The sequence below is a fragment of the Providencia sp. 6390 genome (genome assembly GCF_058148425.1).
On record NZ_JBYVYL010000007.1, the window covers coordinates 115,344 to 230,686 of the forward strand.

Annotated in this window: 97 protein-coding genes, 3 tRNA genes and 2 riboswitches (2 of these 102 cut by a window edge); of the genes, 63 read left to right on the forward strand and 37 right to left on the reverse strand. The window is 41.3% G+C overall.

What is annotated here, in order from left to right; genetic code table 11:
* The 6 genes from AC3Z9T_RS15255 to AC3Z9T_RS15280 all read right to left on the reverse strand — a co-directional run.
* Positions 1 to 29, reverse strand: partial view of a MetQ/NlpA family ABC transporter substrate-binding protein gene (locus AC3Z9T_RS15255; RefSeq protein WP_490126949.1) — the 5' end (the start) only. Its footprint begins 796 nt before the window's first position; the window shows 29 of its 825 coding nt (coding positions 1-29); its start codon is at positions 27 to 29; its stop codon lies off the left edge, out of view.
* 60 nt (positions 30 to 89) lie between these two features.
* A complete protein-coding gene (locus tag AC3Z9T_RS15260; RefSeq protein ID WP_490126950.1) occupies positions 90 to 776 on the reverse strand; it encodes a methionine ABC transporter permease in 687 nt (228 codons plus the stop codon).
* Between the two features lie 2 nt (positions 777 to 778).
* The gene (locus tag AC3Z9T_RS15265; RefSeq protein WP_490126951.1) at positions 779 to 1,777 is read right to left on the reverse strand and encodes a methionine ABC transporter ATP-binding protein; all 999 of its coding nucleotides are present in this window, start codon (positions 1,775 to 1,777) and stop codon (positions 779 to 781) included.
* 273 nt (positions 1,778 to 2,050) lie between these two features.
* On the reverse strand, positions 2,051 to 3,241 hold the full coding sequence (locus tag AC3Z9T_RS15270; RefSeq protein WP_490126952.1) for an MFS transporter: 1,191 nt from the start codon (positions 3,239 to 3,241) through the stop codon (positions 2,051 to 2,053).
* 215 nt (positions 3,242 to 3,456) lie between these two features.
* On the reverse strand, positions 3,457 to 4,482 hold the full coding sequence (locus AC3Z9T_RS15275) for a tetratricopeptide repeat protein (RefSeq protein ID WP_490126953.1): 1,026 nt from the start codon (positions 4,480 to 4,482) through the stop codon (positions 3,457 to 3,459).
* An 11-nt stretch (positions 4,483 to 4,493) separates the two neighbouring features.
* Positions 4,494 to 5,675, reverse strand: coding sequence for an FKBP-type peptidyl-prolyl cis-trans isomerase N-terminal domain-containing protein (locus tag AC3Z9T_RS15280; RefSeq protein ID WP_490126954.1), 1,182 nt, complete (start codon positions 5,673 to 5,675; stop codon positions 4,494 to 4,496).
* Between the two features lie 646 nt (positions 5,676 to 6,321).
* Here AC3Z9T_RS15280 and AC3Z9T_RS15285 point away from each other — a divergent pair.
* The 14 genes from AC3Z9T_RS15285 (at position 6,322) to AC3Z9T_RS15350 (ending at position 20,522) form a co-directional block, all read left to right on the forward strand.
* Positions 6,322 to 6,681: a helix-turn-helix domain-containing protein gene (locus AC3Z9T_RS15285; RefSeq protein WP_490126955.1), complete on the forward strand. Its 360-nt coding sequence runs from the start codon at positions 6,322 to 6,324 to the stop codon at positions 6,679 to 6,681.
* A 188-nt stretch (positions 6,682 to 6,869) separates the two neighbouring features.
* Positions 6,870 to 7,391, forward strand: a complete 522-nt coding sequence (locus tag AC3Z9T_RS15290) for a fimbrial protein (RefSeq protein WP_490126956.1) — start codon at positions 6,870 to 6,872, stop codon at positions 7,389 to 7,391.
* Positions 7,392 to 7,452: 61 nt separating this feature from the next.
* Complete coding sequence (locus AC3Z9T_RS15295; RefSeq protein ID WP_490127089.1) at positions 7,453 to 7,998, forward strand: fimbrial protein; 546 nt, start codon at positions 7,453 to 7,455, stop codon at positions 7,996 to 7,998.
* Positions 7,999 to 8,036: 38 nt separating this feature from the next.
* Positions 8,037 to 10,589, forward strand: coding sequence for an outer membrane usher protein (locus AC3Z9T_RS15300; protein WP_490126957.1), 2,553 nt, complete (start codon positions 8,037 to 8,039; stop codon positions 10,587 to 10,589).
* A 79-nt stretch (positions 10,590 to 10,668) separates the two neighbouring features.
* Positions 10,669 to 11,412, forward strand: a complete 744-nt coding sequence (locus AC3Z9T_RS15305; RefSeq protein ID WP_490126958.1) for a fimbria/pilus periplasmic chaperone — start codon at positions 10,669 to 10,671, stop codon at positions 11,410 to 11,412.
* Between the two features lie 41 nt (positions 11,413 to 11,453).
* Positions 11,454 to 12,086, forward strand: a complete 633-nt coding sequence (locus AC3Z9T_RS15310; protein ID WP_490126959.1) for a fimbrial protein — start codon at positions 11,454 to 11,456, stop codon at positions 12,084 to 12,086.
* Positions 12,087 to 12,099: 13 nt separating this feature from the next.
* A complete protein-coding gene (locus AC3Z9T_RS15315; RefSeq protein ID WP_490126960.1) occupies positions 12,100 to 12,624 on the forward strand; it encodes a fimbrial protein in 525 nt (174 codons plus the stop codon).
* Entirely contained in the window at positions 12,624 to 13,166 is a 543-nt protein-coding gene (locus AC3Z9T_RS15320; RefSeq protein ID WP_490126961.1) for a fimbrial protein, read from the forward strand. The genes AC3Z9T_RS15315 and AC3Z9T_RS15320 overlap by 1 nt, the downstream gene beginning before the upstream one ends.
* Before the next feature lie 10 nt (positions 13,167 to 13,176).
* A complete protein-coding gene (locus AC3Z9T_RS15325; RefSeq protein WP_490126962.1) occupies positions 13,177 to 13,725 on the forward strand; it encodes a fimbrial protein in 549 nt (182 codons plus the stop codon).
* 241 nt (positions 13,726 to 13,966) lie between these two features.
* Positions 13,967 to 14,974, forward strand: coding sequence for an MrpH family fimbial adhesin (locus AC3Z9T_RS15330; RefSeq protein ID WP_490126963.1), 1,008 nt, complete (start codon positions 13,967 to 13,969; stop codon positions 14,972 to 14,974).
* An 879-nt stretch (positions 14,975 to 15,853) separates the two neighbouring features.
* On the forward strand, positions 15,854 to 16,090 hold the full coding sequence (locus AC3Z9T_RS15335) for a HEAT repeat domain-containing protein (protein WP_490126964.1): 237 nt from the start codon (positions 15,854 to 15,856) through the stop codon (positions 16,088 to 16,090).
* A gap of 395 nt (positions 16,091 to 16,485) precedes the next feature.
* Complete coding sequence (locus AC3Z9T_RS15340) at positions 16,486 to 16,785, forward strand: HdeA/HdeB family chaperone (RefSeq protein WP_490126965.1); 300 nt, start codon at positions 16,486 to 16,488, stop codon at positions 16,783 to 16,785.
* Between the two features lie 367 nt (positions 16,786 to 17,152).
* Positions 17,153 to 19,357 (forward strand): TonB-dependent siderophore receptor, encoded by a 2,205-nt coding sequence (locus AC3Z9T_RS15345; protein WP_490126966.1) that lies wholly within the window; start codon positions 17,153 to 17,155, stop codon positions 19,355 to 19,357.
* A 64-nt stretch (positions 19,358 to 19,421) separates the two neighbouring features.
* Positions 19,422 to 20,522 carry an ABC transporter substrate-binding protein gene (locus AC3Z9T_RS15350; RefSeq protein ID WP_490126967.1) on the forward strand — a complete coding sequence of 367 codons (1,101 nt, stop codon included), beginning with the start codon at positions 19,422 to 19,424 and terminating at the stop codon, positions 20,520 to 20,522.
* A 31-nt stretch (positions 20,523 to 20,553) separates the two neighbouring features.
* On the opposite strand, the gene AC3Z9T_RS15355 is transcribed toward AC3Z9T_RS15350, so the two are convergent.
* A complete protein-coding gene (locus AC3Z9T_RS15355; RefSeq protein WP_490126968.1) occupies positions 20,554 to 21,447 on the reverse strand; it encodes a LysR family transcriptional regulator in 894 nt (297 codons plus the stop codon).
* Between the two features lie 98 nt (positions 21,448 to 21,545).
* Between AC3Z9T_RS15355 and AC3Z9T_RS15360 the strand changes: the two genes are divergently transcribed.
* The 14 genes from AC3Z9T_RS15360 to AC3Z9T_RS15425 all read left to right on the forward strand — a co-directional run bounded on the left by AC3Z9T_RS15360 (position 21,546) and on the right by AC3Z9T_RS15425 (position 34,272).
* Positions 21,546 to 22,883, forward strand: coding sequence for an MFS transporter (locus tag AC3Z9T_RS15360; RefSeq protein ID WP_490126969.1), 1,338 nt, complete (start codon positions 21,546 to 21,548; stop codon positions 22,881 to 22,883).
* Positions 22,880 to 23,272: a hypothetical protein gene (locus AC3Z9T_RS15365; RefSeq protein WP_490126970.1), complete on the forward strand. Its 393-nt coding sequence runs from the start codon at positions 22,880 to 22,882 to the stop codon at positions 23,270 to 23,272. The genes AC3Z9T_RS15360 and AC3Z9T_RS15365 overlap by 4 nt, the downstream gene beginning before the upstream one ends.
* A gap of 294 nt (positions 23,273 to 23,566) precedes the next feature.
* Entirely contained in the window at positions 23,567 to 24,271 is a 705-nt protein-coding gene (locus AC3Z9T_RS15370; RefSeq protein WP_490126971.1) for a GntR family transcriptional regulator, read from the forward strand.
* An 11-nt stretch (positions 24,272 to 24,282) separates the two neighbouring features.
* A complete protein-coding gene (locus AC3Z9T_RS15375) occupies positions 24,283 to 24,720 on the forward strand; it encodes a PTS sugar transporter subunit IIA (protein ID WP_490126972.1) in 438 nt (145 codons plus the stop codon).
* 4 nt (positions 24,721 to 24,724) lie between these two features.
* Positions 24,725 to 25,504, forward strand: a complete 780-nt coding sequence (locus tag AC3Z9T_RS15380; protein WP_490126973.1) for a PTS mannose/fructose/sorbose/N-acetylgalactosamine transporter subunit IIC — start codon at positions 24,725 to 24,727, stop codon at positions 25,502 to 25,504.
* The gene (locus AC3Z9T_RS15385; protein ID WP_490126974.1) at positions 25,497 to 26,276 is read left to right on the forward strand and encodes a PTS system mannose/fructose/sorbose family transporter subunit IID; all 780 of its coding nucleotides are present in this window, start codon (positions 25,497 to 25,499) and stop codon (positions 26,274 to 26,276) included. The genes AC3Z9T_RS15380 and AC3Z9T_RS15385 overlap by 8 nt, the downstream gene beginning before the upstream one ends.
* 13 nt (positions 26,277 to 26,289) lie before the next feature.
* The gene (locus AC3Z9T_RS15390; RefSeq protein WP_490126975.1) at positions 26,290 to 26,775 is read left to right on the forward strand and encodes a PTS sugar transporter subunit IIB; all 486 of its coding nucleotides are present in this window, start codon (positions 26,290 to 26,292) and stop codon (positions 26,773 to 26,775) included.
* Between the two features lie 9 nt (positions 26,776 to 26,784).
* On the forward strand, positions 26,785 to 27,498 hold the full coding sequence (locus AC3Z9T_RS15395) for a sugar isomerase domain-containing protein (RefSeq protein WP_490126976.1): 714 nt from the start codon (positions 26,785 to 26,787) through the stop codon (positions 27,496 to 27,498).
* Between the two features lie 9 nt (positions 27,499 to 27,507).
* Complete coding sequence (locus AC3Z9T_RS15400) at positions 27,508 to 28,662, forward strand: glycoside hydrolase family 88 protein (RefSeq protein WP_490126977.1); 1,155 nt, start codon at positions 27,508 to 27,510, stop codon at positions 28,660 to 28,662.
* Positions 28,662 to 29,411: an SIS domain-containing protein gene (locus AC3Z9T_RS15405; protein ID WP_490126978.1), complete on the forward strand. Its 750-nt coding sequence runs from the start codon at positions 28,662 to 28,664 to the stop codon at positions 29,409 to 29,411. The genes AC3Z9T_RS15400 and AC3Z9T_RS15405 overlap by 1 nt, the downstream gene beginning before the upstream one ends.
* A gap of 103 nt (positions 29,412 to 29,514) precedes the next feature.
* A complete protein-coding gene (locus AC3Z9T_RS15410) occupies positions 29,515 to 30,951 on the forward strand; it encodes an OprD family outer membrane porin (protein WP_490126979.1) in 1,437 nt (478 codons plus the stop codon).
* A gap of 39 nt (positions 30,952 to 30,990) precedes the next feature.
* Positions 30,991 to 31,752 (forward strand): 2-dehydro-3-deoxy-D-gluconate 5-dehydrogenase KduD, encoded by a 762-nt coding sequence (gene kduD / locus AC3Z9T_RS15415; protein ID WP_490126980.1) that lies wholly within the window; start codon positions 30,991 to 30,993, stop codon positions 31,750 to 31,752.
* 261 nt (positions 31,753 to 32,013) lie between these two features.
* Positions 32,014 to 32,655, forward strand: a complete 642-nt coding sequence (locus AC3Z9T_RS15420) for an RpiB/LacA/LacB family sugar-phosphate isomerase (protein WP_490126981.1) — start codon at positions 32,014 to 32,016, stop codon at positions 32,653 to 32,655.
* A gap of 150 nt (positions 32,656 to 32,805) precedes the next feature.
* Positions 32,806 to 34,272: an MFS transporter gene (locus AC3Z9T_RS15425; RefSeq protein WP_490126982.1), complete on the forward strand. Its 1,467-nt coding sequence runs from the start codon at positions 32,806 to 32,808 to the stop codon at positions 34,270 to 34,272.
* A 55-nt stretch (positions 34,273 to 34,327) separates the two neighbouring features.
* Here the strand turns inward: AC3Z9T_RS15425 and rpoD are convergent, their stop codons facing one another.
* The 3 genes from rpoD to rpsU form a co-directional block, all read right to left on the reverse strand.
* Positions 34,328 to 36,235, reverse strand: coding sequence for an RNA polymerase sigma factor RpoD (gene rpoD / locus AC3Z9T_RS15430; RefSeq protein WP_490127090.1), 1,908 nt, complete (start codon positions 36,233 to 36,235; stop codon positions 34,328 to 34,330).
* A gap of 119 nt (positions 36,236 to 36,354) precedes the next feature.
* Positions 36,355 to 38,100 (reverse strand): DNA primase, encoded by a 1,746-nt coding sequence (dnaG, locus tag AC3Z9T_RS15435; RefSeq protein WP_490126983.1) that lies wholly within the window; start codon positions 38,098 to 38,100, stop codon positions 36,355 to 36,357.
* 116 nt (positions 38,101 to 38,216) lie between these two features.
* Complete coding sequence (gene rpsU / locus AC3Z9T_RS15440) at positions 38,217 to 38,432, reverse strand: 30S ribosomal protein S21 (RefSeq protein WP_001144069.1); 216 nt, start codon at positions 38,430 to 38,432, stop codon at positions 38,217 to 38,219.
* 337 nt (positions 38,433 to 38,769) lie between these two features.
* On the opposite strand from rpsU, the gene tsaD reads away from it, so the two are divergent.
* A complete protein-coding gene (gene tsaD / locus AC3Z9T_RS15445) occupies positions 38,770 to 39,798 on the forward strand; it encodes a tRNA (adenosine(37)-N6)-threonylcarbamoyltransferase complex transferase subunit TsaD (RefSeq protein WP_490126984.1) in 1,029 nt (342 codons plus the stop codon).
* A 62-nt stretch (positions 39,799 to 39,860) separates the two neighbouring features.
* On the opposite strand, the gene AC3Z9T_RS15450 is transcribed toward tsaD, so the two are convergent.
* Together AC3Z9T_RS15450 and plsY are read right to left on the reverse strand one after the other, a co-directional pair.
* Positions 39,861 to 41,393 (reverse strand): methyl-accepting chemotaxis protein, encoded by a 1,533-nt coding sequence (locus AC3Z9T_RS15450; protein WP_490126985.1) that lies wholly within the window; start codon positions 41,391 to 41,393, stop codon positions 39,861 to 39,863.
* Between the two features lie 198 nt (positions 41,394 to 41,591).
* Positions 41,592 to 42,248, reverse strand: a complete 657-nt coding sequence (gene plsY / locus AC3Z9T_RS15455) for a glycerol-3-phosphate 1-O-acyltransferase PlsY (protein WP_490126986.1) — start codon at positions 42,246 to 42,248, stop codon at positions 41,592 to 41,594.
* 103 nt (positions 42,249 to 42,351) lie between these two features.
* On the opposite strand from plsY, the gene folB reads away from it, so the two are divergent.
* Positions 42,352 to 42,711, forward strand: coding sequence for a bifunctional dihydroneopterin aldolase/7,8-dihydroneopterin epimerase (folB, locus tag AC3Z9T_RS15460; RefSeq protein ID WP_490127091.1), 360 nt, complete (start codon positions 42,352 to 42,354; stop codon positions 42,709 to 42,711).
* A 198-nt stretch (positions 42,712 to 42,909) separates the two neighbouring features.
* On the opposite strand, the gene AC3Z9T_RS15465 is transcribed toward folB, so the two are convergent.
* Complete coding sequence (locus tag AC3Z9T_RS15465) at positions 42,910 to 44,160, reverse strand: multifunctional CCA addition/repair protein (protein ID WP_490126987.1); 1,251 nt, start codon at positions 44,158 to 44,160, stop codon at positions 42,910 to 42,912.
* A gap of 6 nt (positions 44,161 to 44,166) precedes the next feature.
* Positions 44,167 to 44,784, reverse strand: a complete 618-nt coding sequence (locus AC3Z9T_RS15470; RefSeq protein ID WP_490126988.1) for a TIGR04211 family SH3 domain-containing protein — start codon at positions 44,782 to 44,784, stop codon at positions 44,167 to 44,169.
* Between the two features lie 345 nt (positions 44,785 to 45,129).
* Here AC3Z9T_RS15470 and AC3Z9T_RS15475 point away from each other — a divergent pair, with 345 nt between their 5' ends.
* From AC3Z9T_RS15475 to mglC, 6 genes are all read left to right on the forward strand, one after another.
* The gene (locus AC3Z9T_RS15475) at positions 45,130 to 46,086 is read left to right on the forward strand and encodes a CYTH domain-containing protein (protein WP_490126989.1); all 957 of its coding nucleotides are present in this window, start codon (positions 45,130 to 45,132) and stop codon (positions 46,084 to 46,086) included.
* 19 nt (positions 46,087 to 46,105) lie between these two features.
* Positions 46,106 to 48,955 (forward strand): bifunctional [glutamate--ammonia ligase]-adenylyl-L-tyrosine phosphorylase/[glutamate--ammonia-ligase] adenylyltransferase, encoded by a 2,850-nt coding sequence (glnE, locus tag AC3Z9T_RS15480; RefSeq protein ID WP_490126990.1) that lies wholly within the window; start codon positions 46,106 to 46,108, stop codon positions 48,953 to 48,955.
* 62 nt (positions 48,956 to 49,017) lie between these two features.
* Positions 49,018 to 50,448: a bifunctional D-glycero-beta-D-manno-heptose-7-phosphate kinase/D-glycero-beta-D-manno-heptose 1-phosphate adenylyltransferase HldE gene (gene hldE, locus AC3Z9T_RS15485; protein ID WP_490126991.1), complete on the forward strand. Its 1,431-nt coding sequence runs from the start codon at positions 49,018 to 49,020 to the stop codon at positions 50,446 to 50,448.
* Between the two features lie 293 nt (positions 50,449 to 50,741).
* Positions 50,742 to 51,734: a galactose/glucose ABC transporter substrate-binding protein MglB gene (gene mglB, locus AC3Z9T_RS15490; protein ID WP_490126992.1), complete on the forward strand. Its 993-nt coding sequence runs from the start codon at positions 50,742 to 50,744 to the stop codon at positions 51,732 to 51,734.
* Between the two features lie 100 nt (positions 51,735 to 51,834).
* Positions 51,835 to 53,343, forward strand: a complete 1,509-nt coding sequence (gene mglA, locus AC3Z9T_RS15495) for a galactose/methyl galactoside ABC transporter ATP-binding protein MglA (RefSeq protein ID WP_490126993.1) — start codon at positions 51,835 to 51,837, stop codon at positions 53,341 to 53,343.
* A gap of 11 nt (positions 53,344 to 53,354) precedes the next feature.
* Entirely contained in the window at positions 53,355 to 54,365 is a 1,011-nt protein-coding gene (gene mglC, locus AC3Z9T_RS15500; RefSeq protein WP_490126994.1) for a galactose/methyl galactoside ABC transporter permease MglC, read from the forward strand.
* 57 nt (positions 54,366 to 54,422) lie between these two features.
* Here mglC and ubiK read toward each other — a convergent pair whose 3' ends face one another.
* Entirely contained in the window at positions 54,423 to 54,704 is a 282-nt protein-coding gene (gene ubiK, locus AC3Z9T_RS15505; RefSeq protein ID WP_490126995.1) for a ubiquinone biosynthesis accessory factor UbiK, read from the reverse strand.
* Between the two features lie 360 nt (positions 54,705 to 55,064).
* Positions 55,065 to 55,213: riboswitch (FMN riboswitch) on the forward strand.
* Between the two features lie 153 nt (positions 55,214 to 55,366).
* Between ubiK and ribB the strand changes: the two genes are divergently transcribed.
* Positions 55,367 to 56,020, forward strand: a complete 654-nt coding sequence (ribB, locus tag AC3Z9T_RS15510; RefSeq protein WP_490126996.1) for a 3,4-dihydroxy-2-butanone-4-phosphate synthase — start codon at positions 55,367 to 55,369, stop codon at positions 56,018 to 56,020.
* Positions 56,021 to 56,183: 163 nt separating this feature from the next.
* Positions 56,184 to 56,969, forward strand: a complete 786-nt coding sequence (ygiD, locus tag AC3Z9T_RS15515) for a 4,5-DOPA-extradiol-dioxygenase (protein ID WP_490126997.1) — start codon at positions 56,184 to 56,186, stop codon at positions 56,967 to 56,969.
* 80 nt (positions 56,970 to 57,049) lie between these two features.
* Here ygiD and AC3Z9T_RS15520 read toward each other — a convergent pair whose 3' ends face one another.
* The 5 genes from AC3Z9T_RS15520 to AC3Z9T_RS15540 form a co-directional block, all read right to left on the reverse strand.
* On the reverse strand, positions 57,050 to 58,210 hold the full coding sequence (locus AC3Z9T_RS15520) for a glutathionylspermidine synthase family protein (protein ID WP_490126998.1): 1,161 nt from the start codon (positions 58,208 to 58,210) through the stop codon (positions 57,050 to 57,052).
* 6 nt (positions 58,211 to 58,216) lie between these two features.
* A complete protein-coding gene (locus AC3Z9T_RS15525) occupies positions 58,217 to 58,915 on the reverse strand; it encodes a DUF1190 family protein (protein ID WP_490126999.1) in 699 nt (232 codons plus the stop codon).
* Positions 58,916 to 59,411: 496 nt separating this feature from the next.
* A complete protein-coding gene (locus tag AC3Z9T_RS15530; protein ID WP_490127000.1) occupies positions 59,412 to 59,615 on the reverse strand; it encodes a hypothetical protein in 204 nt (67 codons plus the stop codon).
* Between the two features lie 259 nt (positions 59,616 to 59,874).
* Positions 59,875 to 61,254: an outer membrane channel protein TolC gene (tolC, locus tag AC3Z9T_RS15535; protein WP_490127001.1), complete on the reverse strand. Its 1,380-nt coding sequence runs from the start codon at positions 61,252 to 61,254 to the stop codon at positions 59,875 to 59,877.
* 108 nt (positions 61,255 to 61,362) lie between these two features.
* Positions 61,363 to 61,497, reverse strand: a complete 135-nt coding sequence (locus tag AC3Z9T_RS15540) for a hypothetical protein (protein ID WP_490127002.1) — start codon at positions 61,495 to 61,497, stop codon at positions 61,363 to 61,365.
* A gap of 87 nt (positions 61,498 to 61,584) precedes the next feature.
* On the opposite strand from AC3Z9T_RS15540, the gene nudF reads away from it, so the two are divergent.
* The 7 genes from nudF (at position 61,585) to ftsP (ending at position 70,721) form a co-directional block, all read left to right on the forward strand.
* On the forward strand, positions 61,585 to 62,223 hold the full coding sequence (gene nudF / locus AC3Z9T_RS15545) for an ADP-ribose diphosphatase (RefSeq protein ID WP_490127003.1): 639 nt from the start codon (positions 61,585 to 61,587) through the stop codon (positions 62,221 to 62,223).
* A gap of 105 nt (positions 62,224 to 62,328) precedes the next feature.
* Positions 62,329 to 63,168: a 3',5'-cyclic-AMP phosphodiesterase gene (gene cpdA, locus AC3Z9T_RS15550; RefSeq protein ID WP_490127004.1), complete on the forward strand. Its 840-nt coding sequence runs from the start codon at positions 62,329 to 62,331 to the stop codon at positions 63,166 to 63,168.
* Complete coding sequence (gene yqiA, locus AC3Z9T_RS15555; RefSeq protein WP_490127005.1) at positions 63,168 to 63,743, forward strand: esterase YqiA; 576 nt, start codon at positions 63,168 to 63,170, stop codon at positions 63,741 to 63,743. The genes cpdA and yqiA overlap by 1 nt, the downstream gene beginning before the upstream one ends.
* 108 nt (positions 63,744 to 63,851) lie before the next feature.
* Entirely contained in the window at positions 63,852 to 65,747 is a 1,896-nt protein-coding gene (gene parE, locus AC3Z9T_RS15560) for a DNA topoisomerase IV subunit B (RefSeq protein ID WP_490127006.1), read from the forward strand.
* 39 nt (positions 65,748 to 65,786) lie between these two features.
* Entirely contained in the window at positions 65,787 to 68,045 is a 2,259-nt protein-coding gene (parC, locus tag AC3Z9T_RS15565) for a DNA topoisomerase IV subunit A (RefSeq protein ID WP_490127007.1), read from the forward strand.
* Positions 68,046 to 68,111: 66 nt separating this feature from the next.
* Positions 68,112 to 68,846 (forward strand): 1-acylglycerol-3-phosphate O-acyltransferase, encoded by a 735-nt coding sequence (locus AC3Z9T_RS15570; protein WP_490127008.1) that lies wholly within the window; start codon positions 68,112 to 68,114, stop codon positions 68,844 to 68,846.
* Between the two features lie 462 nt (positions 68,847 to 69,308).
* Complete coding sequence (gene ftsP / locus AC3Z9T_RS15575) at positions 69,309 to 70,721, forward strand: cell division protein FtsP (RefSeq protein ID WP_490127009.1); 1,413 nt, start codon at positions 69,309 to 69,311, stop codon at positions 70,719 to 70,721.
* A gap of 76 nt (positions 70,722 to 70,797) precedes the next feature.
* Here the strand turns inward: ftsP and AC3Z9T_RS15580 are convergent, their stop codons facing one another.
* Positions 70,798 to 71,412, reverse strand: coding sequence for a LysE family translocator (locus AC3Z9T_RS15580; protein ID WP_490127010.1), 615 nt, complete (start codon positions 71,410 to 71,412; stop codon positions 70,798 to 70,800).
* A gap of 264 nt (positions 71,413 to 71,676) precedes the next feature.
* On the opposite strand from AC3Z9T_RS15580, the gene folA reads away from it, so the two are divergent.
* Positions 71,677 to 72,180, forward strand: a complete 504-nt coding sequence (folA, locus tag AC3Z9T_RS15585; RefSeq protein ID WP_490127011.1) for a type 3 dihydrofolate reductase — start codon at positions 71,677 to 71,679, stop codon at positions 72,178 to 72,180.
* A 172-nt stretch (positions 72,181 to 72,352) separates the two neighbouring features.
* Here folA and apaH read toward each other — a convergent pair whose 3' ends face one another.
* The 6 genes from apaH to lptD form a co-directional block, all read right to left on the reverse strand.
* Positions 72,353 to 73,180, reverse strand: coding sequence for a bis(5'-nucleosyl)-tetraphosphatase (symmetrical) ApaH (gene apaH, locus AC3Z9T_RS15590; protein ID WP_490127012.1), 828 nt, complete (start codon positions 73,178 to 73,180; stop codon positions 72,353 to 72,355).
* A 2-nt stretch (positions 73,181 to 73,182) separates the two neighbouring features.
* Positions 73,183 to 73,560, reverse strand: coding sequence for a Co2+/Mg2+ efflux protein ApaG (gene apaG, locus AC3Z9T_RS15595; protein WP_490127013.1), 378 nt, complete (start codon positions 73,558 to 73,560; stop codon positions 73,183 to 73,185).
* A 19-nt stretch (positions 73,561 to 73,579) separates the two neighbouring features.
* On the reverse strand, positions 73,580 to 74,389 hold the full coding sequence (gene rsmA / locus AC3Z9T_RS15600; RefSeq protein ID WP_490127014.1) for a 16S rRNA (adenine(1518)-N(6)/adenine(1519)-N(6))-dimethyltransferase RsmA: 810 nt from the start codon (positions 74,387 to 74,389) through the stop codon (positions 73,580 to 73,582).
* Positions 74,386 to 75,381 (reverse strand): 4-hydroxythreonine-4-phosphate dehydrogenase PdxA, encoded by a 996-nt coding sequence (gene pdxA, locus AC3Z9T_RS15605; RefSeq protein WP_490127015.1) that lies wholly within the window; start codon positions 75,379 to 75,381, stop codon positions 74,386 to 74,388. Before pdxA ends, rsmA begins: the two co-directional genes overlap by 4 nt.
* The gene (gene surA / locus AC3Z9T_RS15610; protein WP_490127016.1) at positions 75,362 to 76,681 is read right to left on the reverse strand and encodes a peptidylprolyl isomerase SurA; all 1,320 of its coding nucleotides are present in this window, start codon (positions 76,679 to 76,681) and stop codon (positions 75,362 to 75,364) included. The genes pdxA and surA overlap by 20 nt, the downstream gene beginning before the upstream one ends.
* Before the next feature lie 113 nt (positions 76,682 to 76,794).
* A complete protein-coding gene (lptD, locus tag AC3Z9T_RS15615) occupies positions 76,795 to 79,161 on the reverse strand; it encodes an LPS assembly protein LptD (RefSeq protein WP_490127092.1) in 2,367 nt (788 codons plus the stop codon).
* Between the two features lie 180 nt (positions 79,162 to 79,341).
* Here lptD and djlA point away from each other — a divergent pair, with 180 nt between their 5' ends.
* Positions 79,342 to 80,157, forward strand: a complete 816-nt coding sequence (gene djlA / locus AC3Z9T_RS15620) for a co-chaperone DjlA (protein ID WP_490127017.1) — start codon at positions 79,342 to 79,344, stop codon at positions 80,155 to 80,157.
* Positions 80,158 to 80,559: 402 nt separating this feature from the next.
* Here djlA and rluA read toward each other — a convergent pair whose 3' ends face one another.
* The 6 genes from rluA to thiB all read right to left on the reverse strand — a co-directional run bounded on the left by rluA (position 80,560) and on the right by thiB (position 90,288).
* A complete protein-coding gene (gene rluA, locus AC3Z9T_RS15625) occupies positions 80,560 to 81,213 on the reverse strand; it encodes a bifunctional tRNA pseudouridine(32) synthase/23S rRNA pseudouridine(746) synthase RluA (protein ID WP_490127018.1) in 654 nt (217 codons plus the stop codon).
* A gap of 84 nt (positions 81,214 to 81,297) precedes the next feature.
* A complete protein-coding gene (rapA, locus tag AC3Z9T_RS15630; protein ID WP_490127019.1) occupies positions 81,298 to 84,204 on the reverse strand; it encodes an RNA polymerase-associated protein RapA in 2,907 nt (968 codons plus the stop codon).
* 395 nt (positions 84,205 to 84,599) lie between these two features.
* The gene (locus AC3Z9T_RS15635) at positions 84,600 to 86,951 is read right to left on the reverse strand and encodes a DNA polymerase II (protein WP_490127020.1); all 2,352 of its coding nucleotides are present in this window, start codon (positions 86,949 to 86,951) and stop codon (positions 84,600 to 84,602) included.
* A gap of 52 nt (positions 86,952 to 87,003) precedes the next feature.
* The gene (gene thiQ / locus AC3Z9T_RS15640) at positions 87,004 to 87,711 is read right to left on the reverse strand and encodes a thiamine ABC transporter ATP-binding protein ThiQ (RefSeq protein ID WP_490127021.1); all 708 of its coding nucleotides are present in this window, start codon (positions 87,709 to 87,711) and stop codon (positions 87,004 to 87,006) included.
* On the reverse strand, positions 87,704 to 89,308 hold the full coding sequence (thiP, locus tag AC3Z9T_RS15645) for a thiamine/thiamine pyrophosphate ABC transporter permease ThiP (RefSeq protein WP_490127022.1): 1,605 nt from the start codon (positions 89,306 to 89,308) through the stop codon (positions 87,704 to 87,706). The genes thiQ and thiP overlap by 8 nt, the downstream gene beginning before the upstream one ends.
* Positions 89,284 to 90,288, reverse strand: coding sequence for a thiamine ABC transporter substrate binding subunit (gene thiB / locus AC3Z9T_RS15650; RefSeq protein ID WP_490127023.1), 1,005 nt, complete (start codon positions 90,286 to 90,288; stop codon positions 89,284 to 89,286). The genes thiP and thiB overlap by 25 nt, the downstream gene beginning before the upstream one ends.
* A gap of 60 nt (positions 90,289 to 90,348) precedes the next feature.
* Positions 90,349 to 90,446: riboswitch (TPP riboswitch) on the reverse strand.
* 113 nt (positions 90,447 to 90,559) lie between these two features.
* Here thiB and rppH point away from each other — a divergent pair.
* From rppH to AC3Z9T_RS15715, 13 genes are all read left to right on the forward strand, one after another.
* Positions 90,560 to 91,093: an RNA pyrophosphohydrolase gene (rppH, locus tag AC3Z9T_RS15655; RefSeq protein ID WP_490127024.1), complete on the forward strand. Its 534-nt coding sequence runs from the start codon at positions 90,560 to 90,562 to the stop codon at positions 91,091 to 91,093.
* A gap of 4 nt (positions 91,094 to 91,097) precedes the next feature.
* The gene (ptsP, locus tag AC3Z9T_RS15660; RefSeq protein WP_490127025.1) at positions 91,098 to 93,344 is read left to right on the forward strand and encodes a phosphoenolpyruvate--protein phosphotransferase; all 2,247 of its coding nucleotides are present in this window, start codon (positions 91,098 to 91,100) and stop codon (positions 93,342 to 93,344) included.
* A gap of 219 nt (positions 93,345 to 93,563) precedes the next feature.
* Positions 93,564 to 94,463 (forward strand): prolipoprotein diacylglyceryl transferase, encoded by a 900-nt coding sequence (lgt, locus tag AC3Z9T_RS15665; protein WP_490127026.1) that lies wholly within the window; start codon positions 93,564 to 93,566, stop codon positions 94,461 to 94,463.
* Between the two features lie 68 nt (positions 94,464 to 94,531).
* Positions 94,532 to 95,383 (forward strand): thymidylate synthase, encoded by an 852-nt coding sequence (locus tag AC3Z9T_RS15670; protein ID WP_490127027.1) that lies wholly within the window; start codon positions 94,532 to 94,534, stop codon positions 95,381 to 95,383.
* Between the two features lie 251 nt (positions 95,384 to 95,634).
* Complete coding sequence (locus AC3Z9T_RS15675) at positions 95,635 to 96,120, forward strand: prepilin-type N-terminal cleavage/methylation domain-containing protein (protein ID WP_490127028.1); 486 nt, start codon at positions 95,635 to 95,637, stop codon at positions 96,118 to 96,120.
* A 9-nt stretch (positions 96,121 to 96,129) separates the two neighbouring features.
* Positions 96,130 to 96,717 (forward strand): prepilin peptidase-dependent protein, encoded by a 588-nt coding sequence (locus AC3Z9T_RS15680; protein ID WP_490127029.1) that lies wholly within the window; start codon positions 96,130 to 96,132, stop codon positions 96,715 to 96,717.
* The gene (locus AC3Z9T_RS15685; RefSeq protein ID WP_490127030.1) at positions 96,714 to 97,160 is read left to right on the forward strand and encodes a DUF2509 family protein; all 447 of its coding nucleotides are present in this window, start codon (positions 96,714 to 96,716) and stop codon (positions 97,158 to 97,160) included. The genes AC3Z9T_RS15680 and AC3Z9T_RS15685 overlap by 4 nt, the downstream gene beginning before the upstream one ends.
* Positions 97,157 to 97,534 (forward strand): prepilin-type N-terminal cleavage/methylation domain-containing protein, encoded by a 378-nt coding sequence (locus AC3Z9T_RS15690; protein WP_490127031.1) that lies wholly within the window; start codon positions 97,157 to 97,159, stop codon positions 97,532 to 97,534. Before AC3Z9T_RS15685 ends, AC3Z9T_RS15690 begins: the two co-directional genes overlap by 4 nt.
* The gene (recC, locus tag AC3Z9T_RS15695) at positions 97,512 to 100,886 is read left to right on the forward strand and encodes an exodeoxyribonuclease V subunit gamma (RefSeq protein ID WP_490127032.1); all 3,375 of its coding nucleotides are present in this window, start codon (positions 97,512 to 97,514) and stop codon (positions 100,884 to 100,886) included. The genes AC3Z9T_RS15690 and recC overlap by 23 nt, the downstream gene beginning before the upstream one ends.
* A gap of 20 nt (positions 100,887 to 100,906) precedes the next feature.
* Positions 100,907 to 103,804, forward strand: a complete 2,898-nt coding sequence (gene ptrA, locus AC3Z9T_RS15700) for a pitrilysin (RefSeq protein ID WP_490127033.1) — start codon at positions 100,907 to 100,909, stop codon at positions 103,802 to 103,804.
* Positions 103,801 to 107,412: an exodeoxyribonuclease V subunit beta gene (gene recB, locus AC3Z9T_RS15705; protein WP_490127034.1), complete on the forward strand. Its 3,612-nt coding sequence runs from the start codon at positions 103,801 to 103,803 to the stop codon at positions 107,410 to 107,412. Before ptrA ends, recB begins: the two co-directional genes overlap by 4 nt.
* Positions 107,412 to 109,274 (forward strand): exodeoxyribonuclease V subunit alpha, encoded by a 1,863-nt coding sequence (gene recD, locus AC3Z9T_RS15710; RefSeq protein WP_490127093.1) that lies wholly within the window; start codon positions 107,412 to 107,414, stop codon positions 109,272 to 109,274. The genes recB and recD overlap by 1 nt, the downstream gene beginning before the upstream one ends.
* Before the next feature lie 51 nt (positions 109,275 to 109,325).
* Complete coding sequence (locus AC3Z9T_RS15715) at positions 109,326 to 109,895, forward strand: hypothetical protein (protein WP_490127094.1); 570 nt, start codon at positions 109,326 to 109,328, stop codon at positions 109,893 to 109,895.
* A 56-nt stretch (positions 109,896 to 109,951) separates the two neighbouring features.
* Here the strand turns inward: AC3Z9T_RS15715 and argA are convergent, their stop codons facing one another.
* On the reverse strand, positions 109,952 to 111,295 hold the full coding sequence (argA, locus tag AC3Z9T_RS15720; RefSeq protein WP_490127035.1) for an amino-acid N-acetyltransferase: 1,344 nt from the start codon (positions 111,293 to 111,295) through the stop codon (positions 109,952 to 109,954).
* 245 nt (positions 111,296 to 111,540) lie between these two features.
* Between argA and amiC the strand changes: the two genes are divergently transcribed.
* Positions 111,541 to 112,788 (forward strand): N-acetylmuramoyl-L-alanine amidase AmiC, encoded by a 1,248-nt coding sequence (gene amiC, locus AC3Z9T_RS15725; protein ID WP_490127036.1) that lies wholly within the window; start codon positions 111,541 to 111,543, stop codon positions 112,786 to 112,788.
* Between the two features lie 85 nt (positions 112,789 to 112,873).
* On the opposite strand, the gene AC3Z9T_RS15730 is transcribed toward amiC, so the two are convergent.
* The 3 genes from AC3Z9T_RS15730 to AC3Z9T_RS15740 form a co-directional block, all read right to left on the reverse strand.
* Positions 112,874 to 112,950: transfer RNA gene (locus tag AC3Z9T_RS15730), tRNA-Met, on the reverse strand.
* Positions 112,951 to 112,977: 27 nt separating this feature from the next.
* Positions 112,978 to 113,054, reverse strand: a tRNA-Met gene (locus AC3Z9T_RS15735).
* Positions 113,055 to 113,086: 32 nt separating this feature from the next.
* Positions 113,087 to 113,163, reverse strand: a tRNA-Met gene (locus AC3Z9T_RS15740).
* A 223-nt stretch (positions 113,164 to 113,386) separates the two neighbouring features.
* On the opposite strand from AC3Z9T_RS15740, the gene mltA reads away from it, so the two are divergent.
* Both mltA and tcdA read left to right on the forward strand, forming a co-directional pair.
* Positions 113,387 to 114,481 carry a murein transglycosylase A gene (gene mltA / locus AC3Z9T_RS15745; protein WP_490127037.1) on the forward strand — a complete coding sequence of 365 codons (1,095 nt, stop codon included), beginning with the start codon at positions 113,387 to 113,389 and terminating at the stop codon, positions 114,479 to 114,481.
* Positions 114,482 to 114,638: 157 nt separating this feature from the next.
* A protein-coding gene (gene tcdA, locus AC3Z9T_RS15750; RefSeq protein WP_490127038.1) for a tRNA cyclic N6-threonylcarbamoyladenosine(37) synthase TcdA crosses the window boundary here: on the forward strand, positions 114,639 to 115,343 show its 5' portion. Its footprint extends 114 nt past the window's final position; 705 of the gene's 819 nt are visible here — the first part of the coding sequence; its start codon is at positions 114,639 to 114,641; its stop codon lies off the right edge, out of view.

Below are 115,343 nucleotides of genomic sequence, written 5' to 3' on the forward strand. Positions count from 1 at the left end.
CCAAAACGTTTTACTGTATTTAATAGCATAATATAAATTCCTATATTCCGTATGAATTTGAATAAAATTAATAATTTCTTGAAGTTTGATTAACGTTTATCAATCCACCGGACAAGGGTGTCCCCCGTAACTTGTATACATAATACAATGGCTAAAATAACCAGTGTTGCAGCCCAAACGACATCCATATGGCTACGCTGAAACCCTTCTAAATAGGCGAGATTGCCTAAACCACCGGCACCAATAGCACCGGCTATTGCTGTTCCACCAACCAGTGAAATTAAAGTGACAGTTAAGCCTGAAATTAATGCAGGCGAAGATTCGGGGATCAATACATTAAAGATCAACGTATGTAATTTAGCTCCCATTGATTGGCTTGCTTCGATCACACCCTTATCAACCTCTCGTAAAGCAATCTCTACCAATCTTGCATAGAATGCACTCGCAGAGATAACGAGTGCAGGTAATGCCGCATTCACGCCAAGAATGGTACCTATGATCCACTTGGTAAATGGAAATAATAAAATAATTAAAATAATAAAAGGTACAGCTCTAAATATATTAACGATAAAGGATAATATACGATAGACAGTAATATTTTCTTTCTCACCATCTTTAGCCGTTAAAAATAAGAAAATGCCAATTAAAATGCCTAAAATACAGGATAATGCTCCTGATATTAAAGTCATGTATAATGTGTTCGCAGTTTCAACTCCAAGTATGTTTAATTTTAAATTGGGTAAGTAAATGCTTACCCAATGCTGTACTCCATCCATGTTTAAATTACCTCTACAACAATGTTTCTTTTATTTTTTAAATACTCTAAAACATTAGCTAGATTTTCTGTTTTAGATAAAAACTGCAGATACAAAAAACCGTTTCCATGGTTAAAGGTTCCCTTCAATAACTTTATTGGTTCATTGAATTGCGAAATGAGATCGTACAGCAAATACTCGCTACTTTTATCATCATCTAGCACAATGCGAATAATCGGGCCTTGGGCGCGGAGATTATCCAAATCGTCCTGATTATCAGTGACTATTTCACTTTGAGATAAAAACTGCCTTGTGATTGCATGTTGAGGGTTGTGGAATACATGATTAACTAACCCTTCTTCTACAATACGTCCTTTATCAAGTACCGCAACTTTATTACAAATACTTTTAACCACTTGCATCTCATGTGTAATTAGCACAATGGTAATATTCAATTCATGGTTAATACGCGCTAACAATTCAAGAATATTTTGTGTTGTTTTCGGATCTAAGGCCGAAGTTGCCTCATCACATAACAATACATCTGGGTTATTTGCCAGTGCCCTAGCAATACCAACACGCTGTTTTTGGCCACCACTTAGCATAGATGGATAGTCATTGGCTTTATCTGTTAAACCAACCAAAGCGATTAAATCATCAACTCGGGCTTTACGTTGTTTTTTACTAACACCAGCAATTTGTAGTGGGAACTCGATATTTTCTCGAACTGTCCGTGACCATAGTAAATTGAAGTGTTGAAAGATCATGCCGATAGATTGGCGAATTTTTAAAATCGACTTTTCATTACTGCGGGTAATATCATGTTGCCCTATAGTGATTTCCCCGCTTGTTGCATCCTCTAAACGGTTTAATAGCCGAATTAGGCTACTTTTGCCTGCTCCACTGTAACCAATGATCCCAAAAATATCGCCCGAAGAGATTTCAAGATTAATATTATCAACAGCAACCGTTTTTTTTCTGCTTTGAGCATATATTTTGCTGACATTTTTAAGTGTTATCACGTTCATCCCCTTGGACATTTAAAACACATCATTTATCCAATGCGGATGTTTAGACGTCTATACTGCTAAATTAAGCGGAGATTCGAGGAATGTCAAATAAAAGATTGGGATTATCTAGATGAAAAAAATCTAACTGATGAGATTCAATGCCGTTGTTGATCGCAGGTTATGTTGGATTGTAACTATTGAGAGTGAACCTAGAAGGTAATAAAAACATTAGCCATTGTAATAAATGGCTAATGTTGATTTTTAAGTCGCTTAGGGGGATGACGGTTATAAATTTATTCTTTTTAAAAAACACGCGACTAATACAGCGGAACAAATCGAACATAGCAATGCAAAACTAATAAAGGTGATCATATCTGTTGAATTGACTAAGATGTAACCACCAATAGCTGGTCCTATCGCCATACCTCCACCAATCACCAAATTGATATTATTCATCAATCTACCGCTAGTATCTAACTGAGAAACGGTTGCCATAATAAAGGGTAATACGAATGTCCATGTGAATTTAAACAGAAACGCAGCAATAACGAAGCGAGTGACTACGGGTGAGTCAAGTAGTAATAAAATACTAGCAATCAATAGCCCATAGCCTAAGAAAACCAGTTTATTGGTTTTAAACTTACTGGCAATAGTTGCCGCAATCATCGAACCAACGATCCCCAATACGGTAGCTATCGCTAACACTCGGCCATTTTCTTCTGCATCTAAACCACTTTTTGTGCCAAATACACCAATAAAAGTCCAAACTTGGCTAAGGCATATATAGAAAACTAAGATAGCGATGATCGCCATTGCCTTATTTGCAACGTTATTCTTAGTGTTGGTTATCGCGGTGTTTTGTGTCTGTTCCTTTTTCACTATTTCATTAGGAAATGCTTTAATTAAAGGAAATGAAATAATCATAAAAGCTGCTAAAATAAAGTACACAATGCGCAAGCCAAACTGTTCAAACAGTGGAGGCAAAGCAAGTAATCCCAGAGTTCCCAAGATTAATTGCCCTAGTACCCAAAAAGCATACATACGGCTTGGATTTTCTGTTTTTCCTGCACAAGATAGACAGATAATCATCAAAGTTCCGCCCGCCAATGATGCGATGATGCGAAAAATAAATAGCGCTACATAAGTAGTGGCAAAGGCAGAAATTAAATTACCGATAATAAAAACAATAATCGATAATATGGCGATTTTTTGCCAACTAATACGGTTGATCCAATACCATGCAGGAATAGTCGCAAAACTCATGGCTCCTAATTCCGCAGAAAATAGATAGCCAATTTTGTCGGCAGAAAGTTGCCATTGTGAAGCGAGTTGGGTGGCAACCGCAGGCGCTGTCATTAAAATGCCCGGTGCAATAGCTGCAAAAATAATAATCGCCAATAGTAAGCTCAGCGAAGATTTTAAAACGACTTTTTGGGGTATGACATTGACTTCTTGTGTGTGCAGCGATTCGTTCATTTTGGCACCTCGTCAATATAATAAGTATTGCCAGCAATAAATGTTAATAAAAGGTTAATGGCTATTGTTGATTTTAGAGCTAAATTACGCGAAGTGACTATCATTCTTAAGAACGAAAACCAGACGGTTTTTGGTTTTTAAGCGACAATTTGCTGGTGGGGAAATAACATGTGAGTAAGTGAGCCCTGAGTCAGGGCTGACCAACAGATAAATAATTAAAAATGAGAAGGGGTTTGGTTTTCAAGTGCCAAGCAAGCTTTTTCTAAACCTTCTTTACAAGCCAATTCAAAATAATAACGAGCCGCATAGGGTGATGCATTTTTCACTTCGCCTTTTTGCATTAGCCAGCCGAGATTATATTGTGCGTAGGCATTACCTTGTTCAGCTGAGCGCATAAACCACTTTTGCGCTTGCTCAACAGAAGCTGGAACACCATCACCTTGGTAATAGAGTAAGCCTAAATTCAATTGAGCATCTTTATCGCCTAACTCAGCTGCTTGCGTAAAATAGTGTAGTGCCTTTTCTTTATTTACTGTGCCTGACTTACCCTGCCAATAAAACCAACCTAAATTATTTAATGCGTAAGGGTTGCCTTGAGCTGCAGCTACTTGATACCACTTTAGCGCCTCATCGAGATTGGGTTGCCCTGCTGCGCCATTTTCATATAACCAGCCAAGCATATTTTGTGCTGAAGGATGACCTTGCTCAGCGGCAGCTTTAAACCACTTCATTGCAGATTGCTGTGATGCCTGGTTGGTTTCACTTTCTTCCATATATAACCATCCTAATTGATGTTGTGCATCTGCTTCACCTTGCTCGGCGGCTAATGTCAACCAATGCAGAGCTTGGCTACGCGATTTTTCAACACCTTCTCCTTTTTCATAAATCAATCCAAGTTGATATTGAGCGGGTAAGCTACCTTGTAGGGCTGCTTCTTTAAACCAATGAATCGCTTCTGTCCATGATTGTTCAATACCTAATCCAGACTCATAAAGAGCAGCCAAATAAAGCTGAGCTTCTACATTGTTCTGCTCTGCTGCTCGCTGAAAATATTTGGCTGCTTGAGAGTAGTCAGGTGGCGCTGACGTATAGTAAGACAAACCTTTTTCAAAATCTTGGGTGGTATCAACTAAGGTCAAAGGAGTATCTGTATTCTGTAGTGGTTCATTTTTTGTACTCTCTTCACAGCCAGTGATGAGTAATGTACTTATTATAGAGATAATTAGTAGTGATACTTTCATTGATATTCCTATTAGTTATGAGTGGCTTTTACATCAGCAATACGTAAGGTGTACATGATTGATGCGCCTGGCGGTACTGTTGGCGGATAACCTTCGTCACCATAAGCTAGCTCAGGTGGAACAATAAAGGTGATCTCACCATGATTTTGCAAATGACCAATTGCAGATTGAAAAAGTGGAGGGTAATTATCTAACGGCAATGTTAGCGATTTATCTTGTAAGTCCATATCACTGACCACGGTACCATCTAGTAGCGATTCTTTTACGACGATACTGATCATATCAGTTGCTGTGATTTTCCCTTGACCCATGTAGTTGATTTTATAGGAATAGCCTAATGGATCTGACGTGGTGCCTTTTTGTTTTGACCAATTGGCTAAAAAGGTTTTTGCCAGCTGTGCTTGTTGATCTTTTTTGGCATTACGGTTTTTAGAGACAGCAGAGTCAGACGCGATAAGCGCGGTATGTAGCTCAGTAGGGGAAAGCAATGTATGGCCTTCAATGGCATCAGTGATCCCTGCTAAATAAGCTTTTTTATCCATATTTTGCCCAAAAGATTGGTTTTCTTTGTGGATTGTCATGGCATCTTGGCCAATAGCAATGCCTGCAGCATAGGCTTGCTTCAATGCTTCATTACCTTTTATCTGTTCAGCAGGTATTGGTTGTTTAGCTGCTAAAACTTGTTCTATCGCTATTTTCTGTGCTTTTTCTGATTCTTCAATGCGTTGACTTAATAATTTAATATTGTTGCTCAAATTAAGATTTTCATTTCTTGACTTGGTGAGCGCTTCCTCAGCTTGTAATTTTAACTCTTCTTGTTGTTTTAATTCTTGGCGAACATTTTTCTTGTTTAATAAAACTAATAAGTCGTCATTAACTTTATTCAGTTTTGCTTGCAGTAGCGCTTTTTCTTGTTGTTGTAGCCGAATTTTATATTGGCGTTCATTGATAGTTAATGCTTGAATCTGTCGATTCAGCATTTTTAATTTCAGCTGTGGCAACTGAATTCCACTTTGCTCATCACTATAAGGCTGATTATCCTCCATACCTTGCTTTATTTTCTTTTCTTCATATTCATTAGCAAATTTTAATAACCCAGGTAACTGGTTTTCATTTGCTTGTAATAATGAAGGTGCAAACAAGGTTGAGAACAATACTGAAACATAAATAGTACGATAAGTATTTCTATCCATAATAAACTCTCGAAGATTTGTTAGGTGATCTTCATTTAATGATGTGTTTTGTCTTTTGATGGTAATCAATATCAATTAAATATAACTGTATCAGAATATAAATTAAAAAATAAAGTTTCAATGAAAATAAAATTTCTATCTTTTGTAATCCTGAATAATCATATTTATTCAAATTATATTATAGATATTACAAAATATTATATCCTAATATGAGTAAGATGGTAAAATGATGTGTTATTTAACATGTTGATTTTATTTTATTTGTTGTGGATTTGGTTATTTTTGTCATATTTTTCTATGTAATAGTAATTAGGTGTTATTACTTAATGTCTGAAAATTTATGAATTTAGGTTTTAACATCCTAATTTTATGTCTTTTTTTGATTTAATTGGATTATAAATCTGGGCTTATTTGTATATTCGTAATTAGAGTATTGAATGTACCAACGTAATGTGTTTTTTTGTGCTTTCTATACTCGTTTTTTGGATATTTTGATTGTGATGGTAACTGCTTGATGGCTATTGCCTTGTTTGATTTTGTTGGGCAGGTAAAGTAAATTTAGTTCCAACAGAGCAAGGCAATAATATTTTTGTGCAAGCAGGCTTTAATAAATGAAGTTGGTTGTATCAGGAATTGGGAGCCTAATATGATAGTGGAACAAGAAGTGTCAAAAAGTATTTTTATGGCTGCAGTAGGGAAAGAAATTTTTCGATTAAGAAAAAAAAGAGGCTTAACAGGAAAGCAGCTGGCAGAAAAATTAAATGTCTCACAGCAACAAATATCTCGCTATGAAAGAGGTGTATGTAATATTAATGTTGATACTCTCTTTGTTATATTGCATGAGCTAGATTGTAGTTTAAGTAATTTCTTTAGTTCCGTTTATCTTAATATTAATGATACGGAAAAGAGTGTCAGCACTCATTATATTAATTTGTTTTTGCCCCCAGCTCCTTACTATAAAGGTGAGAATGCCATGGCAGCAAAGATGAATAACTTAGTCGGTTAATGTTCTATTAACGGCTATTAAATTATTTAAAGTTTTATTTAACTGAGAATAAAGAAAATACTTTCTGTTCTCAGAAGGTATTCTATTTGTTTTTAATTGTTAAAAGTAAATATCAATTAATTATTTAACCAAGTGGGCTAATTAAAAATCCACTGTATTTTAACGTTCATCGTAAAGGCGTAACCAATATGAAAAAGATTATTTTAGCAACCCTGATTTCTGGCGCAATGAGTGCATCTGCTTTAGCTGTTGATGCAGGTTCAGGTACTGTAACTTTCACAGGTTCAATTATCACTGCACCATGTTCAATTGCTCCAGGTGAAGAAAACCAAACTGTTGAACTGGGCCAAGTTTCTAACGTGACTTTGAACAACGGTGGTGAATCTTCAGCTCAACCTTTCTCTATCAAACTGGAAGGCTGTAACTTAGAAAAAAATAACGAAGTAACTGTTACTTTTAATGGTACTGAAGCTCTTGATGGTGAAGCTGCAAGCACAGGTTTGTTGCAAATCACTGGTGATGCTAAAGGTGCCGCTGTGAAAATCATGAACTCTTCTAGCGCACAAATTAAAGTTAACACTGGTAGTGCTCAAAACTACGTTAAAGGTGATAACGAGCTGAAATTCCAAGCTGCTCTGAAAGGTATTGCTGATAATGTTACGCCAGGTAACTTCTCAGCAGTCACTAACTTTACTTTAGCATACAACTAATTTTTAGAAATTAATGTATGTGCGTCATGAAGTGCTTTAGCACTTCATGACTTATTCAGTAATGGAGGTGATCGTGAAGCGAATAGGACTGTTAAATGCAGCACTATTGTCAATCAGTGCATTGGGGATAATTCCTGCTCAAGCGGCTCTAGGAGAAATATGGGGGCGCGTCAGTATGCAAGGCAGTATTGTAGATACGGCTTGTGCTATTGATACGGGCTCTTATGAGCAATCTATTGATATGGGTATTTTACCCATTGGTCTGTTACGCCAAGTTGGGCACGGGCCTGTACAACCTTTTTCGATTACCTTAATTGGCTGTCAACTTACACCACATGACGGTGATAACTGGCAAACCTTTTCAGTTACGTTTGACGGCCCTGCAAACGGTCAGTGGTTTACCGTTTCCGGCGCGGCAAAAGGGGTGGCATTGTCATTACAAGATGCGTCAGGACAAACCGTACAACCGGGTCTCGCCACGCCAAAACAAGAAATTAAACCGGGTAATTATGTCCTTAATTATGGTTTAAGACTGGTATCAGATGAAACCCCATTACGTCCAGGGGAATACCAGACAGCGATTCGCTTTAAGCTGGATTATTACTAATAAAAACGCTGAATTTTTCCTGATACTGACTTTTAGGGATGTTACTTATGTCTTTGTTTAATGCTTACTCACCCAAACCACGTTTATTAAGTGTGGTCATTGCACTGGCTCTTCACGGTGCAGCTTTACCCGTTATAGCGGCAGAGGCAATTCAATTTAATACCGACGTATTAGATCTCGAAGACAAAAGTAACATTGATTTAAATCAGTTCGCACGTGCTGGGCATATTATGCCAGGTACATACTCATTAACGTTGAAAGTGAATGATGAATCACTGCCTGAAATCAGTGTGCCATTTTATGTTCCAGAAAATGACCCAGAAGGCAGTGTCGCTTGTTTATCGCCTGAATATATTAATCAATTGGCACTGACCTCTTCTTCATTAAAAGATTTGACATGGTGGCATGATGGGCAATGTTTAAACCCAGAAAGCTTACCGGGTATGCAAATTCGTGGTGATCTCGCGTCCTCTTCTTTATATGTCAGTATTCCACAAGCTTATATGGAATATACGGCACCGAATTGGGATCCACCATCGCGTTGGGATGATGGGATCCCCGCGATTTTGGCCGACTATAACATCAATGCCAATGCCAATAACTCTTACCGTAAAGGTGGCAATAACAGTTACCAAGTCAATGGTAACGGAGTTGTCGGGGTTAACGCAGGGGCATGGCGTTTACGTGCGGATTGGCAAGGGCGTTTAAGCCATGTTAACGGCTTAAACGCACAAACCGAAAAAGATTTTCAGTGGAACCGTTTCTATGCGTATCGCGCAGTACCAACGCTGCGCGCCAAGTTGACGTTAGGTGAAGATTACCTCGAATCCAACATGTTTGACAGCTTCCGTTTTACAGGGGCAAGTTTACGTTCAGATAACAATATGATGCCGCCAAGCTTGCGGGGCTATGCACCTGAAGTTACTGGTATTGCGAAAACGAATGCAACTGTGACGGTTAGTCAGCAAGGCCGTGTGTTATATGAAACTCAGGTCGCACCAGGCCCATTTAGAATTCAAGACCTCAGTGATGCTATCAGTGGCAAGTTAGATGTTACGGTTAAAGAAGAAGACGGTTCGATCCAAGAGTTCCAAGTCGATACGGCGAATCTGCCTTATCTGACTCGCCCAGGCCAAGTCCAGTATAAGTTAGCATTGGGTCAGCCAACGGATTACAACCGTCATAGCCAAGGGGATAACTTCTTAACAGGTGAATTCTCTTGGGGTGTGAACAACGGTTGGTCACTGTTTGGTGGGAGTTTAAATAGCCAAAATTACAATGCGGTCTCGGCAGGTATCGGACGTGACTTATTAGCCTTCGGTGCGGTGTCATTTGATGTCACGCAGTCGTTTGCGCGTTTACCGGGGGAAAGTACCATCAGTGGTGGCTCATACCGTGTGAATTACTCAAAACGTTTCGAACAATATGACAGCCAAGTACAGTTCGCAGGCTACCGCTTCTCTGAGCGTGATTTTATGTCGATGTCAGACTACTTGAATGCGAAGCAAACCGGCCAGCGCTATGGCGGCAGTAAAGAACTTTATACCATTTCACTGAACAAAAACTTCCGTGATGCAGGTATGTCACTATATGCGAACTATAACCACCAAACCTATTGGGATCGTCCAAGTAATGATTATTACAGCGTGATGCTCTCGAAATATATGGATATTGGTTCGATTAAAAACGTCAGTGTCAATTTATCGGCAAACCGCAGTGTGTACAACGGTGTTAATGATGACAGTGCTTACTTATCACTGTCATTCCCTTGGGGGAACAGTGGCAGCGTTGGTTACTCATTGAATACCAGCCGTAATGATACCACTAACCGTGCGACTTATTATGATCGCATTAATGACCGTACTACCTATCAGGTGAGTGCAGGCAGCAGTCGCTATGGTGCCTCAACCAGTGCGTTTGTTAACCATCAGGCCGACAGTGCGAGGGTGAGCGTTAACGCCAGCTACCAACATGGTCAATACAGCTCATTCGGATTATCCGCATCGGGTGGTTTTACCATGACAGCTGAAGGTGGTGGTTTTCACCGCGTTAACACGATGGGCGGCACACGTATGGTTGTGGATACCGATGGTGTGGCAGATGTGCCAGTGAAAGGCTTCGGTGCGCCAGTTCGCTCAAATATGTTCGGTAAAGCGGTAGTGGGGGATGTGAACAGCTACTACCGCAGTAAAGCACAGATTGACTTGAATGCCCTACCGGATGATGTGGATGCACAGCAGTCCGTGGTGCAAGCGACCATGACTGAAGGGGCAGTTGGTTTCCGTCGCTTTGAAGTGGTATCAGGCCAGAAAGCCATGACTGTTCTCAGTTTGACCGATGGTTCACATCCACCGTTTGGCGCTCAAATTAAAAACGCCAAAGATCAAAGTACTGGAATTGTGGGCGATGCAGGTAGTGCTTATATCAGTGGTATTACACCGGGCGATGCGATGACCGTAACTTGGGGGGATGATAAGGCTTGTAAAGTAACCTTCCCTGCCCAGTTAGGAACGTTAGAACAGAACTTGTTACTACCTTGTGTACCTGTTGTGGGTGGAACAGCAAAACCACAAGAGATTACGCAGCGTTAAATTTAACTTACAACTTTCTCTAAATGTTAATAATTACCTGAATAGAATGTTCAGGTAATTAAAAAAAGGTTACTACAGCATGAAAAAGATAACTCAACTTACTGTTGTTGCAGGATTAAATAGCCTTCTTCTGTGCTCTTATTCAGCACAAGCAGCGGTTTCAATGGATCGTACACGAGTCATTTTTGAAGGTAGTCAGAAATCTATTTCGCTGAATATTACGAATAATAATAAACAGCTACCTTACTTGGCTCAAGGTTGGATGGAAAATGCGGAAGGCGAGAAAGTGGCTTCGCCATTAGTCGTGCTACCACCAGTCCAACGTTTAGAGCCAGGTAAATCAAGCCAAGTTAAAATTGAGGCGCTGCCAGCAGCCAATATGCTGCCAAATGATCGTGAAAGCCTGTTTTACTTTAACCTGCGTGAAATTCCACCGAAAAGTGACAAGCCAAACACACTACAAATCGCATTACAAACCCGTGTGAAGCTGTTTTATCGTCCGAAAGCGATAATTCCAGAGAAAAATACCGCGCCCGCACAAGACAAGCTGACGTTGGAAAAACAAGGGGAAACGGTGACGTTAAAAAATCCAACGCCTTACTACGTCACCATTATTAATGCAGCGGCAACTGCAAAATCGGATGCAAAAGATTTTACACCAGTAATGGTTGCCCCTTTTGCCAGTGAAAATCTAGGTGTGAGTGCAAGCAAACTAGGCAATAGCCCCGTATTAACTTATATCAATGATTACGGTGGCCGTCCTGAGCTGAATTTCCGTTGTCAGGCATCTAGTTGTCAGGTTGTTCCTGAAGCAAAACAATAAATTATCTCAGGCCTGTCGGCATGAATGGAAAGGAGAGAACCATGGCTCAACAAAAACTGACTCAGCATATTCGCAATAGCCTTTTAGTTTGCCTGTTTGCAGGAGCAAGTAGTTTATCTGCTTTTGCAGAAGACAATAACCGAGCGTTATATCGTCCGAGCGATAACTGGAACGTCGATGGTCAACATGGCGTGTTGTATGTGTCAGGTTCACTCACTGAGAGTCCATGCCGACTGGCGATGACGTCAAGCTACCAGTCAGTGTTATTAGGGAATACCGAAACGGCACAATTGAGTGGCAAAGATGGGCATGGACGCCCAATCCCATTTGAGATTGAGTTGCTTGATTGTTTACAAACCCCAACCTCGCTTGAGAATACCCGTACAGGGCAAACGGCTTGGAGTTCGACCCAGCCCGCAGTCAAAGTGCGTTTTGTCGCACCTACCGTTCCATTTATGCCTAACTACGCTCGAGTGAATGGCGTATCCGGTCTGGGCCTTGCTCTTAGTGATAGCCAGGGGCAAACATTGCCATTAGGTGAAGACAGCAATCCTGTTTTGTTGGCATCAGGGCAAGATAAGCTGACCTATTATGTCACGCCCGTCAGAACTAGTGGGCCTTTAGAAGCAGGGGCTTATACCGCACTGATTGCTTTTGAAATGATTTATGAGTAATCGGGAGCTGACGATGAAATCAAGAAACCTTATTCGACATGCCATTGCGGGTCTCATCGCAGGTGGGTGCTTATTCGCCAGTGGGCAGAGCGTTGCGGGAGAGTTTGCCATTTTAGTGAAAGTGACTGTGGTGGAAAAAACCTGTGATATTTATGGGGCGAGCATCGGCCTGCCTGTTCAGGTCACATTCCCCGACATGATCATTAATCAAATTGATGGGATTTCCTATGGTCGTACACCGATTAATTACAATATTAGTTGTGACGATGATAACCCCGCCATAGAAATTCAGTTTACCGGACAGGATGCACGTGATACTAACTCCAATTTTGACAAGGGTATGTTAAAAACCACGGAAAACAACATGGCCATCAAAATTTTGAATGGTAGCCAACAACTGAAACTGAATGATAGCTGGTTGTCTTTTCGATATAACAGTAAACCAACGTTATATGCTGTTGCCGTTCCCAGTGATATTGGGGGAATTAGCGGTGGTGAGTTTGAGGCATCAGCAACCTTGAGTGTGAGGTATCAATAATGTGCAACTTACAGAAATCACGAAATCAGTTGTTTGGTCTCATGGGGCTGTTATCCCTCTTTAGCAGCAGTTCACAGGCCTCCATCGAAGTATACTTCAAAGGTAACTTAATTGATAACCCGCCTTGTGATGTTTATGACGCTAATGGTAAAGACCAGCCGATTAGAATTAACTTTGGCGAAATTGGGATCACCGATATTGATGAGCTTAATGTTAGTCGCAATGGTAATTATCAGCAAAATTTCACACTGACGGTGAGTTGTGGTGCCGGTCTTGGCAATTCAGTCACGTTATATATGAAATATAAGGGAATGCCTACAAACTTCTATAACGATGCGTTACAAACCACTGAACCTAATTTAGGTATTTATTTAGAGTCAGACGGCACGGCAGTGAAACCGAATGACGGGTTAAAAGTGGTGATGTCAAGTAATGGTACTAAGCAATTACCTTTTACTGCGACACCCATCCGTAATAAAGGAAGTATGCCTGCTGAAGGTACTTTTACAGCAACCGCGACAGTCGAAATGCTTTACCCATAGGAGAAAAATAATGAAAACGAATTGTCTATTGGGAAGTTTTTTGGCCGTTTCATTGGTGACATTACCATTAATCAGCCAAGCGGCTGGACCCAGTAATATTGAATATAGTGGTAAGTTAGTAGCTTTGCCGTGCACGGTACACCCCGATAGTAATTATACCAATGTTTACTTTGGCGAAAACGTTAATATTAAAGATTTATATACCGGTGAGCGTGGTGAATATAGTGATCGTACTCTTCAATTTAAATTAGAAAAGTGCAATACCTCATTAGGCAAAACGATTTCAGCTAGATTTACTGGCGATGCAACACCAGATGGTTTATTAAAGTTTGATTCAAACAGTGAGGCTTCTGGCGTTGTGATTGGTTTGGAGACAGGGACAGGGCAGGCATTACCGATTAATGATGCCAAAGTTGAACCGGTTTATCCGATTAGTAATGGTGATTTGACTATTCCTATTCGTGCTTATTTAAAAGCGGAACCTACTGCATTGCAGAATAAAAGTATTAAGCCTGGGTGGTTTTATGCCACACTGACTTATACTTTGGTGTATGAGTAGTTGTTATCAAGGTTATTTTTATATCTTTACTTTTTGATATGAAAATATTGATTAATGATTTTATATATTCTTTATTTCCATTTTATGGGGATTTATTCTTTATTTTTAAATAACGCAATGAAATTAAATCGGTAATTACGTGCTTGTCTATAACAGTATAGATAGCTAGAGAATTCATCTAGTTGTACTAGATTAAATTTTTTAATTTTATATTATTCATTTTAAATGAAAGAGAGTTCATATGCGTATATGTATTATGATTTTTATGCTATTTTTATCATTATTGCCTAATATCAGTTTTTCCTATATATCCGCATATGTGAGAACTGAAGATGTTACGACGCGAGACTCAATATTTCGGTATCTACCATGGTCACCGACTAATACAGTTTGGAAAGATTATTGCCGTGCAGATCCATTTCCACTTTTAAATAATGAATCTAAGGCATGCTGGGCACCAGGTTCTGATATTAGAACTAAAGGGTTTACAATACGGCCACTTATTAACTCAATTACAGATGATGAACCGTTAGCTAAGATTACAGGAAGATGTGAGGTATATTTTCAGCCGAGATTTACATTTGGTGGCATGCCAGTTTGGATGGTTTCACATGCACCATACGGTTGGAGAGTACATGATAACTCTTGGGAAGACCCTACATATGCTCGTACATATTCTAACTGTATTGTAGGGCTTCGTACCCAATTTAACACAGGCGATACAATTTACGATTATCGTTTTAAGAGTTGGCCAGTTAGGTTTTCAGGGGATCCAACTACATTAGCAAAACAGTGTTACCAGCTGTGGGTTGTTCCTGAGAATTCTACACAAAGCTATCCTATATTAAATGAGTGTGGCGATGTACCTACTGTGCCTGTAGAACCTGAGCCAGAATTAACGTGCAATATAAATATTCCAAACCTAATTGATCATGGTGTAGTTGAGCGTTATGACTTATCAGAACAAACTATCAATGGTTCTTTTACTTGTTCTCGTTCCGGAACAGTGACACTGTATTTTTCAGGAGGAGAGACAGATTCTTCTGGAGGAGCTGTTTATAGAATGGATGGTGGCGTTAGTAATCGTGCATGTCTTTCATCAGGAAATACTTCGTGTTTCGGTGGGAATAAGCCTCTTCAGTTGTCTGGAAGAACAGGGAATTTCTCTATAAAGTCTACGCTAGATACGTCTGCTGCATCTGCTGGAAACTATGAAGGTAATATTGTATTAATATCTACATATCAATAACGTTTTATAGTTTTACAATTTATCTGCGTTGGTAAACCTTTTTATAATACATCTGGTGATGACGGTATTTCATGAGGATAGGTTTAATTTATAATTATGTATAGCTAAATCTTCTGAAGATTGTTTGGAGATGTTAAAAATATTATCTCTTTCATGCACGACAGATTAGGTGACTTAACTTCTCTAATCATTAATTAGAGAAGTTTTTCTGACTTTTATTTTTTATATAGTACTTTGAGGTTTGTTTTAAATAAAATTCCCAATAGATATTGTTGGGTCATTTTTTATCTTAAATAGAGACTCGTTAATAAATAATGATTATTTTTATGGCTAATTCTATAATCATTACTTTCAGGGTGGCGAAGTGCGATTAATTAAAACTCATCATTAGTTAACGATGTATAGATAAATTATCATAACGTATTTTAGTACTCATTAAATTAGAACTGTCAGTCTCTTCAATGAAAAAATTAATGAATATAAAGATGAACTGATTATGGCCTGTATCATATTATATGAGAATTTATATTTTTTTGATGATGCTACTTCAACTATCCCATCCTCTTTTAAATATTTTGAGGGTATTTTAGTCATACAAGCGTATTTTACTCGTAAAAAGATTTAAATTTATTATCACCATTGCACCTTGATGGTTCATCAACCATCGAGCTTTACTATTATTAATAACATTTTGCATTTTTAACGCTTAATTTGATGGTTTTCTCTTTACCTTGTTTTTAATACGCTGATTAATTAGCTTAATAAGTGTAAATTACATATTAAATTTTTTTATTGTTAAGTAATACGGTAAGATGTAATTATTGATTTAACTTAAAATAGCCAGTCATATCAGATCTACTTGCTATAACAGGCTAAATTATGGAAAAACAAATCATAGATACTCTCATGGAGTTAACCTTTCGTGGTAATGATGATGTCAAAATTGCAGCGATCTCTGCATTGGGTGATTATAAAGCCACAATAGAACAGCAAGAAGCTGTTGTTAGATTAATTGACTTATGCAAAGACCCAAATAAAGAAGTAGCGGTTTCATCTATTCGTTCATTAAGTAAACTGTCTGGGCATTTTGAGCAAGCATTAGAACAAAAAGATTAATATGATTAGTTAATTTAATAAAACTCTTACGAGTATTTTACCTCGCTATATCATTCTCGGAAAGTAAACGTTACTTTAGTTTAACGTATGAAATTGATACTAAATTATTATTGATAATAATCTGAATATGAGTGTCAGAACTTAAACTCATTATTTGTGTTGATGCATATGTTGCTGCTATTATTAGGATAAGCTTATTTTGATAATCTAATCGAATGTTTTATTTATTCTATTTCAATCATCCAAATAAGATTATATGAACTTTAATTAGTTTGTGATAAAAATAAACACTGCCACATAGACTCTAAATAATTTGAGATACAGTTGGCAACAACGCGGTAGCTTAAAGTATGGCGAGTAAAGTTATGCATTATTAATACATAAAGAGGTCTATAATGAAAAAGATTGTTATCTCTAGCGTTCTGGCTGCAATGGCAGCATTTTCTGTTAATGCGATGGCTGCTGACTCAAAAATGGTCACGCCTGAGAAGATGACTTGTCAGGAGTATATTAACCTCAACCCACAAAGCTGGGCGCCAGTTGCGTTATGGATCACAAATACTGATACGCAATTTAAAGGCGGTGACTATGTTGCTCTGACTGAGCAAAGCGTTGCTGAAGCACCTCAGATTGTTGAGTTCTGTAAGAAACACCCAGAAGGAACTCTGCAAGATTATTTAGCATCTAAGAAATAATCTAAGTTCAGCTAGTTAAAGCCTTGTTAATTAGGTGTTTGCTTTTGTTATACTCAAAGGCAAGCACCAGACATAGGGTTTTAATAAATGATATACTTGCTGACAACTCATCTTTTTTTGATGGTAGATCAAACTCCAATGAGTTTGTTTTTCACATTATCTCGCCCCGCATTTTTCCTATTTATCAATTAGCTTCATTGGCTATTGGTTTTTCTATTGTGATTTGTATCTATCTGACGTTAAAAAAAATAGATAACAATGATAATAGTTCTTAATTGTATGTGTATTATCAGTTAATATTAGCCGCTATGTCGATCAAGCGGTTGGTTTACTAAAAAACATAACTACATATTAGGATCTTAGGCTAATGAAAATTAAGCATCTTTGGGTACTCTCTCCGTGCCTCGCCTCATTTATTGCACCAGTGACCATTGCAGCAGAAAGCAAACAAGATGAAATGACCGTATCAGCAACGCGCTCTTATCGCAGTGTGTCTGAAATGGCGCAAACGACTTGGGTGATTGATAACGCTGAAATTGAGCAGCAGGCAGAAGGCGGTAAAGAATTAAAAGATATTTTGTCGCAGTTGATCCCTGGTATGAGTGTCAGCGGTCAAGGGCGTACCAACTACGGCATGAATATGCGTGGTCGTTCAATGATCGTGATGGTGGATGGTGTACGTTTAAATTCTTCGCGCAGTGATAGTCGCCAATTAGACTCTATTGATCCGTTTAATATTAATCATATCGAGGTTATTTCTGGAGCCACTTCTCTATATGGTGGGGGCAGTAGCGGCGGGTTAATTAATATTGTCACCAAAAAAGGTCAAGAAGAGAAACAAGTTGATCTGCAAATTGGCGGAAAAACTGGTTTTAATAATGGTAAAGATCATGATGAAAATGTTGCTGCGGCAATGAGTGGTGGTAATGAAAATGCTCACGGTCGTTTATCTGTAGCCTATCAACGTTATGGTGGTTGGTATGATGGCAAAGGTAAGGCAATTAATATTGATAATACACAAACGGGTTTGCAGTTTTCTGACCGTTTGGATGTGATGGGCGCTGGTGTTATTAATATTGATGATAATCAGCAACTACAAGCAACAGTGCAATATTATAAAAGTGAGTCTGATGGCAAACATGGGCTTTATTTAGGCAAAGATTTTGCGGCTGTGAAGGGCGAAGGCGAAGCCTATAATAGTGGCAAATTAAACTCAGATCGTTTACCGGGCACTGAACGCCATATGTTGAATTTACAATATTCAAATGGCGATCTATGGGGACAAGATTTTGTTGCTCAAGTTTATTACCGTGACGAATCACAAAAGTTTTATCCATTTCCTGCATTAAATAAAGCAAAGGATGTCACCAGTATTAGTGCTTCCGATCAAAAAACCAATTTTTATGGCACTAAGCTAACGTTTAATAGCGAGCCTGTCGATAACCTAACGCTGACTTATGGTGCTGACGCTGAGCATGAACAATTTCGCGCTAACCAAATGTTCTTTAATTTAGATAAAGCGAAAGAATCAGGCGGCATGGATTTGCAAAAAGCCTATCAAGTTGGGCGTTATCCAAGTTATACCACAACCAATATGGCTGCATTCTTACAAAGTAGCTACGATATTAATCCAATTTTCACCTTAAGCGGTGGCGTGCGTTATCAATATACTGAAAACAAAGTTGATGACTTTGTGGGTTATGCGCAACAACAGCAAATTGCCGAAGGTAAAATTAAATCAGCGGATGCCGTACCGGGTGGGAATACTGATTATAACAACTTGCTATTTAATGCAGGCCTATTAGCTAATTTAACTGAAAATCAGCAAACATGGTTTAATTTCTCGCAAGGTTTCGAAATTCCTGATATTGCCAAATATTATGGTACAGGGAAATATGCAGCAACACCGGATGCTAATGGGCATTTAGCCTTAGAAAATAGCGTTAATATTAATGACACTAAAGTAAAAGGCATTAAAGTTGATTCCTATGAGTTAGGTTGGCGTTATACCGGTGAGAATCTGCGTACACAGATCGCCACCTATTATTCTTTATCAGACAGAAGTTATGATATCAACAATACGGATATGACTATTTATATGAAGTCAGATAAACGCCGTATTTATGGTGTGGAAGGTGCAGTTGATTATTTCTTTGATGATAGTGATTGGAGTATTGGTAGTAACTTTAATCTGCAAAAATCAGAAACTAAAGTGGATGGCAAATGGGAAAAATGGAGCGTTAAGTTTGCTAGCCCGTCAAAAGTGACTGCATATGTTGGTTGGGATCCAAATGACTGGTCATTGCGTTTACAAAGTCAGCAAACCTTCAATATTTCTGATGCCGATGGTAACAAACTTGATGGTTATAATACTGTGGATTTCTTAGGTAGCTATTTATTGCCTGTTGGTAAAGTTAGCTTTGCGGTAGAAAATTTATTGGATGAAGATTACACCACTATTTGGGGGCAGCGCGCACCTAAGTTATATAGCCCGAATTATGGTGCTGCAGACTTGTATACCTATAAAGGTAGAGGCAGAACTTTTGCGCTTAATTATAGTGTGACATTTTAAGTTAAATATTAGTTGAGCCATCTTATCTAATTGATGGCTCAACTTTACCTAATGAGGTCGTCCAATGAAATGGTTATTAACTGGGCTACTATGTTTAGCCAGTGTGATTGCATCAGCTAAAACGCCAACCGTCATTACTGACTTGCAAGGTCGCGAAGTAAGCGTAGACCTTCCCGTCGATAAACTATTTTTGATCGATGGGCGAGATATTTTGTCGGTAGATATTGCGGCTGGGCAAGAAGGCTTTTCACGTCTTGTTGGTTGGAGTGATTCATTAGAACAATATGCACCTGATTTAAAACAGGCTTATTTTTCGGCGGTTCCTGAATTAGCTAAAATACCGACACTGAGAAAAACACGTGAAACCGGTATTCAAATTGAAAAATTACTTGAGTTAGCACCTGAAGTGGTATTAATGCATAAGTCTAATTATGCAGCGATGCGTGACAGCCAATTTATGCCACAATTGGAAGCTGCTGGGATTAAGGTTATTTTTATTGATTTCCGTATGGATATTGCTAATAACACGCCAAAAAGTATTGTGTTATTAGGCGAGTTGTTAGGAACTCAAGAACGTGCAAATAGCTTCGCAAAACTGTATCAAGAAAAACTCGCAGCAATTGAAGGGCAATTGAAAAAGCCTTATCCGTCGGTGCTAATTGAGGCGAACGCAGGTTTATTTACGGATAGTTGCTGCCAACTTTATGGCCGTTCAGGTTTTGGTGTACTTGCTAGTCTTGCAGGCGGTAAAAACTTAGTTGAAGATAGTTTCCCTGCTAAGGGGGCTGAAAGTTCGATTGAAAATATTATTAGCTTAAATCCTGATTACTATTTATTAACCGGTGCTGATTGGCAGAATTTTAATCGTCGCTCTATCGCCGTTAAATTGGGTTATGGTGCTGATGCAACACTAGCTAAAAAGCAATTGGCTAAGCTTGTTGACCGTCAAGGAATTTCATCGCTGACAGCGGTAAAAGATCAGCATGTCATGGCGGTTTATCATAATTTCTATAATAACCCGATGAATATTTTTGCTATTGAGGCAATGGCTAAGTTTATGCATCCGCAGACTTTTGCAACTTTAGAGCCAGAGCAAAATTTGCAGGAATTCCTACGGCAGTTTACTGCAATTAAAACCGATGGCGTATTTTGGATATCTCTCTGATTTAAAGCAGTGTTGTATACGACACTGCTCTTTATAGCGTAAATCTTTCCACCAAATAATCAATGAATGCGCGAGTTTTTGCCGGTAGGGCAATGGTACTTGGATAAAGTAATTGAATATTTTGAGTGGGAAGATGGTATTCGGGTAATATTCTGACTAAACGGCCTGATTGAATATCCTCATTGACTAACCATGCGGGGCAAATAGCTAGCCCTAATGATGCCATTGCCATTTGATGGATGACTGCTGCAGAATTGGATTCATATTGGCTTTTAATGATGGGTAACGCCTGTTTTTGACCTTGCTGATCTTGCAATACATATTGCGTATCTTGCCAGTTTAATAGCGAGTGGGTGATCCAAGGCACTTGAGCCAAATCCGCAATATGCTTGATTGAATGGGTTTTAGCGAATTGCGGTGATGCAACCATATAGATGGCATATTCACCAATTTTTCGCGCTTTCAGTGAAGAGTTTTTTAAGTTACCTAAGCGTATTGCCAGATCTAATTTTTCTGTCACCAAATCATCTAAGGAAGAATTAAAGCTATATTGCAATCGTAGCTTAGGATAAAGGCGGCAGAATTCAGGAAGCAAAGGCAAAATATAACGCTGCCCAAATTCATTGGTTGATGAAAAACGCAATAAACCCGTCACACTGGAGCCTAAATTTTGGCTTCTTTCAAATGCTTCCTCGATATTTAATTGAATACGTTTGAAGTCATCATAAAAGTGTTTTCCTGCTTCGGTAAGCGCAATACTGCGGGTATTGCGTGTTAGTAAGCTGACATTCAATTGGCTCTCTAGCTGTTTAATATCGATGCTGACCATCGAACGACTCAGCCCCAATATGTCTGCTGCCTTAGTAAACGATCCTGAATCGACTACTTGAAGGAATGTGGTTATTTGCTTGAGATTTTTTTGCATAATCACTGTCATTGTTTGTTTTTATTAAACAATGAGTTTAATCCTCTTGCATCGACAAAGGAAGGGTCGATCACTACTCTTTGTCGCCGGAGGTAGTTATGTCTTATCGATATAAAATCGCGACAATATTTTTACTTGGGTTCTTTATTGACTGTGTAAACATCTTTATGTCGGCAATTGCATTGCCTGATATCGCACGAGTTTTTTCCACTAGCCAATCGATGGTGGCTTGGGTAGCAAATGGTTATATTTTAGGTTTAGTGTTAATTATGCCAATTAGCTTATGGTTGGCAGGGTGGTTTGGTAATCAAAAGCTGTTATGTTTTTCCATGCTGTTATTCTCAATCAGTGCGTTAATGTGTGGTCTGAGTGATTCTATTTATAGCTTAATTTTTTGGCGGTTTATTCAAGGCGTATCAGGGGGATTATTGATCCCTGTGGGCCAGGCGTTGGTGTTTACTTTATTTCCAAATAAAGAGCGTCATCGTATTTCCACTATGATTATGGCGGTTGCGTTGATAGCTCCTGCATTTTCACCTGCATTAGGTGGAATGATTATTGATAGTTTTTCTTGGCACTGGGTGTTTTACGCGAATTTGCCTTTCTCATTGCTTGCTGCGGCTTTGGCATGGTTATGGATTAATCATCGTGAGCGACAACAAAGGGAAAAACCGGATGTGCTTGGTTTACTGTTAGTGTCGGTCAGCTTATTGCTATTATTACTGTCATTCTCTTTTTATAACGATTATCACCACTTATTGTTAGCGCTGGGGAGCTTGTTATTTTCAGCGATTATTTTTGCATTTTATATTAAGTATGCAAAGAAATGCCAAGCACCTATTTTAAATTTCCAATTATTACGCAACAGTAATTTGCGTAACGCTTTTATTGTTTATTACGCTGTTCCAGGAATATTTACTGGGGTTAATTTACTCAATATTTTTAATTTGCAAACTAACCTGCATTTTAATGCGGGTCAGACTGGCATGTTTATGTTGCTATATGCGGCTGGCGCGTTAGTTTCCATGTTGAGTTGCGGATATCTATATCATCATATTGGTAAAAAACGATTGTTTTTTATTGGAATATTGCTACATGGCACTGGTATCGCTTTGTTATTTACGGTCTCTAGTCGTGCTGATTTGATGCAATTGATTATTGCTTATTTACTGATGGGGTCAGGTGGTGGGATTGCCGCTAATACAGCACAGATTAGTTCGTTGATTGATTTTTCAGGTAAGGATCTATTGCAAGGTAGCGTGTTGTGGAATATCAACCGACAAGTGGCCTTTAGCGTTGGCACGGTAGTACTGATTTCTATTTTCAGCTTAGTGAGTGCACAGAGTGATTTGCTTCGCTATCAATACACCTTTTTTATTGCAGCAATACTGAGTTTGCTGTCGTTAATTTCCATTGTTAGAGAGAAAAGCGCATGAGTAATATGAATAAAGCGATCCAAAGTGTTATCGAGCTGCATAAGTTGATTGAAAATGTTTTTACGGGCCACAAGCCTGATGATCTAAATCAGCTATTGGCTAGCTTCGATGCCAATTTTAAGATGGTTACCATGGGGGGGGATTGTATAGGATTGGCGCAGGTGAATACATTGTTCAGTAATAACGTTGGCGCTAAACCTTCGTTGAAGATCACGGTTGATAATATTCAAACTATTTTGGAAGCGGGTGAATATTGTTGGCTACAGTACCGTGAGTTACATGAACTAGATAACTCTCGATTACAACGAACTTCTACGGTTTGTATTCGAGTGCAAGGCGATCAAGGTTTCTGGACTTATCTGCATGAAACACCAATAACTGAAAAATAGTTTATTTATTAGATGGTTAGCTCCAAACCTGTATAGGAGCTAGCCAATGAAAACTCAATGATACAACTCACTTCTTTGTTTCCTTTCTGGCTTACCTGCTCTTTTTTCGATAAAAAACCTGCCTTTGATAGCCCTGAACAAGGGAAATTTGTGATCGAGTTATTGTTTTAAATAAATACTTAACCGGTTAACCGGTTAAGTTGGTTTTTAGGGTTTACTGCAAAAAACATTGTTGTATGATGAAACTCATAAACTAATGCTGATCACATTGAAAAGTTAACAAGAGATTTCTAAATGCACCGTGCTAAGTACCAATTAATCAAAGATGAGTTGTTAGAAGAGATAAATTCGGGGTTGTTTAAGCCAGGGCAAAAATTCTATAGTGAATCAGAATTAAAAAGTCGTTATGGGGTGAGTACTGCGACAATTTTACGTGCCATCCAAGAATTGGTGAATGAAGAGTATATTGTTCGCTATCAGGGGAAAGGTTCTTTTGTTTCTAAGGCTAAACGTAATGAAAGAATTATTTTTTCTGAAACAGATAATCAGTTGGTTGGTATTCAATCAATTAAAATGGTTTCTTGCACGTTAGAAAATGAAGCTGAAATTTTAGATAAGTTAAAAATTCAGCAGGATGGTCAATATTATAAAATAGTGAGGGCTCGTTATAACAATAAAAAGCCATTTGCTATTCAAGTTTCACATATTTGCTCGTCTTATATTAAAGATGACAGTTTATTAAAAAGCGGTTCTTATCAATCTCTGTATGAGTTATTAAGAGATAGTAATAACCTTGATATGTATTCGATGCCTTTTACACAAACTATTGATATTACTAAGGTGATACCGCAACAGTTTAGTGATTATTTGCAGTTAGTCGCAGACACACCAGTAGTTTTAATGCGGCGCTTAACCTTAAATAATGAAAAAGAGGTTATTGAATATGTGGAAACCTATAAAACGATTGATGCATTTCATATTGAAATAAGAAACACCTAGAAGGAATATCTATGGCAAGTATTCTACTGATTTCTCATGAAGGATACGCAAGTGGAACCAAAAAAGCTGTCGAACTGATACTAGGAGAACAAGATAATGTCGATTATCACGAATTAACCGGTGAGAAAGGCATTGAAAAATTTAAAGAAGAACTAAACAGCAAAATTAATCAATTAACAAAAGATAAAAATAACCTAATTATTGTTTCTGATTTAAAGAATGGTACCCCTTACAACTGTGCACTATCAATTATTGCTAGTAATAATTTATGGGAAAATACACATTTATTTACAGGGATGAATTTAAATTTGGTTCTCGAAATCATTATGGCTGATGAAGAGTCACTAGAAGAAGAAACTCAGAAACAAATTCTTTTAACAGCAAAAGAAGGCCTATTTCAAATGAATAAAAAAATATGGGATAAACAATGTAGCGAACAAGAGGAATAATTAAATGGAACATATTCAGTTTTGGCAAATTATTCTTTTAACGCTTTATTCAGGCTTTGCAATCTACGATGGGAATAATACAACATTAGGTCTGGTTAAGCCGAGTATGGCGGGTTTTTTTGCTGGCCTAATTATGGGTGATGTCACAACAGGTTTATTTATTGGCGGCACATTAAACTTGTTGGTTTTGGGCGTAGGTAACTTTGGTGGTGCATCCATACCTGATTATATGACTGGGGCGGTGCTTGGCACCACTTTCGCTATCATGAGTGGCGAAGGCGCAGAGTTCGGTGCAACTATTGCGGTGCCTATTGGTTTATTGATGGTACAACTCGATATTTTAGCACGTTTTACTAATACCTTTATTCACCATAAAGCAGATTCGTTGATTGAGCGCGGTAATATAAAACTGGCAACAAGAATGAACTTAGTTGGGCAGCTACCTATTTCATTGTCTCGCATGATACCAGTATTTCTTGCACTAGTTCTTGGCTCTGCATTTGTAAATAACGTTGTGCAGCATGTTCCTGAATCAATCATGAATGGATTGAAAGTGTCTGGGGGGATGTTACCTGCATTGGGTATTGCGATATTAATGCGTTACTTGCCGATTAAGAAAAATATTTCATTCCTGATCCTTGGGTTCTTCTTGGCAGCGTATTTATCTGTACCAATTTTAGGCGCTGCAATCATCGGTTTAGCTGTCGCAATTTATATCTTCAATGCCGACAATCAAAAAGCTCAGCTAGCTCAAAAAACAAGTGGGGATATGGGTGATGAGTAAATCAATTAAAAAAGTATTCTGGCGCTGGTTTTTATTTGGGCAATGCGGCTGGAACTACGAAAAAATGCAAGGTTTGGGTTATTTATACAGTATTTATCCTTTCTTAAAAGAAAAATATAAAGACCCTGAAGAATTAAAACAAGCAGCAAAAGTACATAGCCAATTTTTTAATACCAATAATACGATGGCTCCTGCGATTTTAGGTGTAGACCTCGCATTAGAAGAAAAGAAAGGCTTAGAAAGTAAAGATGCGATTGTCGGTGTTAAAACTGGGTTGATGGGCCCGTTGGCAGGTATTGGTGATACGTTATTCTTTGTCATACCCACCACGATTATCGGCTCGATTGCCTCTTATATGGCATTGCAGGGCAACCCCGCAGGGTTATTATTATGGGTGATGTTCTTCTTTATTCGTTTACTGTTTATGCGTTATAGCATTGGTAAAGGTTATCAAGAAGGTTTAAATCTATTAGGCTCTTTGACAAACAGTTTAAATAAAATTACCCGTGCAGCCAATATTTTAGGGTTAACCGTTATTGGTGCATTAATACCTTCGGTGGTGAAAGCCAAATTAGGCTTTGAGTTCCACTATGGTGAAATTTCATTAAAGCTACAGGATGTAGCCAACCAATTAATGCCTGGGTTAGTGCCATTATTAGTTGTATTACTAACGTATTGGTTGCTCGGTCTTAAAAGAATGAACTCAACTCGAGTGATATTTATTTTAATGTTTATTGGTGTGATTGGTTATAACCTTAATATTCTTAGTTAATTAGGATGCTGTTATGAAAGGTATTGTACATATTCGCGTTGATGATCGCTTAATTCATGGGCAAGTTGCGACTCGCTGGGTCAGTCACTTTAATGCTAACCGCATTATGATCATTGATGATGCTGTTGCCGCCAACGATATTGAAAAGATGATGTTACGTAGTGCCGCACCAGATGGGTGCAATACGTCGATTCTTGCTCGCGAAACGGCATTTAATAATATCAGCCAAGGTAATTATGAAAATCAAAAGGTTTTAATTTTAGTTAAAACCCCTGAAATTGCTTTGCAGATGTTAAATAGCGGCTTAGAGGTTAAGCAACTTAATATCGGTAATATGTCGAACAAGGATGATAGAAAACAAATTAAGCGCTCAGTCAGTATTAGCGATACAGAATTAAATACTATTCGTGAGCTATTAGAAAGAGGTGTAAGTGTTACTGCACAAATGACCCCTGAAGAGCCAGATGCGGATATCAGTACTTTTCTTAAAGGGATGTAAGGGTATTTTATGAGCGACAATCAAAAAAAGTATTATGAAAGTGTGATTAGTACGCTTGAGAGCGTGTACTTAACTCAGAAAGACACAATTACTAAAGCAGCAGAAATTTTTGCGCAATGTGTTCGTCAAAAAGGGGTTATTTACGGCTTTGGGTCAGGTCATTCTTTTGCTGCTGCGGTAGAGCTTGCGGGTAGGGCAGGTGGTTTAGTTAATACCCGCGCTATTGAGCAATTCTATGGTCACATGGGATGGCTAGATTCTGTCGATGGTACTGGTGATGTTTTTGCTAATTTAATTGATATTCGTCCTAACGACTGTTTTGTGATGGTTTCTAATTCAGGAACCAAACCACTACATATTGAGTTAGCAAAAAATATTAAAGCAAAAGGCAATGTGCTGGTGGTCATTTCTAGCGGTATTTCATCTGCCGGCCCCGTTGATGCAAGCTTAGCAGGTATTAATGGCATTGCTGATGTGGTGATTGATAATCGCAGTCCGAAGGGCGACTGTACGGTAAATATCGATAATGGAAAAATCATGACTGGGCCAGTATCGTCAATTACTAATGCCTATATTGTTAACAGTATTGTGATTAAGTGCATTGACATTCTCTTGCAGGAAGGCGTTGAACCGCCAGTGATGAGAAGTATTAATCAGCCGGGTGGTAAAGAATATAACCAAACGCTATTAACCGAATATCGTGAGCGGATATTTACAATCTAGGAGTGATTAATGTCTGATTACCCATTTTTACATCATCTGCCTGCGCCATTAACTCGAGAAGAAATAGCGGATGAGCTTAGTTTGTTGTGTAAAAAGCTAAAACAGAATATGGAAAGATTTGCCGATCAATTTCCTTCTGCGAGCGCTCAAAACAATCAATATCGAATTAAAGGTAATGATGATTGGACAAATGGTTTTTGGACTGGCATGCAAGCCATTGCTTATGAATTCACGCAAGATAATGATTTTTTGGATGGTGTTCGCTGCAATATTGTTAGTTTTGAGCAGAGATTAAAAAACCACTTTGTTCTGGATCACCATGATATCGGTTTTTTATACAGTTTATCTGCTGGGGCTTATAAACAGATCATTGGTAATCGTGATGTTGATGGGATGATTATTGCTGCTGCTGACGTATTACTTGCTCGTTTCCACCAAGATGCTGGCTTTATTCAAGCATGGGGAAATATGGGTGAGGTGCAAGAATATCGTTTGATTATTGACTCATTAATTAACTTACCCTTGTTGTTTACAGCAAGTCAGTTAAGCGGTGATGATAAGTATCAGCAAGCGGCTAAACTGCATTTTGACCATGTGGTTCAAAATATTTTTCGTGATAATTATTCAAGTCATCATACCTACTATTTTGATCCTGAAACTAAGAGACCGTCACACGGGCAAACCTTTCAAGGTTTCAGTGATGCTTCGTGTTGGGCAAGAGGGCAAGCATGGGCGATCCTTGGTTTACCGTTAAATTGGCGAGTTGGTAGTATTCAACCGAATGAACCGTTATATGAGCGTATTTGTGACTATTTCTTTGCTCATTTACCTGAAGATGCCATTCCTTATTGGGATCTCAGTTTTACCGAGGCAGATCAGCAATCAAGGGATACATCCGCATTGGCTATCGTGATTTGTGGGTTACTTGAGGCACAACGTTTCTTCCCACATAAGAATGATACGTTATTGGCAAGCCAATTATTAAATGCACTAAAACAATTTGCATCAGCAAGCCATGATAAAGATTGTGAAGGTTTATTAAAACATGGTGTTTATGCATATAGCCATAATAAAGGGATAAATGAATGTAATTTATGGGGTGATTACTATTATATGGAGGCACTCTATCGATTATATAACCCACATTGGAAAGGATATTGGTAATGAGTCATATTGATAATTATTTAAATATTGTAAAAGATAAACTGACATTCTTAGCTGAAGACCAACAACAAAATATAAATAAAGTTGCCAATAAACTTGCTGATGTTATTCGTCAAGGCGGTATTATTTATTTCTTTGGCTGTGGACACTCACATATTTTTGGTGAAGATGTATTTTATCGTGCGGGCGGACTAGCCCCAGTAAGACCTATTTTAATTGAAGCATTAATGCTTCATGAAGGTGCAGCGCGTTCATCTAAGTTAGAAAAACAGAACGATTACATTTTGCCGTATTTAGCGGATTATAAAATTACTGAGAAAGATGCATTAATTGTTATTTCAACATCAGGGATCAATCCTGTGCCGATTGATGTTGCACAGTGGGGCAGACAGCATGGCGCTTATACCGTTGCGATCACCAGTGCTGTGTATGCAGAAGCCTTTCCTTCAAAGCACGTATCAGGCCAGCATTTACGTGATTGTGCCGATCAGGTGATTGATAATAATGTCCCAATTGGCGATGCAGTATTAAAAACCAGTGAGCAACATCCGCCGTTCTCGCCGATTTCATCCATGTTGGGCATTTTTATTGTACAAGGGCTTTTTGCTGATATCGTGTTTAATCTCAGCGAAGATCAACATAGTTTACCCATATTTTTAAGTGGTAATATTCCAGGTTCAGATAAACATAATTTAGATTTGATTAATCAATATGGAGGGCGTATTCCTGAATTAATTAATGGTCTATAAAATAATAGTAAATACAAAACAACCAAAAATATTAATTGCTATTTATGTAATAGGGTAACCTATTGCTAATAATTCTAATAAGTTTAATTCGATGGTGAAACCCATGTTAAAACCTACACTGAAAAATACAGCATTTAAAAAATCGATTTTATTTTTAGCATTAATGGGTGTTATTCAATCCGCTAACGCCGATGGGAAATTAATAGCGAATAAAGAAGCAAGCGACTCTGATTTTTATCGTGCTCTTTATACTGATGCTTCACTTGATGTGAACTCAAATTTGTATGTCAGATACCGGGCAGTTAAAAGTAAAAATACAGGAAATTATGGTTTAGGGCCAGGTGGCATTAAAAACCAAACTGCATTATTAGCACTTAATTATAAATCAGGTTATTACAAAGATATTATTGGCTTTGATTTTTGGGGTGGAGCCAATATTAAATTGGGTAATACCGTCGGGCAATCGGAAATTCTTTATTATAACTATAGCTGTAATGGTGATGGTCAGTTTTCACCTTGTGAAGAGTCGAGTGCAAGCGTTTCAACAGCCGCGGTAAAATTAAAATATGGTAATGATATTGCGAAATTCAAAATGTCAGCTGGTTTTACCCCGATCAATTCAGGAACCATAAAAAGTAGCTGGGGGCTGAATCCGCATTCTTATCGTGGTTTTGATAGTGCATTATCGATTGATAATTTCACATTGACCTATGCATGGGCTGACAGATTTAAAAATGACTGGAGCCGTGATTTTAAACCAATGACCACAACATGGCATCAAAACAATGCTGCTGGTTTAAACGACAATGGCAATATCATTAAAAAAGGCCATGTGATTGACTATATTCATACTGTCGGTGCGGTGTATGACTTTGGTGGTGCAAAAATAGATGCGGGCTATGGTGAAGGTAAAGATTATCGTCGCAACTGGCAATTACAGTTGGAGCGTTCAGATAATTTAGCTACAGATACTTCATTACAAACTAAAGTGTTTTATCAAGGCGCTCGCTATATTGACGGTATTGCCCCTGTTCAATCACCAAAGACAGAATATTACGTCAGTGCAGGGCTGAATTTAAAACACAAAAATACCACTTGGTCTTTAGGCTATAGCCAAAACTATGCACCACAAACGGCTGATTATAATTTTAGATTAACGCCATGGGCTAACTCTGATAAGCGTGACTATCAAGCCACTCTTTCCCAACTGGAAGACTATAATGCATCAGGTACCCATGCGGTAAGACTCGGAGTCACTCATAATTTTGCAGATTATAACCTGCCTGAATTTACGATGGGCTTAGCTGGTACCTATGGCTGGCATGTGGTTTCTGATACTAGCAAAATAAATTCTCAACGTGATTATGACGGCAAAATGCGCTCACTGGATTTATTAATGCGTTATAACGTCGAAAGCGGTGCAGCAAAAGGTTTGTCGGTCACCTTGTTGCCTGCATTATTAAGAACTACAGATACAAATTATAAAACTTCACGTAATGATGTGAAATTTATCGTCGGCTATAGCGTCAATATTTTTTAAAAATTGAGCGTTCAATAGCGAATTAAATTGGGGGAAATAATGAATATGGATTTATTCAGTTTAACAGGCAAAACCGCCATCGTAACTGGATGTAATACAGGTCTAGGGCAAGCAATTGCCCTAGGACTCGCAAAAGCGGGGTGCGATATTTTAGGGGTAAACCGTTCATTACCCGTTGAAACGCAACAACAAGTGGAGGCATTGGGTCGTAAATTTGTCAATGTAGAAGCGGATCTGACAAAGACTGAGTGTATTCCACATATTATTGAGCGTGCGGTCAGTGAATTTAAGCATATTGATATTCTTGTGAATAATGCAGGTATTATTCGCCGTGAAGATGCCATTAATTTCACTGAAGAAGATTGGGATGATGTGATGAATGTGAATTTAAAGTCAGTGTTCTTTTTATCACAAGCCGTCGCTAAACAATTTATCGCTCAAAACTCGGGTGGAAAAATTATTAATATTGCCTCCATGCTGTCATTCCAAGGCGGTATTCGCGTGCCATCGTATACGGCATCTAAAAGCGGTGTATTGGGGATCACCCGCTTATTAGCCAACGAGTGGGCTAAATATAATATTAACGTGAATGCGATCGCACCGGGTTATTTTGCAACCAATAATACGGCAGCTTTGCGTGCAGATGCAAAACGTAATCAAGAAATTGTTGATCGTATTCCAGCAGGGCGCTGGGGAACACCGGATGATTTAGCGGGGCCATGTGTGTTTTTAGCCTCACAAGCTGCTAATTACATTCATGGATACACTATTGCAGTTGATGGTGGGTGGTTGGCTCGCTAATTCCCTCGTCATACTTCGAGTTATCTCGTTGTTGGCTTCTCTTAGCTACCCTAGTCACATACTTATGTATGCTCCTAGGGATATCTTCGCTTGCCGCCTAGATATAGCTCGAATTATTTAGAGGGAAGTGAGGTGAAGGATATTTAGTAAAACTATTGAGCGGTCGATTATTTTTAGATTGTTAATTTAACTAAAAATTGAATCAGTATGTAGCATTTACCAGTAAATAAACTGGCACAATAAATAACGATAGGAGTCACAATGAAAATTGCATTAATGATGGAAAACAGCCAAGCGGCGAAGAATTCAGTGATTTTTAACGAGCTGAATACTGTTAGCTCCTCATTAGGCCACCAAGCATTCAACGTGGGCATGAAAGATGAACATGACCACCATTTGACTTATATCCACCTTGGGATCATGGCGAGTCTATTACTTAATGCCAAAGCAGTTGATTTTGTTGTTACCGGTTGTGGAACTGGACAGGGCGCACTGATGTCCCTAAACCTGCATCCAGGTGTGGTGTGTGGTTATTGTTTAGAGCCATCAGATGCTTTCTTGTTTAATCAAATTAATAACGGTAATGCCATTTCTATGGCATTCGCGAAAGGCTATGGCTGGGGCGCAGAGCTTAATGTCCGTTATATTTTTGAGAAAGCGTTCACTGGCGAACGTGGCCAAGGTTATCCACTTGAGCGTGCCGAGCCACAGCGCTGCAATGCCGCTATTCTTAATGAAGTGAAAGCTGCGATTGTCAAAGAAAACTATTTAGACACGCTACGTGCGATGGATCAAAGCTTAGTGAAAACGGCGGTTATGGGAAGTCAGTTTCAAGAGTGCTTCTTTGCACATTGTCAAAATGAAGAAATCGCTGAGTACGTGCGTTCACTGATTAATGCATAATTATTTTAGTTTTTAAGTATGTTTAAGGGGGGCTTGATTAAGCATCCCCTTATCTATTTCTTACTCAAATAGTATTCATTCTTATTTTCATTGACCGTCGGTCGGTCATATTTTATGATGACAGCATCATTAAATATGAAGGCGATAAAAATGAAACGTATTTTTTTGATCACAGCGATTTGCCTTGGCACTTTTATGGCTACGTTGGATATCAGTATTGTTAATGTCGCACTACCTGCAATCCAAAAAGATCTCAATGCTGATATGGGGATGCTACAGTGGATTATTGACTCTTATGCATTGTGCTTGTCTGCTTTGATCCTCTCGGTTGGCCCTATCAGTGATCGTTACGGTCGTAAGAAAGTTTGGTTATTGGGGATCGCTATTTTTATTGTTGGTTCGGCGATGTGTGCATCAGCCAACACACCAAAAATGCTGATTTTAGGGCGTATTGTTCAAGGGATCGCTGCTGCGGCGTTAATACCGGGCGCATTATCGATTATTACGCAAGCTTTCAGTAATGATATAGAACGAATAAAAATTATTGGTATATGGTCGGCAGTAAGTGCACTGTCATTAATTATTGGCCCGATATTAGGTGGTTTTTTGGTTGAGGTGTTGGATTGGCCAACTATTTTTCTGATCAATATTCCTTTAGGGGTTGTGACATTAGTGTTAGGTGGGCTGGGGATCTCTGAGAGCGCCGACCCCGATAAAGCAGCTTTTGATCCAATAGGGCAGCTCTTGAGTATCATTATGTTAGGGGCTATTACCTTTGCATTGATTGAGGCAGGCCAATTTGGCTGGGCAGGTCCTATCACTATCGGCGGGTTGAGTATTGGCTTATTGGCTTTGATTGGTTTTATCATTACCGAGACAAAGGTAGATCGCCCATTATTTCCTATTTTTTTGTTTAAAACTAATCGGTTTTTCTTCCAATATAACACGGCTTCATTTGCGTTAGGTTTTGCCACATACAGCAATGTGTTTTTTATTGCGCTGTTTTTGCAAAAGGGGCAAGGGTGGAGCGCATTTGAAGCAGGGCTACGCATGGCTCCTGAGTTTGTGGCAATGGCGCTATTTTCATTTTCTTTTGGCCGCCTTTCTGGCTTTATCAGTGTTCGCCATTTAATGATGTTTGGTTTTGTGTTGATTGCGATAGCGTCGACTGTGCTTGGTAATGTGGCAGTAGATAGCGCCTATTTACCAATTGCAGTGACTTTGTTTGTACTCGGTACAGGCATGGGAATGGCAATACCAGCGATAAGTTCACTGGTTATGGGGAGTATTGATAAAGCGTATTCAGGGATTGCTTCCGCAGTCATGAATGCTGTACGGCAAACAGGGATGACATTGGGCATTGCGCTGTTAGGTACATTAATGACACATCGGGCAGTAAGCCAATTAAACGACGATCAATCGCTTGTTTCAATGTTACCAAATCAAGATCTCAGCCGTTTAATCAACGATGCTTCGCTGGTGACACTGCCTTATATCGAACATGCGGTGCGTTCTGCATTTACATCGGGCTTTAATATTGCCATGTTGGGGGGAGCTGTTGTGATTGGTTTGACGTTGTTGTTGGTAGTGAAACAAGGGAAAGTGAATAGGGTTTGATAAACAAACCCCTGCTGAAGCAGGGGTTTTTTGCAAAGCATAAAGCGCTAATTAATTACTCATCAAGGAAGCTACGTAGCACTTCTGAGCGGCTTGGGTGACGCAATTTACGTAATGCTTTTGCTTCGATTTGACGAATACGCTCACGCGTAACATCGAACTGTTTACCCACTTCCTCTAAGGTGTGGTCAGTGTTCATATCGATACCAAAACGCATACGCAGAACTTTTGCTTCACGCGCTGTTAGGCCGGCTAAGACTTCATGAGTTGCTGAACGCAGGCTCTCTGAAGTCGCTGAGTCTAATGGCAGCTCTAAAGTGGTATCTTCGATGAAATCGCCCAGATGTGAATCTTCATCATCACCGATTGGCGTTTCCATTGAGATAGGCTCTTTAGCAATTTTCAGCACTTTACGGATCTTATCTTCCGGCATTAGCATGCGTTCCGCTAACTCTTCAGGTGAAGGTTCACGGCCCATTTCTTGCAGCATTTGACGAGAGATACGGTTCAATTTGTTGATCGTTTCAATCATATGAACCGGTATACGGATAGTACGTGCCTGATCCGCGATGGAACGCGTAATTGCCTGACGGATCCACCAAGTTGCATAGGTTGAGAATTTGTAACCACGGCGATATTCAAATTTATCAACCGCTTTCATCAGACCAATGTTACCTTCTTGGATCAGGTCAAGGAATTGCAAACCACGGTTGGTGTATTTCTTAGCAATCGAAATAACCAGACGTAAGTTTGCTTCAACCATCTCTTTCTTCGCACGGCGAGCTTTCGCTTCACCGATAGACATACGACGGTTGATGTCTTTGACTTGCTCGATAGTTAAGCCAGTTTCTTCTTCGATTTGACGCAGTCTTTGCAGACAACGTAAAATTTCTTCTTCAACTTCTAACAGTTTTTCAGACCATGGTTTGTTCATCGCTTTAGCGGCGGTTAACCAAGTCTCGCTAGTTTCATTACCACTGAATAGGGTGATAAAGTTTTTCTTAGGCATTTTGCACTGTTCAACACATAGCTTCATGATGGTACGTTCTTGCAAACGTACTCTGTCCATCATTTCGCGCATGTTATTGACCAGATAGTCAAATTGCTTAGGAACTAAACGGAACTGTTTGAAGACTTCTGAAAGTTCTTCAATAGCAACAGCTGTTTGGGCATTGCTACGGCCATACTGTTTAATATGTTGACGAGTTTTTTCGTACTGCACACGCAGTTCGCCGAATTTTTCACGAGCTAATTCAGGATCGATGCTGTTATCGTCATCGCTATCGCTGTCATCGCCGTCTTCATCTTCTTCGTCTTCATCATCGTCTTTATCTAACTCTTCTTGAGGAAGCTCAGAACCAACGTGTGTTGCCGTTGGGGCTAAATCTTCTTCAGCGTTAGGATCGACGAAACCAGTAATCAAGTCGGATAGGCGGCTTTCGCCTGCTTCTACGCGATCATACTGTTCAAGTAAATAGGTAATGGCTTCAGGGTATTCTGCAACAGAACACTGAACTTGGTTGATGCCATCTTCGATACGTTTTGCAATGTCGATCTCACCTTCACGGGTTAAGAGCTCGACGGTACCCATTTCACGCATATACATGCGCACAGGGTCAGTAGTACGACCAATTTCACTTTCAACACTGGATAAAACTTGTGCAGCGGCTTCTGCTGCATCTTCATCCGTATCGGAAGTGGTTTCAGCGAGTATCAAATCATCGGCGTCAGGTGCTTCTTCCATGACCTGGATGCCCATGTCATTAATCATTTGGATGATATCTTCAATTTGATCTGAATCGACGATATCTTCCGGCAGATGGTCGTTGACCTCAGCATAGGTTAAGTAACCTTGCTCTTTACCCTTGGTTACGAGTAGCTTAAGCTGCGACTGCGGGTTTTGCTCCATAAGACGGTATCCACACTTCTGAGTATTTAGATTGGTGTCGGTCGGCGAAACAATCGGCCAACAAGAACATTCAAAGGAGTTTTTTTATTTTGTTATGCTACGCTCCTTTAATTTCGTAGCAGTTTACAGGCATTTGCCTTTGGTAAATCGGCACTTAAGCCGTTTGGTATTCTTTATGTTTTCACACGAGAAAGTGTGATCAAGCGGACTTCTGCGCGCTCTTCAGGGGTCAGCCCTTCGGTTCGTTCTTTCGCTATCAAGTAGTCGAAACGCTCATCAAGCGCGCTATTAAATAGATGGTTTAACGCATCTTTAAATGTTTTTTCCGCTATCTCTTCTATCTCTATATCGTTCCAAGTTGCCAGTTTTTCAAGTTGATTGGCAAATTTATTGTCACGATACAGCTCAAGTAACTGCCCAGTTGTTAAGCCAGGGTTGGAACGGCTAACGTCAACCAGCTCCTGAAAAAGAGAGAGCCCCGGCATTTGGATATGGGCAATTCCCTCTAATGAGGGTACGAACTCAGAGAAGTTCGGGTTTTGCACCAACAAGGCGATTAAAATACGCATTGTGGTCGGTTTTAACTTTGGTGCTTGGTAGCTTACCGGTTCAGTACTCTCTCTATCAATCATAGCAAGAACCTGAGAAATATCCGGTATACCGATAAAATTTCCTAGCTCTTGGGCCATATAAAGGCGCAATGTTTCACCAGGTATTTGTTTTATCAGAGGGATGGCCAGTTTACTAAATTTTGCACGTCCCTCCTGCGTTTTTAGATCAACCTGAGGAACCAGTGAGTCAAAAAGAAATGCAGATAATGTCTGCGCATCATTCATTCTCAACTCGAATGCTTCTTTGCCCTCTTTGCGGACTAAAGAATCTGGATCTTCGCCATCAGGTAAAAACATAAAACGCAATTGGCGACCATCAGTTAAGTAAGGTAGGGCATGTTCAAGTGCCCGCCACGCGGCTTCTCTACCTGCGCGGTCGCCATCATAACAACAAATCACTGTATCAGTTGAACGATAGAGCAACTGAATGTGCTCGGAGGTTGTTGAAGTACCCAACGATGCCACCGCATAACGGATGCCATACTGAGCCAATGCAACAACGTCCATATAACCTTCAACAACCAACAACTTAGCCAGTTCACTGCTATTTTGGGTTGCTTCATAAAGACCGAATAACTGGCGGCCTTTATGGAAAATATCGGTTTCTGGTGAGTTCAAATATTTAGGTAACGCATCACCAAGAACACGACCACCAAAAGCGATAACGCGACCTCGGCGATCCCGGATAGGGAACATGACTCGCTCTCTAAAGCGATCATAGGTGCGACCGTTATCATTGGTCACTAACATGCCTGCATCATCCAGCTGTTTGCGACTTTCTGGGTTTATGGCAAATTTCTTGAGCAGGTTATCCCACCCCGCAGGGGCGAAACCGATTGAAAAATGCTCAATAATGTCTGCGCTTAAACCACGTTGGCTTAAATAATCTTTGGCTTTATTCGCCGATGGATGACTTAAGGCAGCATGGTAAAAATGGTTTATTTTCTCCATCAATTGGTACAAATTTTGCCGTTGATGAAGTTCAATTTGGCTAGCACCGGTTCCTGTTTCATAAGGAACATCAAGACCATGTAAAGCAGATAGTTCTTCGATGGCTTCGACAAAATCTAATTTGTCGTAATTCATCAGAAAATCGATCACATTGCCATGAGCGCCACAGCCAAAGCAGTAATAAAACTGCCTTTCACTGTTCACCGTGAAAGAAGGTGTTTTTTCGTTATGGAACGGACAGCACGCGTGATGGTTTTTACCCTGTTTTTTTAACGGGACTTTTGCATCAACTAAATCGATGATGTCGGTTCTCGCTAACAAATCATTGATAAATGAACGCGGAATTCGTCCAGCCATAAGCCTCTTTTTCGCCTGTTGATGAACGATAATAAGCCGCGCTTCCCTCAGGAAAGCACGGCCTTTAACTGCTTACGAGTACTGCCTGCGATAGTTGCGGTGGTTACCGCGACCAATTAGTACAGACGAGTACGGCGTGCGTTTTCGCGAGCCAGTTTCTTAGCGTGACGCTTAACAGCAGATGCTTTAGCGCGTTTACGCTCAGTCGTTGGTTTTTCATAGAATTCACGACGACGAACTTCAGCTAAGACCCCTGCTTTCTCACAGGAACGTTTGAAACGACGCAGTGCAACGTCGAATGGCTCGTTTTCACGTACTTTAATTACCGGCATGTGCCTCTCACCTCAATAGAAATCGGGTTGTTGCTGGCTTTATTCAACCAGCCGTCATTTAAAATGGTGCGGAATTTTACTTCAATGAGTACGGGTTTGTAAAGTGCCGTATAAAATTGAAACACACAAGATTACCAATTGGTTGTTTTATTTGAACAATCATTGTCCAAATTACAGCCAAATTTAGGTAATAATGAAATTAGCCACACGAAATTTATTACAGGGTGCTGATTATAGACTATACAACAGGAAAAGTCAGCCTTTTGGCATCATAAATTACACGATTGCATGAATTTAATGGTAGACTTTGCCTTATGCAACAAACAAGGGTAGTGCAATGCGCGTTTTAGGTATCGAAACATCTTGCGATGAAACCGGGATCGCAATTTATGATGATAAGGCCGGTCTATTAGCAAACCAACTCTATAGTCAAATAAAAGTTCATGCAGACTACGGCGGTGTCGTACCTGAATTGGCTTCTCGCGATCATATTCGCAAAACTGTGCCATTGATTCAAGCGGCACTTAAAGAAGCGAATTTAACCAGCGCTGATATTGATGCGGTTGCTTATACAGCAGGGCCGGGGCTGGTTGGTGCATTAATGGTTGGTGCGACAGTCGGGCGTTCATTAGCCTTCGCATGGGGGGTGCCAGCGGTTGCGGTCCATCACATGGAAGGGCACTTATTGGCACCGATGCTTGAAGAAAAAAGCCCTGAGTTTCCTTTTGTGGCTTTATTGGTTTCAGGTGGCCATACCCAACTGATTAGCGTAACAGGGATCGGAGAATATCAATTACTCGGTGAATCAATCGATGATGCGGCGGGTGAAGCGTTTGATAAAACGGCTAAATTATTAGGTTTAGACTATCCCGGCGGTCCAGTATTGTCGCGTATGGCACAGCAAGGTACAGCAGGGCGCTTCGTCTTTCCTCGCCCAATGACTGATCGTCCAGGGTTGGATTTCAGTTTTTCAGGTTTAAAAACTTTTGCTGCAAATACCATCCGTGAAAATGCCGACGATGATCAAACCCGTGCTGATATTGCACGTGCGTTTGAAGATGCGGTCGTAGATACCTTGGCTATCAAATGCAAACGTGCTTTAGAACAAACGGGTTTTAAACGTTTGGTGATGGCGGGGGGGGTTAGCGCTAATCGTGCATTACGCGCCAAAATGGAGGACGTTTTAAAGCAACGGGGTGGTGAAGTTTTTTATGCGCGCCCTGAATTTTGCACTGACAATGGTGCAATGATTGCTTTGGCGGGTTTGATCCGTTTAAAAGGTGGTTCAACTACAGGGTTAGGTGTCACGGTTCGCCCTCGTTGGCCATTGGCTGAATTGCCACCATTAGTAGAACAAACGGCATAAATTTGTAGATTAACTCAGTGATTATGTGACATGTCACGTAATCACTGAGGGTTTTCTATGACTTAATGTAAGATGGTGATCGCATCATCAAGTTGTACAGAATGTTTTTTTACCAGCTCGGAAGCGTTGGCACTTTGCTCAACAAGTATCGTATTTTTCTGGGCGATGGATTCAAGTTCAAAGACGGCTTGGGTGATCTCGGCTAAACCAGCAGCTTGCTCAGATGTCGCATGGCTAATGTGATTAATCAATTGGGTCACATTTTGCACCTGATTTACCACGTTTTGTAATGTATCCCCCGTAGTATGCACATGTAATTTGCCTGAGTGAACTTTACTCTCACAGTCATCGATGAGATCTCGAATATCATTTACAGCACTAGCACTACGGCTTGCAAGGCTACGAACTTCATCAGCCACGACCGCAAAACCTTTTCCTTGCTCACCTGCGCGAGCGGCTTCAACAGCGGCATTAAGGGCTAATATATTGGTCTGAAATGCAATGTTTTTGATCACATCGGTGATTGCATTGATTTTATTGGTGCTAAGTACGATTTCATCCATTGTATGTACGACATTTTCCATTGCTTTAGCCGCATGTTGGGCGGTATCACTGGTTTCACTAGATAGTTTGTCTGCACGAAGGGTATTTTCTGCATTCATTTGTACTGAAACGGACATCTGGTTCATCGTGGCGACGGTCTGCTGTACATAGCCAACGGTTTTTTGGGTATGTTGTTCTAGTTCATCGCAATCTTTAACTAGCAACTCGCTTTCTTTGTGGACATTACCAATTTGGCAAGACACATCATTGGTCAGCCAACGGCAAACTAATCCTAGTTGCCCGATAGATCGTAACATTAAGCCAACTTCATCGACACGGTTGAGATGTTGAATGCTATGACATTGTCCTCTGGCAACATTAAGGGCCTGTTTTGCCACACTTTCGAGAGGTTTGGCAATGACTTGTTCGAATAGAAAATTACCAAAAGAAAGTGTGATAAAGGTAAGCAGTGTTGAATGGAGTAGAGAAGTTCCTTGTAGACCAGATAAAATAGCCACACCTATCCAACCGGTGAATAGTAAAATCATTAGTAAGCGGATCCTCCAACGAATGGATAGCGTTGGATATTGACCAATCCAATGTTTTGTCAGCACTAATCCTTTGTACAACTTATGACGGCTACGATTTTCATTTAGTGATTGGTAAAGCGGTTCTGTGGCAGCAATTTCTTGACGAGTGGCTTTGGTCCGAATTGACATATAACCAGTGATAGTTCCTTGTCTCATCATTGGGCAGATATTGGCTCTAACCCAATAATGATCACCATTTTTACGCCGATTTTTGACGATCCCAGTCCATGGCTGCCCATTTTTTAAGGTGTGCCACATGTCAGCAAAGGCTGCTTTTGGCATATCAGGGTGGCGAATGATTTTGTGAGGCTGATAAAGTAATTCTTCGAGTGAATAGCCGCTGACTTGGATAAAAGCATCATTGGCGTGAGTGATATTGCCATCTAAATCACTCGTGGTCATTAGGGTTGTATCGTTGTTTAATTGATATTCGTTTTGTGTGGTAAACGGCACTTGATTCATGTGTACACCATTATTATTGTTGAGTTTCTCAATGGTATACTTCGACTTATTTTAAATTTTCATTAGCTATTATTTTGAATTATTTGATGTTTATCTAACTTTTTACGTAATAACGCTTAATAATAATGCAAAATTTAAATAGAAAAGATAACAATTATGGGAAAGGAGTGGAAAAGGCCGCATCGCAGCCCTTTCATTTTAATCGTCTTGTTCCTGCTCTTTGGCTTCTTGGGCAACTTCTTTTGCTGTTTTCTTTTTCTTGTTTTTCAATTTTTGCCAAATGCGGCTTTCTTGACCACGCCATAAGCGTTGAATATTGCCATGGTGGCGAACGAGGATCAGACATGAAAGCATAGCGACAGGGAAGGTGAATTCAGGTTTAAACCACCAAACATAGAAAGGTGCCAGCAAAGCGCCAACAATTGCCCCTAGTGATGAATAACCGCTGAGCAGTACCGTGAGTAGCCATGTACCGGCTATTAGCCCTGAAAGATCCCAACCAATGGCGGCAATCGAACCAAATGCGGTAGCAACGCCTTTTCCACCTTTAAAACGAAAGAAAACAGGGTAAATATGGCCAAGACAGGCTGCAATTGCAACAAAGCCAAGATAGAATGGCGGAACTTTTAGGTAGTAAGCTAACCAAACAGGGATCATCCCTTTTAGGACATCGCAAATCAGTACTGAGGCTGCGGCTAATTTACCACCAACGCGCAATACATTTGTTGCTCCGGGGTTGCCTGAGCCGTGTTGACGGGGATCGGGTAATCTTGCCAGCCGGCAGATCAGTATAGCACTTGAAACTGAGCCACATAGGTAAGCAAAGATTATCATGCCAAGCGCGGTTGCACTCATAGCTAACTCCAAAACAGTTAGGGTATTTATTTCACTTCTTGGATAATACGCATATTTTCTAAAAAGTGGTATCAATTCAGCACACAAACGAGAAAATGACGTGATGGATATCGTATTTATTGAACAATTATCAGTCATCACCACCATAGGTGTATATGACTGGGAACAACAAATTGAGCAGAAATTGGTGTTCGATATCGAAATGGGATGGAACAACAAACGAGCATCAAGGAGCGATAATGTCATTGATTGCCTCGATTACGCGCAAATTAGCCAAGCCATCGTCAGCCATGTTAGCAAAAATAAATTTGCCTTAGTAGAACGAGTCGCTGAGGAAGTGGCTCAAATTATATTAAACGACTTTAATTGCCCATGGGTGCGGATCAAATTATCCAAGCCAGGCGCAGTTGCGCAGGCAACGAGTGTTGGTGTGGTGATTGAAAGAGGCTGTAGAACAGAATAAGACTAGCGGCGGTGATAACCACCGCCGCTGAGGTTGTTGACGAAGCGGGATAAAAGCGTGGTTTTTCCCGCTCCGTGTTATCAGCCGAAAATCAATAAATTGATTTTCCTCGTTGATTTCAAAAACCTTAACGACCGCAGACAAACAAAATACGTTTGTCTGCGGTCTGAGCGGCGGTGATAACATTGCCGCTGACTGCTATGCGTGGCTAGCAGGCAATATCGTTTGTTGCTGGCACCACTTTTCAATGTGTTCAATACGTTGACGAGTGAGTTCTTCACGGATTTGAGGCCCTTGAAAACCTTGCTCAACGATCGGTTTGACGCTAACGGTTTGCGCCTCGTTAAACGCTTTACGTAAAAACTCACCTTGTGGATAGGCCTGTTGCTCCAGTCCCGTTCGTCCTCGCGCATCGGCTTCGCTGATTAAACTGAGTTGTGTAATGCGCTCGGGCTTACGCCAACTATCAAGCCCATCAAATAATTGAATAATGTCAGTAGCACTTAACCGATTAATAACGTGAATTTTGTCATGAAAACGTGCTGTCAGGCGTGCGAGTTCGCGTGCGCTATTAGGGACTTTTAATCGGTCACACAGGTTTTCAATTAACGGAATACCTGTTTCGCCGTGATTAGGGTGGCTAGGCCAAACTTCTTTTGGCGTAAGTGCTTTACCAACATCATGGCACAGTGTGGCAAAACGAATATCAATATCAGGTGATAACTTTGCCGCCATCTGCAATGCCATCAGGGTATGAACCCCTGTGTCGATCTCTGGGTGCCATTTTTCTGGTGCTGGTACACCAAATAAATTATCAATTTCAGGAAATAGTACTGAAAGAGCACCACATTGGCGTAAAACCTCGAAATAAATCTGTGGGCTGGTAGAGAGCAACGCTTTTTCTGTTTCTGCCCAGACCCGCTCTGCGGTAAGGTGGTTCAATTCACCCGATGCGGTCATTGATTGCATTAAGGACAGTGTTTCAGGCGCGATTTGAAACCCTTGTGCAGCAAAACGTGCGGCAAAGCGAGCAACTCGTAGGATCCGTAATGGATCTTCAGCAAATGCATCTGAAACGTGGCGTAAAATACGTGCATTTAAATCATCAACACCATGGTAGGGGTCGGTTAATTGCCCTTGCTGATCTTTAGCTATCGCATTAATCGTCAGGTCGCGACGTAATAGATCATCTTCTATGGTGACATCAGGTGCAGCGTAACAACTAAAACCCGTGTAACCAGAGCCTGTTTTGCGTTCGGTTCTGGCTAATGCATATTCTTCATGAGTTTTTGGATGCAGAAATACAGGGAAATCTTTTCCCACTTGCTGATAGCCCTGCGCTAACATCGCTTCTGGCGTAGAGCCCACAACAACATAATCGCGATCTGAAACAGGTAGGCCAAGCAATTCATCACGTACTGCTCCACCTACTAAATATATTTTCGACATTAATAATTAGCTCATCCAACGGTCATTGCGTTTTTTACGACGAGGTATGATATGTGGCAAGATCAAACCAAAAATCAAACCTGCACCCGCCACGCCACCACCATACATAAACCATTGCAGGATCAGCTCACGACGACGATCATCTAAGTTAACTTCAGCGATTTCGAGTTTTTTACCTGACTTAATCAGTTCATTTTTCAGCTTTTCGTTTTCTGCTTTTAACTGTTTAACCACATTGTCATTATCGGCCACTTTTTGCTGCATATCAGAAGTACGCGTGTTCCATGTATTGTCGATATTTTCGAGCTGTTGGCGTAGCTTTTGGTTTTCGGCTTCTAACTGAGGAATGCGCGTTTTCATACTCGGAATATTGCTGAGCTGTTCAGTCGGTAGCCAAACGGTGCGGCCTCGCTCATCTTTCACTTGAGCAAAATTACCATCTGTTGAGAGTAGCTCTACACTTTCACCTGCATTGAGTGTGCCAACAATGCGATATTTTGTCCCAGGACCACTATGCACATAAGTTGATAGCTCATCAGAAACATAACGTTTCTCCGCGGCGGCAGTGCCAATTGACAGGCTGAGTCCCATGATGGAAATAAGGAGTAATGGTATTTTTCGCATGGTATTATTTTCTATTCGTTATGGTGAATGAATGCAGCATACATATGTAGACTTACTCTAAAGAGTTCAGTGTGCGTGTGCAAATGTAAAACGAAAATGGGAACTCTCCTAAGTGGCCTCGTAAGTCGCGGTTCCTTGCACTTCTTGACATAAACTCGCCATACTTCAAGTTGCAGTATTGTTGATTAGGCTCACCCGTGGCAATCATATTTCGTATTATTAACAGTATAAACGTCTGAAATTAATCGAGCGAATAGAATTTTTTCTTTCTGTGTAGTTTGTTTTCTCACTCTACTCTGATTGGGGTAATATGAGCACAGAGAAATTATTAATTAAAGGAAATGTATGAGCCACCTTGAAGTTGAGCTTAAATTATCTGCTCAAACGACTGCAATAGAAGCAGTACGCCAATCATTATCGACACTTTCCCACCAGCACACTGAAGCGAAAAAACTCACGAATATCTATTTTGATACCGAAGATCGCCAACTGCGTCAGTGGGATATGGGGTTGCGCATCCGTGGCTGTGATGGTCATTATGAAATGACCATCAAAACAGCAGGTCAAGTGATTGGCGGGTTGCATCAACGCCCTGAATATAACGTTGAAGTTGAAACACCGGAACTCAATTTGTCTGCATTCCCTGCTGATATTTGGCCGGAAGGCACTGATATCCAGCAATTACAGTCACAATTGCAAATTTTATTTAGTACTAACTTCATGCGTGAAACATGGTTAGTCATTTTTGAAGACAGCGAAATTGAAGTCGTTTTCGATCAAGGCGAAATTTCTGCGGGGTCTCGTGATTTACCTATTCAAGAATTTGAATTGGAATTGAAAAAAGGTTTTGTGGCTGATGTATTAAATTTAGCCAAAAAACTTGCCGATATTGACGGATTACGCCTTTCATCATTGAGCAAGGCAGCTCGAGGTTATTCGTTAATGCAGCCGAATGAAGCTCCCGTACCACGGCCTGATGATATTTTCGATTATGAACAACAACCTATCGACCAAGCATTAATGCGTATGCAGAAATTGAGCCAGCAGCATGAAGCTTATTGGTTAGCGGGGGGAGAGGGCGCAAGTGAAGGGTTTGATGTGTTTTTACGTTTTGTGCAAGCCTTTTTAGTACATTATCAAAATTCTGCACCACAGTTTATTCAAGATATTCCATTAGAGCAGCTTCGGCATAATCTTGCCGATGAAACACGTACTGCGGAAGATTTTTGTTATAGCAGCTGTTGGTTGAAATGTAAGCTAGCTTTCACGCAGTGGCTAATTGCTTTGAAGTATACTGATTGATATTCACTGAGGTGTTTATATGCATCCTTTCTCGGAACTGCTCGAAAGCCAGAAACAACGTGTTATCGCTCGATTTTCCGATCAGGCGAGCGAACTATTACCTTTGCTTGATACCGAAGTCGCTGTACTCAGTTTTAGTGATTTTGTCCTTAAACAGGTTTTAGCTCACCCCCACTTTTTGCAGCAGATCCGTGAACGACAGCCACAACCGAATGAATATCAACATTATACTCAGTGGCTAGCTAAGGAGCTGGCGCTGGTTATCGATGAAGATCATTTGATGCGTGTATTACGCGTTTTTCGCCATCAAATGTTAGTCAGAGCGGCTTGGATGCAAGTCTTAAAGATCAGTAATGAACAAGAAACACTTCTGCAATTAAGCTCTCTTGCGGAGACATTAATTGTTGCTGCTAGAGATTGGTTGTATCAACAATATAGCCAATCATGGGGAACGCCTTGTGATAGTGAAGGACGTCCTCAACCCTTATTAGTGCTTGGTATGGGTAAACTCGGTGGTAGAGAACTTAACTTCTCTTCTGATATCGATCTGATTTTTGCCTATCCAGAAAATGGGTTGACTCAAGGAGGGCGCAAACAGCTTGATAATGCACAATTCTTTACCCGTTTAGGGCAAAAACTGATCCGTGTATTAGATCAACTCACCGTTGATGGTTTCGTTTACCGTGTTGATATGCGGTTACGCCCCTTTGGCGATAGTGGTCCTTTGGTGTTTAGTTTTTCTGCATTAGAGGACTATTACCAAGAGCAAGGTCGAGATTGGGAGCGTTATGCGATGGTTAAGGCGCGCATTATGGGGCCAGATAGCCTGCATTATGCGGAAACATTGCGGCAGCTATTACGTCCTTTTGTCTATCGCCGCTATATCGATTTCAGCGTTATTCAATCATTACGTAATATGAAAAATATGATTGAACGTGAGGTCAGGCGTCGTGGTTTAGTGAATAACATTAAACTCGGGGCTGGTGGTATTCGTGAAATTGAATTTATTACGCAAGTTTTCCAGCTGATCCGCGGGGGAAGAGAGCCTGCATTGCAGTCACAATCTTTATTGTTGGCCATGCAAGGGATCATCGACCTAGGGTTATTACCTGAACAGCAAGTTGGACAATTACAGAGTACTTACCTGTTTTTGCGCCGTGTCGAAAACCTACTGCAAAGCATTGATGACCAGCAAACTCAGACGCTTCCTGATGATCGATTAGATCAGGCGCGTTTAGCATGGGGGATGGGTTTCACCCATTGGGATCAGTTTTACCCTGTTTTAAAGCAAAAGATGGCGATAGTTCATCAAATTTTTACCGAGCAAATTGGCCAAGATGATGAAGAGGAAACCAAAGATAGCTTTGATGAAATCTATATTACGTTGTGGCAAGGTGAGTTAGCAAAAGAAGAGCTTGCGTGTTATCTCCCATCTCACGATGAAGAGATTGCCCAAAAAATGATCCACGGTGTGTTGATGTTCCGCCATGATCTGAATAAGCGTACTATTGGCCCGCGTGGACGAGATGTTCTTGATGATTTAATGCCAAAACTGCTGGCAAAAGTGGGTGAACGATCTGACGCAGGGCAAGTCATTGAACGCTTGACGCCGCTACTATTAAGCATTGTCAGCCGGACAACTTATTTAGAATTGATGCTTGAGTTTGATGAGGTATTGACGCACGTTATTCGTTTGTGTGCGGCCTCACCAATGATCGCTGAGCAGCTTGCTCGTCATCCATTGCTGCTGGATGAGTTATTGGATCCTAAATCACTCTATCAACCTTTACCTCTAACGGCTTATCGTGATGAACTACGCCAATATTTAATGCGTGTTCCGGATGATGATGAAGAGCAACAACTCGAAGCTCTCAGACAGTTTAAACAGGCCCAGTTGCTCCGTATTGCAGCAGAAGATATTACAGGCGTATTACCTGTTATGAAGGTCAGCGATCACCTGACTTACCTTGCCGAAGCTATTATTGATGCCGTTGTTCATCAAGCATGGCAAAAAATGGTTAAACGTTATGGCGAGCCAGCACACCTTGCTCAATCAGATGAAAAACAATACGGTTTTGCAGTGTTGGGCTATGGCAAACTCGGTGGTTGGGAACTCGGTTACAGTTCTGATTTGGATTTGGTATTTCTGTTTGATTGCCCGATTGGTGTAGTGACTAATGGTGACCGTTCGATCGATGCACGGCAATTCTATTTACGTGTTGCTCAACGTATTATTCACTTGTTTAGCACTCGCACCGCTTCAGGTGTTTTATATGAAGTTGATGCACGTTTAAGACCATCCGGCGAGTCAGGGATGTTGGTTAGTACCATCGAAGCTTTTGATGATTATCAAAAGAACGATGCTTGGACATGGGAACATCAAGCTTTGATCCGTGCGCGTATGGTGTTTGGTGATACAAAATTACAGCAAGAATTTAAACGTATACGCCATGAAACTTTATGTACGCCACAAGATGTGGAAACACTGCGTCAGCAAGTGCGCGACATGCGCTTAAAAATGCATCAGCACTTGGGTAGCCATCAAGCAACACAGTTTGATTTGAAAGCTGATCCTGGTGGTATTACCGATATTGAGTTTATCGCTCAATATCTCGTTTTACGCTATGCACCTGATAATCCGTCATTAACCCGTTGGTCAGATAACGTACGAATTTTTGAATTGATGGCACAACATGATTTGATGTCTGAAGAGGAAGCGAATGCATTGACTCATGCTTATGTTTCTATGCGTGATGAATTACATCACCTCGCCTTACAATCATTGCCTAGTCGGGTCGATATCAGCCAGTTCGCCACTGAGCGCGAACAAGTGCTTGCAAGTTGGGCAAAGTGGCTAGGTATTGCGTAGCATTTTTATGATAATATCGCGTTAATTATTGACAGTTTCTTTTTGAATATTGGAGTTTTGGGATGAAAGTAACACTCCCTGATTATAAGCAAGCTGGCGTACTGGTTGTGGGTGATGTCATGCTCGATCGTTATTGGCACGGCCCTGCAAGCCGCATTTCACCTGAAGCCCCTGTTCCTGTGGTCAAAGTCAACATGGTCGAAGAACGTCCCGGCGGTGCTGCAAACGTTGCAATGAATATTGCTTCGTTAGGGGCTAATTCACGTCTTGTTGGTTTAACAGGGATCGATGATGCCGCTAAAGCGCTCACTGAAAGCTTAAATGCAGTTAAAGTACGTTGTGACTTTGTGGCTATCCCAACACATCCGACGATCACAAAATTACGAGTCCTATCGCGCAACCAACAACTGATCCGCCTCGATTTTGAAGAAGGCTTTGAAAATGTTGATGTGCAACCGATGCTAGAACGCATTGAGCAAGCGTTACCACATATTGGCGCATTGGTACTTTCCGACTATGCCAAAGGGGCACTCTCGCAAGTACAAAACATGATTGCACTGGCAAATAAAGCTGGCGTTCCTGTTCTGATCGACCCAAAAGGTAATGATTTTGAACGCTATCGTGGTGCGACATTATTGACGCCAAATATGTCTGAGTTTGAGGCGATCGTTGGTCGCTGTCATGATAACCAAGACGTTGAAGAAAAAGGGATGAAATTATTAGAGTCTCTTGATTTGACTGCGTTGTTGATCACACGTTCAGAGCAAGGGATGAGTCTGATCCGTCGTAATGCGCCACCGCTACATTTACCAACAGAAGCCCAAGAAGTTTATGATGTCACAGGGGCGGGTGATACGGTGATTGGTGTTTTAGCTGCATCGATCGCATCGGGTCGTCCATTACATGAAGCGTGTGCGCTAGCCAATGCAGCTGCTGGTGTCGTGGTCGGCAAGTTGGGGACTTCTACCGTTTCGCCAATTGAATTAGAAAATGCGATCCGCGGACGTGCAGATAATGGTTTTGGTGTGATGGATGAAGCTCAGCTCAAACAAGCCGTCGCGAATGCAAGGCTGCGTGGTGAGCGTGTGGTAATGACCAATGGTTGCTTTGATATCCTGCATGCAGGGCATGTTTCTTATCTTGCGAATGCACGTAAGTTAGGCGATCGATTAATTGTGGCTGTAAATAGCGATGCTTCAACGCGTCGGTTGAAAGGCGAAACGCGACCAGTTAACCCGTTAGAACAACGCATGATCGTGCTAGGTGCATTAGAATCGGTTGATTGGGTTGTACCCTTTGAGGAAGATACTCCTCAACGTTTGATCAGCGAAGTGCTACCTGATGTGTTAGTGAAAGGTGGTGATTATCGCCCAGAAGAGATCGCGGGTAGTGAAGAGGTTTGGGCTGCTGGTGGTGAGGTCAAAGTGCTTAACTTTGAAGATGGTATTTCAACGACAAATATCATTAAAAATATCATTAAAACCAAAGAATAAATCATTTCAAACGTCACTTAAAAACCAGTGGATCACAAGTTCACTGGTTTTTTGTCCATTCAATATTTTATTTAGTACGCATTGTTAATTAATTGTGATTTTATTCACAATTAATTAACAAATGGCCCCTTATACTCTAAACGTTTTCTGGTGCTCAGCTGATCATACGATTCATTGAAGCTCTGCACTTGTGCTGTCTTTAATAAAAATCCATAGGTCATCATTTTGTTATCAGTACAAGAGCTCTTTTTAATGTGCTGATCGCAAAGCTTAAAACAAGCCGGAGGCAGTCAATGGTTAAAAAGGGGTTCATGTTAGCAGCAGTCACCGTAGCAATGATGTTCAGCGCGGTTTCTCAAGCAGATAGCCGTATTGGCGTGACGATTTATAAATATGACGATAATTTTATGTCAACAGTGCGAAAAGCGATCGAGAAAGATGCTAAAGCATCACCTGACGTTACCCTACTGATGAATGACTCACAGAACGACCAATCCAAACAGAACGACCAAGTTGACGTTCTATTAGCTAAAGGTGTAAAAGCCCTAGCAATCAACCTTGTTGATCCTGCGGCGGCACAAACTATCATTGATAAAGCACGAGCTAATGATGTCCCTGTTGTTTTCTTCAATAAAGAACCTACTCGTAAAGCACTCGATAGCTATGACAAAGCCTATTATGTTGGTGCAGACTCTAAAGAATCCGGTGTGATCCAAGGCGAGTTGATTGCAAAACATTGGCAAGCAAATCCTAATTGGGATTTGAATAAAGATGGGCAAATACAATATGTGTTACTGAAAGGGGAGCCTGGCCACCCAGATGCTGAAGCACGTACTACGTATGTAACGAAAACACTGAATGAAAAAGGGATCAAAACCGAAAAATTACAGCTAGATACTGCCATGTGGGATGCTGCTCAAGCAAAAGATAAAATGGATGCTTGGCTGTCAGGCCCTAACGCCAATAAAATTGAAGTAGTGATCGCCAATAATGATGCGATGGCGATGGGAGCAGTAGAAGCACTCAAAGCTCACAACAAATCCAGTATTCCTGTTTTTGGCGTCGATGCCTTGCCTGAAGCACTCGCACTTGTGAAGTCCGGGGCGATGGCAGGTACGGTATTGAATGATGGTGAAAATCAAGCTAAAGCCACTCTAGCACTAGCCAAAAACCTTGCCGAAGGTAAACCTGCCGCTGAAGGAACACAGTATAAAATTGTCGATAAAGTCGTACGTATCCCTTATGTCGGCATCGATAAAGATAACCTCTCTCAATTTAGCAAGTAACTATTGAAATAACCTGTGAGGCTCTCACTGCGATTGCGTCATCGACGCGGTTGCTAGTGAGGGTGTATTCATTCAATGGGAAGATAAGTCAGGTATCTTTATGGATGATAATTCAAGTGAATTTCTGCTGGAAATGACTGATATCTGTAAGTCATTTCCAGGCGTAAAAGCATTAGATAACGTCAACTTACGTGTTCGACCACATTCAATTCATGCGTTAATGGGAGAGAATGGCGCTGGTAAATCCACGTTATTAAAATGTCTATTTGGTATCTATAAAAAAGACAGTGGCAGGATTATTTTTCAAGGGCAATCTATTGATTTTAAAAGCTCAAAAGAAGCGCTTGAGCATGGTGTGTCAATGGTGCATCAAGAGCTAAATCTTGTTTTACAATGTACTGTGATGGATAACATGTGGTTGGGGCGCTATCCAACGAAAGGATTGTTTGTTGACCAACACAAAATGTTCAGAGATACGCAGGCAATCTTTAATGAACTTGATATCGATATCGATCCCCGTGAAAAAGTGGGTAACTTATCGGTATCACAGATGCAAATGATTGAAATAGCAAAAGCATTTTCCTATGACGCTAAAATTGTCATTATGGATGAACCGACCTCATCATTGACCGAAAAAGAAGTTAATCATCTTTTTAGTATCATTCGTAAACTTAAGCAGCGTGGCTGCGGCATTGTGTATATTTCACATAAGATGGAAGAGATCTTTCAGCTATGTGATGAAATTACCGTGTTACGTGATGGCCAGTGGATCGCCACGCAGCCACTGCAAGAACTGAATATGAGTCAAATCATCGCAATGATGGTTGGGCGCTCCCTGAGCCAACGTTTTCCCGATCGTCAAAACACCCCAGGTGAAGTGATTTTAGAAGTTAAAAACCTAACCTCACAGCGCCAGCCTTCTATTCGTAATGTTTCATTTGACGTTCATAAAGGTGAGATCTTAGGGATCGCTGGGCTGGTGGGCGCTAAACGAACAGATATAGTAGAAACGCTATTTGGTGTGCGTGAAAAATCAGCTGGAACCATCAAATTACATGGCAAAGTGATCCATAACCGTACCGCAAATGAAGCGATCCACAACGGCTTTGCACTGGTCACTGAAGAACGACGTTCGACAGGCATTTATGCTTACCTCGACGTGGGTTTTAACTCATTGATTTCCAATATTCGTCACTACAAAAACAAACTTGGCCTATTAGACAAGCGCAAAATGAAAAGCGATGTCCAGTGGGTCATTGATGCTATGCGAGTAAAAACACCGGGCCATAAAACACAGGTAGGGTCGCTGTCAGGGGGTAATCAACAGAAAGTGATTATAGGTCGCTGGTTGCTGACTCAACCAGAAATATTAATGCTTGATGAACCGACGAGAGGGATCGATGTTGGCGCTAAATTTGAAATCTATCAGTTGATCACTGAAATGGCGAAGAAAGGAAAGGGGATCATTATTGTTTCATCTGAAATGCCAGAACTTTTGGGAATTACCGACAGAATACTTGTGATGAGCAATGGACAAGTTGCGGATATCGTTGACACAAAGCAAACATCTCAGAATGAAATTCTGCGGCTTGCATCTGTGCACCTTTAAGGGGCTGAACTATGAGTGTGCTAAATAAAAAAAACTTATTTACCTATTTCAAAGAGGGCGGAATTTATGTCGTCCTATTAGTGCTACTTGCGGTTATTATTATTCAAGATCCGACTTTTCTCAGTTTGATGAACATGAGCAATATCCTCACTCAATCATCGGTGCGTATTATCATCGCATTAGGGGTTGCCGGGTTGATTGTTACCCAAGGGACTGATTTATCAGCGGGTCGGCAGGTTGGCTTAGCAGCTGTGATTTCCGCGACATTACTGCAATCTATGGATAATGTAAATAAAGTGTTCCCGCAAATGGAAACATGGTCAATACCTGCGGTGATCTTACTGGTTTGTGCGATTGGTGCGGTGATCGGTTTGGTCAACGGTTTAGTGATTGCTTATCTCAATGTTACGCCGTTTATTACTACGTTGGGAACGATGATCATCGTTTATGGGATCAACTCGCTCTATTATGACTCTGTTGGGGCTTCCCCTGTTGCTGGGTTTGATCCTGCGTTCTCCCATTTTGCACAAGGTTTTTTCCGATTTGGTGATTTTAAACTGTCATACATCACTTTCTATGCATTAATTGCCGTGATTTTTGTGTGGATCTTGTGGAACAAAACGCGTTTTGGAAAAAACATTTTTGCCATTGGTGGTAATCCAGAAGCGGCAAAAGTTTCAGGTGTTAACGTGCCTCTTAATCTGATCATGGTTTATGCGCTCTCGGGAGTTTTTTATGCTTTTGGTGGTTTATTAGAAGCAGGCCGTATCGGTAGTGCGACCAATAACTTGGGTTTTATGTATGAACTGGATGCCATCGCAGCTTGTGTTGTAGGGGGCGTTTCTTTCTCTGGAGGGGTCGGAACCGTTATTGGTGTCGTAACTGGTGTCATTATTTTTACGGTAATTAACTACGGTTTAACTTATATCGGCATCAACCCTTATTGGCAATATATCATTAAAGGCAGCATCATCATTTTTGCTGTTGCCCTCGATTCATTGAAATACGCAAAGAAAAAATAAAGTTTGCGATATATGCGGCCTGTAATGTTCTAATTGCAGGCCGTAATGGAGCAAAGATTACTGACCTTGTTGTTTCTCTTCGACAACATGGTTGTCATTAAAGCGTTCTTCTAACGCTTTCACTCGTTGTTCCATTTGGACTAATTTTTCGCGAGTGCGCAGCAACACTTGAGTTTGGATATCAAACTCTTCACGGCTCACTAAATCAAGTTTGCCAAGTTGTGATTGCAGTAATGAACGTAATTTTTTATCGAAGTCTTCACCTAAATCACGAACGCCTTTTGGTAAAGCGCCTTGAATTTGGCGAGCGACTTGTTCAATTTTTTTCGGATCGAGCATTCGCGGGTCCTTAACGTGTTAAAGAGATATTGAGGCTAGTGTAATACTTGAAGGGGGCTAACTCAACAAGACTCGTTATACTTAAAGTTGTATCGCCTTTCGTTAAGGTATGGTGACTATGCTCACTCGCACTAGTCACCTACTTATGTGGGCTCGTAGCGACTCATTCACTTGTCGCCTAACTTCACCTCGAATTATTTAGAGTATAGATTGCTTAATTGATTAAGAATATTGATAGCAATTAGCCAGATTTAAGCTAACTATACGTTTTTTATTGACTTTTTTGACCAAAAATGTGAGTTGAACATCAATTTTTGCTTTGGTCGTTGCGCGTTAAAATTATTAGCGCTATATTGAATGCGTTTATCTCAGGGCGGGGTGAAAGTCCCCACCGGCGGTAACATGCCATGCATGAAGCCCGCGAGCGCTTTGCTTGTTATGAGTAAAGGTCAGCAGATCCAGTGTGACTCTGGAGCCGACGGTTATAGTCCGGATGGGAGAGAATTAACTGTATCAGCATTTTGTGCTTTATAGCACAGTATTGCTTTGCATATCTGAGTCAGCAAAAGGCGCATTCGCGGTTTTTGTTTATTCGGTTCTCGTACTCCTAAGACTGCCCTGATTCTGGTAACTAATAAATTATTACTTAAGAGGTTTTTACCATGAATCAGACGCTACTTTCCGAATTCGGTAATCCAATCGAACGCGTTGAACGCGCCCTTGAAGCATTACGTCAAGGCCAAGGTGTGCTCGTACTCGATGATGAAGACCGTGAAAACGAAGGCGACCTTGTTTTTGCAGCAGAAACAATGACACCAGAGCAAATGGCAATGACCATCCGCTATAGCAGTGGAATTGTTTGTTTGTGCATCACTGAAGAACGTCGTAAGCAACTTGAATTACCGATGATGGTTGATAAAAATACCAGCCAAAATCAAACGGCTTTTACCGTGACAATTGAAGCGGCTAAAGGTGTAACGACAGGGGTTTCTGCGGCAGATCGTATAACCACCATCCGCGCAGCGATTGCTGATAATGCAGCTCCAGCCGATATTCATCACCCAGGGCATGTATTTCCTCTGCGTGGTCGTGAAGGTGGTGTATTAGTGCGTCGTGGTCACACAGAAGCCAGTATTGATTTAGCAACACTTGCCGGTTTTAAACCTGCTGGTGTGCTGTGTGAATTAACCAACGATGATGGAACTATGGCTCGTACGCCAGAAGTGGTGGAATTTGCAAGACAGCATGGCATGACTGTGCTAACAATTGAAGATCTGGTTGCTTACCGCCTACAAACGGAAAAAAAAGCCAGCTAAATTGGAGTTAAACGTTTAGCATTCGAATATGAAGCCACAAAGCTGCACACCTTTGTGGCTTTTTCAATTTATTTGATGAACATGCTCAGAGTTACACTACTGTGATTTAACGTGAAATTGCGTATGCTGAAGGTAGAATTCGTAAGATGGAGCATGAAACATCATGTCAGCGAACAAAATGCCCGCGCTGTTTATTGGTCATGGTAGCCCAATGAACGCAGTGTCCGATAATCGTTATACCAAAGCATGGGAAGCGCTTGGACAATCACTACCAAAACCGCAAGCGATATTAATGGTATCAGCACACTGGTATACTCGGGGAACGGCTATCACCGCAATGGCTCAGCCAAAAACCATTCATGATTTTGGCGGCTTCCCTGATGCATTATATCAGGTGCAATATCCTGCACCGGGCTCACCTGAGCTTGCTCAGCAAGTGGCTGAGTTATTATCACCATTAGATGTTTATTTAGATAATAGTGAATGGGGCCTCGACCATGGAACATGGGAAATACTGGTTCGTATGTACCCTCAAGCAGATATTCCAGTGGTTCAACTAAGTATTGATGGCACAAAACCCGCAGCTTGGCACTTAGAAATAGGGCGCAAGTTGGCTTCTTTAAGGGAGCAAGGCGTAATGATTATGGGCAGTGGTAATGTTGTTCATAATTTGCGAGAAATGAACTGGCAAAATTCGGAAGTAGAAGCTTATCCATGGGCTCGTTCATTTGAGCAGTTCGTGATAGAGCATCTGAGAAGTGACCAATTGCCACATCCGTTGACTCAGGCACTCGAAAGGGAAGATGGAAAGCGTTCAAATCCATCACCTGAACATTTTTTACCTTTACTTTATGTTATGGGGAGTTGGGATGGTAGTGAAGTGATCTCGACACCAACAGAAGGTATTGTGTCTGGTTCGTTGAGTATGCTATCAGTGCAAGTAGGCTAGAGTTTGTTTATCTTTGCTGATGATTTTTACAACGATAAAAGATTAAAAAACGGCATGCAAGTACATGCCGTTTCTACTATTTAATCCATAATCACGTGCGGGTAGAAACGTGAGAGATCTTGAGTAATTAACTCTTTGTCTTCGCGAATACAGATCCCAGCGGGTTGGTCGTTAACTAACCAACTTCCTACCAAGGTGTAATTACCTTCGAATTGAGGTAATGGATGGAATTGTTGGATGATCATCCCTTCTTCGCCATATGGGCCGTCAGCGGATGCGATCTCTTGACCATTTTCAATTACACGAATGTTAGCACCTTCGCGAGAGAACAGTGGTTTGATTACATAGCTGTCTAGCTCTGGTTTTGAGCCATCAGCAAAGTAAGCTGGCAGCAAGTTAGGGTGATCAGGGAACATTTCCCATAGCATTGGTAGTAATGCCTTATTGGAAATAATGCTTTTCCATGCAGGTTCTAACCAACGAACGCCCGCATCTTCCAGCTTGGTCGAGAAGATTTCTCTGAGCATGAATTCCCATGGATACAGTTTAAACAGGTTACTGATAATCTGATCTTGTGGATCGGTGAACTCACCTCTTTCACCTAAACCAATTTCATCCATATACAGAAATTCAGTCGCAACACCTGCTTCGTTAGCACAGTCCTGCAAATACTGAACCGTACCGCGATCTTCATCGGTATCACGGCAGCATGCCATGTGCAGTAAACGGAAGCCGTGTTGATCTTTAAGCTGCGTAAAACGTTCGATCAGCTGCTCTTGGATGCTGTTAAATTGATCGGCATTTTCAGGTAATTTGCCTGCTTCTACCTGATCTTCCAGCCAGATCCATTGGAAAAAAGCGGATTCATAAAGGGATGTTGGTGTATCCGCATTATTTTCCAGTAACTTAGGTGGGTTAACACCGTCGTAAGCCAGATCAAGACGTGAGTAGAGTGATGGTTGGCCCGTTTTCCATGAGTGACGTACAAAGCCCCAACAGTGCTTAGGGATCTGAAAACGAGCAAGTAGCTCATCACTTTCAACCACGCGCTCAACGACTTTTAGGCACATTTGATGCAACTCTGCAGTTGCATCTTCAATTTCTTCAACTTGTGCCATTGAGAACTGATAATAAGCGTCTTCAGACCAGTATGGCTCGCCGTACATAGTGTGAAAACCAAAGCCAAACTCTGCTGCTTTTTCGCGCCAATCAGGGCGCTCAATAATAGGAACTCGTTTCATTACTTATCAACCACCCATTGAGCGGGAAGATGAAGAAGATTTAGATGAAGAAGACGATTTTTGTGCCATAGCTTGTTTATTCACCGTGTCACCGAAACCACCGCGAGTCACTGTTGATGTGGTTGCTGGCTTAGGTGCCATAGCTGTTTTAGGTACGCTGATTGAGCGACCACCTGCAACTGCTGGGCCATAGCTTTTCCCTGCGGCGTCAACGAATTTGCCGTTTGCTGGGCTAGCTGGGTTTTTAGAACTAAATAGTGGTTGTGATGCACCACCCATCATACGACCCATCATATAGCCCATCATGAGAGGCATCCACATGCTACCTGAGCTGCTTTGTGCTTGTGCGGTTTGCTCGCCATTGCCTGTGTTAGTTCCTGCAAAACTTGCTTGTGCAGGTGCTTGAGTACACATAGACTCACCAAACTCAGCAATACAATCTGCCTGAGTGGCATACTTAGGGGCTGTTTTGGCAGCTTCTTGCAATGCGTTATTGTAAGCCAAAGTACATTGTTCAGCTTGAGATGGATTAGCTTGGCTGCAATCTTGTGCATTGGTATAGAGAGAAACGGTTTCATCACTTTCTTCACAAGCAGAAAGCATAAATACGGCACTAACAGCGATAGCAACAGGTGCTAAGCGGTATGAACGCCAAGACTTACGAAATGCGTCTTGATTGATATCTTTGGTACGCTTCATGGTCATGGTAATTACCCTGAATTAAGAGTGAGATAAGATGTTAGTTGTTGACCCTAGGATAGGGCAATTACGCTGAAAATTAAAGCAAAAACACGGATGAAAAACGAATAAATAATAAATTTTGTGAATTGTCTACAAAAAGAGATTATGAATAGATAGTTTATTTGAAAATAAATGATTATTTCTTTTTTATTTCAGATGGTTATTGTATGGTTGTTTTTTCTGCGTTAATTCGAGATCTATAATCAGAATTAGCTGATTTTGCTCAGATAAATATTAGTAAGGCGAAGCTTATTAGGTTTATAGGGCAGAACAGTTATTTATAGGAGTCTTTTCTGTTTAACAATGGATAAGAAGGGGTTTTATGATATCAAAACAGCGGGTTATTTAATTTACTACGTAATATATACTCTAAATAATTTGAGGTGCAGGTAGTCAACCCCCCTGCACTTTGAAGTATAACGAGCATATTAATAACTATCTATTACATAGCAATAATACATTATGGTCTTGGTGGTGTTTCCATTCTATGTTTTTTAGGCGCTTTCTTTTTTTTCGGTGGCGGTGTTGGTTTTTTATTTTTATGAACTTTAGCTGGGTGAGCTGATGGTTTAACTTGTTGATGATGTGCTGGTGGTGCAGCTTGCGCAGCCAGTGCAGGTAAAACAAGTGCAGCGCATAATGCAAATAGAATAACTTTTTTCATGACAGTTCCATTTATAGTTCAATTGCAGGAGACAGCTTTATATCACTGCCGAACTAGCAATAAAAATGGCTTTGCATTCACTGACGCAAACCTCATAATTTATTCTCAATCTTTGCATAACTATTTAATATTAAAGCGATTGATATATTTTATTTATTAATTTGGATATTGAATGGCATTCAGTTAAGAAAATTTTACTGAGGAAGGAGATTACATAGGAAAGAAGGGAGCTTATGAATAAGCCCCCTTAAAACGACAATTACTTAATTTTTGGTGCTTCGATATTACGGATAATGCTACTAGAGGCAGTAGAGACTTCTTTGCCTAGGCTAGCATTCAAACGAGCAATATCGTCTTCGTTTAGTGTTCCACGTGCAAACTCAATATTAAGCTGATTAATCATATAATCATAACGTGCATTAGACAGGTTTTGCTTCGCCTGATACAACGCCGTTGTTGCTGTTAACACGTCAACAATTGTACGAGTTCCCACTTGGTAACCTGCTTCCATCGCATCTAATGAGCTTTGTGCAGAAACAACCACTTGTTTATAAGCGTTGATACTGCTGATAGACGATGAAACGTTATTATAAGAAGAACGGACTAGTTGGATCACGTTACGGTATACGCTTTCAAGTTGCTCACTTGCGCCTTGGAAGCCATACTGCGCTTGTTCAACTTGTGAACTGACTGCACCGCCACTGTACAGCGGCAGGCTTAATGTTAAGCCTATACTGTTTTGACCATTGTAGCTGTTACGATCAGTTGTTGCTGGAAGGCGGCTACCATGGTTATGAGTGTTCGTGACGCTAGTGGATGCATCTAAGCTAACCGTTGGCATGTGGCCGGTTTCAGCTAGGCGAATGTTTTCACGTGAAACATCTTGTGCCAGACGGGCACTAAGCAAGCTAAGGTTGCGATCTTCAGCTTCTTTTAAAATCGCTTCAACTTGATCTGGGTTAACCGTTTTAAAACGATCGATATTCAAGGACGCCAGTTGATTATAGTAAACACCACTGACTTGGCGTAGTTTCTCAACCGCATTTTCTAAATCATTACGACCCGCAACTTCTTGTGCCAAAACGCTATCATAGTTTGCACGGGCGTTTTGTACGTCAGTGATTGCAACTAAGCCAACGTTAAAACGTTGAGTGGTTTGGTCTAATTGGCGATAAACGGCTTCTTTGTTTGCTTCAATATAAGACAGCGCATCAATTGCTTTCAGGACGTTGAAGTAAGCAGTGGCAGTATCCAAAATCAGTTGTTGTTGGCTAGTCTGATAAGTGACATCAGAGATACCGGCTGTTTTTTCTTGGACATTCAATTGACGCCATTTTGACATATCAAAGACAGTCTGGGTCAATTTCAGTGAGGCGTTTAAGCCATTACTTTCGGTATCACGTGCATCACGGTAACCACTACCATAAGTGACACCAGCTCCTAAACCTAATTGTGGTAACAATGGGCTACGGGCTTCGTTAATTTTTTCAAAAGCTTGGTTACGCTCTGCCAGTGTTTTTCTTAGATCAGGGTTACTCTCTTTCGATTTCTGGTAAACCTGAAGGAGATCTTCTGCGTAGCTATTTGTACTGAGACCCACAAAACTCATCGCAATAAAAAGGGGAAGCAGTTTCTTCATTTGGATTCCTTGATTAAACAGCAAATAGGTTGAGTCTGTTGCGAATTATTTAGAGCATAGCCTATCTGAGATTAAGACAGATAAATAAGGCGATAACAGTAACCTATGTCAAAATAAATCATCAGCACTAAAAACAGACTCTGTTGTTGCCCATTGATTTAAATAATGACGCGTATTGTAACAGAGTATCGCTTGTGTTAACGGTAGCGTTTTGTGCCATTTTGTCTCGATTTGTTTAAACATTAACTCATCTCTGGGCAAAAAGCCTTAAAAACTGTCTTATTTCATAATTTTTCCTTAATATGAAAATCATCAGTTTAGGAGATTGTGATGACAAATAACGCAGATCAACCAATTAAATACAATAAAAATGATGTTGAAATTATATCTAAGCGTAAATTATTTAACGGTTTTTTTCAAATGGTGGAGTACCGTTTTCGCCATCGATTATTTGAAGGTGGTTGGAGCCAAGAAATTACCCGTGAAGTTTTTGAGCGTGGACACGCAGGGGTGATTTTACCCTATGACCCAAAGACTGATCAGGTGGTGTTGATCGAGCAAATTAGATTACCGGCGATAGAAACCAGTGAAACACCATGGCTACTTGAAGCCATCGCTGGCATGATCGAACCAAACGAAACTGTTGAAAATGTGATCCACCGTGAGGCTGATGAAGAGGCTGGACTGAAAATTGGTCGTACAGAATACGCATTAAGTTATTTATCTAGCCCAGGTGGTACATCAGAGCGTATGTATGTCTATGTTGGTGAAGTTGATAGCACTCAAGCTTCAGGGATCCACGGATTGAAATCAGAAAATGAGGATATTCGTGTTCACGTGGTAAGCCGTGTACAGGCTTATCAGTGGGTGGAGCAGGGGGTCATCGACAATGCTGCAACGGTGATTGTGCTGCAATGGTTACAGCTAAATTATAAAAAGCTGCAACAAAAATGGGTGAAACTGTCTTAAATAATCATTAATCTAATGAATTGTGTGCTATTTAGCAGATATTGACCAAATACTAACGGTAGAATAGCCGCGCTATTCTTTCTTTAATGGGAACAAGGAAAACTTTTGGACAGCCAGCTCGAAGTGACTGCTCGGAACGCGAAGGTAGTCAGGATTTTACAAATTACTGATACGCATCTCTTTGCTGATACAGCGAATACCCTATTGGGGGTTAATACGCACCAAAGCTATCACGCTGTCCTTGATGCGATTTTACAACAAAATCTACCTGTCGACTTGATCGTTGCGACTGGGGATTTGGTTCAAGACCAATCACCGCAAGCCTATCAACACTTTGCTCAGGGTATTGAATTAATACCCGCCCCTTGCGTTTGGTTGCCGGGTAACCATGATTACCAACCCGCGATGGTTAGCTCCTTAAAACTTGCAGGGATTTCTTGCGCTAAAGAAATTCTTATTGGTCATGAATGGCAAATTTTGATGTTGGATAGCCAACTACAAGATGTACCACACGGTGAGCTGTCAGAGCAGCAACTCGAGTGGATGAAAAAATGTTTGGATAGGCAGCCTCAGCGAACGACATTGATCATGCTGCATCATCACCCTTTACCTTCTGGTTGCACATGGCTTGATCAACATAGTTTGCGCAACTCGCATATATTGGCTGAATATTTGAAAGACTACTCGCAAGTCAAAGCCATGCTATGTGGTCATATCCATCAAGAAATGGATGAAATCTGGAATGGCATTCGTTTATTAGCGACGCCATCCACTTGTGTTCAGTTTAAACCACACTGTACAAATTTTGAACTTGATACCGTTGCGCCAGGCTGGCGTTATCTTGAATTGACGGTGGATGAAACAGGTAACCGGCAGGTCAACACGCAAGTCTATCGCTTGAATACTCAAAAATTTAGCCCTGATCTTGATTCGGATGGTTATTAATGGCAATGCTGTTGTATATCCACGGCTTTAATAGCTCGCCTTTGTCTGCAAAAGCCAATGGACTAAAACAGTGGGTGAATGAGCACTATCCACATATTGATATGGTGGTGCCACAGTTACCTTGTTACCCACAACAAGCCACAGCGATGCTAGAAGATATTATTGTACAGCATCAAAGTGAACCTATAGGGTTAGTCGGCTCATCACTGGGTGGCTATTTTTCTATTTGGTTTTCACAACGTTTTAACTTGCCAGCAGTGGTCGTCAATCCTGCTGTGCGCCCGTTTGATTTATTGCAAGATTACTTGGGCGAAAACACCAATCCCTATACAGATGAAAAGTATTTCCTCGAACCGAAACATATGCATGAGCTGAAAGCATTGCATCTACCACAAGTGACATCTCCTGATTTAATCTGGCTGCTACAGCAAGAGGGCGATGAGGTTCTTGACTATCGTCAGGCTGTTTCTTATCTGGCAAAATGCAAGCAAACTGTTGAGCCATTCGGCAATCATGCATTTGTTGGTTTTGACGCTTACTTCCCTCAGATTATTCATTTTCTGAGATTGGCATAAGAAATGAAATAATGCCAAAACCCATGTACACTGTTATTATCAACAGTAAATCACGGATTGAACGGTTCAATTTGTTCAATTAATCACCTATTACCGCAGAATGACAACATGACTCAATCTAGTTATAACGCAGAGGCCATTGAAGTCCTCAGTGGTTTGGAACCTGTTCGCCGCCGTCCTGGTATGTATACAGACACCAGCCGGCCGAACCATTTAGCACAAGAAGTTATTGATAACAGCGTCGATGAAGCACTCGCAGGTCATGCAGGGCATATTGAGGTTATTTTATACCCAGATCACTCCCTCGAGGTGATAGATGATGGGCGAGGGATGCCTGTCGATATTCACCCTGAAATGAAAGTGTCTGCTGTAGAGCTGATATTAGGGCAATTGCACGCGGGTGGTAAGTTTTCCAATAAAAACTATCAATTCTCTGGTGGTTTACACGGTGTAGGTATTTCCGTTGTCAATGCTTTATCTAAACGTATTGAAGTTACTGTGCGCCGTGATGGGCAAATTTATCAGATTGCTTTTGAAAATGGAGACAAAGTCGAAGATCTTCATGTAATTGGCACTTGTGGTAAACGCAATACAGGCACCAGTGTGCATTTTTGGCCAGATGAAAGCTATTTTGATAACCCTCGTTTTTCTGTCTCTCGGCTTGCCCATAACTTAAAAGCTAAAGCTGTTTTATGCCCTGGCGTGAAAATCACGTTTAAGGATCAGCTCAATAATACTGAGCAAAGCTGGTGCTACACGGATGGGCTAACGGATTATTTGATGGAAGCGGTTAACGGCTTAGAGCTGTTACCAGAGCAACCTTTTACTGGCGAGTTTTCTGGGGAAACGGAGGCCGCCGAGTGGGCGCTGTTATGGTTACCTGAAGGTGGCGAGTTACTCACTGAAAGCTATGTTAACTTGATCCCAACTGCACAGGGAGGTACTCATGTTAATGGCTTGCGCCAAGGGCTACTCGATGCGATGCGTGAGTTCTGTGAATTCCGCAATATTTTACCTCGTGGAGTAAAATTATCCGCTGATGATATCTGGGAGCGCTGTGCTTACGTATTGTCAGTTAAAATGCAAGATCCACAATTTGCTGGTCAAACCAAAGAGCGGTTATCTTCTCGCCAGTGTGCTGCTTTTGTTTCAGGTGTGATCAAAGATGCTTTCAGTCTATGGCTAAACCAAAACGTCCAAGTTGCTGAACAGCTTGCTGAGATGGCGATTGCTAGCGCCCAACGTCGCATGCGTGCAGCGAAAAAAGTAGTACGTAAAAAACTCACCAGTGGCCCTGCTTTACCGGGTAAATTAGCTGATTGCAGTTCGCAAGATCTGAGTATGACAGAGTTATTTTTGGTGGAAGGGGATTCTGCGGGGGGCTCTGCAAAGCAGGCTCGTGACCGTGAATACCAAGCCATCATGCCATTACGTGGTAAAATCCTTAATACTTGGGAAGTCTCTTCCGATGAAGTATTGGCTTCACAAGAGGTGCATGATATTTCTGTGGCGATTGGTATGGATCCTGATAGTGAAGATCTTAGCCAGCTACGTTATGGGAAAATTTGTATTCTTGCGGATGCTGACTCCGATGGGCTGCATATCGCTACGTTATTATGTGCATTATTTGTGCGCCATTTCCCCGCATTAGTAAAAGCGGGGCATGTTTATATGGCGATGCCACCGCTCTATCGTATTGATTTAGGAAAAGAGACCTTCTATGCATTAGATGAAGGGGAAAAGAATGCGGTACTCGACAGACTTAGTCGTAAAAGAGGCAAACCAAATGTGCAGCGTTTTAAAGGATTGGGTGAAATGAACCCAATTCAGTTGCGTGAAACCACATTGGATCCGAATACTCGCCGTCTTGTGCAGTTGATTATTGACGATGAAAACTACAAAGAAACGTTAGCGGTTATGGATATGCTTTTGGCGAAGAAACGCTCAGAAGATCGCCGTAATTGGCTGCAAGAAAAAGGCGATATGGCTGAAATTGAAGTTTAGCCCTCATCACGCGATCAAAAATAGTAAGGAATGTATTGAATGAGTGAAATTACTCATGACGGCGTAGAGCGTTTACCCCTCCACGCGTTTACTGAGAGCGCCTATCTTAACTATTCGATGTACGTCATCATGGATAGGGCGCTGCCATTTATTGGTGATGGGCTAAAGCCTGTCCAGCGTCGTATTGTTTACGCCATGTCAGAACTGGGGTTAAGCAACTCGGCAAAGTATAAAAAATCTGCGAGAACTGTTGGTGATGTACTGGGTAAATATCATCCACATGGTGATAGTGCCTGTTATGAAGCCATGGTATTGATGGCTCAACCGTTTTCTTATCGTTATCCGCTGGTTGACGGTCAAGGAAACTGGGGGGCACCTGATGATCCTAAATCTTTTGCAGCGATGCGTTATACCGAATCGCGCTTATCAAAGTATGCTGAAGTCTTGCTCAGTGAGCTCGCCCATGGCACGGTAGATTGGATCCCCAACTTTGACGGCACATTAAATGAGCCGAAAATGTTACCTGCACGCCTACCGAATATCTTGTTAAACGGAACTACAGGTATCGCGGTTGGGATGGCAACGGATATCCCGCCACACAATGCGCGTGAAGTCTCTCAGGCACTGGTTGCATTGTTGGAGAAACCGACCTTATCACTTGATGACATCATGGCCTATGTACCCGGGCCTGATTATCCAACGGAAGCGGAAATTATCTCTTCAAAGGATGACATCCGTAAAATTTATCAAAATGGCCGTGGTTCAGTGCGCATGCGTGCCATTTGGGAAAAAGAAGATGGCAATGCGGTGATCACCGCACTTCCTCATCAAGTATCTGGTGCAAAAGTGTTAGAGCAAATTGCCAGTCAGATGCGAGCGAAAAAACTGCCAATGGTTGATGACTTGCGCGATGAATCCGACCACGAAAACCCAACTCGTTTAGTGATTGTACCGCGTAGTAATCGTGTTGACCTTGAACAAGTCATGACTCACTTGTTTGCAACGACAGATCTTGAAAGAAGCTATCGTGTTAACCTCAACATGATAGGCCTTGATAACCGTCCTGCTGTGAAGGGGTTGGTTGAAATACTCAATGAGTGGATCGTCTATCGTCGCCAAACAGTGCGTAATCGCCTTAATCACCGCTTAGAAAAAGTCTTAAGACGTTTGCATATTTTAGATGGTTTATTAATTGCTTATCTGAATATTGACGAGGTGATTGAAATCATTCGTGCTGAAGATGAGCCTAAGCCTGTGCTGATGGCGCGTTTTAATATCACTGATACGCAAGCAGAAGCCATCCTAGAGCTGAAATTACGTCACTTAGCAAAACTCGAAGAAATGAAAATTCGTGGTGAGCAAGATGAATTAGCGAAAGAGCGTGATGAGCTGCAAGGCATTTTAGGTTCTGAGCGTAAACTAAATAACCTAATCAAAAAAGAAATTCAGGCTGATGCGAAGGCTTATGGCGATGACCGTCGTTCACCATTACATGAACGTGAAGAAGCTAAAGCATTGAGTGAGCACGAGATCCTCCCTTCAGAGCCAGTTACTGTGGTGTTGTCTGAAATGGGGTGGGTGCGTAGTGCTAAAGGCCACGATATTGAACCATCGAATCTGAATTATAAAGCAGGTGATAGCTTTAGAGGTGCGGCTCGTGGTAAGACCAACCAGCCTGCGGTGTTCCTTGATACAACAGGGCGGAGCTATTCCGTTGACCCATTAGAGCTACCTTCGGCACGTAGCCAAGGGGAGCCATTAACAGGTCGCCTGTCATTGCCACCGGGAGCGACGGTTGAGCATGTGTTGATGGCGCAAGATGAACAGAAATACTTGATGGCATCAGATGCAGGTTATGGTTTTATCTGCACCTTTAATGATTTGGTCACGAAGAATAAGACAGGTAAGGCACTGATTAATTTGCCTGATAATGCCAAAATCCTTGCGCCAATTGAGATCAATAATGAGCAGGAAGACATGCTGTTAGCCATTACTAAGGCTGGCCGCATGCTGATGTTCCCTGTTTCTGATTTGCCTCAATTGTCGAAAGGGAAAGGTAACAAAATTATCAATATTACAGGTGCGCAAGCGGCTAGCGGCGAAGACTTACTAGTTTGGTTGTTAGTACTACCAGTTCAAGCCTCGATTACGTTATATTTTGGAAAACGGAAGCTTAAATTTAAGGCTGAAGAGTTGCAAAAATATCGTGCAGAGCGTGGGCGTCGAGGAACATCATTACCACGTGGCTTGCATAATATTGAACGCATTGAAGTTGAACCTGCGGATGCAGAAAAATAATTAATTTATTATAGGGCAGTAAAACAGCCCTATTTTTAGATAAGAAGAGACGGAACAGAGGTCACTATGTTAGCGCTTATTCGTACCATTATTGTGATTATCTATACGATATTGGTGTGTGTTGGTGGAGCGATTTATTGTTTATTTAGCCCACGCAATCCAAAACACGTGATGACATTTGGTCATATGTTTGGCCGTTTATCGGTCGTATTTGGTATTAAAATTGTTAATCGTGTTCCTGAGAAAGCCAAGAAATATGGCCCAAGTATCTATATTGGTAATCACCAAAATAATTATGACATGGTTACGATGTCAAATGGTGTTGTGCCAAGAACGGTGACAGTCGGTAAAAAAAGCTTAGTGTTGATCCCTTTTTTCGGCTTTCTGTACTGGATCACAGGCAATATTTTGATCGACAGAGCGAATCGCTCTAAAGCCCATAACACCATCTCACAAGTCGCCGATCAAATTAAAAAACATCAAATTTCAGTATGGATGTTTCCTGAAGGCACTCGTAGTCGTGGGCGTGGGCTATTGCCTTTTAAAACAGGCGCATTTCACGCTGCAATCGCAGCCGGTGTGCCTATCGTACCTGTTTGTGTTTCAAGTACTCAAGGGCGCATTAAACTGAATCGTTGGAATAATGGTCATGTGATTATTGAGATGTTAGAGCCAATAGACACTAAAAATTATTCACGTGATCAAGTGAGAGAGCTAGCACAACATTGCCATGATTTAATGGAAGCAAAGATCAAAGAACTTGATGAGGAAGTGGCTAAAATGGATAAGCAAAAGAATTAATTTTTTGCTTCCATTATCTATACTCTAAATAATTCGAGTTGCAGGTAGGCGACAAGTAAAGATAGTCGGGGAACATAGATAAACACTGTGACTCGGCGAGCGTAGCGTAGTTACTTATATCTAAACGAAAGCCCTGCGACTTGAAGTATGACGAGTATATCCCCCATTTTTAGTGAAGGCTAATGAATGGGGGAGATCCTTCGATTTACCTGTCTAATACTGTTCAATATTGTCATTTTTGACTATTAAATTTTGTTTATCGGCATAGATATTTTTAGGGTTTACTCTAATTTCGCGATACTATTATGTCTAAATTTATTATTCGTACTCTACACTCAAAATAATTTGAAGGGCAGCGACTCTATCTAAAATGCTGTCACTTGATGTGTGATGAGTAATAGGCTTCTATTAGGCAACTCTAATAATAACAAACGCTGCTGTTTTTAATGTAGTGGAGAATTTATGTCATTCAGTCGGCGCCAATTCCTGCTTATTGCTGGTTTGGCTTTATGTTTGGTCAATACACCAAACACTGCTTTAGCAAGTGGTAATGGTAAAACACCACTTCCTGTTCCACCATTATTAGAATCCCGATCTGGCCAGCCGTTATTTTTGACCTTACAGAAAATACATTGGTCTTTTGATGGAAAATATTCAGCGGATGTTTGGGGGGTTAATGGTTTTTACCCTGGCCCGACAGTGAAAGTAAAAAATGGTGATGATATCAAACTGATCTATAGCAATAGATTACCTGATCCCGTTTCCATGACTATCAGTGGCTTACAAGTACCGGGGACGCAGGTAGGAGGAGCGGCAAGGCTCATCTCTTCAGGCGCTGATTGGTCACCGGTGATCCCTATTCGTCAACCTGCAGCAACGCTTTGGTATCATGCTAATACTGAAGGAAAAATGGGATCGCAAATCTACAATGGTTTATTGGGTATGTGGATTATTGAAGATGACTCAACCAAAAACCTAAGATTACCAAAACATTATGGTGTTGATGATTTCCCTATCATTATTCAAGATAAACGTTTAGACAATTTTGGGGTTCCTGAATATCAAGCTAATGAAGAGGGCTTTTTAGGGGATACTTTAATTGTGAATGGCGTTCAAGACCCGTATATTGAAGTTTCTCGTGGTTGGATCCGTCTGCGTTTATTGAACGCTTCTAACGCTCGACGCTATGTGATGAAAATTAGCGATGGGCGGCCATTTGCGATGATAGCTTCTGATCAAGGGTTATTAACCGCACCGGTGAGTGTTCCTGAGCTATCATTGGCTCCTGGAGAGCGTCGTGAAGTGTTGATTGATATGGCGAAAACCGAAGAACTTACCATTACAGCCGGTGAGTCAGCCTCTTTTATGGATAGAATGAAAAGTCTATTCGAGCCATCATCAAATTTGATATCGACAAATGTATTGACGATCAGAGCGACAGGGTTAATGTCGTTAGTGACTGATGATCTGCCTACTCAGCTTGTTGAAGATAAAACACAAATTACGTCTTCTATTCGCAATCGTGATATTCATTTGAATGAGCCGTATGGTATCAATAATGCGACAAAAGATACACGTCGTATTGATCTATCCAGCCAGCAAGGAGCTTGGGAACGTTGGGCGGTAACAAGTAATGTACCGCAATCCTTCCATATTGAAGGCGTGCGTTTCAAGGTAATTAATCGTAACGGCCAGCAAACACCGCCTGAGGATTTTGGTTGGAAAGATACGGTTTGGGTTGATGGTAAAACTGAGCTACTCGTGCAAATGATGCAGCCATCCTATGATCATTTCCCTTTCCTCTTTTATAGCCAAAACTTAGAGAAAGCAGATTTAGGGTCGGTGGGGCAGTTAGTGGTTGCGCCAGAAAACTAATTTGATTGTTTTTTGAAAAAAAATAGGTAGGCCTATGAGCCTACCTATTTTTATTCATTTGATTAATAATATTTGCTTAACTTAATGCGACACGAATGCCAAAAGCGACTAAGACAACGCCAAGTACTTTATCGACATATTTTTGGACTTTTGCTAAGCCTCTTCTGACGGGAGCACTTTGGATCAGGCAAACCAGTAATGGCCAGTAGATAGCAGCGAGGCCCCAAATAATAAAGGCGATCCACAGTTTCTCACCAAATGTTGAATCAACACTCAATACCTGTGTAAACACAGCCAGAAAGAATAATGTTGCTTTTGGGTTGAGCACGTTGCATAAGAAACCTTGCATAAAGGCTTTTTTAAACGTCACCACTTCGTGTTGGGTGTTGTTTAAGTCAATTTGTTGTCCTTTATTGGGCATTAAGCTTTTGATTCCAATCCAAATCAAATAAGCTGCGCCTGCATATTTAAGAATATTGAATAACCAAGGCGTTGTGGTGATCAGCACCGCCAACCCCGCGACACAGTAAGTCATATGCAGTGCAACAGCGCTAATTACTCCCATCGCCGTCATAAGAGCAGCAGAGCGTTGGTAGCGAGCAGCATTTTTGATAATGAGGAAAAAATCAGGTCCTGGCGATAGCATGCCTAGTGTGGCAATGGTCGCAATGAGTATTGAGGTTTCGTACATTATTATCCTTACTCGTTATACTGTAAATCGTCGCGGTTATGGGGCAACATTTTTATGCGTATAGGGTCTTTTGTCTAGTGGGATCTTGAATTAACTAAAGTATATAAAATTAGTTGTTTTTAAATGTTGCATTTAGTCGGCTCGATCACTGTTTGAGTAACAAATTAATAATCACTTTTTAAGGAAGGTTAAATTTAGTCGACGAAGCTTTTCTCTTTACGTATAGTGAGCACAAAATTGTATATTAGCCTCTAAGGTGACTAGATGAATATTAGTTTAATCGCAGCGATGGCGATTGATCAGGTTATCGGTATGGAAAAATCGATGCCTTGGCATTTACCAGGTGATTTAGCATGGTTTAAACGTAATACGTTAAATAAACCAGTCATTATGGGGCGAGTGACCTATGAGTCAATTGGTCGTCCTCTACCACAGCGTGTGAATATTGTTTTAAGTAGTAAGCCAGGTACAGACGATAGTGTTATCTGGGTTTCATCTGTAGAAGAAGCCTTGGCAGCCGCAAAACAAGCACAGGATGGTTCTGATGATTCCGAAGTGATTGTGATCGGCGGTGGTAAGGTTTACCAACAGTTTTTGCCTCTGGCAAGTAAACTATACTTAACACATGTTGATGCTGAAGTGATTGGTGATACACATTTCCCAATCTACGAACCTGATGAGTGGGATTCCGTGTTTACTGAATACCATGAAGCAGATGAAAATAATTCTCATGGTTATTGTTTCGAAATATTAACCAAAAGAATTTAATCGTAATAAAAATTAAGAACGGAGCAAGTTGCTCCGTTTTTTATTATCAGGATAGAATGTTGCCACTTTAAAGCGTAATTAAAAAATAAACTTAATGGGTTTTATTATTTTTATTACCTTTAAATAAAAAAACGTTTTAATATAGGTTCATTGGCCTAAAAAAAAACATAAATTAATCTTTATGGCGTTTTTGTAGTGATTTCTGGTGATAATACTGCTTAGATTCCCAATGAAATAAGGTTAGGTTTCCACCCCAGCAACAACCCGTATCTAACCCATACACATTTTCAGGTGTATGCTTCCCTTCTAGTGAAGCCCAGTGGCCAAAAAATATAGCATAACCATCAGGTAATTGATTGGGTAAAGCAAACCAAGGCTTTAATGGTGAAGGTGCTTTTGCTGGGCTTTCTTTGCAAATCATATCGAGCTGTCCATGAGGAAAGCAATAACGCATACGGGTTAATGCATTGGTGCTAAAGCGCAGCCGTGGTAGCCCCATAAGGCTTTCAGACCAGTTATTTGGCATGTCACCATACATTGAGTCAATAAACAGCGGGTAAGCATCACTGGATAGAACCGACTCCACTTCTCGAGCACACATACGGGCAGTATCAAGATCCCATTGTGGCGTTATCCCTGCATGCGCCATGATGATTTTTTTTTCTTCATCAACTTGTAGCAAAGGTTGTCGACGAAGCCAATTAATCAACTCGTCGGCATCGGGTGCGTTGAGTAATTCATCAAGGTGATCTTTAGGTTTATTACGACTGATTTTGCAGTAAATGCCTAAAAGATGCAGATCGTGGTTACCCAGAACTAAGCGTACGGATGAGCCAAGGCTTTTCACATAGCGAAGCACTTGTAATGATTCAGGGCCGCGGGCAACCAGATCGCCTGTTAGCCATAATGTATCTTTTTCAGGTTCAAAATTAACTTGTTCTAGTAATGCACGTAATTCGCGATAACAACCGTGTACATCACCAATAAGATATGTAGACATAATTAATTAATCAAAGTAGGTAAAGCAAGGCGGAATGCAGGGATATCGACATGAAAGTTTTCCCCACGACCATTTAACATGACGTAGTAGCCTTCCATTGTCCCCATTGGTGTTTCTAAGATGGCACCACTGGTATAGCGGTATACCGCTCCTGGTTGAATAATCGGTTGTTCGCCAACCACACCTTCACCTTGTACTTCAGTTTTATGACCATCACTGTTAGTAATGAGCCAGTAACGGCTCATTAATTGGATGGCATCTCGGCCTAAATTACGAATAGATATGGTATAAGCGAAAACGTATCGTTTTATCTCAGGCTGAGACTGACTGACAATATAGACACTCTGTACTTGGATGCTCACATTGGGTTCATTAAGCATAGTGCCTCCTTTTCAACTATTATTTAGGCAAATTTGCTAAGAAGTTTGCCATTTTACAATAAGCTGCAACGGAAATATTTTCAGCGCGGGTCCCCGGATCAACACCAAGCTCAGTCAATTGCTCAACGCTCAGTAAATCCCCCAAACTATTTCGGATGGTTTTACGGCGTTGATTAAATGCCTGTGTAGTAATACGGCTGAGCATTTTAATATCTTCAAGCTGATAAGGGTTCTCGCGATGAGGAATAAGCCTAACAACGGCTGAATCAACTTTTGGTGGTGGAGCAAAAGCAGTTGGTGGTACTTCAAGGACTGGCACCACTTGGCAATAATATTGTGCCATGACGCTTAAACGACCATAAGCTTTACTGCCTGGACCCGCAACTAAGCGGTTGACGACTTCTTTTTGCAGCATAAAGTTCATATCTGCAATTGAGTTAGTGAACGTAAACAAGTGGAACATTAATGGCGTTGAAATGTTATAAGGTAGGTTGCCAAAAACACGTAATGGTTGACCTGCTTGCTTAGCGAGTTCACCAAAATCCACTGTCATCGCATCTTGCTGGATAATGGTGAGCTTATCTTTCAACTGTGGATGGACATGCAGACGTGCAGCGAGGTCACGGTCGAGCTCGACAACAGTCATTTTATCCATTCTACTACCAACGGGCTCTGTTAGTGCACCAAGACCCGGACCGATCTCTACGATAGCTTGTCCTGGCTGTGGGTGCATTGCATCTACAATACTGTCGATAATAAATTGGTCAGTTAAAAAGTTCTGCCCGAAACGTTTGCGGGCAAGATGCCCTTGGTGGACTCGATTATTCATGAATTCTTATATGTCATTTGGATAGCTAACTTCAATGCGGTCATAAAACTGCCCGCATCAGCATGACCCGTACCTGCCAACTCTAGGGCGGTGCCATGGTCAACAGATGTACGGATGAAAGGTAGACCTAGCGTGATGTTCACGGCTCTACCAAAACCTTGGTATTTTAACACAGGAAGACCCTGATCGTGATACATTGCAAGTACAGCGTCTGCATCTTCTAAATATTTAGGTTGAAATAGGGTGTCAGCCGGCAGTGGCCCGATTAAATTGATCCCTTCAGCACGAAGGCTTTCAAGCGCAGGGATAATGGTGTCTATTTCCTCCATTCCCATGTGCCCACCTTCACCTGCATGTGGATTCAAACCACACACATAGATGTTGGGTGAATTAAGGCCAAACTTAGTCCGTAAATCACGATCTAAGATGGTAATCACTTCACGTAAACTCTGTTGAGTGATCGCAGCTGAAACCTCTTTTAATGGCAAGTGGGTTGTTGCTAATGCGACTCGTAACTCTTCCGTTGCCAACATCATGACTACGCGTTGACAATGGCTTCTATCAGCAAAGAATTCAGTGTGCCCACTGAATGGAACCCCTGCATCATTGATTACACCTTTATGTACAGGGCCTGTCACAAGTGCGGAAAATTCACCGTTTAAACAGCCATCACAAGCTCTTGCTAAGGTTTCAGTCACATACTTGCCATTATCAACGTTTAAAACACCCGCTTTAACAGGAGCGTTTAACGTGATAGGGAGAATAGACAGGCTGCTCGGCTGTTGAGCATCATGTTCGCTATTTGGCGTATAGGTTTTTAATGATAAAGGGAGGTTAAGCTGTTTAGCGCGAGCGAGGAGTAAATCAGGATCAGCACAAGCGACGAGCTCTACTGGCCAAAACTCTTGAGCGAGTTGGATCAGGAGATCTGGACCTACCCCGGCAGGTTCGCCGGGGGTTATCACAATGGGTTTATTGAGATTTATCGTCATTAGATTGGTTATCACGTCCATCGATGACATTCACGTATGCCGCTGCTCGTTGTTCTTGCGTCCAACTCTGTGCTTCTTCGTTGAACTTACGGTTGAACAATAAACGATAAGCCTGATCTTTTTGTGCTGCATCAGTCTTATCAACATTACGCGTGTCTTCTAACTGAATTAAGTGCCAGCCGAAGTTTGAACGAACAGGTTGGCTGATTTCACCTTTATTTAATTTCATCAGCGCGTCACGGAACGCCGGATCATAAACATCTGGCATGTTCCAACCTAGCTCGCCACCTTTGAGGGCGCTACCTGGGTCTTCAGAAATATCTTTTGCCGCATCTTCAAATGAAGTTTTGCCATTACGAATATCTTGTGAAACTTGAACCAACTTTTGTCTTGCTTGGTTATCATCCATAATTGGCGATGATTTCAATAGGATATGGCGGGCTTTCACTTCAGTCACTGAAATGGTTTTATTGGCGCTGTTGATGTCGTTAACACGTAGAATGTGGTAACCAACACCTGAACGGATTGGGCCAACAATGTCACCTTTTTTCGCGCTCTTCAGTTGTTCAGCAAACACAACCGGCAGTTCTTGCAGGCGAGACCAGCCCATATTACCGCCTTTCAACGCTTGTGGATCCGCGGAATAGGCGATAGCCAGTTTGCCGAAGTTTCCGCCTTTTTTCAGCTCATCCATAATTTTTGCCACGATAGCATCTGCTTGTTGTAGCTGCTCTTGTGTTGGATTTTCTGGTAATGGGATAAGAATGTGGCTTAAGTTGACGTTGGCTTCGTAATCAGCTTGGCTGTTGATTTGCTTCGCAAGTGATTCAACTTCTTGTGGTAAAATAGTGACACGACGACGCACTTCGTTATTACGAACTTCTGCAATCAGCATTTCTTTTCGGATTTCGCTACGATATTTCGCCATATCGATGCCATCCGCTTTTAAACGTGCTTGCATTTGCTCATAAGTTAAACCATTTTGACGTCCAATATCCGCAATTGTTGAGTTAACGGCTTCTTCCGGGATATTGATTTGCATTTGGTTCGCCATCTGCAACATGATGTTATCAGTGATTAAACGCTCAAGGATTTGATGACGGAGTGTCTGGTCATCAGGTACTTGTTGGCCTGCGTTGCGTGCATTCATTTTTACCGTGTTCAGCATATTCTGGACGTCACTTTCCAGCACAACCCCGTTATTGACAACAGCAGCAACTTTATCCATTTGCTGTGGTGCAGCCAATGCTGTGGAGCTTGCAAACATCAGTCCCAGAATAAGCGTTTTCCAATTCTTCATAATGGTCCTATTTATTGATTTAGGTTCCGCCCAAGGCAGGTTTAATCGTTCTTTTGTGCTGCTGCTCTTATTTATGGTAGTGAGCTAGCAGCACAAATAATCGTATATATTTATCAGAAAGCACGCTGATAAGGCATAATACCTTGTTTAAGCATTTCCTGACTACCTAAACTATGATTGTTATTTAGGCCTCTAAGTTCCACATTGAATGACCATTTATTGTCATATTCACTGCTGAATTTATCTTTTTCCCAGCCAACAATTTTACGTTCATAGCCAACATTGAATGCCCAACAGCAAGTATTGTATTGTAAACCAACCAATTGGCTGGCGGATTGTTGCTGTTTAGTATCATAGTAGTAAGAGCCAACAAAGCCCCAACGTTCACTTAATGGCCAACTCAATACTGCACCGACTTGTGAAATCCCTTTCTGATATTCTGGCAGGGTATAGGTGTAACCACCTGACTCATCACGACGGAATGTCGCTTGAATATAGTCACGGTCAACAAAACGATAGTTTAACTGTAACAAGCGATCGGCATCAATACGATACTCAGTAACTGCATTCCCCATGGTGACGTTGCCTAAACGGCGGTCATATTGCAGCCCACCACGCACGCCCCATTTATCATTGATGCGCCAAGAAGAGTCTGTTGCCCACAAGAGGGAACCCGTATTACTTTTATCATCAATTTGCAGACTTGAGTTACCTGCACGTGGGCGCTCTAGGTAATAAATTTGCCCTACAGAGAAATTAAAGCGCTCAGTTAAGGTTTCATCATAAATACGCGTTGTCACACCCGTGGTGAATTGGTTTGCCGACGCCACACGGTCAAGGCCGCTGTAGATACGATCGCGGAATAAACCGTTATAGTCAGATTGTAGCAGCGCAGAGTCGTAGTTATTGATGTTGTCCTGATCTTTATAAGGAATATAAAGATACTGAACACGCGGCTCTAATGTTTGAACAAAATCGCTACCTTCAAGTAGGTTACGCTCAAATACCACTTTTGCGTCGCTTTTGAACATTGGTAGAACGCGGGTGACATTTTTTTCTAGATTAGCGTTTGTATTGGATTTAGGGATATCCTGATCATAATGCGTAGCCAACAGTTTGAAACTGTTATTCATATTCGCCCAGCCGTTTGATAGCGGTAGGCTAAGTTCAGGCTCGATATGCAGACGGGTCGCATCAGGATTGTTTTTACCTACGCTAGTAAAGCGAGCCGCTTGCGCATAGGTATGTAAATCAAAGGCCCCTAAATTATTTTTGTAGTAGTTAAAATCTAATTGTGGCTCTGCTTTATAGGCGCGAGCATTCGGATTATCGACAAAAATTTGGAATTGCTTGTGTGTTAAAGTGGCATTCCAGTTTTCAGCGGAATAACCCGTACCGAATTTTTGCGTAGCATAACCATCGGTGGTACTACCGTATTGAGAACTAAAATCGGTAAAGTATTGGCGATCACTAACCTTTGTGTAGTCGACGTTAAAGTTCCAATGTTGATCATAGGTACCTGAATGACGCCAGTAGAACAACCAACGGTCATCACTTTCACGTGCATCACGCTTGTTACGATCTTTATCTTTGATATAAGCACGGTCGTGATTAATAAAATCAAAAGCAAGCGTACCTGTACCTGGAGCGACTAAGTAACGGAATTCGTTATTCAGTTTGACACCACGGTGAGTCATAAACTGCGGCGTGATAGTCGCATCGTAATTTGGGGCGATGTTCCAGTAATAAGGTAGAGAGAACTCTAAACCATCGTTATTTGAGTAGCTTCCGGTAGGAATTAAGAAGCCTGAACGACGCTTGCTACCAATCGGTAGCTGCATGTATGGGCTATAAAATACAGGGACATTACCAAGGCGAAAGCGTGCATGCCAAATTTCAGCTACTTCTTCTTCTCGGTCAATGATCACTTCAGAGCCTGCAACGCTCCAACTGTTGTTGCCCGGTAAGCAGGTAGTAAATGTACCGTTTTCCATAATGGAATAACGGTTCTCACCACGCATTTTCATTTTTTTCGCGTCGCCACGTCCCTGACGACCTACCATCATGTAGTTACCATCATTGACGTCAGTATTTTTATTATTCAAGTTGGACCAAGCAGTAGGGCCTTTAAGAATAATTTGTGGATCATCATAATGTACGTTACCCGTCGCAGTGACCTCTCTGATAGGATCTGCGCTATTAGGGTTGGTCTGCGTCAGTTTTACGTTGTCAGCTGTTAATGTCTGATTGCCTTGTTGAATATCAACGTCACCACTGTACTCAACAAAGTTTGGATATTCACCTTGAACATCTTGAGCAGTGATACTAATCGGCAAATCTTTGGGATCGCCCTTAACCAGCGGTTTATCATAAACCGGGACGCCCAGCATACATTGTGCTGCAAGGTCAGCATGTGCTTGCTGACTATAAATTGCCGCCCATACCATGGTGGCAAGTAGTGTTGGATAACTTTTTTTCATCATTAAATATGCGGTTCCGTCGTAATTGGCATAGCCGGCAACGCTCAAAGACTAACTTAGCCAACCACATTGCGCCAGTATAATGTAAGAAACTTTACGCGCTTGTAGTTATGCACCGAGCAGAATGGGTAGTATGATAATGCAAAATTGCATTCTGAGCATTGAAGAATTGAGGGCTATATGCACTATTGGGGTAAAATTATTGGTGTGGTACTGGCAATTGTCTCTGGTTTGGGCTTTTGGGGCGCACTGATTGGTTTAATTTTGGGGCATGGATTTGATAAGGCATCTGCACAACGTAAGTTTGCAGGTGGGATGAACAAACGTGATCGTCAGGTGATTTTCTTCGCCAGTACGTTCCAAATATTGGGGCATTTAACTAAGTCGAAAGGCCGTGTAACCGAGACTGATATTCAGTTAGCATCCAATTTAATGGATAGAATGCAACTGCATGGTGAAACTCGCAAAGCGGCTCAACGAGCGTTCAGAGAAGGTAAAGCACCTGACTTCCCATTGCGTGATGTACTTAAACAATTACGTATGGCTTGTTATGGTCGTTTTGACCTGATTCAGATGTTTCTGGAAATTCAATTACAGGCAGCATTCGCTGACGGTAATTTACATCCAAACGAAAGAAAAGTTCTGTTTATCATTGCCGAAGAACTAGGAATATCAAAAAACCAATTTGAACAATTCTTAGATATGATCCAAGGTGGTCGTCAATTCGGACAAGGTTATTCTCAGCAGCAATCAGGCGGTTACTACCAACAATCAAGTGGGCCTACCCTTGAAGATGCCTGCAAAGTGCTCGGTGTTTCAATCAATGATGAGCCAACTAAAATTAAACGTGCATATCGCAAACTCATGAGCGAACACCATCCCGATAAGCTGATTGCTAAAGGGCTACCACCAGAAATGATGGAAATAGCGAAGCAAAAGGCTCAATCAATACAAGCAGCTTATGATTTGATTAAGAAAGAGCGCGGCTTCAAATAGCTTTCCTCGTCATATTTCGCACCACCGCTTTGTTGTCTTCTTTCACGGACCCTAGTCACGTACTTTTGTACGCTCCTAGGGATCCGCTCAATTTGACGCCTCGCGGTAGCACGAACTATTTAGAGGAAACTCGAGTGTGTGTTTGAATGAAAAATAAAAAAAAAACATAAGGTTATCGAAAGGCTACGATATGAATTATTTAGAAGGCATTCGAGTCTATGAGGAAACTCTAGTGTGTATTTGAATAACCAAAATAAAAAACAAAAAATATAAGGTTATCGAAAGGCTACTATATAAATTCTTTAGAAGGTATGCGAGCCTGTGATTGTGCAAAAAGCAAGAAATGAAACTTGGCCGTAGCATTGTTGGTGCTACGGTTGGTTGTTTGATTCAATTGCCTGATTAAAAATCAGGCTGGCAGCTAAAATGCATAGGGGTGCCGTAGGCAGGGTGAGTAATATAGAGCTCTTGTGCGTGCAACTGTAAGCGCGGAGCGAGCGCGAGCGCTTGCTCGTGAGCGTAAAAGCGATCGCCCAATATTGGATGGCCTATGGCTAACATATGCACGCGTAGTTGATGCGAGCGCCCTGTGATAGGGGAAAGTTTAACGCGGGTGGCTTGTTCTTCATATTCCAAAACCAGATATTCTGTTTGTGCTGATTTACCTGTTTCAAAACAAACCTTCTGTTTTGGTCGATTAGGCCAGTCACAGATCAGCGGTAAATCAACCAACCCTTCTTGTTTTTCTAAATGACCCCAGACGCGGGCAATATAATGCTTTTTAGGCTCTCTATCGCGAAACTGACGCTTTAGCTCACGTTCTGCAGGCTTGTTTAATGCCACTACCATCACACCGCTGGTTGCCATATCTAAACGATGCACAGATTCAGCATTTGGGTGATCGCGTTGTATGCGACTCATAATACTATCATTGTGCTCAGGTGCTTTACCGGGAACAGACAGTAACCCACTCGGTTTATTGACCGCAATGATGTGTTCGTCTTGATATAGAACGTGCAGCCAAGGGTCAGTGGGGGGATGGTAGGGTTCCATCATGAGAAATAGCGCTCCTGAAAAATAAATTCTCCCTCAAATGAGGGAGAAATAAACAACAATTTTAAGCGAATTAAAACAGTTTGACTATTGATGAGTAACAACGACAAGGCGAATGGCATCAAGTCGCCATGTTGCTTGCTCAATATTGGTAAGCAATTGCTTGCGCTCTTCCTCGATCACATCCAGCTCTTCATCACGGATATTTGGGTTAACCGCTTTAAGGGCTTCTAATCGCGATAATTCTAGAGAGAGAGCCTTATCTGCCGCTTCTTTGGCATTGGCAATCAGAACTTCAGCTTCTTTCTGTACCATTGGCTCAGATAGTTTCAGTACTGAGTGAACTTCGTTTTGTACTGCGTTCACGAGTTTGCTGGCCATGTGACGGTTGATGGCATTTAGCTGACGATTAAAGCTTTCAAACTCAACTTGTGAGGATAGGTTATTACCTTTTAAATCAATAAGTAAACGAATTGGTGTCGCAGGTAAGAAACGGCTAATTTGCAGGTTCTTAGGTGCTTGTGCTTCGAGTACATAAACCAATTCTGTTAGTAAGGTGCCAACAGGTAGTGCTTTGTTTTTCAATAAGGAAACAGCACAGCTCCCTGTATCACCGGATAACACTAAATCTAAGCCATTACGGATGATTGGGTGTTCCCAGCTGATGAATTGTGTGTCCTCACGCGATAACGCCTGCTCACGATCGAATGTGATGGTGCAACCATCCTGTGGTAGGCCTGGGAAGTCAGGTACTAACATATGATCAGATGGCGTTAATATAAGCAGGTTATCGCTCTTATCTTCTTGATTGATGCCAACAATATCAAACAAATTGAGGGCGAAATTGACCAGCTCAGTGTCATTGTCCTCAGCGCCGATTGTTTCTGCCAATTGAACACCTGACTCACCACCATTAGAGTGCATTTCAAGTAGGCGGTCGCGGCCTTGTTCAAGCTGAGATTTCAAGGCTTCATGCTCTTCACGACAGCTTTTCAAAAACTCTTCAAAACCATCGGTAACCGTTGGCTCAGCCATATATTGCAGAAGCTGTTGGTAATATTTGTCGTAAATAGTGCGGCCGGTTGGGCAGGTGTGCTCAAAAGCATCTAAGCCTTCGTGGTACCAACGCAATAGCACCGCTTGTGCCGTATTTTCTAAGTAAGGAACGCTCAATACGATATCACGTGTCTGACCGATACGATCGAGTCGACCAATTCGTTGCTCTAACAGGTCTGGGTTGAACGGTAAATCGAACATTACCAGCTGATTTGCAAACTGGAAGTTACGACCTTCAGAGCCAATTTCAGAGCATAGTAGCACTTGCGCACCATCTTCTTGAGATGCGAAGTAGGCGGCTGCGCGGTCACGCTCTAGCAGTGATAAACCTTCGTGGAACACGGCTGCGCGGATCCCTTCACGCTCACGCAAAACTTGCTCTAGTTGTAGCGCGGTCGCAGCTTTTGCGCAGATTACCAACACTTTTTCATGGCGATTTGCCATTAAGTAGCCCATCAGCCACTCAACGCGAGGGTCGAAGTTCCACCAAGTGGCGTTTTCGCCTTCAAACTCTTGGTAGATTTGTTCTGGATAGAGTAGCTCTTTAGCGCGCGTTTCGAGATCTTTTTTGGTACCCATAATACCAGCGACTTTAATTGCCGTTTGGTATTGAGTAGGCAAAGGCATTTTCAGTGAATGCAATTCACGGTGTGGGAAGCCTTTAACACCATTACGCGTATTTCTAAACAATAGGCGACTAGTGCCGTGTCTATCCATTAGCATACTAATCAGTTCTTGACGTGCCGCAGTACCATCTTCGCTTTCAACGTTTGCTGCTTTCAGCAACGGCTCAATATCTTGCTCTTTAATCAAATCATTGAGCAGGTTTTGTTGGTCATTAGTGAGTTTGTCACCCGATAACAGCAGTGATACAGCATCAGCAACAGGGCGATAATTTGATTGCTCATCAAGAAATTCTTGATAATCGTGAAAACGATTAGGATCAAGCAGGCGTAAACGGGCAAAGTGGCTCTCCTGACCAAGTTGCTCAGGTGTTGCCGTTAACAATAAAACAGAAGGCACGCTTTCAGCTAAGGTTTCAATAACTTGATACTCACGGCTAGGTGCAGCTTCGCTCCATTGCAAGTGGTGAGCTTCATCGACAACCATCATATCCCAACCCGCTTCAACGAGTTGGTCAAAACGTTGTTTGTTACGGCGAACGAAATCTAAAGAGCACAGAACCAACTGTTCAGTTTCAAATGGGTTGTCGCTGTCATGTTGTGCTTCGCTGTATCGGCTATCATCAAACAGTGAAAAGCGCAGATTAAAGCGGCGTAACATTTCAACTAACCACTGATGCTGTAAGCTTTCAGGAACAATAACTAATACGCGCTCTGCACGACCTGCCATCAATTGTTGATGGATAATCATACCCGCTTCGATGGTTTTCCCTAAACCGACCTCATCAGCCAGCAACACTCGTGGGTGATGGCGTTTGCCGACTTCGTTAGCAATGTGCAATTGATGAGGAATTAAACTGGCACGAATGCCACGTAACCCTGTAGCCTGATGTTTGACTTGTTCGCTTTGGAATTTACGTGCGCGATAACGCAGTGCAAAGCGATCCATACGGTCAATTTGACCAGCAAATAAGCGATCTTGCGGCTTATTAAATGTCAGTTTACTATCGAGAAAAACTTCTCTCAGATTCACATCCTGCTCTTGCGTATCGAGGCGTGTACCACAATAAGTGAGCAGGCCGTCATCCTCATTAACGCTTTCGACTTGTAGTTGCCAACCTTCATGGCTTGTAATGGTATCACCTTCATTGAACATCACACGGGTGATGGGGGCATCATTACGTGAGTAAAGTCGGTTTTCACCACTGGCGGGAAAAAGTAAAGTCACCATTCTGGCATCAATAGCCACAACGGCGCCTAATCCGAGTTCGCTTTCTGTATCGCTGATCCAGCGCTGACCAAGAGTAAATGGCATAGGTTTAACTCAGTTCCATAATTTTGATAGTTTATTTTTAGACTGTTGCAGGCAAATCACTTCATTGCCTTCACCCTGTGTTAGAAAATAAGAGTGTTAATTTTTGTCGTTGCCGGAGTGACAACGATCACTAAATACCCCGTAGGTTTTGTGCAGTAAAAGAAGTACGGGATACCAAAGGGGCGATATATTAATTCAAGCGAGGCTTATCGTCACCTGTTAAAAAAACATCAATGCATAAGGAATTCTATTATTTTGGTAGGATCACCTAATGCGTTGTTTTCTCTGATCCCAACAACTGATAGTTCCCATCAATATTCGCCACAAGACAGAACTAATAACTCACCATTATAGCAAAAAATTGCATAAAATTTAAGCCTAATTGATCTTCATTATCAAAACAACAAAGTGATCTGCCCAGTTAACAGCGTATCAAAATCCTCTTGTAAAAAAGGTAATATAGCATCAGCAATCGGCTTTATTTGTTTCAAAATATAATGTTCATAGTCAGGCGTTGAGGTGACAATTTCCAGTGGTTCAGGCCCTGCGAGCGTAATGATATAGCTGATCCAGCCGCCATTTTGATACTGCTGTGGGCGCTGTTGCTTTAAATTATATTCATCAGCTTGGCGAGCGGCTCTCACATGAGGGGGAACGTTACGTTGATAGTCAGATAATTTGCGCCGCAAGCGTTTACGATACACAAGGCGATCGTCATACTCACCGTTACGAATAGATTGCACATATTCACGAATAAACTCACGATAAGGTTGGCGATGAAAAATTCGCGTGTACAGCTCTTTTTGAAAGTATTGGGCGAGAGGGGTCCAATCCGAGCGGATAGTTTCTAAGCCACGAAATACCATGTTTTCACCACTGAGCCCTGCATAACGTTTTTTACTGCCAGATTCTGAACCACGGATCGTAGGCATTAAAAAGCGCCGATAATGAGTTTCGAATTCGAGTTCTAACACACCTTCTAATTGCCATTCATTGCGTAAATGTTCTTTCCACCAGTTATTTACATAGTCACGTAGTTCAAAGCCAATTTTTTGTGCTTGCTCCTCACTATGAGCTTCTTTTAGCCACACAAATGTTGAATCAGTATCGCCATAAATCACTTGATAGCCTTGAGACTCAATCAGCTCCTTAGTGATTTTCATGATTTCATGCCCACGCATGGTAATGGAAGCGGTAAGGCGAGGATCGAAGAAACGGCATCCTTCGGCGCCTAATACACCAGCAAAGGCATTCATAATGATTTTTAATGCTTGGGAGAGTGGTGCATTATGCTCTTTTTTGGCTTTATCACGACCTTGCCAAATATGGCTGACAATATCAGGCAAACAATGCACCGTTCGTGAAAACCATGCATGGCGAAAACCTGAAACAGAGTGCTGCCTTTCAGGATGTGCGAGTCCTTCAATCATACCTGCGGGATCAATCAAAAACGTGCGAATAATTGAGGGATACAAGCTTTTATAGTCAAGTACCAATACTGAGTCATACAGGCCGGGTCGTGAATCCATCACAAAGCCACCGGGGTTATGTTGTAGTTTCTGCTCTGTAAGATTGGGAGCAACAAACCCAAGACGATGTAACCGAGGGATATATAAATGTGAAAAGGCAGCAACTGAGCCACCCATACGATCGACAACCAGCCCCGTAACGGTAGATCGTTCTTGCAAGAAGGCCATTAAGTCCGTTTTTTCAAAAATACGATGGACTAAAATACAGTCCTGAATATTGTAATGAGCAAGTGCTGGCTTATCGTGTTGAAAACGACGATTGATTTCATCCATGCGATCATAAGGGCTATCAATGGCTTTTCCTTCACCTAATAATGTTTGAGCAACAGATTCAAGGCTAAAAGAAGGAAAATTCCATGTTGCGGCTTTTAAAGCATCGATACCATCAATAATCAAACGGCCTTCCGCTGATGCGAAAAATACCCCTTGTTTGAAACCATGTTCACGCCATTCTAATTTTTTACCTTGGCGACCAAATAGCAGTGGGATGCCATAACGCTCAGCATGTTTCTGTAGGACATTTAAATCAAACTGGATCAGGTTCCACCCAATAATGGCATCAGGATCATATTGCTGCATCCATCCATTAAGCTTGTCAATTAATTGTGGGCGACTATTAACATAAACTAATCGATGCCCATTGTTGAGTGCAGGACCTTGCTCTGGCCCTAACATAAACACGACATCATCACCACAGCCTGATAAGCCAATTGAATACAGCTCGCCATGTTGGCTGGTTTCGATATCTAAAGAGACTGCTTTAATGGTAGGACGATAATTTTCACAGGGTTTGAGTTTATATTCACCCCGCTGATTACGTGAAAACCAAACGGGGGCGGTAATAAAGCGCTCCATAAGATAACGTTCACAAGGGCGAATGTCGGTTTCAAGCAGTGAAATACCAAGTTCTAGGCAATTTTTATCTAAATTTTGTATCTGACGATATTGGGCGCTATAGATAGCGTAAACTTTTTCACGTTGAAAATCGGTCAGTTCAACAGGTCGGTAAGTGATATTGGTTTGCCCATCGAGTAAGTGTTTTATTTTTGGCAATGATGATTGAGGCAGAAACGCAACGGCTTGTTGATAGGGAACCGTCACTTTACGCGGGCCATTATCGGTGATCAACCAATAACTCACCTCAACGCCTTGGCGAGTATCTTTCCAATGGCGACTAATAATGAAGCCTTTTTCAGCAGGAGACATAAATTGAGGCATAGCTGGCTCGCATACAAAATCAACGAACCTACTATACGACAATGGTGGGTATTTATACAGTATTTTTTGTGATACCAAGTAACTCAGAGGCGGAACTTTTCCCTTGTAATAAGCCCTCAGTGCTACCATCATAGGCAATAATACCATTGGCAATCACGAGTGTTCTAGGGGCTATCTGTAAGGCATCTTCAACATTATGAGAGACCATCACTAAGGTGATACTTTTTGCTTGGCAAATCTCATCAAGCAACAACAGCATTTCGTTACGCAGAGCAGGGTCTAAGGCAGAAAAGGGTTCATCAAGCAGTAAAATCGGCTGCTGGCGGATCAGGCAACGTGCCAAAGCCGCTCGTTGTCGTTGCCCACCAGAGAGCTGAGCAGGGAGCCTATCAAGGAACTCATAAAGGCTAACTTGAGCAGCAATTAATTCAACTTGTTGTATTTGTGGTGGACTTAATCGTAAACCTGGATGTAGGCCTAAACCAATATTCTGTCTCACTGTTAAATGAGAGAATAGATTGTTTTCCTGAAATAACATCGAAACAGGGCGTTTTGCCGGAGGGGTAAAGGTGTGATCGGTGCCATTCAAATAAATTGTGCCACTTTTGGCAAATTGGAACCCGCTAATTAAGCTCAGTAAAGTGCTTTTTCCTGCTCCACTTGGCCCCATAACAGCAACTCGTTCACCTGCTTGGATAGCAAAATCAAACTGCATGTTTAGGTTGTCATACTGGTAATTTAGTTTAGTTAATTTAATCACGCTGTTTCCCTGATATGCGCTCAAGTAGGCTGAATAAGCCAAAACACAACAAAAGAAGCACCATCGCCGTGACGGCACCATCATTGGTACGATAAGCCCCAATTTGCTGATACAGGTAATAAGGTAGGGTGCGGAAGTCATCATTACCAAATAAAGCGACCACGCCAAAATCACCAATTGAAATTACACAAGCAAAAGCAAGGGCTTGGGCTAATGGTTTTTTTAATGCTTTTAACTCAATGATCCACAGTCGATTGAATCCACTGATAGCTAATGAATGGCATAGTGGATTATAACGCTCTGCCAGATCACGCATTGGGTTTTCGAGCACTTTTAATGCATAAGGGATAGCGAGTAATGCGTTGGTCATGATCACTAATGCATAAGGGGATTCAGGAATGCCTATTGTTTCATTGAATAGAATAAAAAAACCTGTCGCAAGAACAATGCCAGGCATGGCTAAAATGATCAATCCGCTCAATTCCATCGCCTGTCCAAGTTTGATAGCGCGACGCAAGCGTAATTCACGGCTACTCCATAGCAGCATCACTGTTAACAATACACATAATGTACCTGCACAAATAGCAATAAATAGAGAGGTTGAAGCGGCTTGCCACAGTGCTGATTGACTTAGTACTTCAAATAGTCGCCCATTTAAGCCATCTAAAACAATCGCCAGTAGAGGTGGAATTAATAGCAATATTGCTGCTGTGATAATGATGGTATCGCGAATACGACGAAAATAGTTATCAGCAGGATCATACCAATAATTATTTTGGCTGTGGCCAATTGAAAATAAGCTATTTATTTTTTGACTAAAGAACATTAAACCGATGCAGAAAAATAGTTGGATCAAGGCCAAAATGGCGGCTCTGCCAAGATCAAAATCATAACTGAGTGCCTGATAAATAGCTAATTCTATTGTGGTTGCCGCGGGCCCTCCCCCTAAAGCCAATACTGTCGCAAAGCTTGCAAAACATAGCATAAAAATCAGTGATGCTGTGGGTAGCATTTGCCGACGTAAATAAGGCCACTCTAAAATGCGAAATTGTTGCCACTCGTTAAGCCCTAATTGAGCAGCAATTTGTCGTTGCTCAATGGAAATATTCTCAAGCGACTGTAAGAGCATACGTGTTGCTAATGGCATATTAAAAAATATGTGAGCAAGTAATATGCCTTTGAGGCCATAGGGAGTAAATTGATATTCAAACCCAATCAAATGATAGAGTTGAGCCAGCCAGCCCGTTTTACCATAAACAGATAAAATACCAAATACTGCAACTAAAACGGGCAACACTAATGTCATGGCACAAAGACGTAACAACAGTGTTCGCCCGATGAAGCGCCGGCGGAATAGTGCGCGAGCCAATAAAATTGCGGGAAAAACTGAAAATATAGCAGATAAAAAAGCCTGCCAAAATGTAAAGCCAATGACATGCCATAAGTAGCTATCGTTGAAAATATCACCGATGGCTATTTCGGGTGAAAAAATACACAATGCGCCGAAAGCGAGCAATGCAACTGTGATTAACAAACCAGAGGCCAGTGCCCCTGGGATCAGCGATTTATTCATTAGCGAGTGACAGCTGACTGCCATAAACGAACCCATTCTTGACGGTATTTCGCAACTTCTTGTGCACTAAATTGTAATGATTTTTTCGGCATCGGTAGTGAGTTATATACCTCTGGGAGGGGGATATCGATCACTGGATACATCCAGTTGGTCGTCGGTAATGTACTTTGGAAATCAGGGGTTAACATAAACTGTAAGAACTGTTTGGCGAGCTCAGGTTGGGCGCTGTTTTTGAGCCGTGCGGCAACTTCTACTTGCATATAATGCCCTTCCTCAAACAAAGCGGCAGCATAGTTGTCTTTGTGATCGTTTAACATTTGATAGCCCGGTGATGAGGTATAGCTAAGAACAAAATCACCTTCGCCTTTTAAAAATAGCCCATACGCTTCGCTCCAACCTTTAGTGACAGTTAACGTTTTGTTGGCCATTTTTTTCCATGCATCTACAGATTGATCACCATAGAGTTTTTCAATCCACAATAGCAGGCCTAACCCGGGGGTACTGGTTCTTGGGTCTTGGTAAATAATTTTCCACGGCTGATTGCTATTTAATAGCTCATTCATACTTTTTGGTGGGTTAGGGATCTTGTTTGTGTCGTAGATAAAAGCAAAATAGCCATAATCATAAGGAATAAACGTTGAACTATTCCATTCGATAGGTAATTTCAGCGCTTGTGTGTTGATATCGGCAGCGGCAAACAAACCCGTACTTTCCGCTGAATCAATCAGGTTATTATCAAGACCAAGTACGATATCAGCTTTGCTTTTTTTTCCTTCCATACGAAGACGATTGAGCAAGGCAACGCCATCGCCAAGTGATACAAGTTTTAGTTCACAGTTACATTGTGCTTCGAAATTCTTTTTTATTTGTGGTCCGGGACCCCATTCAGCTGCAAAAGAGTCATAAGTGTAAACAGTCAGAGTGGGTTTTTCGGCCCAAGCGAGATGTGTAAAGCTAACGGTTGTTAATGTAATTAATGCGCCAAAGAGTGATTTTTTTAACATTTTTGTTCCTGCGTGAGAGTAAAAGCTACACAGGATTTGAGAGGGAACCATGGCGTTAAACGCTGACGGTAGCTCAAATCCCTACGCCGGTATTGCCCGGATCAGGTTCTACGGGTTAATTCTCAGCCTATATAATTTTGGCACCCCGTTGAGACAGTCGCTATTGTAGTGCCTTTGTGCATATCTGCAAACTCTATTGATATAGGTTTACCAGTTAGGGTATGTGTGAAACAATTAGCCATCTTTCAAATTTGGTTATTGAGGTAGTCTGGTGATCGATGATGATGGCTACCGCCCGAATGTAGGAATTGTAATTTGTAATCGGCAAGGGCAAGTTTTATGGGCCCGCCGCTATGGTCAACATTCATGGCAGTTTCCACAGGGGGGGATTAACCCCGGTGAATCGCCAGAACAGGCTATGTACCGTGAGTTGTACGAGGAAGTGGGCCTACAGCGTAAAGATGTTAGGTTGTTAGCTTCAACGCGCAATTGGCTGCGTTACAAATTACCCAAGCGTTTGGTGCGTTGGGATACAAAACCTGTTTGTATCGGGCAGAAACAGCGTTGGTTTTTACTACAACTGCAATGTAATGAAGCCGATATAAATGTTCAGCGCAGTAAATCGCCAGAATTTGATGGCTGGCGATGGGTGAGTTATTGGTACCCTGTTAGGCAAGTGGTTTCTTTCAAGCGTGAGGTCTATCGCCGCGTGATGAAGGAATTCGCACCTGTTGTGATGCCTCTACAGGAACAAAAACCAGCACAAAGACCTGCGTTTAATCATCGTAGGCGCGGAGCAAGGTAAGATCATGTTGACGCGTCTACGTGAAATTGTTGAAAAAGTCGCCATGGCGACAAGTTTAACTGAAGCGTTAGAGGTTTTGGTAAACGAAACCTGTAATGCTATGCAGACTGATGTTTGCTCTATTTACTTAGCTGACCATTCACGTCAATGTTACTACTTAATGGCAACCCGCGGGTTGAAAAAACCTAGCGGGATCGCTATTCGCCTTGGATTTGATGAAGGTGTTGTTGGCGCTGTCGGCCGTCAATCTGAAATGCTCAATCTTGCTGATATTCGCGAGCACCCTGAATTTAAATATCTCCCTCAACTCAAAGAAGAGCGTCTAAAAGCTTTTCTTGGTGTGCCTATCGTTTACCGACGTCAACTGCTGGGTGTATTGGTTGTTCAGCAACACGAACGACGTTTCTTCAGTGAAACTGAAGAGTCGTTTATGGTGACCTTGTCCATGCAATTGGCGGTCATATTGTCTCAGGCACAAGCTAAAGGGGTATTCGGGCAATATCGCCAGAGCCGCCTGAAAGCACTCCCTGTTTCTCAAGGCATTGTGATGGCTTATGGCTGGCAAGATAGCTCACAGCCTTCCTTAGAGAGTATTTGTGAAGCGACGGCACTCAATCAAAATATCGAAAAGCAACGGCTTATCACTGCGATTGAAAATGCTGCCTCAGAATGTCGACGCCTGAGCAAGCGCTTTATTGCCAACTCGCAAAAAGAAAGCGCAGCAATTTTCGATCTCTATAACCATTTACTTCATGATCCACAATTAAAAAAACGTTTATTTGACGCTATTGAGCAAGGCTCAGTGGCTGAATGGGCAGTTAAAACAGTTATTGAGGATTATGTCGAACAATTTTCTCGTTTGCGCGATCTGTATCTGAGAGAAAGAGGGGCCGATCTCCGAGCTTTGGGGCAACGTTTATTATTTCATTTAGATGATAGTTTGACGTCAGTTGATCAATGGCCTGAAAGTTTTATTTTAGTTGCCGATGAGTTAAGTGCTAGCGTGTTGGCAGACATGCCACTTGAACAACTTGTTGGGGTGATTGTACGTGATGGTGCGACACATTCACATTCGGCTATTTTGATTCGAGCAATGGGGATCCCTGCGATTATGGGAGCGGATATTGACCCCTCATTGCTTCACAACCGTTTTCTGATCCTAGACGGCTATCGTGGTGAAGTTTTCATTGAGCCTGAAAATATTATCGTCCAAGAATACAAGCAAATCATTGCTGAGGAGAATGTTCTCAGTCAGTTAGCTGAAGGGGCGCTCGAGCAAGACGCGACATTAAAAAATGGTGAGTCGGTTCATATTCACCTTAACGCAGGGTTAAGTCCTCGTTATGAGCAACAAATCAATGTGGCTGTAGATGGTGTGGGACTCTATCGTACAGAGTTGCCTTTTATGTTACATAATGGCTTTCCATCAGAAGATGAACAAAAACAACTATACCAAGAAGTGTTGCAGTTATTTACTGATAAACCTGTGGTGCTTAGAACATTAGACATCGGTGCTGATAAACAACTGCCTTATATGCCTATCAGTGAAGAAAACCCATGTTTAGGTTGGCGTGGGATCCGTGTGATGTTAGATCAACCTGAAATTTTCTTGATCCAACTTAGAGCAATGTTGCACGCAAATATTGAGACACAAAATCTACGCATATTGTTACCGATGATCACTAGTATCAATGAGGTGGATGAAGCGCTTAGATTAATTAAGCGAGCCAATGATGAAGTCTGTTTGGCGACAGGGCAAACGCTATTAATGCCAAAAATAGGGGTGATGTTTGAAGTTCCCTCTTTATTGTTTCTCCTTCCAGAGTTAAAAAAACGTATAGATTTTATTTCAATTGGCACAAACGATTTAACTCAATATCTGCTGGCGGTTGATCGTAATAATACCCATGTTGCTGCTATTTACGATAATTTACACCCATCGATGCTGCGATTTTTGGCTAAAGTTAATGAAGAGTGCCGTCGCCTGGATTTGGCGGTTAGTGTATGTGGCGAAATGGCAGGACAACCTCTTGGGGTGATGGCGCTGATTGCGCTTGGCTACCGCTCTTTAAGCATGAGTGGGAGAAGTGTTCCTAGAGTGAAATACCTTATTCGTGGCCTTCATGCAGGTAAAGTTGAAAAGCTGCTTCCTGAAATTTTAGCAGCAGAAACGAGTGATAACATTCGGCAAATAATTAGTCTATTTATGGAAAAAAATGGGCTTGGTGGTTTTGTTCGTGGTGGGATCTAATCTGTCTTACTTTCCCTTCGCATAAGCTATGTTATGATGCGCAATCTGACTATTAACAAATAGTCCCTGTTTGTCAGCAGCCGTTAGGGTTTGTGCAATAAACAAAGAAAACCAATTTACTGATTTTTGGCTGATAATTTTAATAGGGAAAATCACACTTTTATCCCATTTCTTCAGCAACCTAAAATGATTTTCGATTAACAAATAAAGTGGGGAACGATGAGTAACAGCTACTTAGCATTTCCGGAAATTGATCCCGTAATGTTCTCAATTGGGCCAGTATCATTGCACTGGTATGGCTTTATGTATCTTGTAGGGTTTGTTTTTGCGTTATGGCTGGCAGGCCGCCGCGCAAGTAAACCGAATAGCGGTTGGACAAAAAACGAAGTTGAGAATTTACTGTATATTGGCTTTGTAGGTGTTTTTGTAGGTGGAAGACTAGGGTATGTTTTCTTCTACAACCTTCCTGTTTTTCTTGAGGATCCGCTTTATTTATTTAAAGTTTGGGATGGCGGGATGTCCTTCCATGGTGGCCTGATTGGGGTAATCTGTGCAATGGTATGGTTTGCACATCGTACTCGCCGCCGTTTCTTGCAAGTCTCCGATTTTGTTGCACCACTGATCCCTTTTGGGCTAGGTATGGGGCGCATTGGTAACTTTATTAATGGTGAGTTATGGGGTCGTGTAACTCTGGATACGCCTTGGGCATTCCTATTCCCTCACTCACGTAGCGAAGACATTCAACTTGCAGCACAAGACCCATCTTTATTGCCTATTTTAGAGCAATATGGCGTGCTTCCTCGCCATCCATCACAGCTCTATGAAATGTTTTTAGAAGGGATCGTGTTGTTCTTGATCCTTAATTTATTTGTGCGTAAACCTCGTCCAATGGGGAGTGTCTCTGGTTTGTTCCTGATTGGTTATGGTGCTTTCCGCATTATTGTTGAGTTCTTTAGACAGCCAGATGCTCAGTTAGGCCTATTTGGTGGTATCAGTATGGGTCAAATTCTGTCTATCCCAATGATTATTATTGGAATTCTAATGATTGTGTGGGCCTATAAGTACGGTAAAAACATTCCTGCTCATAAGCCCGATAATAAAGCACAACCAAGTAAGTAAATGAACATAATAAGGTGACGGTGGTTGATATTTGATGCTGCCGTTGCTTATAGCGCAAGAGAATCACTATGAAGCAGTATCTAGAGTTATGCCAACGCATCATTAATGAAGGCCAATGGGTTGAAAACAAGCGTACCGGCGTTCGTTGCTTAACTGTCATTAATGCAGACCTTGAATATGATGTGGCAAATAATCAATTTCCACTAATAACCACTCGAAAAAGCTTTTATAAGGCTGCGATCGCAGAGTTACTAGGCTATCTACGTGGCTATGATAATGCGGCCCAATTCCGTGAAATCGGTTGTAATACATGGAACGCAAATGCTAATGATAACCAAGCTTGGTTAAATAACCCACATCGCAAAGGTGAAGACGATATGGGGCGGGTTTATGGTGTTCAGGGACGTTCATGGCAACGGCCTGATGGTTCACACCTCGACCAACTTAAAAAAGTGGTTAATAATTTAAAAAATGGTATTGATGACCGCGCTGAGATAATTACTTTCTATAATCCTGGTGAATTTGATATGGGGTGTCTGCGTCCTTGCATGCATACCCATACTTTTTCACTCCTCGGTGATACTCTTCATCTGACCTCCTATCAACGTAGTTGTGATGTGCCGCTTGGCTTGAATTTTAACCAAGTGCAATGTTTTGTGCTGCTCGCTTTGATGGCACGGATTACTGGTCATAAACCAGGTAAGGCATATCATAAAATTGTGAATGCACATATTTATGAAAATCAACTGCCACTGATGCGTGATGTTCAGCTAAAACGTGAACCTTTTTCGTCTCCATCATTAACTATCAACCCTCAAATCAAAACATTAGAAGATCTAGAAACGTGGGTAACCACCGATGATTTTTCCCTCGAGGGCTACCAATGCCATGAAGCGATTAAGTACCCATTCACGGTATAGTGCTTAATGTTTCTCTAGAAAGCCAAGGTGATGCTCTGCCTTGGCTCTTTTTATCGTTTTTTGAACTGTTTGGTTATCTTTTTTTCTGCTCGTTCTAGCTTTTTGCGAGCCCACTCCTAAAACACAATTGATTATATGCAAATCTTGCATCTGTATGCGAAACGTCACGCAACAGCCTTCTTTTTTTCTATTCTTACTCTATTTTGCTGACATTATCAGACGCATATTTTACGAACAGGTGGCGGTGATAGATGGGCTGGCAAATTCAAGAACAGGAAAAAGGATTTACGCTGATCGAAGTATTGGTTGTGATATTTATCTGCTCATTGGCCTTATTGCCTGCTTTATATGGTTGGCAGCAACAGCAACAACGTATCCGTTTAATTGATGCTACACGGCAGGTTGCCGTATTCATTTATAGCCATTTGATGGAAAGCATTTACTTAAACCAACATCGTATTTTATTGATTAGCCACACACAGGGTGATTGGGCGGTCACTATCAAAGAGGCTGGAACTAACCAACAGATTGCAACATTGTCATCGGTGCAATTTAAAGATATTGGCATGAAATCAGCAACTCGAACATCAGTTGATCTCTATGGAAAACAAGGAACCAGTCATGCTTTTCGTATTGAGCTGATCAACGATTTTGGGCAGATGACAGTATTCATGTCAGCAGCAGGTCGAATAAGAGGTTGCAGTAATAAAAAAATCATTGGGGTTCCCCGCTGTTAGGGCTTATTGATGAATCTTAGCCATCAGAAAGGGTTCTCGTTAATAGAAACGTTAGTTGCGATGTCGATAGGGAGTCTGATCTGTATTGCAGCAATATCTGTTTTCCCAAATCTGATAAAGCAAGTACATCAATCATACATTCAATATCAAATTGATAGGGAAGTCCGTCAGGTAATGATTAATATGGAAAAGGATTTCAGACGAATAGGTTATTGTAGTCGTGCCTCTTGCCAAGGAGATGCTATTAAAATTAACGCTAAATTTTTAAGCCGCCACCCTAATTCATGCATTATTTTTGCCTATGACCAGAATTTATCGGGAGCATGGCGGCCCGTTCGAGGTAGGAACAAAGAGTCTGATTTTTTTGGTTATCGCCTAAATAACAAAAAATTAGAGTCAAATCGAAATGTTATGGATTGTGATGGTAATCGTTGGCAATCCCTATTTGATCCTCTAATGATTAAGGTCACTTCATTAAGGTTTACATGGCATGCCACTAAATCATTACTGGAAATGCGTTTACTTATTGAAACGCCTTACTTATCGAATAAGGTATTCCATTATCGTAGCTCTGTTTTATTAAGGAACTTGCGATGAGGAACCCAATTTTTCAGCAGGAGGGAAATATTGCATTAGTGATGGTCATTGTGTTGATGACGACTGCGCTACTGTTACTAAAAGGACTACATGTTTATCAAGAAAATGCACGTAATGAATTTTTTAAGGAAAAAAAATATGTTGAAGCATTTAATCAAGCCGAATCAGCCTTAGCGTGGGGGCTAAAACAATCTTGGCGCTTACAGACGTTTAATCGGCAACAGTGGCAGTGCCAGAAGCCACAAGCGTATTCATGGGAGAGTTGTATTAAACACTATAAAGGTGCTCAGTTTGTCCTTTCTGGTAAAGGAAAATATAAGGGGCAATATAATGTTATGCTCTATCGCTGGGTTTCACCTATTGCAGGAACTCAAAAAATAAGGGGGCAAATAAGCGGTTGGCTTGATTACTGCCCTGTTGATAAAAAGGGGTTTTGCCAATGAGCGATAAACGGGGCGGGCAACGTGGTTTTGCACTCATAGAGTCAATGCTTGCGTTAGTGATTTTTGCTATTCTGCTTGTCGCTCTGTTAAACTATACTCAACATATTACCTTGAATTTCAATTGGATATTTCACAGTTCAGCGGCTGTAAGGGAGCTACAAAGTAGCTTAGAGCGGAATGCAGTGGATATGGAGTTAATGCCAGATGACCCATCATTCCTTTATCCTAGCTGGCAGATAAACTTACAGTCATTTATGGTGTCTGAAAGTTGCACAAGCGCAACAGTCAGTTTATTAAGTACTCAGCAAGATTTTTCGCTAAACCGTTGGTTTTGCAGAACAGGAGATAACAATGTTTCAGGTTTATCATTCTAATCAATTAGAGCTGTTAAAGGAGTTAATGGCTCACTTAATGGAAAATGAACCACTTTCTCACCCGTTCGAGCAAGAAATCGTTTTAGTACAAAGTCCTGGTATGTCCCAATGGTTACAAATAGAGCTAGCAAAACGATTTGGGATAGCGGCAAATATTTATTACCCTTTACCTGCGACTTTTATTTGGGACATGTTTCGTTGTGTACTTCCAGATATCCCAAAAGAGAGTGCTTATACCAAGCAAGCAATGGCTTGGAAGTTAATGAAAATTCTACCTGAAGTGATTGATGAAGCTGAATTTGAGCCTTTACGTCACTACTTACAGAATGACTCAGATAAGCGAAAGTTGCACCAGTTGGCGGGGCGAGTGGCAGACCTATTTGACCAATATTTAGTTTATCGGCCTCAATGGATCGAGAAATGGCAGCAAAATGAATTAGTTGATGGGTTGAGTACAAATCAATTGTGGCAAAAGCGATTGTGGCTGAAATTGGTCGACTATACGCAAGCTCTTGAGCAGTCCCCATGGCACCGAGCAAACCTTTACCAGCAATTTATTGCTAAGCTTGAAAACAATCCAGATTTAAAAAACGCATTACCAAAGCGTATTTTTATTTGTGGTATTTCATCCCTACCGCCTGTGTACCTCCAAGCATTAAAAGCGATTGCAGAACATACCGATATTCATCTTATGTTTACTAACCCATGCCGTTATTACTGGGGAGATATTTATAGCCAATCATTTCTTGCTAAATTACAAAAAAGAAAACTAAGGCATTATATTGATAAGCATGAAATATCACGTTTTAAAATCGGTGAGCATACTGAAGTGTTATTCAACGATGAAGGCGAGCAAGAACTTGCCAACCCACTTCTTGCATCATGGGGGAAGTTAGGGCGAGATAATTTGTATTTTATTTCACAGATTGAGAGTGCGAATGAAATATCGGCATTTGTTGATACAAATCGCAGTAATCTATTAGAACATTTACAACAAGATATTTTAGATCTTGAAAACCATGCACAATTGGGAACGACACTAGCAGCTTATCTCTCTAGCAAGAACAAGCGGACGTTAGCGTTATCCGATCAGTCAGTGACTTTTCATTCTTGCCATAGTGCACAAAGGGAAGTCGAAGTTTTACAAGATAAATTGTTGTCATTATTTGAGTGTGATCCGACTCTGACTCCTAGAGATGTCATTGTCATGGTATCAGATATCGATAGCTATACGCCATTTATTCAAGCGGTATTTGGCAATACTGCATCCAAGCGTTATATCCCTTTTTCGATTTCGGATAGAAAGGCGTTACAAGCCCATCCTATTTTACAAGCGTTTATTTTATTGCTCGACCTGCCTCAAAGCCGCTTTTCCACGGAGCAAGTACTTACATTACTTGAGGTGTCGGCCTTTGCTGATCATTTTAATATCGATGAAAGTGAATTAAGTTTATTGCGCCGTTGGGTCAATGAGTCAGGGATCCGTTGGGGCTTAGATGATGACAATGTACGGGCTTTAGCATTGCCGGTGATTGGGCAAAATACATGGCAATTTGGTTTAAGCCGTATGTTGTTAGGCTATGCAATGGATAGTCGATATGGTCCTTGGCATGATGTTTTACCTTATGATGAAAGTAGCGGTTTAGCCGCTCAATTGGCAGGTAAGCTCGCATTATTGGTCGATACATTAAAAGAATGGCGAGCATTGTTAGAAGTTGAGCGAAATCTTGATGAATGGAAAGCGGTTTGCCAGCAACTGCTTAATAGTTTCTTTAAAGCTGATGGTGATACAGAGTTAGTGCTTAGTCTTGTTACAGAGCAGTGGCATAAAATTATCGAAAATGCATTAAGCTCTGGTTACGATGAAAAAGTGCCCCTACGTTTGATCCGTGATGAGCTGGCTGTATGCTTTAATGATGAAAAAATCAGCCAGCGCTTTTTGGCTGGCGCGGTGAACTTTTGTACTTTAATGCCAATGCGTTCAGTACCTTTCAAAGTCGTCTGTTTATTAGGTATGAACGATGGCGTTTACCCGCGAAGCATTCCTCCACTGGGTTTTGATTTAATGGCTGAGAAGCCTGCTAGGGGGGATAGAAAGCGTAGAGATGATGACCGCTACCTCTTTTTAGAAGCGTTGAATTCAGCAGCTAAGCAACTTTATGTCAGCTATATTGGTTTATCGATTCAAGATAATCAAACCTGTAACCCATCCGTGTTAGTAACAGAGCTTTTGGATTATATTTGCCAAAGTTTTTGTTTGCAGGGCGATGAGAAACTTAATATCGATGAGAGTGCACTGAGGTTAAAGCAACATCTAGTCACACAGCACAACCGTGTTCCTTTTGCCAAAGAAAACTTTATTGCTGATTCAACGAATCAGAGTTTTGCCAGTGAGTGGTTACCCGCTGCGAAAACGGTATTCCAAGGTAATAAACCCTTTATATCTCAGCTTAGTGAGCGCGAACCAATCGCTGAGCTCTCAGTTGAGCAGCTATTACGTTTTTATCGTCATCCTATAAGAGCATTTTTTCAACAGCGTTTGAAAGTTCATTTCACAATTGAAGAAACTGAACTTCCAGAAGATGAGCCCTTTATTTTAGATAGATTACAACGCTATAAAATTAATGAACGCGTATTAACTTTATTGGTTAAAGATGAGGATCCAACGCTTCTCTATCAGTCACTAAGAGCAGCAGGGCAATTGCCTGCGAAGCAGTTTGGTCAGCTATTTTGGGAACAACAAGTTAATAATATCATGCCATTGGCTGAAAAGGTTAAGGAGCAAAGTATTCAGCCGTTTGATCATGCGATAGATGCTTACATCAACGGTATTAAATTAACTGGGCTGCTAAGAAATGTGCATGAAAAAGGCGTATTGCGTTACCGACCTGCCTATTTAACTGCAAATGATGGTATTCAACTTTGGATAGAACACCTATTGTTTAATTTTTCGTTAGGTGAAGGTGATAGTATTGCATTGGGTCGTGATAATAGTACTTGGCATTTTTCTAGTGTAAAACAAGAACATGCTAAGAACTATTTAGAGCAGTTAATAATGGGGTACTGTGATGGTTTAAATAGTCCGTTATTACTGCTAAATCAAAGTGGTTGGAATTGGTTATCGGCTTGCTTCGATAAGAAAACGAAACAATATGATTTTGTTTCTGAAGATGTTCAGCAAAAAGCGTTATCAGTGCTAGTACAAAGCCTCCAAGGCTCATCAATGAAACGAGGAGAGATGGAGGATGATTATGTATTACGAGTTTGTAGGAATATTGACCAAAACTTAATTCAGTCGCTGTTGGAAAATACTCAGCGTTACCTTCTGCCAATGGCAGAACATCTAAAATAAAAAAAGGGGAGCATTAAAGGATGCTACGTTTGTCCAGAAGTATCGCTCAATTTTTCTTATTGATAACCTTAATGGTTTGGGGGGCGGGAGTAATTGCTCAGCCCCTTTGGCAGGTATTACCTGAAACTATCAATAAGAGTGAAAATGATCCAAGAACCTATCAAGCGGTTAAGCTGAATAACGGTATGACTGTTTTATTGGTATCTGATCCAAAAGCGACTAAATCATTAGCGGCAGTTTCTATTCCTGTTGGAAGTTTAGAAAATCCTGATAGCCAGTTAGGGTTGGCGCACTATTTAGAACATATGGTGTTAATGGGATCGAAAAAATATCCCGAGCCAAGCAGTTTGTCTGAGTTTTTACAGAAACATGGTGGGAGCCATAATGCAAGTACCGCAGCGCATCGTACCGCTTACTATCTAGAGGTTGAAAATAGTGCATTAAAAGATGCAACGGATAGGTTAGCGGACGCTTTAGCTGAACCATTACTGGATCCTACGAATGCGGATAGGGAACGTAATGCTGTTAATGCAGAATTGACCATGGCCCGCTCTCGTGATGGTATGCGCCTATGGCAAGTTCGTTCTGAAACGTTGAATCCTAATCATCCTAATTCACGTTTTTCAGGTGGAAATTTAGATACCTTGAAAGATAAGCCAAACAGTAAATTGCAAGATGAGTTAGTGGGTTTTTATAAGCAATATTACTCAGCAAATCTGATGAATGGCGTTCTATATGGTGATCAATCAATTGAGTCACTTGCTAAAATTGCAGTAGAAACATTTGGGCGTATTCCTGATCATAATGTTAAAGCTCCAACAACAGATGTTCCTGCTGTTACCGACAATGAAAAAGGGATTGTGATCCACTATGTTCCGGCTCAGCCACAAAAAGCCATTCAGCTTGAGTTCAGTATCAAGAACAATATGGCTGACTTTCGCAGTAAAAGTGATGAATACATAGGTTATTTAATTGGGAACCGTAGTCCAGGTACACTGGCGGATTGGCTGGTATCTGAAGGGCTGGCAGAAGGAATTAGTGCTTCCGCGACACCAAACACAGATCGTAATTATGGGACTTTCTCTATCTATATTACTTTGACAGATAAAGGGCTAGCAGAGCGAGATGAAATTATTGCGGCTGTTTTTGCTTATATTGATTTGTTGAAAAAAGAAGGTGTAACTAAAAATTACTTTGATGAAATTGCGAATGTACTGAATTTATCATTCCGTTATGGCTCTATTGTCAGAGATATGAACTATATTGAATGGTTATCAGATCAAATGATCAATGTACCGGTTAACCATGTGTTAGATTCTGATTATATTGCTGACAAGTATGATCCTGCGGCAATAAATGCAAGATTATCTGAGCTAACGGCTAAAGATGCACGGATTTGGTTTATCAGTCCAGACGAGCCACATAATAAGAAAGCCTACTTTGTTGATGCGGCTTATCAGGTTGATAAAATAACCCAGAAGCAGTTAACTCAATGGGCTAAGTTAGAAACTCAAATGAAATTCAGGTTACCTGAATTGAACCCATATATCCCAGATAACCTCTCATTAATTAAAACGGCAAAAACCTATAAACATCCTGAATTAGTGTATCAGGAAGGCAATACACGTGTGCTGTATATGCCAAGCCAATATTTTGCTGATGAACCTAAAGCAACTATTAACTTGTTATTAAAAACTAAAGTTGGTGATCAAGATGCAAAATCTCAGGTGACAGGGGCGTTACTGCAATATATTGCATCATTGAAAATGGATGAGTTGCAATATCAAGCATCAGTCGCGGGTATGTCAGTGTCCGTTTCACAGGGTCTTGGATTACAGTTTAATGCGAGTGGTTATACTCAACATTTACCTGAATTGTTTTTATCAATGACAAAGCTGTATTTAAGTTTTGAACCAACAGAAAGAGAGCTTGCTCAGGCTAAATCGTGGTATCAGGAAAAAATAAAGGTGGCGAATAATGCTAAAGCTTATGAGATAGCAATGCAGCCACTGCGCCGTATTGATACCGTGCCTTATTTTGAGCAAGAAGAGCGTCTGTCGGCATTAGACAGTATTTCGTTAAAAGATATCACTGAATACCGCAGCAAAGTCGTAGAGAGTGCGTCATTACAAGCTATGGTTATTGGTAACTTAACTGATAAGCAAAGTATTAATGTTATTAAAGATGCGCATGATTTACTGAAAAGTAAAGGAAATAGCTGGTGGCGTGGTGATATCGTCGTGGTTGACAAGCCTTATTTGGCTGACTTCCATAAGCAAGCTCAAAGTACTGATAATGCGTTAGCTGAAATTTTTATTCCTGAAGGATATAGCCGTATTGAAGGCGCAGTCTTATCAGGTTTGCTGTCTAATATTATTCAGCCATGGTTCTATGATCAACTGAGAACTAACGAGCAACTTGGTTATGCTGTATTTGCCTTCAAAGTTGGCTTAGGTGACCAGTGGGGAGTCGGTTTCTTATTGCAAAGTAATGCAAAAACACCTGATTACTTAAATACTCGTTATCAAGAGTTTTATAATGTCACTCTCGACAAGTTGAAAAATTTACCAGCTCAAGATTTCGAGCAATATAAACAATCCATCATTACAGAAATGAAGCAACCACCACAAACTTTCTATGAAGAAGTAGGACGCTATTCATCTGACTTTAGTCGTAATATTTTTACCTTTGATACTAGAGATAAAGTTCTTGAGTTATTTGGTAAAACAACACAACAACAAGTCATTGATTATTATCAGCGTGCGGTGATGCAACGTAAAGGTTTAGCATTAACCTCCCAAGTGATAGGTCAGGGGGTTGATGAGAAAATAGGATATGCACCACTGAAAGGCTGGGTGTTCTATCCAAATGCTTCAGCGTTCCAAAAAGTTTTACCTATTAAGGAAGATGCAGAGTGAATAAAACGCAGATAGATTCTCAACTGTTAGATGCTTTTTCATTGCCTTTACAAGGTCAACGGTTAATTGAGGCATCGGCAGGCACTGGTAAAACTTATACCATTGGGATCCTCTATCTGCGCTTACTATTAGGGTTGGGGGAAGCAAATGCTTTCTCTCGCCCTCTTAGTGTTGAAGAAATATTAGTTGTGACCTTCACTGAAGCGGCAACCAATGAATTACGTGGTCGCATACGTGAGCGGATCCACAATATGCGACTCGCTTGTATTCGCGAAGGAGTAGGATTTGAAGGGCAGCCTGAGTATCTAGAGCTGCTTTCACAAATTCCAACACCTGAGCAGCGAGAGTTTGCAGCAAACTGGTTACTCACAGCTGAGCGCCAGATGGATGAAGCGGCGATTTATACCATTCATGGTTTTTGCCAAAGAATGTTGGTACACAATGCTTTTGAATCGGGTGTTTTGTTTGAACAAAACATGATCCAAGACGAACAACCGATTCAAAAGCAAGCTTGCGCTGATTTTTGGCGCCGTCATTTTTACCCGCTCGATTATTCAATGGCAAAAGTTATTTTGTCACAATGGAATAGTCCTGAAGCACTGTTGGCAGAAATAAAGCCGTTTTTGCAAGGCGATATGCCATATATTGTGAATGGCGCACAGGATGCAGAGACATTTGTACAACGGCATCAGCGTATCATTTCGCTTATTAACGAAGTTAAGGCGACATGGTTGAGTGGATGCGGTGAGTTTGAAAAACTAATCACTGACTCAGATGTAGATAAGCGTAGTTATAGCTCACGTTACTTACCCAGTTGGCTAGAAAAAATGACCAGTTGGGCAGAGGAAGAGACTCAAGATTATCAATTGCCTAAAGAGCTTATTCGCTTCTCTCAAGCAGCTCTACATGAAAAATCGAAAAGCGGAGCAGGTCCTGAGCATCAAGTATTTATTCAAATAGACCACTTGCTTACACAATCATTGACAGTTAAAGATTTAATTATCCCTCTTGCGATTACGGAAGTGAGGCAAAATATTGCTCATGAAAAACATCGACGTGGTGAAATGGGATTCGATGATTTGCTCACACGCTTAGACAACGCACTGAAAAGCCAAGGTGGGCAGTATCTTGCAGAGGCTATTAGTCAGCGGTTCCCCGTGGCGATGATCGATGAGTTCCAAGACACTGACCCGCAACAATACCGTATATTTCAGTGTATATATCGTGAGGTAGAAAATAGCGCTTTATTATTTATTGGGGATCCGAAACAAGCGATATATGCATTTCGTGGAGCGGATATTTTTACCTATATAGAAGCGAAAAAGCAGGTTAATGCGCATTATACGCTAGAAACAAACCATCGTTCGTCTGAGCAAATGGTTGAAGCTGTAAATCATATTTTTGGGCACTGTGATAACCCTTTTATATTTGAACAAATACCATTCAAGCCTGTTAATTTTTCTACAAAAAATGCAGATAAAAAAATATTGGAGAATGGCCAGCCATTGACGGCTTTGACATTTTGGCAGCTAGATAGGGAGGCCGTCTCTATCTCTGACTATGAACAAACCATGGCATCACAGTGTGCTGGGAAAATCAGCGAATGGTTGCAAGGCGGCTTGGCTGGAAGCACAGTTTTCCAAAATGGCAATGGGGAGCAATTACCCGTTTCTGCTGCAGATATTACTGTATTAGTGAGAAGTAGACGGGAAGCTATTTTGATTCGAGATGCTTTGAATCAATTAAATATACCGTCTGTTTTCCAATCAAATCGTGAAAGTGTGTTTGCTACCCAAGAAGCAAGAGATCTGTTATGGATCCTGCAAGCAGTGCTATCTCCTGAAAAAGAACGCGTATTGCGTTGTGCGCTAGCTACAGGTCTTATAGGCTTAGATGCTCAGCAGATAGATACCTTGAATTATGATGAAAGGAGATGGGAAGCATTAGTCGATGAGTTCACTCGCTATGCGATTATTTGGCACAAGCGTGGTGTACTGCCAATGTTACGAGTTCTCATGGCTGAGCGGCATATTGCGGAAACATTGCTTAGCGCGACAGATGGTGAGCGGCGTTTAATGGATATGATGCATATTGGTGAGCTGCTCCAAGAGATGTCTTTGCAACTTGAGGGGGAACATACCTTAGTTCGCTGGTTAACGCAGCAAATAGCCCATCCTGATCACCAGTCAAATGCTCAACAAATGCGGTTGGAAAGTGATAAACATTTAGTACAAATCAGTACTATCCATAAGTCAAAAGGGCTTGAATATAAAATTGTTTGGCTGCCTTTTGTGAGTAACTTTTTGCCGCAATCGAAAGCGCTCTTTCATGATCGTGAAGACTATGGCACTCGTTTAGACTTATCGGATAGCGAAGAGAATGTGGCTCTTGCTGACCAAGAACGTTTAGCTGAGGATCTACGTTTACTTTATGTTGCACTCACTCGTGCAATTTATCATTGTAGTGTTGGTATTGCTCCGATCATTAAAGGCAACCGTAAGAAAAGCGGTGAAACAGATTTGCATTTGTCTGCTCTTGGCTATTTAGTACAAAAAGGTGAAGCAGGAGATTTTAATCTACTTAATACAAGATTAGCTGAGCTTACTAACAGCGTAATTAATGTTGAACAGATAGCGCATATTGAATCAAATTCTTTGTCTTTAAGTGAAGTAGATGATGAAGATCTCTGTGCAAGAAATATTACACGCTTTTTCGATGATCAATGGCGAGTGACTAGTTATTCGGGCTTAAGTTACAGCAGTGGGCATGTTGAAAATGAACAGGTAATTAGCGCTGAACAGCTGGCGAACTCATTGGCACCAACAATGGATACTGAAGCTAGTATTGATACCTCTCTTCCATCAGTCATTGAGCTCGTTTTAACGCCTCACCAATTCCCTAGAGGAGCAGCGCCGGGCACTTTCTTACATGAGTTGATGGAAGAGATTGATTTTTCACAACAGATTTCATTAGAGTGGCTGGTAGAAAAACTAGAACTATCTGGTTTTGAGGCAAAATGGGCTGAAATGCTACAGTCATGGCTGACAGCGATCCTCCAAGCACCGCTTAGTGATGACGGCTTATGTTTATCTGCATTAGCTCCAAATGATATGCTCGATGAAATGCAGTTTTACTTACCTATTGAGAGTTTGTTAGACGCTAAACAGTTTGATCAAGTTACTCACCGCTATGACCCATTATCCAAGGTATGCCCACCTCTGAACTTTGAGAAAGTTCAAGGTATTTTGAAAGGGTTTATTGATCTGACATTTTTATGGAAGGGTAAGTTTTATATCCTTGATTATAAATCCAACTACCTCGGTGAAAATGCTGAGAGCTATACACAAGCGGCAATGGCTGAAGCCATGATAGATCATCGTTATGATTTACAGTATCAACTCTATTCGCTGGCATTACATCGTTATTTAAAACAACGATTGCCAAATTATCAATATGATGTGCATTTTGGTGGTGTTTATTATCTCTTCTTGCGAGGCATTGAGCAGGCTGGGTCGAAAAATGGCATTTTCTATTATCGGCCAGACTCGCTGTTTATCAATGAACTTGATCAGCTGTTTCGGGAAACACAAGAGGAACAAGAAAAATGATGAAAGAGCTGTTTAACAGAGCGCTCGAAGAGCATTTATTCACGCCTCTTGATGTCCAGTTTGCTTACAGTGTTGCTGAAGGGCAAAGCCCATTATTATTATTTACTGCGGCCTTATTAAGTTCCGAAACTATGACTGGACATGTTTGTTTAGCGTTGTCTGAGATTAGTGTTGATACCTTGTTTGCGGGAAGGCATCCTGAACTAGCTCATGAATTTTGGCTGGCAATCGGTGAACCAAATACTGAAACTATTTATCAAACAGTCAAGGACGCCTCTTTTGTCTCTTTAGCTGATGAAAGGGAGCTATCACCGTTAATATTATCCGATCATTTCTTGTATTTTCAGCGGCTATGGCAATACGAACAAAGTGTTTCTGCTTTTTTTTCCCACACTTCGTTACCTCAGTATGATAATCAAGCAGTTAAACTCATATTAGACGAGCTATTTCCCTCCTCAAAGGAAATTGATTGGCAAAAGATTGCTGCGGCAGTTGCAGTCACTAGTCAGGTTTCAGTAATTTCAGGTGGCCCAGGTACGGGGAAAACCACGACAGTTGCGCGGATCCTCGCTGCCTTGATTAAACTCGCTGTTAATAATAAGCAAACCATTCAAATTGAGCTCGCAGCGCCAACAGGGAAAGCGGCTGCAAGGCTAACAGAATCGTTAGGCGTGGCACTCAATGGCTTACCGCTCAATGATAAAGAACGAGGTATGTTACCGAGTCAGGCTAAAACACTACATCGATTATTAGGTGCTCAACCTGAAAGCCAGCAATTTCGTTATAATCAAGATAACCCATTAGTGCTGGATATATTAATTGTCGATGAAGCGTCGATGGTTGATTTACCTATGATGGGCAAGCTGATTGAAGCTTTACCTAAGCATGCAAAATTAATTTTTTTAGGTGATAAAGATCAGCTAGCATCGGTAGAAGCGGGAGCTGTGCTTGGTGATATTTGTCAATTTGCTGATGTAGGGTACAGTCCTCAACGAGCCTCTGAATTATCTCAATTGACTCATTATTCACTTGAGCATTTTACCTCTGAAAAAGGGCCTCTAATTAGAAATAGTTTGTGCTTACTGCGCAAAAGTTATCGTTTCTCTGCATCTTCTGGAATAGGTCAGTTAGCTTTCGCGGTAAATGAAGGTGATATAAAGTGCGCTGAGAAATTATTAAATAGTGAACTAGCTGATGTGCATACGTACTTGCAGCAAGATGAAAACGACTATGCGCAAATGTTGATCGCTGCAGCAGGTTTTTATCAAGACTACTTACTAGCAGTAAAAGCTAAGCAAACACCTTCTGAGGTCTTATATAAATTTAATCAATATCGGTTATTGACCGCTTTGAGAGATGGGCCTTACGGAGTCGTTGGTATCAATGACAAACTGGAAAAATTGCTTCATCGGCAGGGTTTAATCCACCGCCCGTATAATCAGATAAATAAACACTATGCGGGAAGGCCTATTATGATCAGCCGTAATGATAGTCCACTTGGCTTATTTAATGGTGATATAGGTATCATTCTTCCTGATGAAGATGGTGCATTAAGGGCTTATTTTCAGTACCCTGATGGCACAATCAAAGGTATTCAGCCGAATCGTTTACCATTGCATGAAACTGCGTATGCAATGACAGTTCATAAATCACAAGGGTCGGAGTTTACTCATACTGCATTAGTTCTGCCAAAAGTATATTCGCCTGTGTTGACACGAGAACTTGTCTACACAGCAATGACTCGAGCAAAGAAGGAATTGTCATTGTATTGCGGTATGAAAATTATACGTCGAGCTATCGAGACACCAACCAAGCGGCGTAGTGGTTTGGCAATGCAGCTTTTGAGTGCCAAAGAAAATTAACACCAGTAGTTTTGGCAAAATAATCGGATTTAAATGCAAAAAGGTAATGATATGGAAAACCAGCAAAAAATGACGGCGATGACGGTAACATTGAAAGCTCGGATTGAGCCGGAAAGACGTGCTGATTTAGAGGATGCATTTACACAAGTCATGCAAGGAATGGGAAAAGAGATCCAAGTGACAGGTGGTGGAACTTTACTGTCGGACAATGGTGAAGCAGAAGAGTGTGATATTGAGTTAGCCGTTGCAGATGCGAGCGATGAAAACATCAGCTTAATTATCCAACTGTTTTCATCAATGTTAGCGCCAAAAGGCTCGCGCCTAGTTATTCATGGCGAAGACTCAATGATTGAGTTTGGTGATGAGGAAGGGCTGGCTCTGTATCTCAATGGTACAGAGTTATCTGATGAGGTTTATGAAAATAGTGATATCAACGACATTTTCGATAAATTGGATGAGGCAGTTGAAGATATAGGTGCAATACATGGGGTTTGGGAAGGCCCTACAGAAACGGCATTTTATTTCTATGGCTCTTCATTCGCTGAGATGTCAGCACTTATCCAGCCGCTGATTGATAGCTTCCCATTATGCGAAAAGTCACGTGTAGTACAAATAGCATAATACAGTGATTGAATAATGAATGACTAACCTAATAGCTAGGTTAGTCATTTTGAAAGTTATTTATCTGTTTGTGTTTTCAAATCGAGCATCAAAATTTTAGAACGGCGTTGATAGTTATAAAGAGCTTGTTTTTTTAGCGGTAGCATTTCAATTTCTGCGGGCATGAAGCCTCTTTCTTGAAACCAATGAATGCTACGCGTAGTGAGGACAAACAGTTTATCTAACCCTAATTGTTTAGCTTGTAATGCAACCCGATGTAACAATTCTTCCCCTCGAGAGGAACTGCGGTAATCAGGGTGTACTGCAACACAGGCCATTTCCCCTAATTTTTCATCGGGGTAGGGGTATAGAGCAGCGCAAGCAATTATTAAACTATCACGTTCAATGATGGTAAATTTATCAATTTCCATCTCAAGTTGTTCTCTTGAGCGCCTAACGAGGATCCCTTGTTGTTCAAGAGGGCGAATAAGCTCAAGGATCCCGCCGATATCATTAATATTGGCACGACGGATTTGCTCTGCACTTTCCATAACAATTTGTGTGCCAATACCTTCACGAGAAAACAATTCTTGGATCAATGCGCCATTTTCTTGATAGCTTAACAGGTGGCTTCGGCGTACTCCACGGCGGCAAGCTTTTGCAGCTCCACGCAAGAAACGAACGGTACCTGAATAGTAGTCGCCCTCAGACTCTAGTTCTTGAATGCGAATTTCTGCATCATTTGGGAACAATTCAGATAAAATATTGCCTTCTTTATCCGCCACACCTTGTGAAGAACAAAAGCCAATTAATTTTTCAGCTTTCATTTTGACAGCAAGTTGAGTTGCAACCTCTTCTGAAGTGAGGTTGAAACTTTCACCAGTGACAGAAACAGCAACCGGCCCAATCAGCACGATAGAACCATTGTCGAGCTGCTTATTAATAGCATCTTCATCAATACGGCGAATACGTCCGCTGTGGCAATAATCAACACCGTCATCAATGCCAAGTGGCTGAGCAATGACAAAGTTCCCACTGACCACATTGATGTGAGCACCTTGTAATGGGGTATTGCTTAAGCTCATTGACAAACGTGCGGTAATATCAAGCAATAGAGCCCCTGAAGCTTGTTTAACATATTCAAGTGTATTCGAGTCAGTGACTCGAGTATGTTTATGATAAACGGCTTCATAATTATGTTCAGCTAAAATGCCTTCGATTTGTGGTCGAGCGCCATAAACCACTATAATGCGGATCCCAAGGCTATGTAATAGACCTATATCGTTGACAATACTTGGAAAATTTTCATGCGCAATTGCTTCGCCACCAAGCATAATAATAAATGTTTTGCCGCGGTGGGCATTGATATAAGGAACCGAATGGCGAAACTCATCAACCAATTCGGTGCTGCGCTCTTTCATAACCACCCTCTTAAGTGAATTTTTATTCGCTAATAATGTATTTTTATTCTTTTTGGCGATAAATATCAAGTAAAAGATAAAATAAGGTTTGTAACATTATTATTATTAGCATTTACATATATAGATATTTAAAAGTGTATTCTTAATGACAGTATGCTAATGATTCGTTAGAGTTATCTTTCTGGCCTCTATTTGGCTTTTATTCTAAAATCACCTGATATTATGTTTTAGGTTCGGAATTATTGATGAGTCACCAAGAGCACAGTTCATCTAAGCGTCGCTTTATTAAAGGGGCTGCAGCAGTTATGTTGCTCAGCGTCAGCCCATTCGGTTTTGCTGCGAGTAGTAACGTTATTGCTGTTCGTATTTGGCCCGCATCATCTTATACACGTGTGACGTTAGAATCGAATGTCCCGTTAAAGTATCGCCAGTTGGTATTGCATAACCCCGAGCGCATAGTTATCGACCTCGAAGGGGTGCAGCTGAATAATGTTCTGAAGCAAATGGGAACGCAAATTCAATCTCGAGATCCTCACTTAAAATTAGTCAGGGTCGGGCAGTTTGATCCAAAAACAGTACGTTTAGTTTTCGAAGTTAAAAATAAAGTCAGCCCACAAATTTTTACCATGGGGCCAGTTGCTGAATTTAAAAATCGCTTAGTGATGGACTTTTATCCACAAGGAGTCAATGCAACGGATGATCCATTACTTGCATTACTAGAAGATTACAATAAAGGCGATTTAGAAGAAAAAATGCCTGCTCAAGCCAAAAAACCGGGTAAAGCAGGCAAAGACCGCCCAATTATTATTATGATAGATCCTGGGCATGGTGGTGAAGACCCTGGTGCAATAGGTAAATATAAAACGCGTGAAAAAGATGTGGTGTTGCAAATTGCACGGCGTCTAAAAGCGTTGATTGATAAAGATCCTGAAATGCGTGCTTATATGACGCGTAATGAAGATGTATTTATTCCATTGAAAGTTAGGGTGGCGAAGGCCCGCAAAATGCAAGCAGACTTGTTTGTGTCCATCCATGCTGATGCCTTTACCAATCGTTCTGCAAATGGCTCTTCAGTTTTTGCATTGTCAACCAAAGGGGCAACGAGTAATACAGCCCGTTACCTTGCTCAAACTCAGAACGAAGCTGACTTAATTGGTGGGGTGAGTAAGAGCGGAGATGCTTACCTTGATCATACAATGCTTGATTTAGTTCAGACTGCAACGATCAACGATAGCTTGAAGTTTGGTGATGAAGTATTAAAACGCATGGGGAAAGTGAATCGCCTACATAAAAATAAAGTAGACCAAGCGGGTTTTGCAGTACTTAAAGCTCCTGAAATTCCGTCCATTCTAGTGGAAACAGCATTTATCAGTAACCTTGAGGAAGAGCGTAAGCTCAAAACAGCTAAATTCCAGCAGCAGATGGCTGAGTCAATCTTCCAAGGAATTAAAGCTTACTTCCGTAATGGTGGTGAACTGGCAATTAGAAATTAATAAGGCTATGTTTAATTTAGAGGGGCGGCGAACAGCAATGTGAGTTGCCTTTTTTATTTATGGATTCAATTGAAGATAAAAGAATTGGTTGCGGGGGCTGGATTTGAACCAACGACCTTCGGGTTATGAGCCCGACGAGCTACCAAGCTGCTCCACCCCGCGACTGAAGAGGGTATATTTCAGGGATATTGGTTGCGGGAGCCGGATTTGAACCGACGACCTTCGGGTTATGAGCCCGACGAGCTACCAGGCTGCTCCATCCCGCGCCTGAAATATATTTTTGACACTAACTAATTATTGGTTGCGGGGGCTGGATTTGAACCAACGACCTTCGGGTTATGAGCCCGACGAGCTACCAAGCTGCTCCACCCCGCGTCCGATGCGGGCACTATACTCGGGATGAGATCTGATGCAAGTTTTTTCGTGTTTTTTTTCAAAATTTCGCATAAATAGAACAAAAATCGTTCTTCATGTTCATTTATTACACTCATGTATGTGTATCGATATTAATTAGCGCATTAAATAATTTTTGCCATTTCATTATTGATTTGGGTTTGCTATTGTGCGCTACATATTGGATTGGTGCGGGCATTATGATATGAAACAATGGCAAAAATGGTGTGTTTCAGGGGCATTTATTTCTTTATTGGCGGGTTGTCAGTCTCACCCGACAGATAAAGGGCAGCAATATAAAGATGGTCGTTTAAATCAAGATCTTAAACAAGTTAGCCAGCTGAATGTGCAGGGGCGCCCCATTAACTCACAAGATTTCGACCGTCAAATCAGCGAAATCAAAAATGCATCACCAAGGCTATTTCAAAATAATAACGATACCTACCATGCGATTGAAAACTGGTTAGTTGCAGGTGGTGATCCTAAAACATTAGCAAATTTCAATTTAACAGCTTTCCAAATGGAAGGGGTGGATAATTACGGCAACGTACAATTTACGGGCTATTACACACCGGTTATTGAAGCGCGTCGTACTAAACAAGGTAACTTCCAACATCCGCTCTATGCTATGCCTCCAAAAGGTAAGAAACGGTTGCCTAGCCGTGCCGCTATATATAATGGTGCTTTAAGCGATAACTTGATTTTGGCTTATAGCAATTCAGCTGTTGATAATTTTATGATGGAAGTTCAAGGCAGCGGCTATGTCGACTTTGGTGACGGTAGCCCATTAAACTTTTTCGGCTATGCAGGTAAAAATGGCCATGCATATAAAAGTATTGGTAAGGTCCTCGTCGATCGTGGTGAAGTGCCTTTAGATAAAATGTCTTTGCAGGCGATCCATGATTGGACTAACAGCCATAGTGAACAAGAAGTTCGCCAGTTACTTGAAGAGAATGCTTCATTTGTCTTCTTTAAACCACAATCATTTGTTCCGGTTAGAGGGGCGAGCGCGGTACCACTGATTGCTAAAGCCTCTGTTGCTTCAGATAAAACATTGATCCCACCGGGAACGGCATTATTAGCTGAAGTCCCAGTTCTGGATAATACGGGTAAATTTACGGGGCGCTATGAAATGCGTATGATGGTTGCCTTAGATGTGGGAGGCGCAATTAAAGGTCACCATTTCGATATTTATCATGGAACAGGCCATGAGGCAGGTAAAATGGCAGGTTTTTATAATCATTACGGAAGAGTGTGGGTTTTGAAGAAAAGCCAACCACTTTTCGGGACTGTACTCTAAATAATTTATGGTGCAGCTAGGCGACAAGTGAATGAGTTGCTAGGAGCATACATAAGTATGTGACTGGCGCGAGTGAGTGGAGTCACCATACCTTAATGAAAGGCGCTGCAACTTGAAGTATGACGAGTATATGTAGTTACTAAGGTTGTTACTTATTATGCAAACTAAGCTTTCAGATGCTTGGATGCAGCGCTTTGCTGGAATCGGCCGTCTTTATGGGCAGCAAGCGCTGTCCCTTTTTGCACATTCACATATTTGCGTGATTGGAATTGGTGGTGTTGGGGTTTGGGCTGCTGAAGCATTGGCACGTACAGGTATCGGTACGATCACTTTGATTGATATGGATGATGTCTGCATTACTAATACTAACCGCCAGCTGCATGCGCTCAAATCAACTGTTGGTCAGCCAAAAGTTGAGGTTATGAAAGCAAGGATCCTTGAAATTAATCCTGAGTGTACTGTTAATGTTGTTGATGACTTTATAACAGCAGATAACGTGGCAGAGTTACTTTCAGTAGGGTTTGACTATGTGATTGATGCGATTGACAGTGTTAGGCCAAAGGCTGCGCTTTTAGCTTATTGTCGACGCTATAAAATCCCTATTGTGACAACTGGCGGGGCAGGCGGTCAAATTGATCCAACCCAAATTCAAGTGGTTGATTTGGCAAAGACAGTTCAAGATCCTTTAGCTGCCAAGTTGCGTGAGCGATTGAAATCTGATTTTAATGTGGTGAAAAATAGTAAAGGCAAGTTAGGCATTGATTGTGTCTTTTCCACTGAACAATTAGTTTACCCGCAAAGTGATGGTTCCGTCTGTGCAGCTAAGAGCACCGCAGATGGTTCAAAACGAATGGATTGTGCT

Bases quoted from the DNA above. Each gene is read 5' to 3' on its own strand.
- AC3Z9T_RS15365 (WP_490126970.1), top strand. From the start codon at position 22,880: ATGAGTAATATGAATAAAGCGATCCAAAGTGTTATCGAGCTGCATAAG.
- mglC (WP_490126994.1), top strand. From the start codon at position 53,355: ATGAGTGTGCTAAATAAAAAAAACTTATTTACCTATTTCAAAGAGGGC.
- amiC (WP_490127036.1), top strand. From the start codon at position 111,541: ATGAGTCACCAAGAGCACAGTTCATCTAAGCGTCGCTTTATTAAAGGG.
- ptrA (WP_490127033.1), top strand. From the start codon at position 100,907: ATGCTACGTTTGTCCAGAAGTATCGCTCAATTTTTCTTATTGATAACC.
- AC3Z9T_RS15275 (WP_490126953.1), bottom strand. From the start codon at position 4,482: ATGAAAGTATCACTACTAATTATCTCTATAATAAGTACATTACTCATC.
- AC3Z9T_RS15360 (WP_490126969.1), top strand. From the start codon at position 21,546: ATGTCTTATCGATATAAAATCGCGACAATATTTTTACTTGGGTTCTTT.
- rpsU (WP_001144069.1), bottom strand. From the start codon at position 38,432: ATGCCGGTAATTAAAGTACGTGAAAACGAGCCATTCGACGTTGCACTG.
- AC3Z9T_RS15680 (WP_490127029.1), top strand. From the start codon at position 96,130: ATGAATCTTAGCCATCAGAAAGGGTTCTCGTTAATAGAAACGTTAGTT.
- ribB (WP_490126996.1), top strand. From the start codon at position 55,367: ATGAATCAGACGCTACTTTCCGAATTCGGTAATCCAATCGAACGCGTT.
- thiB (WP_490127023.1), bottom strand. From the start codon at position 90,288: ATGTTAAAAAAATCACTCTTTGGCGCATTAATTACATTAACAACCGTT.
- kduD (WP_490126980.1), top strand. From the start codon at position 30,991: ATGAATATGGATTTATTCAGTTTAACAGGCAAAACCGCCATCGTAACT.
- AC3Z9T_RS15285 (WP_490126955.1), top strand. From the start codon at position 6,322: ATGATAGTGGAACAAGAAGTGTCAAAAAGTATTTTTATGGCTGCAGTA.
- ftsP (WP_490127009.1), top strand. From the start codon at position 69,309: ATGTCATTCAGTCGGCGCCAATTCCTGCTTATTGCTGGTTTGGCTTTA.
- lgt (WP_490127026.1), top strand. From the start codon at position 93,564: ATGAGTAACAGCTACTTAGCATTTCCGGAAATTGATCCCGTAATGTTC.
- tsaD (WP_490126984.1), top strand. From the start codon at position 38,770: ATGCGCGTTTTAGGTATCGAAACATCTTGCGATGAAACCGGGATCGCA.
- AC3Z9T_RS15420 (WP_490126981.1), top strand. From the start codon at position 32,014: ATGAAAATTGCATTAATGATGGAAAACAGCCAAGCGGCGAAGAATTCA.
- surA (WP_490127016.1), bottom strand. From the start codon at position 76,681: ATGAAGAATTGGAAAACGCTTATTCTGGGACTGATGTTTGCAAGCTCC.
- AC3Z9T_RS15295 (WP_490127089.1), top strand. From the start codon at position 7,453: ATGGAGGTGATCGTGAAGCGAATAGGACTGTTAAATGCAGCACTATTG.
- nudF (WP_490127003.1), top strand. From the start codon at position 61,585: ATGACAAATAACGCAGATCAACCAATTAAATACAATAAAAATGATGTT.
- AC3Z9T_RS15270 (WP_490126952.1), bottom strand. From the start codon at position 3,241: ATGAACGAATCGCTGCACACACAAGAAGTCAATGTCATACCCCAAAAA.
- argA (WP_490127035.1), bottom strand. From the start codon at position 111,295: ATGAAAGAGCGCAGCACCGAATTGGTTGATGAGTTTCGCCATTCGGTT.
- thiP (WP_490127022.1), bottom strand. From the start codon at position 89,308: ATGGCAGTCAGCTGTCACTCGCTAATGAATAAATCGCTGATCCCAGGG.
- mglA (WP_490126993.1), top strand. From the start codon at position 51,835: ATGGATGATAATTCAAGTGAATTTCTGCTGGAAATGACTGATATCTGT.
- folB (WP_490127091.1), top strand. From the start codon at position 42,352: ATGGATATCGTATTTATTGAACAATTATCAGTCATCACCACCATAGGT.
- ubiK (WP_490126995.1), bottom strand. From the start codon at position 54,704: ATGCTCGATCCGAAAAAAATTGAACAAGTCGCTCGCCAAATTCAAGGC.
- AC3Z9T_RS15400 (WP_490126977.1), top strand. From the start codon at position 27,508: ATGTCTGATTACCCATTTTTACATCATCTGCCTGCGCCATTAACTCGA.
- dnaG (WP_490126983.1), bottom strand. From the start codon at position 38,100: ATGGCTGGACGAATTCCGCGTTCATTTATCAATGATTTGTTAGCGAGA.
- AC3Z9T_RS15715 (WP_490127094.1), top strand. From the start codon at position 109,326: ATGGAAAACCAGCAAAAAATGACGGCGATGACGGTAACATTGAAAGCT.
- AC3Z9T_RS15260 (WP_490126950.1), bottom strand. From the start codon at position 776: ATGGATGGAGTACAGCATTGGGTAAGCATTTACTTACCCAATTTAAAA.
- recC (WP_490127032.1), top strand. From the start codon at position 97,512: ATGTTTCAGGTTTATCATTCTAATCAATTAGAGCTGTTAAAGGAGTTA.
- AC3Z9T_RS15390 (WP_490126975.1), top strand. From the start codon at position 26,290: ATGAAAGGTATTGTACATATTCGCGTTGATGATCGCTTAATTCATGGG.
- AC3Z9T_RS15350 (WP_490126967.1), top strand. From the start codon at position 19,422: ATGAAATGGTTATTAACTGGGCTACTATGTTTAGCCAGTGTGATTGCA.
- AC3Z9T_RS15330 (WP_490126963.1), top strand. From the start codon at position 13,967: ATGCGTATATGTATTATGATTTTTATGCTATTTTTATCATTATTGCCT.
- AC3Z9T_RS15335 (WP_490126964.1), top strand. From the start codon at position 15,854: ATGGAAAAACAAATCATAGATACTCTCATGGAGTTAACCTTTCGTGGT.
- AC3Z9T_RS15380 (WP_490126973.1), top strand. From the start codon at position 24,725: ATGGAACATATTCAGTTTTGGCAAATTATTCTTTTAACGCTTTATTCA.
- AC3Z9T_RS15280 (WP_490126954.1), bottom strand. From the start codon at position 5,675: ATGGATAGAAATACTTATCGTACTATTTATGTTTCAGTATTGTTCTCA.
- mglB (WP_490126992.1), top strand. From the start codon at position 50,742: ATGGTTAAAAAGGGGTTCATGTTAGCAGCAGTCACCGTAGCAATGATG.
- AC3Z9T_RS15320 (WP_490126961.1), top strand. From the start codon at position 12,624: ATGTGCAACTTACAGAAATCACGAAATCAGTTGTTTGGTCTCATGGGG.
- AC3Z9T_RS15670 (WP_490127027.1), top strand. From the start codon at position 94,532: ATGAAGCAGTATCTAGAGTTATGCCAACGCATCATTAATGAAGGCCAA.
- AC3Z9T_RS15425 (WP_490126982.1), top strand. From the start codon at position 32,806: ATGAAACGTATTTTTTTGATCACAGCGATTTGCCTTGGCACTTTTATG.
- AC3Z9T_RS15635 (WP_490127020.1), bottom strand. From the start codon at position 86,951: ATGCCTCAATTTATGTCTCCTGCTGAAAAAGGCTTCATTATTAGTCGC.
- recD (WP_490127093.1), top strand. From the start codon at position 107,412: ATGAAAGAGCTGTTTAACAGAGCGCTCGAAGAGCATTTATTCACGCCT.
- AC3Z9T_RS15370 (WP_490126971.1), top strand. From the start codon at position 23,567: ATGCACCGTGCTAAGTACCAATTAATCAAAGATGAGTTGTTAGAAGAG.
- AC3Z9T_RS15475 (WP_490126989.1), top strand. From the start codon at position 45,130: ATGAGCCACCTTGAAGTTGAGCTTAAATTATCTGCTCAAACGACTGCA.
- ptsP (WP_490127025.1), top strand. From the start codon at position 91,098: ATGTTGACGCGTCTACGTGAAATTGTTGAAAAAGTCGCCATGGCGACA.
- AC3Z9T_RS15325 (WP_490126962.1), top strand. From the start codon at position 13,177: ATGAAAACGAATTGTCTATTGGGAAGTTTTTTGGCCGTTTCATTGGTG.
- AC3Z9T_RS15310 (WP_490126959.1), top strand. From the start codon at position 11,454: ATGGCTCAACAAAAACTGACTCAGCATATTCGCAATAGCCTTTTAGTT.
- parC (WP_490127007.1), top strand. From the start codon at position 65,787: ATGAGTGAAATTACTCATGACGGCGTAGAGCGTTTACCCCTCCACGCG.
- plsY (WP_490126986.1), bottom strand. From the start codon at position 42,248: ATGAGTGCAACCGCGCTTGGCATGATAATCTTTGCTTACCTATGTGGC.
- pdxA (WP_490127015.1), bottom strand. From the start codon at position 75,381: ATGACGATAAATCTCAATAAACCCATTGTGATAACCCCCGGCGAACCT.
- AC3Z9T_RS15570 (WP_490127008.1), top strand. From the start codon at position 68,112: ATGTTAGCGCTTATTCGTACCATTATTGTGATTATCTATACGATATTG.
- AC3Z9T_RS15685 (WP_490127030.1), top strand. From the start codon at position 96,714: ATGAGGAACCCAATTTTTCAGCAGGAGGGAAATATTGCATTAGTGATG.
- hldE (WP_490126991.1), top strand. From the start codon at position 49,018: ATGAAAGTAACACTCCCTGATTATAAGCAAGCTGGCGTACTGGTTGTG.
- AC3Z9T_RS15690 (WP_490127031.1), top strand. From the start codon at position 97,157: ATGAGCGATAAACGGGGCGGGCAACGTGGTTTTGCACTCATAGAGTCA.
- AC3Z9T_RS15290 (WP_490126956.1), top strand. From the start codon at position 6,870: ATGAAAAAGATTATTTTAGCAACCCTGATTTCTGGCGCAATGAGTGCA.
- ygiD (WP_490126997.1), top strand. From the start codon at position 56,184: ATGTCAGCGAACAAAATGCCCGCGCTGTTTATTGGTCATGGTAGCCCA.
- AC3Z9T_RS15340 (WP_490126965.1), top strand. From the start codon at position 16,486: ATGAAAAAGATTGTTATCTCTAGCGTTCTGGCTGCAATGGCAGCATTT.
- AC3Z9T_RS15405 (WP_490126978.1), top strand. From the start codon at position 28,662: ATGAGTCATATTGATAATTATTTAAATATTGTAAAAGATAAACTGACA.
- AC3Z9T_RS15520 (WP_490126998.1), bottom strand. From the start codon at position 58,210: ATGAAACGAGTTCCTATTATTGAGCGCCCTGATTGGCGCGAAAAAGCA.
- AC3Z9T_RS15355 (WP_490126968.1), bottom strand. From the start codon at position 21,447: ATGCAAAAAAATCTCAAGCAAATAACCACATTCCTTCAAGTAGTCGAT.
- AC3Z9T_RS15345 (WP_490126966.1), top strand. From the start codon at position 17,153: ATGAAAATTAAGCATCTTTGGGTACTCTCTCCGTGCCTCGCCTCATTT.
- rluA (WP_490127018.1), bottom strand. From the start codon at position 81,213: ATGATGGAACCCTACCATCCCCCCACTGACCCTTGGCTGCACGTTCTA.
- rsmA (WP_490127014.1), bottom strand. From the start codon at position 74,389: ATGAATAATCGAGTCCACCAAGGGCATCTTGCCCGCAAACGTTTCGGG.
- tolC (WP_490127001.1), bottom strand. From the start codon at position 61,254: ATGAAGAAACTGCTTCCCCTTTTTATTGCGATGAGTTTTGTGGGTCTC.
- lptD (WP_490127092.1), bottom strand. From the start codon at position 79,161: ATGAAAAAAAGTTATCCAACACTACTTGCCACCATGGTATGGGCGGCA.
- rapA (WP_490127019.1), bottom strand. From the start codon at position 84,204: ATGCCATTTACTCTTGGTCAGCGCTGGATCAGCGATACAGAAAGCGAA.
- AC3Z9T_RS15375 (WP_490126972.1), top strand. From the start codon at position 24,283: ATGGCAAGTATTCTACTGATTTCTCATGAAGGATACGCAAGTGGAACC.
- AC3Z9T_RS15395 (WP_490126976.1), top strand. From the start codon at position 26,785: ATGAGCGACAATCAAAAAAAGTATTATGAAAGTGTGATTAGTACGCTT.
- AC3Z9T_RS15300 (WP_490126957.1), top strand. From the start codon at position 8,037: ATGTTACTTATGTCTTTGTTTAATGCTTACTCACCCAAACCACGTTTA.
- AC3Z9T_RS15315 (WP_490126960.1), top strand. From the start codon at position 12,100: ATGAAATCAAGAAACCTTATTCGACATGCCATTGCGGGTCTCATCGCA.
- AC3Z9T_RS15580 (WP_490127010.1), bottom strand. From the start codon at position 71,412: ATGTACGAAACCTCAATACTCATTGCGACCATTGCCACACTAGGCATG.
- AC3Z9T_RS15465 (WP_490126987.1), bottom strand. From the start codon at position 44,160: ATGTCGAAAATATATTTAGTAGGTGGAGCAGTACGTGATGAATTGCTT.
- AC3Z9T_RS15530 (WP_490127000.1), bottom strand. From the start codon at position 59,615: ATGAAAAAAGTTATTCTATTTGCATTATGCGCTGCACTTGTTTTACCT.
- AC3Z9T_RS15410 (WP_490126979.1), top strand. From the start codon at position 29,515: ATGTTAAAACCTACACTGAAAAATACAGCATTTAAAAAATCGATTTTA.
- AC3Z9T_RS15675 (WP_490127028.1), top strand. From the start codon at position 95,635: ATGGGCTGGCAAATTCAAGAACAGGAAAAAGGATTTACGCTGATCGAA.
- glnE (WP_490126990.1), top strand. From the start codon at position 46,106: ATGCATCCTTTCTCGGAACTGCTCGAAAGCCAGAAACAACGTGTTATC.
- parE (WP_490127006.1), top strand. From the start codon at position 63,852: ATGACTCAATCTAGTTATAACGCAGAGGCCATTGAAGTCCTCAGTGGT.
- apaH (WP_490127012.1), bottom strand. From the start codon at position 73,180: ATGTCTACATATCTTATTGGTGATGTACACGGTTGTTATCGCGAATTA.
- yqiA (WP_490127005.1), top strand. From the start codon at position 63,168: ATGGCAATGCTGTTGTATATCCACGGCTTTAATAGCTCGCCTTTGTCT.
- AC3Z9T_RS15450 (WP_490126985.1), bottom strand. From the start codon at position 41,393: ATGAATCAAGTGCCGTTTACCACACAAAACGAATATCAATTAAACAAC.
- folA (WP_490127011.1), top strand. From the start codon at position 71,677: ATGAATATTAGTTTAATCGCAGCGATGGCGATTGATCAGGTTATCGGT.
- AC3Z9T_RS15540 (WP_490127002.1), bottom strand. From the start codon at position 61,497: ATGTTTAAACAAATCGAGACAAAATGGCACAAAACGCTACCGTTAACA.
- AC3Z9T_RS15525 (WP_490126999.1), bottom strand. From the start codon at position 58,915: ATGACCATGAAGCGTACCAAAGATATCAATCAAGACGCATTTCGTAAG.
- AC3Z9T_RS15470 (WP_490126988.1), bottom strand. From the start codon at position 44,784: ATGCGAAAAATACCATTACTCCTTATTTCCATCATGGGACTCAGCCTG.
- mltA (WP_490127037.1), top strand. From the start codon at position 113,387: ATGAAACAATGGCAAAAATGGTGTGTTTCAGGGGCATTTATTTCTTTA.
- AC3Z9T_RS15385 (WP_490126974.1), top strand. From the start codon at position 25,497: ATGAGTAAATCAATTAAAAAAGTATTCTGGCGCTGGTTTTTATTTGGG.
- djlA (WP_490127017.1), top strand. From the start codon at position 79,342: ATGCACTATTGGGGTAAAATTATTGGTGTGGTACTGGCAATTGTCTCT.
- apaG (WP_490127013.1), bottom strand. From the start codon at position 73,560: ATGCTTAATGAACCCAATGTGAGCATCCAAGTACAGAGTGTCTATATT.
- AC3Z9T_RS15305 (WP_490126958.1), top strand. From the start codon at position 10,669: ATGAAAAAGATAACTCAACTTACTGTTGTTGCAGGATTAAATAGCCTT.